The organism is Rheinheimera sp. NSM, assembly GCF_052380015.1.
Taxonomy (GTDB): Bacteria; Pseudomonadota; Gammaproteobacteria; order Enterobacterales; family Alteromonadaceae; genus Alishewanella.
Map to the genome: position 1 here is coordinate 55,771 of NZ_JBQTCI010000008.1, position 115,343 is coordinate 171,113.

General features: G+C 53.0%; 91 protein-coding genes (2 of these 91 only partly in view). 52 read left to right on the forward strand and 39 right to left on the reverse strand.

Annotation, left to right across the window (positions count from 1 at the left end; genetic code table 11):
- Nucleotides 1-1,124: the 5' portion of a sodium:solute symporter gene (locus tag ACTZWV_RS18080; protein WP_444787886.1), read on the reverse strand. 442 nt of this gene lie to the left of the window's left edge; 1,124 of the gene's 1,566 nt are visible here — the first part of the coding sequence; its start codon is at nucleotides 1,122-1,124; its stop codon lies beyond the left edge, outside the window.
- Between the two features lie 172 nt (nucleotides 1,125-1,296).
- Here ACTZWV_RS18080 and nagZ point away from each other — a divergent pair, with 172 nt between their 5' ends.
- The 15 genes from nagZ (at nucleotide 1,297) to ACTZWV_RS18155 (ending at nucleotide 22,117) form a co-directional block, all read left to right on the forward strand.
- On the forward strand, nucleotides 1,297-3,177 hold the full coding sequence (nagZ, locus tag ACTZWV_RS18085; RefSeq protein ID WP_444787887.1) for a beta-N-acetylhexosaminidase: 1,881 nt from the start codon (nucleotides 1,297-1,299) through the stop codon (nucleotides 3,175-3,177).
- Entirely contained in the window at nucleotides 3,177-4,370 is a 1,194-nt protein-coding gene (locus ACTZWV_RS18090) for an acyltransferase family protein (protein WP_444787888.1), read from the forward strand. Before nagZ ends, ACTZWV_RS18090 begins: the two co-directional genes overlap by 1 nt.
- A gap of 147 nt (nucleotides 4,371-4,517) precedes the next feature.
- Entirely contained in the window at nucleotides 4,518-5,720 is a 1,203-nt protein-coding gene (locus ACTZWV_RS18095) for an MFS transporter (RefSeq protein WP_444787889.1), read from the forward strand.
- An 84-nt stretch (nucleotides 5,721-5,804) separates the two neighbouring features.
- Nucleotides 5,805-6,971 (forward strand): Gfo/Idh/MocA family protein, encoded by a 1,167-nt coding sequence (locus ACTZWV_RS18100; RefSeq protein WP_444787890.1) that lies wholly within the window; start codon nucleotides 5,805-5,807, stop codon nucleotides 6,969-6,971.
- A 4-nt stretch (nucleotides 6,972-6,975) separates the two neighbouring features.
- On the forward strand, nucleotides 6,976-8,037 hold the full coding sequence (locus ACTZWV_RS18105) for a sugar phosphate isomerase/epimerase family protein (RefSeq protein ID WP_444787891.1): 1,062 nt from the start codon (nucleotides 6,976-6,978) through the stop codon (nucleotides 8,035-8,037).
- 63 nt (nucleotides 8,038-8,100) lie between these two features.
- Entirely contained in the window at nucleotides 8,101-9,114 is a 1,014-nt protein-coding gene (locus ACTZWV_RS18110) for a LacI family DNA-binding transcriptional regulator (RefSeq protein WP_444787892.1), read from the forward strand.
- 165 nt (nucleotides 9,115-9,279) lie between these two features.
- Nucleotides 9,280-10,020 (forward strand): 3-keto-disaccharide hydrolase, encoded by a 741-nt coding sequence (locus ACTZWV_RS18115; protein WP_444787893.1) that lies wholly within the window; start codon nucleotides 9,280-9,282, stop codon nucleotides 10,018-10,020.
- A gap of 13 nt (nucleotides 10,021-10,033) precedes the next feature.
- The gene (locus ACTZWV_RS18120; RefSeq protein ID WP_444787894.1) at nucleotides 10,034-10,927 is read left to right on the forward strand and encodes a sugar phosphate isomerase/epimerase family protein; all 894 of its coding nucleotides are present in this window, start codon (nucleotides 10,034-10,036) and stop codon (nucleotides 10,925-10,927) included.
- Between the two features lie 157 nt (nucleotides 10,928-11,084).
- Nucleotides 11,085-12,881 (forward strand): GMC oxidoreductase, encoded by a 1,797-nt coding sequence (locus tag ACTZWV_RS18125; RefSeq protein WP_444787895.1) that lies wholly within the window; start codon nucleotides 11,085-11,087, stop codon nucleotides 12,879-12,881.
- 1 nt (nucleotide 12,882) lies between these two features.
- Nucleotides 12,883-13,542 carry a gluconate 2-dehydrogenase subunit 3 family protein gene (locus tag ACTZWV_RS18130; RefSeq protein WP_444787896.1) on the forward strand — a complete coding sequence of 220 codons (660 nt, stop codon included), beginning with the start codon at nucleotides 12,883-12,885 and terminating at the stop codon, nucleotides 13,540-13,542.
- A gap of 136 nt (nucleotides 13,543-13,678) precedes the next feature.
- The gene (locus ACTZWV_RS18135) at nucleotides 13,679-16,660 is read left to right on the forward strand and encodes a TonB-dependent receptor (protein ID WP_444787897.1); all 2,982 of its coding nucleotides are present in this window, start codon (nucleotides 13,679-13,681) and stop codon (nucleotides 16,658-16,660) included.
- A gap of 28 nt (nucleotides 16,661-16,688) precedes the next feature.
- Nucleotides 16,689-19,418 carry a discoidin domain-containing protein gene (locus ACTZWV_RS18140; RefSeq protein WP_444787898.1) on the forward strand — a complete coding sequence of 910 codons (2,730 nt, stop codon included), beginning with the start codon at nucleotides 16,689-16,691 and terminating at the stop codon, nucleotides 19,416-19,418.
- Nucleotides 19,419-19,487: 69 nt separating this feature from the next.
- On the forward strand, nucleotides 19,488-20,378 hold the full coding sequence (locus ACTZWV_RS18145) for a BadF/BadG/BcrA/BcrD ATPase family protein (RefSeq protein ID WP_444787899.1): 891 nt from the start codon (nucleotides 19,488-19,490) through the stop codon (nucleotides 20,376-20,378).
- 1 nt (nucleotide 20,379) lies between these two features.
- Nucleotides 20,380-21,138, forward strand: a complete 759-nt coding sequence (locus ACTZWV_RS18150; RefSeq protein ID WP_444787900.1) for a copper homeostasis protein CutC — start codon at nucleotides 20,380-20,382, stop codon at nucleotides 21,136-21,138.
- The gene (locus tag ACTZWV_RS18155) at nucleotides 21,131-22,117 is read left to right on the forward strand and encodes an isoaspartyl peptidase/L-asparaginase family protein (RefSeq protein WP_444787901.1); all 987 of its coding nucleotides are present in this window, start codon (nucleotides 21,131-21,133) and stop codon (nucleotides 22,115-22,117) included. Before ACTZWV_RS18150 ends, ACTZWV_RS18155 begins: the two co-directional genes overlap by 8 nt.
- On the opposite strand, the gene pdxR is transcribed toward ACTZWV_RS18155, so the two are convergent.
- On the reverse strand, nucleotides 22,106-23,551 hold the full coding sequence (gene pdxR, locus ACTZWV_RS18160) for a MocR-like pyridoxine biosynthesis transcription factor PdxR (protein ID WP_444787902.1): 1,446 nt from the start codon (nucleotides 23,549-23,551) through the stop codon (nucleotides 22,106-22,108). The two genes, ACTZWV_RS18155 and pdxR, sit on opposite strands and share 12 nt — an antisense overlap.
- 87 nt (nucleotides 23,552-23,638) lie before the next feature.
- On the opposite strand from pdxR, the gene ACTZWV_RS18165 reads away from it, so the two are divergent.
- Both ACTZWV_RS18165 and ACTZWV_RS18170 read left to right on the forward strand, forming a co-directional pair.
- The gene (locus ACTZWV_RS18165) at nucleotides 23,639-24,037 is read left to right on the forward strand and encodes a GNAT family N-acetyltransferase (RefSeq protein WP_444787903.1); all 399 of its coding nucleotides are present in this window, start codon (nucleotides 23,639-23,641) and stop codon (nucleotides 24,035-24,037) included.
- 13 nt (nucleotides 24,038-24,050) lie between these two features.
- On the forward strand, nucleotides 24,051-24,638 hold the full coding sequence (locus ACTZWV_RS18170; RefSeq protein ID WP_444787904.1) for an FMN-binding negative transcriptional regulator: 588 nt from the start codon (nucleotides 24,051-24,053) through the stop codon (nucleotides 24,636-24,638).
- Nucleotides 24,639-24,681: 43 nt separating this feature from the next.
- On the opposite strand, the gene ACTZWV_RS18175 is transcribed toward ACTZWV_RS18170, so the two are convergent.
- From ACTZWV_RS18175 to ACTZWV_RS18210, 8 genes are all read right to left on the reverse strand, one after another.
- On the reverse strand, nucleotides 24,682-25,206 hold the full coding sequence (locus ACTZWV_RS18175; protein ID WP_444787905.1) for a DUF6795 domain-containing protein: 525 nt from the start codon (nucleotides 25,204-25,206) through the stop codon (nucleotides 24,682-24,684).
- A 52-nt stretch (nucleotides 25,207-25,258) separates the two neighbouring features.
- On the reverse strand, nucleotides 25,259-26,224 hold the full coding sequence (locus tag ACTZWV_RS18180; RefSeq protein ID WP_444787906.1) for a lipase family protein: 966 nt from the start codon (nucleotides 26,222-26,224) through the stop codon (nucleotides 25,259-25,261).
- Between the two features lie 206 nt (nucleotides 26,225-26,430).
- Nucleotides 26,431-26,991: a DUF6795 domain-containing protein gene (locus ACTZWV_RS18185; RefSeq protein ID WP_444787907.1), complete on the reverse strand. Its 561-nt coding sequence runs from the start codon at nucleotides 26,989-26,991 to the stop codon at nucleotides 26,431-26,433.
- A 137-nt stretch (nucleotides 26,992-27,128) separates the two neighbouring features.
- Complete coding sequence (locus ACTZWV_RS18190) at nucleotides 27,129-27,995, reverse strand: D-amino acid aminotransferase (protein WP_444787908.1); 867 nt, start codon at nucleotides 27,993-27,995, stop codon at nucleotides 27,129-27,131.
- A gap of 137 nt (nucleotides 27,996-28,132) precedes the next feature.
- Entirely contained in the window at nucleotides 28,133-28,978 is an 846-nt protein-coding gene (locus tag ACTZWV_RS18195) for a DUF4392 domain-containing protein (RefSeq protein ID WP_444787909.1), read from the reverse strand.
- The gene (locus ACTZWV_RS18200) at nucleotides 28,979-29,920 is read right to left on the reverse strand and encodes a biotin-dependent carboxyltransferase family protein (protein ID WP_444787910.1); all 942 of its coding nucleotides are present in this window, start codon (nucleotides 29,918-29,920) and stop codon (nucleotides 28,979-28,981) included. It lies immediately after the preceding gene.
- Entirely contained in the window at nucleotides 29,917-30,639 is a 723-nt protein-coding gene (gene pxpB, locus ACTZWV_RS18205) for a 5-oxoprolinase subunit PxpB (protein WP_444787911.1), read from the reverse strand. The genes ACTZWV_RS18200 and pxpB overlap by 4 nt, the downstream gene beginning before the upstream one ends.
- Before the next feature lie 8 nt (nucleotides 30,640-30,647).
- Nucleotides 30,648-31,373, reverse strand: coding sequence for a 5-oxoprolinase subunit PxpA (locus tag ACTZWV_RS18210; protein ID WP_444787912.1), 726 nt, complete (start codon nucleotides 31,371-31,373; stop codon nucleotides 30,648-30,650).
- 294 nt (nucleotides 31,374-31,667) lie between these two features.
- Between ACTZWV_RS18210 and ACTZWV_RS18215 the strand changes: the two genes are divergently transcribed.
- The gene (locus tag ACTZWV_RS18215) at nucleotides 31,668-33,524 is read left to right on the forward strand and encodes a beta-propeller domain-containing protein (protein WP_444787913.1); all 1,857 of its coding nucleotides are present in this window, start codon (nucleotides 31,668-31,670) and stop codon (nucleotides 33,522-33,524) included.
- Between the two features lie 66 nt (nucleotides 33,525-33,590).
- On the opposite strand, the gene zapE is transcribed toward ACTZWV_RS18215, so the two are convergent.
- Complete coding sequence (gene zapE, locus ACTZWV_RS18220; protein ID WP_444787914.1) at nucleotides 33,591-34,682, reverse strand: cell division protein ZapE; 1,092 nt, start codon at nucleotides 34,680-34,682, stop codon at nucleotides 33,591-33,593.
- A 189-nt stretch (nucleotides 34,683-34,871) separates the two neighbouring features.
- On the opposite strand from zapE, the gene ACTZWV_RS18225 reads away from it, so the two are divergent.
- Nucleotides 34,872-35,291 carry a GFA family protein gene (locus ACTZWV_RS18225; protein ID WP_444787915.1) on the forward strand — a complete coding sequence of 140 codons (420 nt, stop codon included), beginning with the start codon at nucleotides 34,872-34,874 and terminating at the stop codon, nucleotides 35,289-35,291.
- A 24-nt stretch (nucleotides 35,292-35,315) separates the two neighbouring features.
- Here ACTZWV_RS18225 and ACTZWV_RS18230 read toward each other — a convergent pair whose 3' ends face one another.
- Nucleotides 35,316-36,221: a LysR family transcriptional regulator gene (locus ACTZWV_RS18230; RefSeq protein WP_444787916.1), complete on the reverse strand. Its 906-nt coding sequence runs from the start codon at nucleotides 36,219-36,221 to the stop codon at nucleotides 35,316-35,318.
- A gap of 140 nt (nucleotides 36,222-36,361) precedes the next feature.
- Here ACTZWV_RS18230 and chrA point away from each other — a divergent pair, with 140 nt between their 5' ends.
- The gene (chrA, locus tag ACTZWV_RS18235; protein ID WP_444787917.1) at nucleotides 36,362-37,720 is read left to right on the forward strand and encodes a chromate efflux transporter; all 1,359 of its coding nucleotides are present in this window, start codon (nucleotides 36,362-36,364) and stop codon (nucleotides 37,718-37,720) included.
- Between the two features lie 101 nt (nucleotides 37,721-37,821).
- Here chrA and ACTZWV_RS18240 read toward each other — a convergent pair whose 3' ends face one another.
- Together ACTZWV_RS18240 and ACTZWV_RS18245 are read right to left on the reverse strand one after the other, a co-directional pair.
- Nucleotides 37,822-39,219 (reverse strand): alpha/beta fold hydrolase, encoded by a 1,398-nt coding sequence (locus tag ACTZWV_RS18240; RefSeq protein WP_444787918.1) that lies wholly within the window; start codon nucleotides 39,217-39,219, stop codon nucleotides 37,822-37,824.
- A gap of 79 nt (nucleotides 39,220-39,298) precedes the next feature.
- Nucleotides 39,299-40,702 (reverse strand): alpha/beta fold hydrolase, encoded by a 1,404-nt coding sequence (locus ACTZWV_RS18245; protein ID WP_444787919.1) that lies wholly within the window; start codon nucleotides 40,700-40,702, stop codon nucleotides 39,299-39,301.
- 357 nt (nucleotides 40,703-41,059) lie between these two features.
- Between ACTZWV_RS18245 and ACTZWV_RS18250 the strand changes: the two genes are divergently transcribed.
- From ACTZWV_RS18250 to ACTZWV_RS18265, 4 genes are all read left to right on the forward strand, one after another.
- On the forward strand, nucleotides 41,060-41,905 hold the full coding sequence (locus ACTZWV_RS18250) for an HDOD domain-containing protein (RefSeq protein ID WP_444787920.1): 846 nt from the start codon (nucleotides 41,060-41,062) through the stop codon (nucleotides 41,903-41,905).
- A 177-nt stretch (nucleotides 41,906-42,082) separates the two neighbouring features.
- Nucleotides 42,083-44,023, forward strand: a complete 1,941-nt coding sequence (locus tag ACTZWV_RS18255) for a hypothetical protein (protein WP_444787921.1) — start codon at nucleotides 42,083-42,085, stop codon at nucleotides 44,021-44,023.
- Nucleotides 44,024-44,059: 36 nt separating this feature from the next.
- The gene (locus ACTZWV_RS18260; protein ID WP_444787922.1) at nucleotides 44,060-45,844 is read left to right on the forward strand and encodes a HEAT repeat domain-containing protein; all 1,785 of its coding nucleotides are present in this window, start codon (nucleotides 44,060-44,062) and stop codon (nucleotides 45,842-45,844) included.
- Nucleotides 45,841-46,869 (forward strand): hypothetical protein, encoded by a 1,029-nt coding sequence (locus ACTZWV_RS18265; protein ID WP_444787923.1) that lies wholly within the window; start codon nucleotides 45,841-45,843, stop codon nucleotides 46,867-46,869. The genes ACTZWV_RS18260 and ACTZWV_RS18265 overlap by 4 nt, the downstream gene beginning before the upstream one ends.
- A gap of 10 nt (nucleotides 46,870-46,879) precedes the next feature.
- On the opposite strand, the gene ACTZWV_RS18270 is transcribed toward ACTZWV_RS18265, so the two are convergent.
- From ACTZWV_RS18270 to ACTZWV_RS18305, 8 genes are all read right to left on the reverse strand, one after another.
- Nucleotides 46,880-47,665 (reverse strand): putative hydro-lyase, encoded by a 786-nt coding sequence (locus tag ACTZWV_RS18270; RefSeq protein WP_444787924.1) that lies wholly within the window; start codon nucleotides 47,663-47,665, stop codon nucleotides 46,880-46,882.
- Nucleotides 47,666-47,779: 114 nt separating this feature from the next.
- Nucleotides 47,780-49,864 carry an ATP-dependent DNA helicase RecG gene (recG, locus tag ACTZWV_RS18275; protein WP_444787925.1) on the reverse strand — a complete coding sequence of 695 codons (2,085 nt, stop codon included), beginning with the start codon at nucleotides 49,862-49,864 and terminating at the stop codon, nucleotides 47,780-47,782.
- Entirely contained in the window at nucleotides 49,864-50,682 is an 819-nt protein-coding gene (locus ACTZWV_RS18280; protein WP_444787926.1) for a substrate-binding periplasmic protein, read from the reverse strand. The genes recG and ACTZWV_RS18280 overlap by 1 nt, the downstream gene beginning before the upstream one ends.
- Nucleotides 50,683-50,689: 7 nt before the next feature.
- On the reverse strand, nucleotides 50,690-51,082 hold the full coding sequence (locus tag ACTZWV_RS18285) for a RidA family protein (RefSeq protein WP_444787927.1): 393 nt from the start codon (nucleotides 51,080-51,082) through the stop codon (nucleotides 50,690-50,692).
- A gap of 5 nt (nucleotides 51,083-51,087) precedes the next feature.
- A complete protein-coding gene (gene spoT, locus ACTZWV_RS18290) occupies nucleotides 51,088-53,211 on the reverse strand; it encodes a bifunctional GTP diphosphokinase/guanosine-3',5'-bis pyrophosphate 3'-pyrophosphohydrolase (protein WP_444787928.1) in 2,124 nt (707 codons plus the stop codon).
- Between the two features lie 126 nt (nucleotides 53,212-53,337).
- Entirely contained in the window at nucleotides 53,338-53,613 is a 276-nt protein-coding gene (rpoZ, locus tag ACTZWV_RS18295) for a DNA-directed RNA polymerase subunit omega (RefSeq protein ID WP_173501076.1), read from the reverse strand.
- A 45-nt stretch (nucleotides 53,614-53,658) separates the two neighbouring features.
- Nucleotides 53,659-54,291: a guanylate kinase gene (gmk, locus tag ACTZWV_RS18300; protein WP_444787929.1), complete on the reverse strand. Its 633-nt coding sequence runs from the start codon at nucleotides 54,289-54,291 to the stop codon at nucleotides 53,659-53,661.
- Between the two features lie 66 nt (nucleotides 54,292-54,357).
- A complete protein-coding gene (locus ACTZWV_RS18305) occupies nucleotides 54,358-54,840 on the reverse strand; it encodes a DUF4442 domain-containing protein (RefSeq protein WP_444787930.1) in 483 nt (160 codons plus the stop codon).
- Between the two features lie 170 nt (nucleotides 54,841-55,010).
- On the opposite strand from ACTZWV_RS18305, the gene ACTZWV_RS18310 reads away from it, so the two are divergent.
- From ACTZWV_RS18310 to ACTZWV_RS18330, 5 genes are all read left to right on the forward strand, one after another.
- On the forward strand, nucleotides 55,011-57,971 hold the full coding sequence (locus ACTZWV_RS18310; RefSeq protein WP_444787931.1) for a ligand-binding sensor domain-containing diguanylate cyclase: 2,961 nt from the start codon (nucleotides 55,011-55,013) through the stop codon (nucleotides 57,969-57,971).
- Between the two features lie 68 nt (nucleotides 57,972-58,039).
- Nucleotides 58,040-60,085, forward strand: coding sequence for a site-specific recombinase (locus tag ACTZWV_RS18315; RefSeq protein ID WP_444787932.1), 2,046 nt, complete (start codon nucleotides 58,040-58,042; stop codon nucleotides 60,083-60,085).
- A gap of 73 nt (nucleotides 60,086-60,158) precedes the next feature.
- Nucleotides 60,159-61,619: an aminoacyl-histidine dipeptidase gene (locus tag ACTZWV_RS18320; protein WP_444787933.1), complete on the forward strand. Its 1,461-nt coding sequence runs from the start codon at nucleotides 60,159-60,161 to the stop codon at nucleotides 61,617-61,619.
- Nucleotides 61,620-61,795: 176 nt separating this feature from the next.
- Nucleotides 61,796-62,245: a GFA family protein gene (locus tag ACTZWV_RS18325; RefSeq protein WP_444787934.1), complete on the forward strand. Its 450-nt coding sequence runs from the start codon at nucleotides 61,796-61,798 to the stop codon at nucleotides 62,243-62,245.
- A 43-nt stretch (nucleotides 62,246-62,288) separates the two neighbouring features.
- A complete protein-coding gene (locus ACTZWV_RS18330) occupies nucleotides 62,289-62,840 on the forward strand; it encodes a YdeI/OmpD-associated family protein (RefSeq protein WP_444787935.1) in 552 nt (183 codons plus the stop codon).
- 28 nt (nucleotides 62,841-62,868) lie between these two features.
- Here ACTZWV_RS18330 and ACTZWV_RS18335 read toward each other — a convergent pair whose 3' ends face one another.
- The 4 genes from ACTZWV_RS18335 to ACTZWV_RS18350 all read right to left on the reverse strand — a co-directional run bounded on the left by ACTZWV_RS18335 (nucleotide 62,869) and on the right by ACTZWV_RS18350 (nucleotide 66,349).
- A complete protein-coding gene (locus tag ACTZWV_RS18335) occupies nucleotides 62,869-63,795 on the reverse strand; it encodes a M14 family metallopeptidase (RefSeq protein WP_444787936.1) in 927 nt (308 codons plus the stop codon).
- 119 nt (nucleotides 63,796-63,914) lie between these two features.
- The gene (locus ACTZWV_RS18340) at nucleotides 63,915-64,550 is read right to left on the reverse strand and encodes an NAD(P)H-dependent oxidoreductase (RefSeq protein WP_444787937.1); all 636 of its coding nucleotides are present in this window, start codon (nucleotides 64,548-64,550) and stop codon (nucleotides 63,915-63,917) included.
- 104 nt (nucleotides 64,551-64,654) lie between these two features.
- On the reverse strand, nucleotides 64,655-65,263 hold the full coding sequence (locus ACTZWV_RS18345) for a DUF502 domain-containing protein (RefSeq protein WP_444787938.1): 609 nt from the start codon (nucleotides 65,261-65,263) through the stop codon (nucleotides 64,655-64,657).
- Between the two features lie 9 nt (nucleotides 65,264-65,272).
- Nucleotides 65,273-66,349, reverse strand: coding sequence for a DUF2891 domain-containing protein (locus ACTZWV_RS18350; RefSeq protein WP_444787939.1), 1,077 nt, complete (start codon nucleotides 66,347-66,349; stop codon nucleotides 65,273-65,275).
- Nucleotides 66,350-66,545: 196 nt separating this feature from the next.
- Here ACTZWV_RS18350 and ACTZWV_RS18355 point away from each other — a divergent pair, with 196 nt between their 5' ends.
- Nucleotides 66,546-68,777, forward strand: coding sequence for a S46 family peptidase (locus tag ACTZWV_RS18355; RefSeq protein ID WP_444787940.1), 2,232 nt, complete (start codon nucleotides 66,546-66,548; stop codon nucleotides 68,775-68,777).
- Between the two features lie 66 nt (nucleotides 68,778-68,843).
- Here ACTZWV_RS18355 and ACTZWV_RS18360 read toward each other — a convergent pair whose 3' ends face one another.
- The gene (locus tag ACTZWV_RS18360; RefSeq protein ID WP_444787941.1) at nucleotides 68,844-69,266 is read right to left on the reverse strand and encodes an Rrf2 family transcriptional regulator; all 423 of its coding nucleotides are present in this window, start codon (nucleotides 69,264-69,266) and stop codon (nucleotides 68,844-68,846) included.
- A gap of 143 nt (nucleotides 69,267-69,409) precedes the next feature.
- Here ACTZWV_RS18360 and ACTZWV_RS18365 point away from each other — a divergent pair, with 143 nt between their 5' ends.
- On the forward strand, nucleotides 69,410-70,309 hold the full coding sequence (locus ACTZWV_RS18365; RefSeq protein ID WP_444787942.1) for an NAD(P)/FAD-dependent oxidoreductase: 900 nt from the start codon (nucleotides 69,410-69,412) through the stop codon (nucleotides 70,307-70,309).
- A 3-nt stretch (nucleotides 70,310-70,312) separates the two neighbouring features.
- Here the strand turns inward: ACTZWV_RS18365 and ACTZWV_RS18370 are convergent, their stop codons facing one another.
- Entirely contained in the window at nucleotides 70,313-70,912 is a 600-nt protein-coding gene (locus ACTZWV_RS18370) for a methylamine utilization protein (RefSeq protein ID WP_444787943.1), read from the reverse strand.
- Nucleotides 70,902-71,765, reverse strand: coding sequence for a DUF4394 domain-containing protein (locus ACTZWV_RS18375; protein WP_444787944.1), 864 nt, complete (start codon nucleotides 71,763-71,765; stop codon nucleotides 70,902-70,904). The genes ACTZWV_RS18370 and ACTZWV_RS18375 overlap by 11 nt, the downstream gene beginning before the upstream one ends.
- A gap of 229 nt (nucleotides 71,766-71,994) precedes the next feature.
- On the opposite strand from ACTZWV_RS18375, the gene ACTZWV_RS18380 reads away from it, so the two are divergent.
- Nucleotides 71,995-73,617: a methyl-accepting chemotaxis protein gene (locus tag ACTZWV_RS18380; protein ID WP_444787945.1), complete on the forward strand. Its 1,623-nt coding sequence runs from the start codon at nucleotides 71,995-71,997 to the stop codon at nucleotides 73,615-73,617.
- 101 nt (nucleotides 73,618-73,718) lie between these two features.
- Here the strand turns inward: ACTZWV_RS18380 and ACTZWV_RS18385 are convergent, their stop codons facing one another.
- Nucleotides 73,719-76,100, reverse strand: coding sequence for a fatty acid cis/trans isomerase (locus ACTZWV_RS18385; protein WP_444787946.1), 2,382 nt, complete (start codon nucleotides 76,098-76,100; stop codon nucleotides 73,719-73,721).
- Nucleotides 76,101-76,263: 163 nt separating this feature from the next.
- On the opposite strand from ACTZWV_RS18385, the gene recC reads away from it, so the two are divergent.
- The 4 genes from recC (at nucleotide 76,264) to fic (ending at nucleotide 86,641) form a co-directional block, all read left to right on the forward strand.
- Complete coding sequence (gene recC, locus ACTZWV_RS18390) at nucleotides 76,264-79,656, forward strand: exodeoxyribonuclease V subunit gamma (RefSeq protein WP_444787947.1); 3,393 nt, start codon at nucleotides 76,264-76,266, stop codon at nucleotides 79,654-79,656.
- Nucleotides 79,653-83,408, forward strand: coding sequence for an exodeoxyribonuclease V subunit beta (gene recB / locus ACTZWV_RS18395; protein WP_444787948.1), 3,756 nt, complete (start codon nucleotides 79,653-79,655; stop codon nucleotides 83,406-83,408). The genes recC and recB overlap by 4 nt, the downstream gene beginning before the upstream one ends.
- Complete coding sequence (recD, locus tag ACTZWV_RS18400) at nucleotides 83,398-85,353, forward strand: exodeoxyribonuclease V subunit alpha (RefSeq protein ID WP_444787949.1); 1,956 nt, start codon at nucleotides 83,398-83,400, stop codon at nucleotides 85,351-85,353. The genes recB and recD overlap by 11 nt, the downstream gene beginning before the upstream one ends.
- Nucleotides 85,354-85,510: 157 nt before the next feature.
- Nucleotides 85,511-86,641, forward strand: coding sequence for a protein adenylyltransferase Fic (gene fic / locus ACTZWV_RS18405; protein WP_444787950.1), 1,131 nt, complete (start codon nucleotides 85,511-85,513; stop codon nucleotides 86,639-86,641).
- Between the two features lie 67 nt (nucleotides 86,642-86,708).
- On the opposite strand, the gene ACTZWV_RS18410 is transcribed toward fic, so the two are convergent.
- Nucleotides 86,709-87,656: a PfkB family carbohydrate kinase gene (locus ACTZWV_RS18410; RefSeq protein ID WP_444787951.1), complete on the reverse strand. Its 948-nt coding sequence runs from the start codon at nucleotides 87,654-87,656 to the stop codon at nucleotides 86,709-86,711.
- Between the two features lie 122 nt (nucleotides 87,657-87,778).
- On the opposite strand from ACTZWV_RS18410, the gene ACTZWV_RS18415 reads away from it, so the two are divergent.
- Nucleotides 87,779-88,801: a LacI family DNA-binding transcriptional regulator gene (locus tag ACTZWV_RS18415; protein WP_444787952.1), complete on the forward strand. Its 1,023-nt coding sequence runs from the start codon at nucleotides 87,779-87,781 to the stop codon at nucleotides 88,799-88,801.
- Here ACTZWV_RS18415 and gtfA read toward each other — a convergent pair.
- Nucleotides 88,798-90,294: a sucrose phosphorylase gene (gene gtfA / locus ACTZWV_RS18420; protein ID WP_444787953.1), complete on the reverse strand. Its 1,497-nt coding sequence runs from the start codon at nucleotides 90,292-90,294 to the stop codon at nucleotides 88,798-88,800. The genes ACTZWV_RS18415 and gtfA overlap by 4 nt on opposite strands.
- 188 nt (nucleotides 90,295-90,482) lie before the next feature.
- Here gtfA and ACTZWV_RS18425 point away from each other — a divergent pair, with 188 nt between their 5' ends.
- From ACTZWV_RS18425 to ACTZWV_RS18445, 5 genes are all read left to right on the forward strand, one after another.
- A complete protein-coding gene (locus ACTZWV_RS18425; protein ID WP_444787954.1) occupies nucleotides 90,483-91,736 on the forward strand; it encodes an MFS transporter in 1,254 nt (417 codons plus the stop codon).
- An 88-nt stretch (nucleotides 91,737-91,824) separates the two neighbouring features.
- Nucleotides 91,825-94,251, forward strand: coding sequence for a TonB-dependent receptor domain-containing protein (locus tag ACTZWV_RS18430; RefSeq protein ID WP_444787955.1), 2,427 nt, complete (start codon nucleotides 91,825-91,827; stop codon nucleotides 94,249-94,251).
- 111 nt (nucleotides 94,252-94,362) lie between these two features.
- On the forward strand, nucleotides 94,363-95,826 hold the full coding sequence (locus ACTZWV_RS18435) for an NAD-dependent succinate-semialdehyde dehydrogenase (protein ID WP_444787956.1): 1,464 nt from the start codon (nucleotides 94,363-94,365) through the stop codon (nucleotides 95,824-95,826).
- 98 nt (nucleotides 95,827-95,924) lie between these two features.
- The gene (locus tag ACTZWV_RS18440; protein WP_444787957.1) at nucleotides 95,925-97,067 is read left to right on the forward strand and encodes a DNA cytosine methyltransferase; all 1,143 of its coding nucleotides are present in this window, start codon (nucleotides 95,925-95,927) and stop codon (nucleotides 97,065-97,067) included.
- Nucleotides 97,068-97,077: 10 nt separating this feature from the next.
- Nucleotides 97,078-97,539, forward strand: coding sequence for a very short patch repair endonuclease (locus ACTZWV_RS18445; RefSeq protein ID WP_444787958.1), 462 nt, complete (start codon nucleotides 97,078-97,080; stop codon nucleotides 97,537-97,539).
- 7 nt (nucleotides 97,540-97,546) lie between these two features.
- On the opposite strand, the gene ACTZWV_RS18450 is transcribed toward ACTZWV_RS18445, so the two are convergent.
- Nucleotides 97,547-98,407: a YicC/YloC family endoribonuclease gene (locus ACTZWV_RS18450; protein ID WP_444787959.1), complete on the reverse strand. Its 861-nt coding sequence runs from the start codon at nucleotides 98,405-98,407 to the stop codon at nucleotides 97,547-97,549.
- A gap of 125 nt (nucleotides 98,408-98,532) precedes the next feature.
- Here ACTZWV_RS18450 and rph point away from each other — a divergent pair, with 125 nt between their 5' ends.
- The 3 genes from rph (at nucleotide 98,533) to ACTZWV_RS18465 (ending at nucleotide 100,557) form a co-directional block, all read left to right on the forward strand.
- The gene (gene rph, locus ACTZWV_RS18455; RefSeq protein ID WP_305556238.1) at nucleotides 98,533-99,246 is read left to right on the forward strand and encodes a ribonuclease PH; all 714 of its coding nucleotides are present in this window, start codon (nucleotides 98,533-98,535) and stop codon (nucleotides 99,244-99,246) included.
- 23 nt (nucleotides 99,247-99,269) lie between these two features.
- A complete protein-coding gene (gene pyrE / locus ACTZWV_RS18460; RefSeq protein ID WP_444787973.1) occupies nucleotides 99,270-99,917 on the forward strand; it encodes an orotate phosphoribosyltransferase in 648 nt (215 codons plus the stop codon).
- Between the two features lie 268 nt (nucleotides 99,918-100,185).
- Nucleotides 100,186-100,557: a diacylglycerol kinase gene (locus tag ACTZWV_RS18465; protein WP_444787960.1), complete on the forward strand. Its 372-nt coding sequence runs from the start codon at nucleotides 100,186-100,188 to the stop codon at nucleotides 100,555-100,557.
- A gap of 190 nt (nucleotides 100,558-100,747) precedes the next feature.
- Here the strand turns inward: ACTZWV_RS18465 and slmA are convergent, their stop codons facing one another.
- From slmA to coaBC, 3 genes are read right to left on the reverse strand one after another with little or no spacing between them, the layout of a single operon-like run.
- Nucleotides 100,748-101,338: a nucleoid occlusion factor SlmA gene (gene slmA, locus ACTZWV_RS18470; protein WP_444787961.1), complete on the reverse strand. Its 591-nt coding sequence runs from the start codon at nucleotides 101,336-101,338 to the stop codon at nucleotides 100,748-100,750.
- Nucleotide 101,339: 1 nt separating this feature from the next.
- Nucleotides 101,340-101,798 (reverse strand): dUTP diphosphatase, encoded by a 459-nt coding sequence (gene dut, locus ACTZWV_RS18475; protein ID WP_444787962.1) that lies wholly within the window; start codon nucleotides 101,796-101,798, stop codon nucleotides 101,340-101,342.
- Nucleotides 101,799-101,846: 48 nt separating this feature from the next.
- Entirely contained in the window at nucleotides 101,847-103,058 is a 1,212-nt protein-coding gene (gene coaBC, locus ACTZWV_RS18480) for a bifunctional phosphopantothenoylcysteine decarboxylase/phosphopantothenate--cysteine ligase CoaBC (protein ID WP_444787963.1), read from the reverse strand.
- A gap of 82 nt (nucleotides 103,059-103,140) precedes the next feature.
- Between coaBC and radC the strand changes: the two genes are divergently transcribed.
- The 5 genes from radC (at nucleotide 103,141) to mutM (ending at nucleotide 105,770) form a co-directional block, all read left to right on the forward strand.
- Nucleotides 103,141-103,815: a RadC family protein gene (gene radC / locus ACTZWV_RS18485; RefSeq protein WP_444787964.1), complete on the forward strand. Its 675-nt coding sequence runs from the start codon at nucleotides 103,141-103,143 to the stop codon at nucleotides 103,813-103,815.
- Between the two features lie 164 nt (nucleotides 103,816-103,979).
- Nucleotides 103,980-104,216, forward strand: coding sequence for a 50S ribosomal protein L28 (rpmB, locus tag ACTZWV_RS18490; RefSeq protein ID WP_040551802.1), 237 nt, complete (start codon nucleotides 103,980-103,982; stop codon nucleotides 104,214-104,216).
- Between the two features lie 11 nt (nucleotides 104,217-104,227).
- Nucleotides 104,228-104,383 (forward strand): 50S ribosomal protein L33, encoded by a 156-nt coding sequence (gene rpmG, locus ACTZWV_RS18495; protein ID WP_008219722.1) that lies wholly within the window; start codon nucleotides 104,228-104,230, stop codon nucleotides 104,381-104,383.
- Between the two features lie 92 nt (nucleotides 104,384-104,475).
- Complete coding sequence (locus ACTZWV_RS18500; RefSeq protein ID WP_444787965.1) at nucleotides 104,476-104,958, forward strand: hypothetical protein; 483 nt, start codon at nucleotides 104,476-104,478, stop codon at nucleotides 104,956-104,958.
- Between the two features lie 2 nt (nucleotides 104,959-104,960).
- Nucleotides 104,961-105,770: a bifunctional DNA-formamidopyrimidine glycosylase/DNA-(apurinic or apyrimidinic site) lyase gene (mutM, locus tag ACTZWV_RS18505; RefSeq protein ID WP_444787966.1), complete on the forward strand. Its 810-nt coding sequence runs from the start codon at nucleotides 104,961-104,963 to the stop codon at nucleotides 105,768-105,770.
- On the opposite strand, the gene ACTZWV_RS18510 is transcribed toward mutM, so the two are convergent.
- From ACTZWV_RS18510 to ACTZWV_RS18520, 3 genes are all read right to left on the reverse strand, one after another.
- Nucleotides 105,767-107,386 carry a BamA/TamA family outer membrane protein gene (locus ACTZWV_RS18510; RefSeq protein ID WP_444787967.1) on the reverse strand — a complete coding sequence of 540 codons (1,620 nt, stop codon included), beginning with the start codon at nucleotides 107,384-107,386 and terminating at the stop codon, nucleotides 105,767-105,769. The two genes, mutM and ACTZWV_RS18510, sit on opposite strands and share 4 nt — an antisense overlap.
- A 90-nt stretch (nucleotides 107,387-107,476) precedes the next feature.
- Nucleotides 107,477-108,307, reverse strand: a complete 831-nt coding sequence (locus tag ACTZWV_RS18515) for a mechanosensitive ion channel family protein (protein WP_444787968.1) — start codon at nucleotides 108,305-108,307, stop codon at nucleotides 107,477-107,479.
- Between the two features lie 12 nt (nucleotides 108,308-108,319).
- Nucleotides 108,320-109,123 (reverse strand): DUF432 domain-containing protein, encoded by an 804-nt coding sequence (locus ACTZWV_RS18520; RefSeq protein ID WP_444787969.1) that lies wholly within the window; start codon nucleotides 109,121-109,123, stop codon nucleotides 108,320-108,322.
- Between the two features lie 314 nt (nucleotides 109,124-109,437).
- Between ACTZWV_RS18520 and mgtE the strand changes: the two genes are divergently transcribed.
- Nucleotides 109,438-110,781: a magnesium transporter gene (mgtE, locus tag ACTZWV_RS18525; RefSeq protein WP_444787970.1), complete on the forward strand. Its 1,344-nt coding sequence runs from the start codon at nucleotides 109,438-109,440 to the stop codon at nucleotides 110,779-110,781.
- Between the two features lie 219 nt (nucleotides 110,782-111,000).
- A protein-coding gene (locus ACTZWV_RS18530; RefSeq protein ID WP_444787971.1) for an FG-GAP-like repeat-containing protein crosses the window boundary here: on the forward strand, nucleotides 111,001-115,343 show its 5' portion. The gene runs 2,875 nt beyond the window's last position; 4,343 of the gene's 7,218 nt are visible here — the first part of the coding sequence; the start codon lies at nucleotides 111,001-111,003; the stop codon falls past the right edge of the window.

Consider the following 115,343-nt stretch of genomic DNA (forward strand, 5'->3'; position numbering starts at 1 on the left):
ATATCGGCCACCAGCACCGAGGCCATAGAGTTTAACCCGGAGGTGATAGTCGATAAGGCTGCGGCTATTACGCCGACGACGACTAAGCCACGCAGGCCGGACGGCATTTCCTGCAGTACGTAGTACATAAATACCGTGACTTTCTCGCCACCGACACTGTCGGCAAAGCCCTGCACCGGCTGATACAACTCGGGGCGCTGATAAAAAATATGCAGTAAAAAACCAATCAGAATAAACACCAGCATTACCGGGATCACCAACAGCGCTGAGCTGAGCAGGGCGCGGGCGCCGGCTTTGCTGTCTTTACAGGTCAGTACCCGTTGCGTCATATCCTGGTCCAGGCCAAAGGCGGCAATATTTAACAGCACAAAACCGGTTAACGCCGACCACATATTAAATACGCCGCCGGAGCTGATATCAGTGCGCCAGTCGAACAACAGCAGCTTAGACTCGCCTTGCGGTGGGTTGCTGAGCGCTTGCTGTATCGTATGCAAATCCAGCCCCAGGCTGTGGTACAAATAGCCCAACACCAGCAGGGCGGCCAATATGTACACCGCGCATTGCAGGGCATCGGTGTAGATCACCGAGCGGATACCGCCCATTACCGTGCAAGCCAGCCCGACTAATGCCAGCAGGATCACGGCAGCAATAACACTGCCGGCGGCAATATTGTTAAACAGCAGCATAGACACCGCCAGCGCGGCCATATATAACCTGGCGCCACTGGCAAACACCCGGCCGAATAAGTACATTTTGCCGGCATGATCTTTCGCGCTGGCGCCAAAGCGCTGCTCCAGCAGTTCGTATACCGTGGTGACTTTTAATTGGTAATAACGCGGCAGCAAAAATTTAATCACGATAAAGGTGGCGATCAAGGCACCGATATTGGTTGCCAGGTAGCTGAGGTTGCCGCGAAAGCCCATGTCCGGCCCGCCGAGAAAGGTGGCGGCAGATTGCGATGTAGCCAACACCGACACTGCAACAACCCATACCGGCATACTGTTGGCGGCGAGGAAATAGTCATTGCTGCTGCCGGCTTTGCGTTGGTTAAAGTACCAGCCGGCCAGGGCCAGCATGATAAAGTAACCGCAGAATACACTCCAATCGGCAAGGGTTAACTGCATTGTGGGCTTCCGGCAAAAAAATAATAACTTAACATAGCACAGAGTTTATCCGCATGAGTAAATTATACATAAAAAAAAGTATTGAACGAATAATTTATTTTTGTTGTACTGGTGCCTGCTTAGCTCAAAATAACAGGATGCCGCTGTGGCCTTGCTAAAAATCAGGATCAATATGTTATGTATTACCCGTGCTTGCTTATTGCTGTTGGCGGTATTCAATCTTACGTTACCGGCGGTGGCTATGGCGTTTAACCCGGCTGCTAAAGATGTCAGCGTGCGCCAGATGCTGGGGCAAAAACTGATGCTGGATTTACGCTATTACTGCGAACAAGCACCGGTCAATGGCCAGTGTCGTACGCCAATGACAACACTGCCGCCAGAGCTGGCTACGCTGGTACGCGATTACGATATCGGCGGCGTGATCCTGTTCGCGGAAAACCTGCACAGCATTGAACAAATAGTGCAGCTTAACCGTGACTTACAAGCTGCCGCCGGTAGCGCCAAGCTTAAATTGCCGCTGTTTATCAGCATTGATCAGGAAGGTGGCCGTGTAGCACGCTTACCCCGCAGCCTGGCAACGTCTTTTGCCGGCAATATGGCAATAGGTGCCACCTACGCTGCACACGGCACTAAGTTTGCTGCTGAAGTGGGCAAGGTACTGGCCGATGAGTTGCTGCCACTGGGCATTAATCTGAATTTTGCACCCACTATAGATGTCAACGTTAACCCGCAAAACCCGGTAATTAACGTGCGGGCCTTTGGTGAAAACCCGCAACAGGTGGCAGAGCTGGGCGGCGCCATGACAGCGGCAATGCAGCAACGCGGTATGATAGCGGCGCTGAAGCACTTTCCCGGCCATGGTGATACCGAGGTAGACAGCCATTTGGGCCTGCCACGGGTAGAGCACAGCATTGAGCGGATCAATAGTGTGGATTTACTGCCGTTTGCCCGGATTATTCAGCAACATAACCCCGGCATGATTATGACGGCGCATATCCAGTATCCGGCGCTGGACAACAGTAGCTTTGTGTCAAAAGACGGCGAAACTATGCTGAAACCGGCAACCTTGTCGCGCAAAATTCTGCATGATGTGCTGCGTGAACAGCTGGGCTATAACGGCGTAATAGTCACCGATGCACTGGATATGGCCGGCATTGCTAAGTTTTTTACGCATACCGAAGCGGTGGTACAAACTTTTGCTGCCGGCGCCGATATCGCGCTGATGCCGGTGAAGCTGCAACACCCCGGCGAGCTAAGCGCCCTGACTGTGTTGCTGGATGCGCTGGAAGCCGCGGTAAATAAAGGTGAGATTAAAAAGGCAGAGCTGGCGGCGTCTTATCAGCGCATAGTGGCGTTAAAGCAGCAATACCCGTTACTGCCGGCGCAGACGTCGGTGCTGAAACAAGTACAGCAAGCGCAACAGACATTAGGCAATGCAGCACACCGTCATAGCGAGCTGGCGCTGGCAAAAGCCGCACTGACGCAGGTAAAACCTGCTACTGCAGTCTGGCCGTTTAAGCTAACTGAAGCCAAAAAACTGCTGTTGATTATGCCGGATCAAAGTAAAGCGCAGGCGCTGGCGGCGGCACTGCAGCACTACAGTAAAGATCATTTCGTGGTCGACAGCATCAGCCTGCAGCAAACCGATGTCAGCCGTGCTGCGGCACAAATTGCTGCTGCCGATCTGGTGATCAGCGGCTTTATTGCGCCGATGCAAAGCCTGGCCGATATTGGCGGTATGGACGATTTGACCGGCATAGCCAATATTGCTGCCGCCTACGAGCGACAAACTTTGCAATACGAAACCTTATTGCCGTTAATTAACACACAGCAAAAGCCGCATGTGTTTTTAAGCCTGCGCGCGCCTTATGATATCAGCCGTTACGGCCAATATGCCGATGTGGTGCTGGCCAGTTATGCCTACAACACCGCCGAAGATCCTGCCGTGATGGCCGCCGGCAACGCTACTTATGAAGCCCTGGCACAGGCGCTGCTGCAGCAATACCCGCTAACCGGTACACTGCCGGTTACGGTGGCGGGCTATAACGACTGATGCTAAGCCTGTACCGGCGCTATGCCGACGCCATTCTGGCAGTATTGCCGGCCAACCGGTTGCTGGCGCTGGACGTGCTGCGGGGCTTAACCATTACTGCGATGATTTTGGTGAATAACCCGGGCAGCTGGAGTTATGTCTATGCGCCGTTTCGGCACGCCGAATGGCATGGTTGGACACTAACCGACCTTATCTTTCCGTTTTTTATTGTTATTGTCGGCATCTCGCTGCAGCTTAGCCTGCAGCGGCAAAGCACTGTGGCTAAAGCGGTTGTGATAAAACAGGCGGCGCTGCGCAGCATTAAACTGGTTGCTCTGGGCTTATTTTTAGCGCTGTTTTACTACAATTTCCGCGACCCGGCTTATAGCTATATAGAGCAAAAACTGCTGACACTACGCTGGCTGGGTGTACTGCAACGTATTGGTTTAGTGTACTTTTTTACCGTGCTTATTGTGCTGTACTGTGGCAGCCGTGGTCGTATCGGTTGGCTGTTGGGGCTCTGTGCGCTGTATCTGGCCGGCATCTGGTATCTGCCGTATGCCGATGCGCAGGGCAATCAGTTCAGCGGCTTGCTGTTATATGGCAATAGCTTCGCCGCCTGGCTCGACCATAGCGTACTGGGGGCTAATCATGTGTATTACCGCAGCGCCACACCCTTTGCGTTTGATCCGGAAGGGCTGTTGTCTACCTTACCGGCGATAGCCAGTTGCTTAAGTGGCGTATTAATTGCGCAGTGGCTGCAGGCTGAGCGCAGCCTGGCGGAGAAAATCCGTGGCTTGTTGCTGTGTGGCGTAGTTGCAGTGTGGCTGGCCGAGCTGTGGCATTTTAGCCTGCCAATTAACAAAAGCCTGTGGACGCCCAGCTTTGTACTGCTAAGCAGCGGTTACTGCGCCATTGCACTGGCTGCCTGCTTGTGGCTGTGCGATGTAAAACGCTGGCGGCGCTGGAGTGCGCCCTTTGTGGTATTTGGTGCCAACGCCATCTTATTCTTTATGTTTGCCGGGCTGGCTGCCCGCGCGCTGATGATGCTGTCGGTCGGCGAAGCCTCACTGCAAAGCTGGCTGTTCAGCGCGCTGTATCAACCACTGTTTGGCGATTACAACGGCTCACTGGCGTTTGCGCTGAGCTTTTTGCTGCTGTCCTACCTGCTAATGCACTGGTGCTACAAGCGCGGTTATATCTTTAAAGTCTGAGTTTACGGCGCAGGCTTTTCTGTTCGGCGTCAGCTTGTAATTTTCGGTGTAACCGGTTACAGTTATTTCTGTTGTGGATAAAAAGTATGCTAACCAGCAGAGTTAGCTGCCACTAATGACAATAAAATCAACAGGAAAAACACCGCTATGCTTATCAGTATCCGGCTTAAGCTGTCGCTAATGATGTTTCTGCAGTTTTTTATCTGGGGTGCCTGGTTTGTCACTATGGGTACCTATCTGTCGCAGCGTTTTTCCGCCTCCGGTGCCCAAATGGGCATGGCGTATGAAACGCAGTCTATCGGTGCCATTATTGCGCCCTTTATTATCGGCCTGATTGCCGACCGCTATTTTGCCGCGCAGAAAATTCTGGCGTTGTTGCATCTGGCCGGCGCCGCGTTGTTATTCAGTGCCGCCTACAGTGGCAGCTTTAGCGGTTTTTATCCCTATATCCTGTTGTATATGGTGATATATATGCCGACGCTGGCGCTGGTTAATGCCATTAGCTTTCGGCAGTTGGCAGAAAAAACCGCGCAGTTTGCCCATATCCGCGTGTTAGGCACCGTAGGCTGGATCACTGCAGGCTTGTTGATTGGCTGGTTTGGCTGGGAAGGCACGCAGCAGTTGCAATATACCTTTTTGCTGGCCGCCGGTGCATCTTTAGCGCTGGGCGTGTTTAGCCTGACGCTGCCGGACACACCGCCGCAGGCCTCGCAGCAGCGGCCCGGCATGCGGCAAATATTAGGCCTGGATGCACTGGCGTTGCTGAAAGACCGTGCTTATCTGGTGTTTTTTCTTGCCTCGGTACTGATCTGTATTCCGCTGGCGTTTTATTATCAGAATGCCAACCTGTATTTAAATGATTTAGGCATCAGCGGCGCGGCGGCAAAAATGTCGCTGGGGCAGATGTCTGAAATTGCCTTTATGCTGCTGCTACCGTTGTTTTTGCGCCGTTACGGCATTAAAGCCACCTTGCTGGTAGGTATGTTGGCCTGGGTATTACGGTATCTGCTGTTTGCCTATGGCAACAGCGGCGAGCAGTTATGGATGCTGTTTTTTGGTATTTTGCTGCACGGTATTTGTTATGACTTTTTCTTTGTCAGCGGCCAGATTTACACCGAACAAAAAGCCGGCCGTGATATTAAAGCCGCAGCCCAGGGCCTGATCACCCTGGCGACTTATGGCGTAGGTATGTTGCTGGGATTCCGGTTGGCCGGTTATATCACCGATTTGCATCACAGCGACAGCGCTTATCAGTGGTGGCAAATCTGGTTAATTCCGGCTGGTATAGCGGCGCTGGTATTAGTGGTATTTGTATTAAGCTTTCCAAAGCAGCGCCGGGTGCCGGTTTAACCGCAGCGCTGCTACAGTAAGACAGAGTTATATTTTTTCGACGTTGTAACCGGTTACAGTCACAAGTAAGGTTAAGAGGTGCTGATGGCACAAACAAAAGTCAGAATGGCAATGGTAGGTGGTGGTGAAGGAGCCTTTATCGGCGCCATACACCGCATAGCCGCCAGGTTGGATAATCAGATTGAGCTGGTCGCCGGTTGCTTTAGCAGTAAGGCTGAGCGCAGCAAAGCGATGGCAGCACAGTTGGGTATCAGTGCGGCGCGTTGCTACGATTCTTATCAACAGTTGTTTGCTGCAGAAGCACAGCTACCACCACAGCAGCGCATAGAGTTTGTCGCTATTGTCACGCCAAATCATCTGCATTTCCCGGTGGCAAAGGCGGCATTGCAGGCGGGGTTTCATGTACTGTCAGACAAGCCTGCTACTTTATCGCTGGCCGAAGCGCAGCAATTACAGGCGCTGGTGCAACAAAGCGGTTTGCGTTATGGCTTAACCCATACTTATGCCGCTTACCCCATGGTACAGCAAGCGAGGTTATTGGTGCAGCAGGGCCGGTTAGGGGCTGTGCGCCGTGTTGCGGTCAGCTATCCGCAGGGCTGGCTGGCAGGCAAAGCCGACAGCGCTGGCAGTGCTCAGGCGCAGTGGCGGCTGGACCCCGCCCGCGCCGGCAGCAGTGGTTGTTTTGCTGATATCGGCAGCCATGCTTTTCAGCTGGCGGAGTTTATCAGTGCGTTACAGGTAACTGAGCTGTGTGCGGATTTGGCGACGGTGGTAGAAGGCCGGTTGCTGGATGATGATGGCAGCGCTTTGTTACGTTTTAACAACGGTGCGCGCGGCACGTTGCTGGCCAGCCAGGTCTGTGCCGGCATGGGCAACGCTTTGCAAATCAGTGTTTATGGCGAGCTGGGCTCGCTCAGCTGGCAACAGGAACAACCGAATCAGCTGTTGCTGCAGCTGCGCGGCCAGCCGCAGCAAATCTGGCAAGCCGGCAACGACAATGTTTATCTGGCCGAACAGGTACGTGCCTGGTGCCGCACCCCGGTCGGACACCCCGAGGGTTATCTGGAAGCTTTTGCTAATATTTATCATGACTTCGCGCTGGTGCTACGCCAACCCACCAGCGGCAGCCTGGCCGCAGGCATTACAGAAGCGGTGCGCGGCATGGCGTTTTTGCAGGCGGCTGTAGAAAGCAGCAGGCAAAATGCAGCCTGGGTAGCGATAGCAGAGCAACACACTTTTACAGGACAATAAATCGATGCTGACAAGCAAAATTAACGGGCCGGCGATATTTCTGGCGCAGTACCTGCCACCCGCCGCTGAGGCGTGTTCGCTGGAGGCCTTATTACGCTGGGCAGCAGAGCTGGGCTATAAAGGCGTGCAACTGCCGACCTGGGATAAACGCATATTCGACCTGCAGCAGGCGGCACAAAGCCAGCAATACTGCGATCAGTTGCTGGCATTGTGTCAGCGCTATCAGTTACAGATCACCGAATTGTCTACCCATTTGCAGGGCCAGTTAATGGCGGTGCATCCGGCTTATAACGAGCTGTATCAGGGCTTTGCCCCGGCTGAGGTGCAAACTGAGGCACAAAAACAGCAGTGGGCGACACAGCAGTTATTGCTGGCGGCACAGGCGTCAAAACGGCTGGGTCTGCAAAGCCATGTCACTTTCTCCGGCGCTTTGCTGTGGCATACGGTGTATCCGTGGCCACAGCGTCCGGCCGGGCTGGTAGAGCAGGGCTTTGCTGAGCTGGCGCGGCGCTGGCTGCCGGTGCTGGATGCCTTTGATGCCGTGGGTATTGATGTTTGCTTTGAGCTACATCCGGGCGAGGATTTACACGATGGTTTGTCGTTTGAGCGTTTTCTTAATGCCACCAACCAGCACCCGCGGGCCTGCATTTTGTACGATCCGAGCCACTTTTTGTTGCAGCAGCTGGATTACCTGCAGTTTATTGATTTTTATCATGCGCGTATCCGGGCTTTTCATGTTAAAGACGCTGAGTTCCGGCCCTCGGGTAAGGCCGGTGTATATGGTGGTTACAGCAGCTGGCTGGAACGGCCGGGCCGGTTTCGCTCGCTCGGTGATGGCCAGATCGATTTTAAGGCTATTTTCAGTAAACTAACGCAGTACGGCTACACCGGCTGGGCCGTGTTGGAGTGGGAGTGTTGTTTAAAACACCCGCAACAAGGGGCGGCTGAAGGGGCGCCTTTTATCAGCGAACATTTAATCTGCGTAGCAGAACGGCCATTTGATGACTTTGCCGGCGGCGCCAGTGATGCCGGCCGCAACCGGCGTATTCTTGGTTTAAGCGACTGAGATCTGGCAATTTATGCCAGTGCAGCTTAAGGTACGGCTAACAGAGGATAAGACGACAGCAACATGACCACCATCAGGATTGTTTCCAAACTCGCCGGCGTGTCTACCGCGACGGTATCGCGCACGCTGAAAAACCCGCAACTGGTATCGCCGGACACGCGGCAGCGGGTGATGCAGGCGGTAACAAGCGCCGGTTACCGGCCAAACCAGCTGGCGCGTAATTTCAGCTCGGGTAAGGCCTATGCAGTGGTGGTGTTGGTGCCTAATGTGGCCAATCCGTTTTTTTCCCGCGTTATTCGCGGTATCGAGCAGGAAGCCCAGGCCTGCGGCTATGCCGTGCTGCTGGGTGATACTCAAGGCAGTGTCAGCCGCGAGCAGGAATACGCCCGCATGGGGTTAACCAGCCAGGCCGATGGCTTAATTCAGCTCGACAGCCGTTACCCGTTTTCGCCGGAAGACCGCGAGCTGGCCAGCACTGTGCCCTTTGTTAATGCCTGTGAGCGCATTACCGAGCCGGCCGGTTATCCGGTGGTGGAGCTGGATAACAGAGGTGCAGCCCGCGCCTTAACGCAGCATTTGCTCGATTTGAACCTGAAGCAGTTGGCGGTGATCACCGGCCCGGCCCATAGCCCGATAGTGCGCGACCGGCTGGCCGGCACTCAGGATGCATTGCTCGGCGCCGGTTTAACGTTAAACCCCGCTGCGGTGGTTGCAGGTGATTTCAGTATGCAATCCGGCCACGATGCAGCGGCGCAGCTATTGCAGCTACCCCAGCGGCCGCAGGCCATTTTTTGTATGAACGACGAAATGGCCATCGGTGCTATGAGCTGTATCCGTAAGCACGGCCTGCGTATTCCGCAGGATATTGCTATCGCCGGTTTTGATAATATTGAATACGCCGGCTTTACCGAACCCGGCCTGACGACTATTGATCAACCGGCAGAGCAGTTGGGGCGCCAGGCTATGCGTGCGCTGTATCAGCTGATGCAAGGCACGCCTTTGGCGCAACAACATATGATGCTGCCATACCGGCTGGTGGTGCGTGACAGCACAGCGGCAATAACAGACAAAAAATAACCAATCCGGCTTGACAAAATTCTGAGCGGGATTTAAGTTTAATGATGTAACCGGTTTCATTTGCGGTGATCACAGAATCGCGCCAATACGCTCAAGATAGCGCAATAAATATAACAAGCGGTACCGGCCGGCAACAGTGCTGGCTGTAATAAGGGGAGAGTCAGGGTGATCAGAGTTAACTCAGGTGCATTTTTTCGTACAGCAGCGCTCAGCTTGCTGTTGTCAGCCGCTATTACCGGCTGCAAACCGGCAGCCACCAACAGCGAAGCTGCTGCGAATGTAGCTACCAGCGCAGAAAGCACAGCCACTGATGGCTGGCAATGGCTGTTTAATGGCGACTCGATGGCAGCCTGGACCGGCAGTGGTGGTAAAGCACCGGGTGAGCAGTGGCAAATTATCGACAATGCGCTGGTACTGACCGCAGGTGGCGGCGGTGATATCGTCAGCAAACAAAGCTTCAGCGATTTTGAACTGGAACTGGAGTGGCAAATTGCCGCGTCCGGCAATAGTGGTATCTTTTACAAGGTTGCCGGTGCCGACGGCGCAGTCTGGTCCAGTGGCCTGGAGTATCAGTTGTTAGACGATGACAACTACCCGGGCCACGACAATCCTATTCACTTCAGCGCCTCATTATTTGATATTTACGCGCCGCAAGTTGATGTCCATCTGCCGGCCGGCAGCTGGAATACCACCCGCATTGTAGTGCGCCATCCGCAGGTAGAACACTGGCTGAATGGTAAGCTGGTACTGCAGTTTGAGCTGGGGTCTGCCGACTGGCAACAGCGTACCGCCAACAGCAAATTTGCCAAAATGGACGCCTTTGCCAAAATCGAGCGCGGCCATATTGCGCTGCAAGACCATGGTGATAAGGTAGCCTTTCGTCAGATCCGTATCCGTGCGTTATAACAGGAGCAGCGCCATGAGCCTTAACCGCCGTCGGTTTCTTACCGCTGCTGCTGTTGCCGGGCTGGCAAGCCAGTTACCGCTAAGCTGGTCGTTGCTTGCGGCCGGCCCGGTACAACCGAAAATTTCGCTGGCGCAGTGGTCCTTGCATCGCCAGCTGCGCTCCGGACAGTTAAAGGTGCTGGATTTTGCCGTAAAAACCCGGCGCGATTTTCAACTTGATGCGGTGGAATATGTGAATCAGTTCTTTGCTGACAAAGCGCAGGACCAGCCGTTTTTACGCCGGTTAAAACAGCGTGCCGATGACAGCGGTGTCCGCAGCTTATTGATCATGGTTGACGCTGAAGGCGATCTGGCTGCCGTGGATGCAAAGCAACGGCAGCAGGCGGTAGAAAATCACTATAAGTGGGTTGAAGCCGCAGCTTTTTTGGGCTGCCATGCTATCCGTGTCAGTATCGCTGATCACGCCAACACCGATGCAGTAAAGATGCAGCAGGCGGCTGTGCAGGGCCTGCAACAACTGGCTGCGTTCGCGGCGCCCTTTGGCATCAGCATTATCGTTGAAAACCATATGGGCCATTCGATGGATGCCAGCTGGCTGGCGACAGTATTGCAGCAGGCCGGTAATGTTGGCAGCCTGCCGGATTTTGGTAACTTCAGCGGCGATAAGTATCAGGGCATGCAATTGCTGTTGCCGTTTGCCAAAGGGGTCAGTGCCAAAAGTTATGCTTTTGATGACAGCGGTGCCGAGAGCAGTATCGATTATCAGCGCATGTGGCAACTGATCCAAAGCGCCGGCTATCAGGGCTACATCGGCATTGAATACGAAGGCCAAAATGCCGACGAAGATGCCGGCATCCGCGCCACCAGAGATTTACTGCTGGCTGTTGCCAGCCACGCCGGACGTTAAGGTTAAGCCTGAGGTCCGGTATTTTTGCGGTTGCAGTGTAACCGGTTACAAAGCCGCTGGTTAATACTGTGCTGTCAGAGCACGGCTAAGGCTATAGCGGCAACAAATATTATAACAAGGCGCACTATTAAAAGTGTGCAGACGAGGAGAGTGCAAGATGTCAGGACCATCCGGACAACAGGAATATGATGTAATAGTGGTCGGCTCCGGTGCCGGCGGTGGTATGTCGGCGCTGATACTCAGCATCGCCGGATTAAAGGTGTTGATGCTCGAAGCGGGGCGGCATTATGACCCGGTAACCGAAACGCCGATGTTTAACCTGCCAAAAGATGCGCCGCTACGCGGTGCCAGCACGCCGGACAAGCCGTTTGGCTTTTATGACGCGACTATTGACGGCGGCTGGCAGGTGCCGGGTGAACCCTATACTCAGGCCAGCCGCGAGCCACAACAACGCTTTGACTGGTGGCGTGCCCGGATGCTGGGTGGGCGCACTAATCACTGGGGCCGCATTTCACTGCGTAACGGCGAGTACGACTTTAAACCCTACAGCCGCGACGGTTTGGGGCTTGACTGGCCGATAAACTATGCCGATTTAGCGCCCTACTACGACAAAACCGAGATGTTAATTGGCGTGTACGGTGAAACCGGCCACGGTTTGGAAAACACGCCGGACTCGCCGGAAGGCATTTTACAACCGGCGCCAAAACCGCGCGCTTATGAGCTGTTGGCGAAAAAATCCTGTGATGAATTAAAAATTCCGGTGATCCCGGCGCATCTGGCCATTTTAAGCCAGCGCCAGGATCATACCCGGTTACCGGCGAAACTGTTTCCACACAGTGCGTTGGGGCAAAAAGTGGTAGCGGCCTCTATGCAGTCGCGCGCGGCCTGTTTTTGGGCAACACCTTGCGGCCGTGGCTGTTCTATTAAAGCCAATTTCCAATCAACTACCGTGCTGATCCCGCCGGCGCTGGCTACCGGCAATCTGACCATTATTACCGATGCCATGGTACGCGAGGTTACGCTGAACCAGGCCGGTAAAGCCGATGGTGTGATCTATATCGATAAAAACAGCCGCCAGGAAGTGAAAGTAAAAGGCCGCGCCGTGGTGGTGGCGGCCAGTGCGGCTGAAACGGCGCGGATTTTCCTTAATTCGCGCAGCCCGCTGTTCCCGGATGGTATTGCCAACAGCTCCGGCCTGGTGGGTAAATATCTGATGGATACCGTCGGTGCCGGTGTCAGTGGCCAAATTCCGGCGTTGGAAAACCTGCCGCCGATGAATGAAGACGGCTCGTCCGGTATGCACCTGTATCAGCCGTGGTGGCTGTACAAGCAGCAGAAGGCCGGCAAGATGAATTTTGCCCGCGGTTACCATATTGAAATGAGCGGTGGTCGTGGTATGCCGGGGGCCGGTGCTTTTGGCGGCCTGCAAAATTTCACTGAAGGCGCTTACGGTGCTGAGTTTAAACAGGCATGCCGGCGTTATTACGGCACCTTTGTCCACTTTGCCGGCCGTGGCGAGATGATCCCGAACGAAAACAGTTATGCCGAACTGGACCCGACGGTAGTGGATCAGTGGGGTATACCGGTGCTGAAGTTTCACTGGCAGTGGTCAGAGCATGAGATAAATCAGGCGGCGCATATGCATAAAACCTTCGCCGATATTATTACCGGTATGGGCGGCAAGGTAACCAGCAGCATTGAAACCGATGGTCGTAACGCTATTGCCAGTGGTGGCTCAATTATTCACGAAGTGGGCGGCACCATTATGGGCGCTGACCGCAAAAAATCGGTGCTGAATCAGCATTGTCAGGCGTGGGATGTACCTAACCTGTTTGTCGCCGACGGCGCGCCTTTTGCGTCGAACGCCGATAAAAACCCGACCCTGACTATTCTGGCGCTGGCCTGGCGCACCAGTGATTACATTGTTGAGCAGTTCAAGCAAAGGAATATTTAATATGGCACACGACCAGCAAGACCATAACACCAATTTAAAACGCCGTGATGCGCTAAAGCTATTGGCAACGGCGGCCGTGGCGATACCGGTAGTTAGCATGGCCGGTCATGCGGCGGCGGTAACGGCGAAAACCAAAGGCGCTGAACTGATTTACCGGCCCACCGATCCGGATATGCTCAAACCAATTGTGCCCTGGTCGATGACGCTGACCGAAGCCGAGCTGTCTGATCTGGAGCTGTTAGCAAACATTATTATACCGGCCGATGCGCAGTCACCTTCGGCCGGTAGTTTAGGCGCACAGCACTTTATTAATGAATGGGTTAGTGCGCCTTATCCGCAGCAGAAAGCCGATCTGGTGTTGGTGCGCGGTGGTTTGGTTTGGCTAAACGGCGAAGCAAAAAAACGCTTTGGCAAAGCCTTTGCGCAGCTGAACACTGACCAGCAGCGGCAAATTTGTGACGATATCCGTTACGAGCCCAAGGCCGCTGCCAACCTGAAACACGGTGCCCGCTTCTTTGCCAAAGTACGCGACCTAACCGCTACGGCGTTTTACACCACTGAACCGGGCATGGCCGACATTGGTTATATCGGCAATAAACCTACTGCCACTTTTGCCGGCCCCTCTGATGAGGTACTGCGCAAGCTGAAACTAAAAAGTTAAACCAGAGCCCCCGCTACGTGGGGGCCGCTCTACCTGACACCAGTGAACAAAGACAGGGTTCTGACTGCGTTTAGGCGGTAAGAGAAACTCATTGCTCAGAACAATAGCTAAAACTAAAAAATGAGAGCAACACACTATGTCCTATAACAATAGCTCCAGTAACAATAGTTACAACAAAACGGGGAACACCAGACAGCCTGTACGGCTGCGCAAACACCGGCTGGCGCAGGCGGTTAGCCTGAGTCTGCTATTAACCGCCGGCGCTAACACGGCACTGGCACAGCAAGCTGAACCGGTGGCAGACAACACTGCAGAAGCAGAGATTGAAGTGGTACAGGTGCGGGGGATCCGCGCCAGTATGGCGGAGAATATGGCGATCAAACGTTTATCCAGCGCGGTGGTGGATGCCATTACCGCCGAGGATATCGGTAAGTTTCCGGATAAGAACATTGCCGACTCCTTGCAGCGCGTACCCGGTGTAGTGATCCAGCGCGACGGCGGCGAAGGCTCGACGGTGAGTATTCGCGGCTTGTCGTCCGATCTGACCTTCACCCAGCTAAACGGTAACTTTATTGCATCGTCGCCGGGCGAGCCGTCGCGTTCCTTTGACTACACCCTGCTGCCGTCGGCGATGATCCAAACCGTCGAAGTATTTAAATCGCCGGAGGCACGGCTGGACGCCGGCGGTGTTGGCGGTACCGTACTACTGCATACGCGTAAGCCGTTTGATATGGACGCCCATTCCGGCGTATTAAATGTCGAGTCGACCTATGCCGATGTCACCGACAAATACGAGCCACAGTTTACCGGGGTGTATTCGTGGAAAAACACGGCTGAGAGTGTCGGCCTGCTGGTCGGCTATACCCGGCAAAACCGCACCAGCCGCGTATTGTCGGGTGGCACTAACTCAAATATCTGGCGCTGGAGTGGCGTTGCTGATACCGCAGTAGATGTCAACGGTAACCCGGTGGATAACAATAATAACTGGGCGGCGCTGACCGATGCGCAGGGCAATGTTTACAGCGGCGTTTGGTTTCCGCAGGTGGCACGGGTGGGCGTAACCAAAGAACAGCGCGAGCGCGAAGGCGTGCAATTTACCGGGCAATGGCAGCCCACCGACCGGCTGGAACTGGGGTTTAACTATTTTGGTTTTACCCTGGGCCAGGACAGAACCACTTCAGTGGTGGATATTCCGGAGTGGTCATTAAATCCTAACTTTCTTACCGGCGTGACACTGGACCCTTCCGGTACGGTGATCACCGGCATGGATTATACCGTCGGCGCGGGTGGGGCAGAGAATGACATGCAGTTTCCGTGGATGCGCGGCACCTATGTGCGGGAAGAATCCACCTCAGATACCTTCGATTTTAACTTCAGCTATGAAGGCGACAGCTACCGGCTGAAGTTGGTGGCCGGTAACACCAAAGCCAAAGGCGGCCCGACCGAAAGCTGGGATGCGGCCTTTAAAAGTTCGAACTGGGGCGAAGGCCAGCCGGATATTGAAAACGCGGCGCAATACGCCGGCTGGTCGCTGGGCGATCGGATGTCGATGTATATTGACCCTAACACCCTGACTAATTTATTAGGTGGTGTTGGCGGCGGCCGTGATCCCGGCTCATCTAACTCCAGCTTTGTGCGCAGTACGCTGGAAGAGCGTTACTATCAGCTGGATGTCGATTTTGATGTCGACTGGGGTATCTTCACGCTGATCCGTAGCGGCATAAAACTGCGTGATGCCAAGCTGCACCGCGAAACCGGCAATAACTTTTTTCTGGCGCCGGATTTTGATATCGAAGGCGCGCTGGCCAGTGGCCGCGGTATCGATCAGTTTGACAGCTACCAATGGAACGGCGGCATGCCGTTGGCACAGGATGTACTGAAAGCCAATGGCGAGGGCAATATTGCCGGCGGTTTTAACATCAACCTGATGCCGGTGATCGACTGGGACAAATACCGCAATCTCATTTTAAGTAACTACAAACCCTATACGCGGATTGAAGATAACTTTGTGTACAATATCCGCGAACAAGGTGAAGCCGTTTACCTGCAGGGCGATTTCAGCTTAGGTAACTTCCGTGGTAACACCGGTGTGCGGGTAGTCAAAACCAAAACTACCGGCGAGTCGACCGATTTATACACCTACTTTCTTGATCATACCGACGATGTAACCGGTTTACCTGTTACCGGCGACGCCCGTTTTGTCGAAAACTGGCAGTTAATATCGCAAACCAGTGAAGAAACCTATGTGCTACCCAGTCTGAACCTGGTGTGGGACGCCGGTGACAATTTGGTGGTGCGCGGCGCTCTGGCCAAAGTGATGTCGCCGCCCGGCTACAGCGATTTGGGCAGCCAGGAGCGCATCAGCTTTGTCTCAGATGAATGGGCTGATGATCGCGCCGCTTTTAATACCCAACCGGGTTTTAGCGGCAGTGGCGGCAATAAAAACCTGAAACCCTTTGAATCGGTGCAGGCGGATCTGTCGATAGAGTATTACTACGGCACCGGCTCGGCGCTGGGCATGGCGCTGTTTTATAAAGATGTGGATAACTTTGTCGTGCCGCTGGTAATTGACTCGGTGCGCGATTTTGCCGGCGAACCCGGCGTAGTCGAGCCAGGCCAGATCACCATCAGCCCGTACAGCACTGTAGGCAACGGCTCTAACGCCAAATCACAGGGCGTAGAGCTGTTTATCCAGCATGCCTTTGAAAACGGTTTTGGTGTTAATGCCAACTATACCTACAACAAAACCAACCAGGCCGATGTCGATGTCGACGGTGAAAAATTTGGCGAGTCACCACTGGTGGGCAGTGCTAAGTATCAATACAACCTGTCTGCGTTTTATGAAACCGACGATTACAGTATCCGCGCCTCGTACAACAAACGCGGTGAAACCGTGCTGGGCATTAACAGTGGCTTAAATGTGTATCAGGACCCGTATGATCAGGTCGATGTCAATGCCTCCTATGCGCTGACAGAGCGCTGGCTGCTAAGCGCCTCGGTGATCAACCTGACCAAATCTGAGTCCACCTCCAGATTAGGCAACGACACCGATGCCCGTTTACTCAGCAGCAGCTACGCCGGCCGGCGTTACTACGCTGGTATCACTTTTAATTTTTAAGCCAGGCAGACAAGAGGCAGAACAGATTATGAAAACATTACCACAACGTCAGCTGCTGTGCGCCCTGGCAGCGGCATTAGCCGTGTTAACCGGCTGCGATAGCGGCAAAGACCCGGATGTAAATAACGCACCAACACCGGTGTCTACCTCAGCGCAGCTAAACGCGAGCGCAGTAAAAGGTCTTTTAACCGGCGCAAGCGTCAGTGTCAGTGCATTAAACGGCACTGCAGTATCATCTACTGCGGCGCAAACCGACAGCAGCGGTATGGCCGCTACCACTTTGACATCAGCGCCGGGCTATGCCTTTAGCGGCGTGCACAAGCTGACGGTAACTACCACGGCTGATAGCAGCATGCTGTGCGATCTGAGCCTGTGTGGCGCAGCGGCTTTAGGCACGGAAGTTGGCGCAGACGCGCTGGGGACCGTAGCGCTGAGTAACCTGTTCTGGTTAAAAGCGCCGCTTGGTGCGACAGCCGACGGCACCGCGGATGCCACAGTGCAGGTTAATGCCCTCACCACTTTTGCCGGTCAATTGCTGGAAGCGGCGATAGCCGGCGGCCGTAATGTGTCGGCGCTGGCTACGTTGGAGCCGGCGCAGCTGGAATACTCGGCGCAGCTGCTGCGTATTCTCGGCGTTGACATACCGGCAATCAACCTGATGCAACAGCCGCTGCACAGTGCCGATAACGCAGAAAACTTTGCTCAAAGCAGTAATCAGTTAATTCGCCTGTCCTTTGTTAATGCCGCTTTTGCTCACATTGGTACAGAGGCAACCTTAGCCGATACCTTTGCCGCCGCGGCGGCGCAAGTTACGCTGGCGGCAGATGGTGATGCAGAAGCTGCCACAGCACTGCGCCAGCAACTGCTTGATGCGCTGCAGGGCCATCCGGTACTGGCAGAATTGGGGTTAGCGCCAGACAGCATTATTGATCTTGAGCTGCCGCTGGTAGTGGCAGATAACAGCAGTGGGCCTATTCGTGAATATACCACTGCGGCTTTTTTAACCGGCGCGCAAATAAGCTATCGCGGTGCTATTAGTGACAGCGAAAGTGGTGACCAGGCCTTTGACGGCAGCTTGGAGACCAAATGGCTGGATAATACTGCGGTGCCAACTGCAGAGGCGCCGGCCTGGCTAACGCTGCAGTTTGCCCAGCCGCAAGCTATCAGTATGCTGTCGATTAGCAGCGCTAACGATGCGCCGGATCGCGACCCGGAAAACTTTAACCTGCAGGCCTCCAACGATGGTGAAAGCTGGTTTACGCTGGGGCAGTGGGCCGGTATCAGCTTTGAGCAGCGCTTCGCCGCGCAGGATTTTGCCTTTAACAACAGCCTGCCGTACCGCTATTACCGGCTGAATGTGACAAAAAATAAAGGCGATACTAACTTAATGCAACTGGCTGAAGTGCAGTTATTTGGCCCGGTGTATGCCGAGCAAATTCAGCAAGGTGGCAGCATTAGTGCCCGCGGCGCCATTGGCGATGCAGAGCGTGCCGAGATGGCGTTCGATGGCCTGTTAACAACCAAATGGCTGGATAACACAGCGGTGCCAAGCGCAGAGCAGCCATCCTGGGTGCAAGTGCAGTTTAGCGAAGCAAAGGCTGTTAGCAGCCTGGCGATTAGCAGCGCCAATGATGCACCGGAGCGCGACCCGGAAAACTTTAATTTGCAGGCATCTAACGATGGCGTTAACTGGCTGACACTGGGCGAATGGGCCGGTGAGAGTTTTGACAGCCGTGGCCAGCGCCGGTTATTCAGCACTAACAATAGCCTGGCGTACCTGTATTACCGGCTGAATATCACAAAGAACAAAGGTGATAACAGCTTAATGCAAATTGCTGAAATTGAGCTTATCGGGCCGGCAGTGCCGGCGCTGAACCATGCTTTAACCGCCACAGCGGTAACCTCCAGCGGTGCTATCAGTGACGCCGAAGCGGCCGACTATGCCTTTGACGGTGACAGCCAAACCAAGTGGCTGGATAACACTGCAGTTCCAACTGCCGATGCACCGGCCTGGGCCAGTGTTGCGCTGGCAGAGCCGCAAGCGGTGAATATGCTGGCGCTGGTCAGTGCTAATGATGCACCGGAGCGCGATCCGGAAAACTTCAGCCTGTTAGCATCTAATGATGGCGAATATTGGGTAAACCTGGGGCAATGGGCCGGTATCAGTTTTAACGAACGCGCCGAGCGGCAAACGTTTGCTGTAGCCAATTCGTTGGGTTACGGCCATTACCGGCTGGATATCAGTAAAAACAAGGGTGATAACAGCTTAATGCAGGTGGCCGAAATTGAGCTGATTGGCCCGCAGGTGCAGGCGCAGGATCACAGCGATAATGCCGCAGCGCAAATCAGCGCACGTGCGGCTATCAGTGATGGCGAAGCGGGCACTATGGCGTTTGATAATAACCCAGCAACCAAATGGCTGGATAACGGCGGTGTACCGTCGCTGGAAGCGCCATCCTGGCTGGAAATCAGCTTACCGGCGCCGGTGATCGTGAATACCTTTGCATTGACCAGTGCAAATGACGCGCCGGAGCGCGATCCGGAAAACTTCCGGCTGCTTGGCTCAAACGATGGTGATAGCTGGCAAGTACTGGCTGACTGGGCAGGTGAAAGCTTTGCCGAACGTGCCGAGCGGCGCAGCTTCAGCCTGTTAAACGGTCGCAGTTTCAGCCATTACCGCATTGAGATCAGCAAAAACAAAGGTGATAACAGTTTAATGCAGGTAGCAGAATTTGAGCTGATTGGGCCGGTGCTTTAAGCTGCAGAATGGTTGGTATTAAAAGGCGCGGCTATTGCTGCGCCTTTTCTGATAAAGGTAGTTTGTACGATGTTAACTGTAAGCTCTGCCCTGTTTGCCGGTATCGATGCCGGTGGCAGCCATTGCCGGGTGCGGCTGGAAGATGAAAGCGGCAATTTGCTGGGCGAAGGCCGCGCCGGCGCGGCCAATCTGGGGCTGGGTTGGCCACAGGTTGCAGCCAATGTCCGGCAGGCTTTAAATGCTGCTTTGCAACAGGCCGGGCTGGACAGCAGTGCTTATCCGCGTTTGCATGTTGGCGCCGGCTTTGCCGGTGCCCATCTGGCCGGGTTAAAGGCCACAGCGCTTAACTGGCAGCACCCTTTTGCCAGCTGGCATGTTACCACTGACTTACACGCCGCCTGTTACGGCGCCCACGGCGGCGAGGCCGGCAGTGTGATTATTCTTGGCACCGGCTTTAGTGCTATCGGGCTGGCAGCACAAAGTGAAACGTTGCTTGGTGGCTATGGCTTTCCCATTAATGCTGTGTGCAGTGGTGCCGGTTTAGGCTTACAGGCGGTGCAGGCCGTATTGCTGGCACTGGATGCTCTGGCCCCTGCCACTATGCTGACTGCCTTGTTACAACAACACTTTAATGGCGGCGCTGCGCAAATGGCAGAGCAACTGCTGCAGGCTACCCCGCAGCAATACGCTGAGCTGGCGCCGCTGGTGTTTCAGGCAGCAGACAGCGCTGATGCTGTGGCTACTGGTCTGTTGCAACAGGCACTGGCGTTTATCGCGCAGCTCAGTAGCCAGCTACCGTCCGGCCGTTGTTGTCTGCTCGGTGGCGTGGGGCAGCGCTTACTAACTTACCTGCCGCCGGCGCAGCGTAGCCGCTTTAGTGCGCCGCTGGCCCCCGCAACGGTAGGGGCTATTTATTATGCCCGCCGCCAACTGGCATCTGCGACGCAGAGGGCTGAATAGTATGGCGCAAATTGAAATTTGTCTTGATAGCGACAGCCGTTACCTGACGCAGAATATCCGCACGGTTTGTGCCGCCGGCATCGACAGCATTGAGCTATGCAGCCAGATGGCGCAGCAGGGCTTGTCGGTCAGTGCGGACGCTTTGCGTCAGGCTCGTGCGGCCTGCAGTGCCCATACGCAGCTGCGGGTTATGCTCAGGCCCAGAGCCGGTAATTTTGTCTATTCGCTGCCAGAGCAGCAGCAAATGCAGGCGCAGTTACTGCAGGCAGCAAAGCTGGGCGCCGATGGCATAGTAGTTGGTGCGCTAACGGCAGATGCGCAGCCGGATCTGGCGTTTTTAACGTTGTTGCTGCAGCAATGCCGGCAACTGGGTTTGTGCTGCACCTTTCACCGTGCTTTTGATGCCTGTGCCAGCCCTGCTGCAGCGGTAGAGCAACTGTTGCAACTAGGCGTACAGCGGCTATTAAGCAACGGTACGCCCTGGCAGCAACAGCAAAGCATAGTGCGGGGTGTGCGGCAATTGGCGACGCTGCAGCAGTATATTGCCGGGCGGCTGGTACTGGTGGCCGGCGGTGGGGTTACGCTGACTAATTTGCCGCAGTTGCAGCAAACACTTCACGACAATGCGCAGCTGTGCTGGCATTTGCACTCGGCGGTGTTAACAGAGGGTAAGGTAGATGCCGCTAAGCTTGAGCAACTACAACATTGGCTGACCGAACAAGCTAAACCAAACCAGCAACAAGGAGAGCCGCATGTTTAAACGGCGTCATTTTTTGAAACTCAGCGCTCTGTTCGGTGCCGGTGCCGCGGCATCTGCCTTGCTGCCCGGTTGTGCTGCAGTGACAGCATCGGCGCGTAAACCTGTGGTGATCAGCACCTGGGATTTTGGCCTGCAGGCAAACCAGGTGGCGTTTAATTTACTGCAGCGGGGCCAGCGTGCGGTTGATGCGGTGCAGCAAGGCGTAATGCTGACAGAAGCCGACCCGACCGAGCGCAGTGTCGGCTATGGCGGCCGGCCGGATCGCGACGGTAAGGTTACGCTGGATGCCTGCATTATGGACGAATTTGCCAATATCGGCGCGGTGGCAGCGCTGCAGCAGATTAAACATCCGGTGGCAGTGGCGCGGGCGGTAATGGAGCAGACTCCGCATGTAATGCTGGTGGGCCAGGGCGCGCTGGATTTTGCGCTGGCACAGGGCTTTGTCACTGAGAATTTACTCACGGCAGAGTCGGAGCAGGAATGGCGGCAGTGGTTAAAAGATGCTAACTACCGGCCAATCGTTAATATCGAAAATCACGATACTATAGGTATGCTGGCGCTGGACAGCCATGGCAATTTAGCCGGTGCCTGCACTACCAGTGGTATGGCGTTTAAAATGCACGGCCGGGTCGGCGACTCGCCGATTATCGGCGCCGGGCTTTATGTCGATAACGAAGTGGGCGCGGCCACCGCCACCGGCCATGGCGAAGAGGTGATCCGCGTAACGGGTTCTTTTTTGGTAGTAGAGCTGATGCGGCAGGGCTACAGCCCGCAACAAGCCTGCGAGCAGGCGGTGCAGCGGATTTATCACAAGCTGCAACTGCGCAACGGCAATATTGCCGATACGCAAATTGGCTTTATTGCGCTGAATAAACAAGGTGAATATGGCAGCTATTGCCTGCAACCGGGCTTTAACTTTGCCGTGCAGCACGTGGGCGACAGCCAATTGTATGCCGCGGCAGCATTGCTAAGCCGGTAGCGCCGCTTGTGCCAGTGCGTGCCGGCATAAGACTATCAGCTGTTGCAGCGCAGCAGCTAATTCCGGTTGGCTGCTGTTGGCAATGCCCAACACCAGGCCATAGCGGATCTCGTTGGCAAACAAATAGCGGCTTAGCAGCTGTACTTTAAACTGCTGCTGCGCCAGTTGCTGTTGCAGCGCCACTTCATCCACGGCATGAGGAAATTCCAGCACTAAATGCAGCCCGGCATCTAAGGCATGCAAACGACATTGCGGCAGTTCCTCTTGCAACAGCTGAATGGCAAACTGCTTATTTTGCTGATAATGGCGGCGCATTTTACGCAAATGCCGGCCAAAATGGCCTTCACTGATAAAGTCGGCCAGTGCGGCTTGCGTCAGCAGCGGTACATCGCCATGCACGGCCTGCACTATGGCTGCTGCCTGACGGATCACCTGTTTCGGAGCGACCAGATAACCCAACCGTAAACCGGGAAATAAGGTTTTACTGAAAGAGCCGACAAACAGCACACCTTCGCCCCCCGCTAAGCCTTGTAAACTGGCAATTGGCCGGTGGCGGTACTGATATTCGCTGTCGTAGTCATCTTCGACCAACCAGACGCCGTGCTGCCGCGCCCAGTCCAGCAATGCCAGCCGGTTGGGCAGTGGCATAATACCGCCCAGCGGGTACTGATGTCCCGGGGTTAAGAATAGGGCTTTGGCTTGCGTATTGTCGGGCAGTGCGTTGATATCCGGGCCATTAGCGGAGCTGGCATCCAGATGCTGCACCTGCAACTCGCACAGCTGCAATGCCTGTTTCAGGCGCGGGTAGCCGGGGGTTTCCATTAATACCTGCTGGCCGGCGCGGGCCACCAGCTTAGCAGCAATAAACAGCGCCTGCTGGGCACCGGCGGTGATCAGAATACTCTGCTCATCACAGCTAACCTGACGCGCCTGGCGCAGGTACTGCACCAACGCCTGACGCAGCGGCAAATAACCCAGCGGATCGGCAAAGCCGCTCAGCGCTGTGCGCTGACAATGACGCTGTAACATACGCTGCCAGATAGCATAAGGAAACTGCTGCAAAGCAGACACGCCGGGCTGCAGTAAGCCGGTTACTGCACCGGTTTTATCCGGCAGCGCATATTGCTGCGTAGCCAGTTCCGGTTGTGCGCTGATACTGGCGGCTTCACTGTGAAAGTAGTGCTCCGGCAACACAGCCACCCGGTAACCGCGGCCCGGTAAGCCTTCGACATAACCTTCAGCCACTAATTGTTGCAGCACCTGATTCACCGTGTTACGGCTAAGGTGTAAATCGGCAGCCAGCACCCGGCCGGACGGCAATAAAGCACCGCCAGGCCAACGGCCCGCCAGCAATTGTTGCTGTAACAACAGATACAGCTGCCGGCGCAAGCTGCCTTTACCACTAAGTTGCAAACCATCGGTAACTAAGCGCAACTGGATCCCTTATTTTGTTAAAACCGGTACTTTTTATGGTACCAGTTTAGCCGCTATGCTAACGGCAAAACAAGAAGGAGACAGCTAATGACGGTAGTGTATCAACAAGAGAGCAGTTTTAAGCTGGACGAAATGCTGGCGCTGTATCGTGCATCCGGCATCAACCGGCCAACAGAAGATAGCGCAAGAATGGCCATTATGTTGGCAAGTAGCAACTTACTGCTTACGGCCAGATTGGATGGCAACTTAGTTGGGCTGGCGCGCTGCTTAACCGACAAAGCCTATGTGGTGTATATCTGTGATTTGCTGGTAGATAAAGCATACCAGCAACAGGGTATCGGCAAGGCGCTGCTGGCTGCGGTGCAACAGGCTACCGGACCACAGGTGCAACAATTACTGCGCAGTGTACCGTCTGCCATGCAATATTACCCGCAAGTGGGTTTTACCGCGATAGACAATGCTTTTCATATCCAGCGGCAGTACTGATAAGGAGCCTGCAGTGTATCCACCGGCGTATTACCACAGCGATGACAGCGCGCTGTTGCAGGCGTTTTTGCAACAGCATTATTTTGGCTTATTGCTAAGCCATAACGGCAGTTTAAGCTATACACCACTGCCGTTTTTATTTGACTGGCAAAGCGCCGGCAATAAAGCGTACTGCCATCTGGCGCGCAATAACCCGCAACTTAGCCAACTCGATGGCGCGCCGGTGACTGTTGTTATTCAGGGGCCGCATGCCTTTGTGCCGGCCAGCTGTTATCAGCAGCAACCCGCTGTTTCTACCTGGAACTACGCGCTGGTTGAGCTAAAGGGCACCGCCCGGTTGTTGGACAACGAACAAACGCTGGCACTGGTAAGAAAGCAGGAAGCATACAGCGCACCGGCCATGGCTCAAGCGGCGGACTACCAGCAAAAGCTGGTTAAAGCGATAGTGGGGGTAGAGATTAACCTGAGCAGCGTAACCGGCCGCTTTAAACTATCGCAAAACAAAGCAGCGGCAGAGCAGCAAGCGGTAATAGCTTATTTGCAGCAAACCGAACAGCCGGCGACGGTGTGGCAGATGATGCAGCATGCTGGAGCAAGCTAGCTAATCTGACCGATCTCGCTCAAAAGTTGCGATAAATTTGCTTTTAATCTGGCCAGCGGCAAATGCTAAATGTGCTATGCGGGAAGTCAGGCTTTTCTATATTAGGGAATGCATGCTCCAGCTCTTCATCGCTAAGCTCGCAGTTGAGTGCAGCTAAGCGCTGCACTATAGCTTGCTGTGGCTCGATACTGGATGTATTCAGATACCAAAGCACGAAAGTTTTACCATGATAAACCAACGATATAACTTGCCGGATTTTAGATTGATCTAATTTATTTGCAGGCTGGCGCGACTTGATATGCTTCTCAGCAAAATAAAACCGTCCCTGCTCATCGGTGGTCGCTTCTTCGTTGTAAGCATTGTCATAGTCTAATTCGCGAAACACTTTTATTCCTGGTAAAGGCTTACCTTCTAAAGTGATATTGCCTTGCACTGCAGGCGATAGATGCACATTGTATTTTTTAAACCAGCTAAACATATTTGCTCTAACTTCTAAGGAGTATAGAAGGACTGATATTACAGACAGCCACACTAAGAACTGCGACGTTTTGTTGAAATGTTTTTTCATTTCTGGCCGGTTGAACAGGCCCGGATGTCGGCGACTACCGGGCCTGGATGGTTTACATAACGCTGTCAATGGCTTCACGGGCGGTGCGGTAGAGAGCACCTAAAGTGACATCAAATACCCAGCGGATAAATTTAAATGATAAATCGGCGACAGTGGAAACTGCCTGACGGGCAAACACTAACATGTGGCCAAGCAAGCCCTTGGTTTGCTCTGCCAGCTTGGTTGATGCTTTAGCCACTGCTTCCAGAGTTCGGGCGAGCATATCGTAGAACGTTAAACTGGTACCGATTGCGGCTTGTGCCATCACTGCAGTGTAATAGCCGGCATCTTTTAATAGTGTAATTAAACCAGCGCTGATTTTTTCAGCCCAATAGTTCGAGAAAGAAGCTTGGTGACGGCTATCGTATTTTAGCCTCACCGTCGCCAGATTCAGCGATGATCTCCGCTGAAGGCTACGCCAGCTGCCACTGTTGGCTGTATTCAAATAGCCCGGAGTTGCGGCTTCAGCCATTTTATGTGCAGCAAAACTGATACCCTGGCCCGGCGCCAGTAAAACTTCTTCGCCCTGATAAGGTGCGTGCACAAAAGGCCACAATGGCACCATTGGTACAGGGTCGGCAGCATGGGTGCAGCGGAAAATACGATCTATATTGTTTGAGGTTTTCAGGGCAAAACCATCAAGTCCGACACGCGGGGCGCCAAAGGTGTATAAAAACACTTTATTTTTATAGCGTCGCTTTACCCAATCTGCTGTGATATGGGCTAAGGCGCCACCTAAGCTGTGGCCAACGCAATGTACGGTGCCGGTTGAGCTACGCGCCAGCAGTGGGGTCAGCGTGCTTTCCAATGCCGGCTTCATGCTTTGGAAGGTTTTATTAAAGCCCGCATGGATCAAAGAGTTGTTATCGCCGCCGGTTAAACCGATATGCGCATCAGTAATACCATCACTTAAGCTGGCGGTGCCGCGAATAGCTACTACATGGTCGCCATCGTATTGGCTTTTACCTTTACCGATCATCGCAAATCCGGTCGAGCGATTCAGCATTCTTGCCAAAATACTACCAGATACGCCTCGTACAGGCCCGTTGGATAAATCGAAACTGAAAGCGTTTCTTATTTCTGGTGCGGCATCGACATCATAGCTGCCGGAAGAACCCGGCGTTTTAATTTCGTAAGCCAAAGCTGCTAGCTTCACTGCCATTGAAGGGGTAAGTGTAGGCACGATTACTTCCTCTCTTGTCCAATAATGTGAGTTTCTGTTTCAAATGTACAAATCCCCGAAACTACATGAGGATGAGCAGGATGTTCCTGGTTTTCCAGGTCATAAATCATGTCTGGGTTTGACAAGTCGCAGCGCAGGCCATTTAGCAAACTGTTTATCGTCTTTGCCGGCTCTGTGGTGCGATTAGTAAAGCGCCACAAGATATGGCGTTTACCGTTATGATCCAAAAATAATACCTGACGGGTAAAGGTTTCGAGCAGGCTTCCGGGCCGGCTTGAGCGGATGTTTTTCTCGTCAAAAGAAAAATTCCCCTGGCTATCGGTTAAGGCATGATCAAGATATTCTTTGTCATATGTCAGCTCGCGGAACACTTTGATGTTAGCGACGGGGTTGCCGTTAAAGCTAATTTTACCCTGTACTGCGGGTGATAAATGCACATCGTATTTTTTAAACCAGCTAAACATATCTGCCATAACCTGTTGTGAGAAAACAATAAATACCAGAAAACTCAGCGCTGCGGCCAACAGCAGCAATGGCTTTCGCCTGAACATAAAAGTAGGCATGCGGGGCTCTGCTGAAATGAGGTTGCTAAAAGATATATAAATAATGCAATTTTGTAAATTAATTATTTGTGGAAATGACGTGAAAAGCAGCAGGAAGATGGCGCTGCCGTTGATGGCAGCGCCGGAAAAACAATAGCTTAATAGTCGAATTTATGTGCGCTGAACAACTGTTGCACGGCCAGCCAGACGTCACCCACTTCGCCGTTGCCAACCGGCTTGTCGTTAACATAGAGCACCGGGGCAATTTCTTTGCTGGAGCTGGTGAGCCAAATTTCATCGGCGGCCAGTACTTCGGCTTCACTGATATCGCGCTCTTGCACTTTAATGCTGCTGTGTTTGGCTAAAATGGCCAGCAGCAGTTGCCGCGTTATACCGGGTAGCAGCTTATGGCTTAGTTGTGGTGTGGCAATAACGCCGTCTTTCACAATAAATACGTTAACCGCCGCGCCTTCGGTGAGGTTACCGTCTTTATCAAACAGCAGGATCTCCTGCGCGCCCTGGCTGTAGCTTTGCTGGTAATGCAGCACATTGCCCAGCAGTGAGGTGGATTTAATATGGCAGCGCTGCCAGCGTAAATCCTGGCCGGTAACCACGGCATAAGTAGTAACTTTGGCTTTATCGGCCAGCGGCTCGGGCGGGATGGCAAAGGCAAAGCCAAATACAGTAGGCGTGATGTTGGCCGGAAAGGCATGGCCGCGCTTGGTATCGGTGCCGCGGCTGACCTGAAAATACACACCGAGGTTATCACCCAGCTCCGCTTTATTATCCTGCAGCAGCTTATCGGCAATCTGCCGCCAGTCGGTCTGGCTTAGCTTAGGGTCAATTGACAGCTGCGCCAGGCCGCTGTGCATACGATCGATATGCGGGCCAAAACCAACAAAGCGGCCACCATAGCTTGGGATCACCTCGTAGATACCGTCGCCAAATAAAAAGCCACGGTCCATCGGCGATATTTTCGCTTCACCGGCTGGTACAAAGGCGCCGTTTAAATATACTGTTGTCATTGCGGTTCTCGCTGTTAACGCTGTTCGTTGGTGTGCAATCGAACCGGTTTACCCACACCGACACGCCGTAAATACGTCCCTGTAGGCTCGATTCCGGCATCCATGCCGTCAACGGTCGGTTTAGGGTAAACCGATTCTCATTTAGTCAGTAATTCAAGATCTCTAATCAGCTGTTCGCCTTCAGTATGCGCCAGGCCATCTTCGGTCAGGGTATTGAGCCGGGTTACGCCATCTACGCTGCCTTTGGCCGACAAATACTGCAAAATGTTAAGCGGCTCAGCACCTGCCAGCAGGTTTTCGCCGCGCAATACCGACACCATCGCAGCCAAACCCCAGGCCGCCCAGTTCGATACATCGGCGACAATCAACTCATCGCATTCGGTAACCGCCGGAGTAATATTCAGTGCACTAACCTGCTGGTACAGATTACCCATACCTATTTCATTGCCACCATCGCCAATGCCGATGGTGGGGCAGGCCGCTTGCGTTAAAAAGTAGTCAAAGCTGGCGCAGCGCGAACTGATATCTTCGCCGCGCATATTGGCGTAGCGCATATCGGCGTTGAAACCCGGCCGCTCAATTGAAATCACCAATTGTGGCTTAAGTTCAGCCAGGGCCGCACTGGCAATAGCCGGCAGGGCGTCATACTGGTTTACGCTGATTTGATAGCACCGGTAGTCGGCTTTAAGCGCACTGTACAGCGGATCGCCACAGACGATAATGGGCTTAGCGCCAAGTTGCTGCAGCAACTGATAGAGGCCAATAGCCCCCACCGGGCCGTCGGTTTCAAAGGTATCCAGCACCGGAAAGCCGGTGCCGATTAACACCGTGCCACGGCACTGGTTTATCAACCTGGCTGCGCGCAGGATATACCCTGCCCGTAAATGCGGTTTTAAAATTGCCATGCCGCGCAGGTTTTGCCGCACTAATAACTGTTCTATCTGCTGGCTGAGGGCCAGATAATTGCGATGCTGTGCAGTCATTTACAGGCTCACCAGTTGGCTGCTTAGCGCAGCAGTACGTACTTTAGCTAAGCACAATGCATTGTGTGCCTGCTCGGGGCTTATTGGCGTAAAATACACGTCGGTGCCGGCACCGGCTTGGGCCAGCAAGGCACAGTCGAGTGACAGCACTGAACCGATTTTCGGGTAGCCGCCCAGCGTTTGCCGGTCGTTCAACAATACTATCGGCTGGCCGTCGGGGGGAATTTGCACTGCACCATAGCAGATGCCTTCGGATAGCAGCTGTGTTTGTTGACAGCTTATCGCGCTACCGGCCAGTTTATAGCCCATGCGATCGGCCTGCGGTGTTACTTTGTAGCTGCTCAGGTAAAAACGCCGGCGCTCTGTACTGAGAAAGCTGGCTGCCTGATAACCCTCTACCAGCCGCAGTGTCAGGGTGCGGTTAAATTGCGGCCGGTAAGGCGCCGGCAATTGCAGCCTTGGCAGCTGGTTTACCGCTGTAGCGGCTAAACTGTCGCCTGGCTGTAATTTATTGCCGTTTAAGCCACCAATGCCCTCGCGCAGTACTGTGGCAGTGCTGCCAAACTGCGGTCTGACAGCAAAACCACCTGCCACCGCGATATAGGCGCGCAAGCCTTTGCTTACCATACCCAGTTCGACCACGTCGCCGGCCTGCACTTTGTGCGCTGTCCAAAGCTCAGCAGCTTTGCCGTTAATGCTTAGCGGCAAGGTGGCACCGGTAACGGCAATATAGCTGTTGCTGTTGGCTTGCAGTTGCAGGCCGCCGACACTGCATTCAATCAAGCTGGCATTGTGGCTGTTACCCAACAAGCGGTTGGCCCAGCCAGCAGAAGCTGCATCCATAGGGCCGCCGCTGGTTAAGCCCAGAGCGCTCTGACCAAAGCGGCCGCTGTCCTGCAATAAACTCAGTACACCCGGGGCGATAATGCTAAAACCGCTCATGACTTTTTCCCCGAACACTCAAGCTCTGGCAGTTCACCACCTAAACGGATAAATTCTGCCTTATCTATGGCAACAAAACGCACTTCATCGCCCACCGCTACCGGCATCGCCGGTTCGGCGGCGGGGTTAAACATCCGCGTTGGGCACAGGCCAATCAGATTCCAGCCGCCGGGCGATGCTGCCGGGTATACCGCCGTTTGCCGGTCAGCTATGGCGACAGCGCCACGCGGCACTTTGGCGCGCGGCGTGGCTAAACGTGGCATTTGCAGCAGTGGGTCTGTTTCGCCCAAATAAGCAAAACCCGGGGCAAAGCCAATGGCATATACGCGGTAGCTTACGGCCTGATGGCGCTTAATTACTTCGTCTATGCTGATATTTTTTGTTTCGGCGATCAGGGCTAAATCCGGGCCGCTTTGTTCACTGTAATACACCGGCAGTTCTACCAACTTGCCGCTGTGGTTGTTGCCGCTTTGTAATTGTTGCAGGCAGTGTTGTAACTGCGCCTGCACGCGGTACAGATCGGTACTCAGTGGGTTAAACAGAATAAGCACCGAGGCATAAGAGGGCAGCAGGTCAATAACATCGTCGGCCAGCTCAGCGCGGATCAGTACACAGGCGTGTTGCACTATTGCTGAAATGGTCGGGTCGATGCGCTGGTCAAAATACAGCATCAGCGCGTTTTCACCGGCGATTGTCAGTTGGTATTGCGGCTGACTCATGCCCATACTCATTTTAACAGGGCCCTGATCTGCTGCACCTGCGTAATAGCGGCCTGGTTATCACCATGTACGCACAGCGTATCGGCGCTAAGTGCCAGTTGTTTGCCGGAGGCGGTAGTAACGCAGCCTTGTTTAACCAGTTGGGTTACTTGTGCCAGCATCTCAGCGCTGTGCAACACGGCGCCACTCTGGCTGCGCGGTGTTAAGGTGCCCTCATCGGTGTAACGCCGGTCGGCAAAGGCTTCAAATAACAACTCAACGCCCTGCGCTTTGGCGTGCACAGCAAAGTCCTGCTGGCGGGCGGTGGCTAAAATCATCAGTTTTAGTGGCTTATAGAACCCCGCCACCGCATCGAGCACGGCACCGAACACAGCCGGTTTATTCATCATATCGTTGTACAGTGCGCCATGCGGTTTGACATAGCTCAGTGACAGGCCGGCACTTAATGCCATACCATCCAGGGCGGCGATTTGATAACGCATACAGTTGACAATTTCGCTATGCGACAGCGCCATACTGCGCCGGCCAAAGCCCTGTAAGTCGGGGTAAGACGGGTGGGCGCCAACGACAACACCATGCTGTTTTGCCAGTGCTAAGGTGCGCGCCATCACATCGGCATCGCCGGCATGAAAGCCGCAAGCAATATTGGCCATATCTATATGCGGCATAACATCAACATCCAGCCCCATCTGCCAGCTGCCAAAGCTTTCGCCTAAATCACAGTTCAGTTTCATCTTGCCCCCAGCCTGACAAATAATTTATTCATGTTGCTTGCTTGTTTAGTAATAGTCTAGTCGGATGCGACCAAATGCTGTACTGAAAAGTTGTCATAACATATCAAGCTGAGCAGGAGGTAAACAGCGTTTCAAGTTTTTAAAACGCTATGTTTTAGCACGCTTAACTTACCGGACACGTCGCTATGTGGCGGCAATAACATCTTTACACAGTTAATCGCAAATTAAGACAGAGCTTGATTCACCTTTTAGTTACATTGATGTGTAAATTTAATACTAAAAGGGAAGACAACAATGAGAGCAGTAAGCTTAATTGCCGTCAGTGTGTTGCTGGCGGCCTGTGGTGGCAGTTCAGATAATAATGAAAGCCAGCTGTGGCAGGTATCTGCAGCGGCTACCAGTACGGCGACGTTAACTCAGGTAAGCGGCCAGCAACTGGAGCGCTATTTAAAATACGGTTTATATGCCAGGGCTGATATGCGCCATCTTGACGGCGCTACACCGGTACCGGCCGACCCCGGCAGCTCGGGCACCAATTTAGTAACACAAGGGGTTGACGAGGCCGACCGCGTGAAATTCGCCAACCAGACGTTGTATGTCAGTGGTATCGATGCAGACACTGATACGCCCTATGTTAAACGTTGGCAACGCAACGCTGATAGCAGCCTGACGGCACTGGAGCCTGTTACGCTGGCGCCACAGGTACGCCAGGTACTGGGATTATATGCCACTGACGAGCAGCTGGCCGTGCTGGGTGACGACCGCTACGGCAATGTCGGTATTGCTTTATCGCCACCGGAGTGGGGGGCTGCCAATGGCAATATCAGCGTGCAGTTGTTTGAACAAGGTAACAGCGTGTATCAGTTGCAGTTTGATGGCGATCTGATTGACAGCCGCCGCACTACCGATGCCTTGTGGCTGGTATCGCGTTATCAGCCGCAGGTAGCCGGCTATCAGAGCTTTGCCGACACTGTTGCCGCTAACGAGAGCAATATGCTGGTGCTGGACAATGCGCAACTGACCGACTTGCTGCCAAAGCGCCGGTTAAATGGCAGCATTCCCGAGCCGTTAATTGCGTCGCAGCAATGTTATCTGCCGTCCGATGCACAAAGTAATGAAGGTAGCGACCGCATGGTAGTGCTGACCCGTATCGCAACTGCTGCACCTTATCAGACTGAAAGCAGTTGTATTTTGGCATCAGTAGCTGATTTATATATGTCAGCTGAGCATCTGTATTTACATGGCAGCGTTAATTACGAAAGCCATTCACGCACCGTGCTGCACAAATTCAGCCTGGATGATTCTGCAGTGGGTTATCAGGCGACAGGCGCCGTTGATGGTTATATCGGTGGCAGCCAACGTGCCTTTATGCTGTATGAGCAACAACAATACCTGATGTTACTTACGTCAGATCGGGCTGACGCAGACCTGCTACATCGCTTTTGGGTACTGGAACAGGATGGCGCTGAGCTGAAAACGGTAGCGCAGTTACCCAATGCACAGCAGCCGGATCAGGTTATCGGCAAACCGGGTGAAGATATTTATGCTGTGCGCTTTACCGACGACCGTGCCTATGTGGTGACCTTTGAGCGCACAGATCCGCTGTATACCCTGGATATCAGCAATCCGCTGCAACCTGCAGTTATCGGTGAGCTGGAGATTCCCGGTTACTCAGCCTATTTACACAGCATCAGTGATAATTTGCTCTGGGGCTTAGGCCAGCAAATAGACACCAATGAACAGGGCGGCCCGCTGTGGAATAGCGTAGGTGCGAAAATTGCTTTGTTTGATGTTGGCGCTAATGACGCCGTGGTGCAGGATGAGCTGGTGTTTGCTGAGCAATATTCGCCGCTGGAGTATCAGCACCACAGTTTGGCCATTGTGCAGCAGGGCGATGTTACCCGGCTGGCCTTGCCGCTTAGCCGCTACTCTGCAGAGCATGGCGAACAGCTGAGCTTATTAACGCTGGAAGTCACCAACAACGGCACGATGCAAAAAACCGGCGAGTTAACGCCGGAATATAATGGTTACTTTGGTAGTTGGGGCGCCCGTTCGGTATTGGTCAATGATGATATTTACTTTGTATTGGGCGATACGGTGTATCACAGTCAATGGCCGCAACCAGAGCAACTGGTGGCAGAGTATCGTTAAACCCGGGCGTTAGAAGTGCCGGCCGCTGTTGCGGCCGGTTTGCTATCGGCCAGCGGATAACGCCTGTCAGGCAGTGCTGCGGCCTAATACTCTGGTTTGCATTTCATGCAGCCGCGAGCTGCAGCGGGCGAAGGCAAATGCCAGTTGTTTGGCCCGGTACAATGCGTTAACCGGCACGTCGGCGCTGAGCAGTAGTAAGGTACCTCTGTCGTAGCATTCATCGACCAGGGCGATAAAACGGCGCGCTTCATTGTCCAATTTGCTGACGTGATAGTCTTTGTGTTCACGCTGATAACTGTCTTCAATACCGTGCACTATCGGCTTGTCGGCCAGGTAACTGAATTGCGGCACGCCGTGTACGGCAATGGCGGCGTATTGGTCACACAGTGCCATATAGTCCAGTTGGCTGCGCGGCCCGGCGCACAGGGCGTCAAAGTGAAAACCAATCAACCGGCGGTTATGCCACAGCGCCGGTATAGTGCGGTTTAGCAAGTTAATGGCCGGTAAGGGTGTTAATTCGCCGCTTAGCTGTTCAGCCTTTTGCTGTAAGGTTGCCAGACTGGCACCCTGCAGATAATACGGCCAGCTTTGCTGCTGTCGCAGGCGGTAATCTTCGCCGCTGTCCAGGGTTACTACCTCGCAATATTGGCGCAGCAGGGCGATAGTGGGTAAAAAGCGCTGCCGTTGCAGGCCGTTCGCATAAAGCTGCTCCGGCAGGGCATTAGAGGTGGTCACCAATACCACCCCGGCGGCAAACAGGTGGCGCCACAGCGTGCCGAGCAACATGGCATCACCGATATCGTTGACAAAAAACTCGTCGAAACACATGACACGGTAACGTGCTGCCCACCGGGCGGCAATATGCTGCAGTGGCTCGGGCCGGCCGCTAAGCTGGTGCAACTCACGGTGAATACGCGCCATAAAATGATGAAAGTGCAGGCGGATTTTCTGCGGTGTTTGCAGCTGTTGGTAAAACAGATCCATCAGCAGGGTTTTACCACGGCCCACCGGGCCCTGAATGTATAAGCCACGCAGCGGCTGCTGCCCGGCACTTAACTGCTGTGCCAGCAGGGCCAGGCGTTGCAGCAGTTGATACTGGTTCTCGTCGTAGCTTAGTGCCGCAGTGGCAACCTGCTGTTGGTAGTGGGTAAGTGGCATTACCGCCTCTGTTTACCGGTTAGCCGGACGGATAGGGTGCGCAATTATTGCGCTAAGGTCCAGTACCGGGGGCGAATAAAGTATAGCGTGGGCGAACAAAGTGGAGCTGTGCTACAGTTTTCAGCATTAACTGTAAAACGTTAACCTTATAGTATTAATCAGTCAGCATCAGCTAAACAGGAGAGTAACATGTCAGTTCAACGTAACGGCCGTTGTCTGTGCGGCAAAGTGGGGATCAGTGTGGCGGCAGCGGCAGATAAAGTAGGCGCCTGTCATTGTGACATGTGCCGGCGTTGGGGCGGCGGCCCGCTGCTGGCGATCGACTGCGGTAGCGACGTTAAGTTTAGCGGCGAGCAGCATGTGCGCGCTTTTCGCTCGTCAGATTGGGCATCGCGTGGCTTTTGTGCCGAATGCGGCACGCATTTATTTTATCGCTTAAGCCAAAACGGCCAGTATATTATGCCGGTAGGTTTATTTGATAACGCTGACGATGTGGTGTTCGACCATCAGGTGTGTATCGACAGCAAGCCGGCGTACTACAGCTTTGCCGAATACACCCATAATATGACCTGCGATGAAATGTTTGCTGCCTTTGCCCCGCCGCAATAGCGGCCGGCAGCCATAAGCGTGCGCTTAATCCGCTGCAGATAAGGCTGCGCCGCTGTTTTTGGCCAGCGCAAGAAAGGTTTGAATATGCTTATTCAGCCTTTCCTGCTTACGGTAACCAACATAAATATGTTTATGGATACCGCTGTTGCCTAAGCGAATAACTGCAATCGGCAGGCTTTTGGCGTACTCCAGCGCCAGCCATTTCGGCATCGCAGCCACACCGCGGTTAGCCGCTACCATTTGCAGGATAATATCGGTGGCTTCCAGCGTTTTATGGTGTTTGGGCATGCATTGCGCCGGCAGTAAGAACTGCTGAAAAATATCCAGCCGCGCTGTTTCTACCGGGTAGGTTAGCAGTACCTGGTCGCTTAGTTGTGCCGGCTTTATCTGGTTTAAGCCACTCAGTTTATTGTGTTGGCTTACCACCAGCACCAGCTCGTACGGAAACACCGGTTCAAACACTATGCGCTCTTTGTTGATTGGGTCCGGGGTGATCAGTAAATCTATATCGTAGTTAAACAGCGCCGCCATGCCACCAAACTGAAAACGCTGTTTTACATCGATATCTACCCCGGGCGATTGCGCCAAAAACGGCTGTACCACTTTGAGTAGCCACTGATAACAAGGGTGGCATTCCATGCCCACGCCCAGGCTGCCTTTTTCGTTATCGGCAAACTGGCGCAACGTATCGTCTATGCGCTCAAACTGTGGCAACAGGCGGTTGGCTTGTTCCAGCAGGTAAGTGCCGGCTTCAGTCAGCCGGATTTGCCGGCCGTCTTTTAACCACAGGCTGGTGCCGGCCTGTTGCTCCAGTTTTTTAATGCTGTGGCTCAGTGCCGACTGCGTCAGGTTCAGGCTGCTTGCGGCCGCCGTTAACGAGCCCTGGCGGTCAATTTCACGCAAAATGCTCAGGTGAATTTTTTCAATCATGCCGTTACCTATGCCGCCATTCTATGAGTAATTTTCATTTATACATGAAAATATACCATTTTTAATCATGTGTACGGTATATCACTGTCACACTTTGCTGCCATACTGTGCTGCAATATTACCTCAAGGATCGTACTTTTATGTCTGAGCCTGTCGCTTCTGCCCGGCAAGCTGCTGCAGCGGTTAGCCTGTACAGTGCTTTTTTATATTGGCTTAAACTGGGTTTTATCAGTTTTGGCGGCCCGGCGGGGCAACTGGGTATGATGCACCAGGAGCTGGTAGAAAAACGGCGCTGGATTTCTGAAGCGCGCTTTTTACATGCGCTGAATTACTGCATGCTGTTACCGGGGCCGGAGGCGCAACAACTGGCTACCTATATTGGCTGGCTATTGCACGGTGCTAAAGGTGCCCTAATCGCCGGTTTATTATTTATTCTGCCGTCGTTTTTTATACTCAGCTTGTTGGCCTGGCTGTATCTGGCGCATGGCGATGTACCGCTGGTACAAGGGGTATTGTATGGCGTAAAGCCGGCGGTTACGGCAATAGTGCTGTTTGCCGCCTGGCGTATCGGTACAAAAACCTTGCACACTACCGCCCTTAAACTGCTGGCGCTGGCGGCGTTGCTTGCCATTGCACTGTTTAAGTTGCCGTTTCCGTATATTGTTATTGCTGCGGCGCTTATTGGCCTGCTGTTGATGCGCTGGTGGCCGGCGCAGCTTAAGGTGGCTCCAACGTCACATGCCAGCGTTAAAGCCGGTGCCATGGCAGACGCTGCGGTAATAAACGACAATACGGTATTACCAAACTGGCAGTTATTCAGCTGGCGCAGGTTTGTGTTGGGTATCGCTCTGGGGCTGGGAATCTGGGCTGTTTCGCTCGGTGTGTTAGTAGTGTTGTATGGCTGGCATAGCCCGCAAGTGCAACTGGGCTGGTTTTTTACCAAGGCAGCACTGCTAACCTTTGGCGGCGCTTATGCGGTATTACCCTATGTGTATCAGGGCGCAGTAGAGCATTACAGCTGGCTTAGTGCACTGCAAATGATCGACGCGCTGGCGCTGGGCGAAAGCACCCCGGGGCCGCTGATTATGGTGGTAGCCTTTGTCGGCTTTATTGCCGGTTGGAGTGAGCAACTGTTCGGGCCAAACATGCTGCCACTGGCTGGCCTGCTGGCAGCTGCCATTGTCACCTTTTTTACGTTCTTGCCGTCATTCCTGTTTATTTTAGTCGGTGCGCCGCTGGTAGAAAGCAGCCGTAAACAAGCAGCCTTTACCGCCCCGCTGACCGCCATTACGGCGGCGGTCGTGGGGGTCATTGTTAATCTGGCGCTGTTTTTTGGCTACCATGTGCTGCTGCCACAAGGGCTGGGCGGCAGTATCGACTGGCTTGCCTTACTGTTGGGTATCGCCGCCGGCATCGCGTTATTTCGCTACAACCAGGGCATAATGCGGGTGCTGGCGGGCTGTGCTGTGGCGGGGGTGCTAATTCAGCTGCTGCTGTAGTTTTTGCGTCACAGCACCGGCACTTTGCTGTTTGGCTACATCGGTTACCAACATATGGCCGGGCAGTGGGTTGTGCAAAAATCCACTTTGGCATTTTATCCTTACGGATGACGGGCCATAAAGTCGCGTATGGCATCAACGAAGGCTTTCGACGCCGGTTCGCGGCCCAGCAGTAAATGGCCGTTGCTTTCCAGGCCGACAAATTCGGCATTGGGAATAGCCGCGGCAATACTGCGACCTACGTTTATTGGTATGCGCTGGTCGCCCATGGCATGAATCACTAAAGTAGGCACCTTTACTTGCGCCAGACGGTGGCGTACGTCGATATCGGCAAACACCGACAAAAATCTTACTGCGTTTTCTGCAGAGGTGGTTAAGCGCTGAAAATCATTAAACCAGTTAAACTCAGCTTCGTTGGCATCCGGCATAAAGGTAGAGGAAAATATCTGCCGGTATGCCGGATTATCTGTACCCCAGCCTACGGCTGTCAGCGTCATTACCGCTTCGCGCTCTTTGGTTAAGTCTTCCGTGGCACCAATACGCCAGCCGGCGGCGTAACCACCAAACAAAATAAGCTGCGACACTTTTTCCGGATAACGGATAGCGTATTCGATAGATACCGCAGCACCTTGTGATATACCCAGCAGCGCAAATTTATCCAGCTTGTTAGCGTCTACCACGGTTTCCAGATCGGTTACAAAGGCGTCAAATGAAATATCCGCCACGTCCCAGTCCGATAACCCATTGCCGCGCTCATCGTAGCGGACAAAGTGATGATCTGCTGCCAAATCCCGAAACAGCGGGCTCCAGATTGGCGCATCCCAATCATGCTCTAAATGACTAAGCCAATTAGCCGCTTTAACAATGGTAGGGCCCTTACCTAACGAAGCATAAGCAATACGGACACCATCATGCGCGGTACAAAACTGCACTTTTTGTCGCGCGAGCAATTCCCGGCTGGCGGGTGGCTCTAGGTTATGCCAGTTATCCGTGCTGACCAGCATGGCATACGAGGCTAAACGGGCTTGCAACTTGGCGGTGAGTTGCTGTAGCTCATTACGCTCTGCCGTTAACCAATCTTGAAACAGGCTCTGATCGGGTAAATCCAGCCCCTGTAAAAAAGGCTGCTGGCTTTGTTGTAGCAGGCCTTCCAGTTCTGCAATGGATAAATCGTTGCGCTGGCTGTCGGCTTTTAGCTGATGCAGGTCAATGCTGATGTCGCTGCTGATCAGAGATACCCGCTCGCGGTCTGCCTGCAGCCGTTCTGCAGCGGTGTCATTTACCAGCGGCCGGATCTTACTTAACGACCAGCGCAATGCGCCCTTAGGGTCATCCGGAATTTCCCAGAATACTTCACATAACCTGTCGCGGCGGTGTGGCCTGGCGGTAAATGCCAGATAGGCTAACAGGGCGCGGCTGCGTTTCGAGGCCGGCATGGGTATTACAGTGCCATCACGGCGTAACTCCAGTTTACCCAGCATGTTAATCGCAATAGTCATTTACACCCTCCCTGATTATCCGCTTGTTATTTTATCTGCCCCGGTCTTAGCAGCAAGCATCTTTACATAGCAGCAGTGTTTAGTGGCGGCAGATAAAATCGTGCACTATATCAACAAATTGCTCTGCTGATGGCTCACGCTCCAGCAATAAATGTGATGTACTGTTCAGGCCGATAAATTCAGCACCGGGAATAGTTGCAGCAATTTCACGACCGGATTGCGCCGGCACTGCTTCATCCCCCAGTGAATGAATAACCAGCGTAGGTACCTTTACCTGCGCCAGTTGGGCGCGTACATCCCAATCAGCAAAGGCCGACATTAACGCCGCCGCATTTTTGGCGTTGGCGGCCAGCAGCAAATATTCGTTAAACCAGTCTAACTCTTGCTGGCTGGCGCTTGGCACAAAGGTCATGGAGAAAAATTGCCGGAACGCCATATTCTCCTGCTCCCAACCTGTTTCGGCCAACGCAATGATGGCTTCAATTTTGTCCCGTAGCTGAGAATCGCCGTCAGAGCGCCAGCCGGCAGCATAGCCGTTAAACAAAATTAAATGTGATACCCGCTCCGGGTGGCGCACCGCATAATCTATGGATAGTGCAGTGCCATTTGATATGCCGAGTAACGCGAACTTACTCAGGTTATTGACCTCGACAACGGTTGCCAAATCTTGCCGCAAATCATCCACGCATACACCGGATATATTGTGTTCTGACATACCACTGCCGCGGTCATCATAGCGGATCAGCTGATAGTTAGCGGCGAGCCGGTGAAAAATGCGCCCCCATAGCGGCGCATGCCAGTCGTATTGCAGATGGTTTAACAATGCAGGAGGTTTTAGCAACGGCAATCCCCGGCCTGTTGATACATAGGCAATTTTTACGCCGTCGTCGCCGGCACAATAACGGATATCTGCTTGATATTGCTGTTGTAACGCCTGCCGTGGCCTGGCAGGCAAGGGATCCGTTTTTGCTGTGTCAGTTACACTACGCTTCGCCGTAGCTGCAATTTGGCTCAGCACCTTGCTACGTAGCTGTATCAGCTGTTGTCGCTGCGCAATTAACCAATGTTGAAAGTCCGGGTGGTTATGCAAATCCAGCCCGTCCAGCAGCGGCATGGCCAACTGCTCTGCCAATGCCGCCAGTTCGCCGGCAGTGTGCTGTTGTTGTGCGGCACGGGTACAGAGGTTAACCACATCAATATCAAGGCCTGTTGTATTGATGCTGACATGGTCTTTGTCGGTCACCAGATGTTCGGTATGGTTGTTCAGCACGGCTCTGAGTTTACTTAACGACCAGCGCAAGGCGCCGCGTGCATCCTTAGTATCAGACCAAAACAGGTTACATAAATAGTCGCGTCGTTGTGCGCGGTTACTCAACAACAGATAAACCAGCAAAGCGCGGGTTAATTTTGACGAGGGTAGCCGGATAAGCTGGTTATTATGCCAAACCTGCAGTTCCCCCAGCATTTTTATTGAAATTTGCACAACACTTCACCTGAAAGTTTTAACTGAATATTGCTTAATCTTATGATGTCTATACTGGTCGAACCCGTGTTTTTCAGGTTGTTGTGAAATGCTGCTCTTATTTGTCGGCAGTTTTTTATATTAGGTTTCTATAAAATACTTATGCATTTATGCGGCATAATTATTTTGTTTCCATTTTGATGTGCAAATTGTGCAACGGGAATGCTTTAAAATCAACAACTCAAATTGAAACTGCATTAACAACTGAAAAATACCAGGCAAAAACACGCTAAATACCACGCTTTTTCACACGCTGTTATCCACGCTATGGCTTTACTTTTGTGCCGATTTTAATGTCACCACGGGAGATTCAATTTAATGCAAGCCTTGCAATGTGCACAAAATGTTGCAAACCTTTTCGTTTTGCCGGAAGGCTATTTACGTGCCAAACAGCTGATGGATTCAGACACGGCCAGCCCGGATGAAGTGGCAGAAGTGATTTTGTTAGATCCGGTGCTGACGTCAAAGCTGTTAAAACTGGCCAACAGTGCGATTTATAATCTGCCGTATCAGGTTGAAAGTGTCAGCAAGGTCCTGTTAGGACTAGGTAAAACCCGGGTATATAACCTGCTGCTCAGCATTGGTATCGCGTCTGCCTGCAGCAAGGTAGATACCTCCGCCATTGATCTGGATCGGTTCTGGGAGCAAAGCGTCAATGCTGCTTTAATAGCACGGTTTTTGGCGCAAAGCTGTGGCTTAAAATCGTCAGACCGGTTTTATGTTGCGGGCTTGCTGCATAACATCGGCGAGATGGTGGTATTACACAACAACGCCCGGCAAGCAAATCAGTGCCAAAATTACACTACCGAAGAGCTGCCGTGGCAATTGCAGCAACGTGTGTTGGGGTTTACCTATGCCCAATGCGGCGCTGAACTGTTGCGTTTATGGCAACTGCCAGACAGCATTATAGAGGCGGTAGCACTGCAACATAGTCACAATTTTAATCAGAAAAACAAAGCACAGTTAGTTCTGCATTTGACCGCGCAACTGGCTCTGGCAAATCAGCATCCGGAAATGTATTCCGGCAGGCAACTGATCGATCCAATCATTTTAAAGTTGCTGGGATTGAGCCAGCCTGACATTATCCGTGCTATCGATTTCTGCAACACCGAAGGCTTACTTATTCTGTCCGTTTTAAATCCACGTATCTGTCCTGACTATTAATGTTCTGTTTCGCCGGCAGTCATGTGCCGGCCCGCTGAGTAAGCCGGTACAACTGGTAATACCTCAGCATTACCACGCCCTAAATGTGCAAATTCCACGCTTATTACCACGCTGGCTACCACGGTAGCCGGCGATGCTGTCGGCTGTTTTAATTTTTTGTTAGAGAAGGACTTTGTAATGTTAACCATAAAAACACCTCTGTTGGCGTTGATAGTGCTGACAACCTTAACCGCTTGCGGTGGCAGTGACTCAGCAGTTGAACCGCCGGTGGCCGTTGATTTTGATATCGAAATGTCTGATTTTTCAATGGATTTTGATACCAACCAAGCCTTTGCGCTTAATCACCGCATCCCGGTGTCATTTACCATTCGCGGCACCGACGCCAGCATAACGGAAATAACCAATATTCCGGTCAGTTTTAGTTTTGTCGAGAAAAACCCGGCCAATCCGGCGGCGCCGATAGTGTGTAGCTCTAATGCTATTGATGTCGAGTTACCGGCAAACGGTGAGGCAGTAGTGGTAGAGAACGAGTTTATCTGGCCTGTAAGCGAATGCCAACTGCTGGCCGAAGCCGGACGTGAAGTAGAGCTGCAAGTTGGTTTTTTCCGTGATGAAGAAGAGCTTAAAGGTAACGTAACGGCTAACTTACCAACCCTGACATTGCGCGAAGGCGGCACAGATGTAGAGTACGAACTAAGCACTGAATCCTCTGTAGCCTTGCTGGCTATCACCGAAGAGGGCGAATCACCAACACCGGTGTTGTCGGTGCAATCCGGTTTTGTGTTCAACGGCGCAGATCCTTATTTTTCCAAAATTGATGCGTCTGAAATTCCGGCAGATTTAGAAGTGGTTGACGCTGAAACCGGCCTGAGCATCCAACAAGAGCTAACCTATGGCATGACCGAAGCGCAATTAAATCAATTAGGTAAATTGCCGGCGTCGGTTACGCTGACTTATGTGTTAATTCCTGAAAGTGCACCGGGTATCATCTTGCCGTTGATGATCGGCGAAGAAGACGGTAACACGGTAGCATCATTCAGTTTTAATGAAATTCAACCGGGCATTGCCGATGAGGTTAACCATGACCTGTATCTGCAAGGCGCGGATCTGGCTGCGGTACAAGACGGCGCCCTGGCAAATGAAACGCACTTTATTTTGCGTGGCTGTGTGGTAACCAGTTTCTCTCAGAATGGTAACGACGGCGACCAAACAAACGACTGTAAAGACGTCGACATTAACCTGGAGCGCGAGAGTGCAAACGCCGTTACCGCGGCAAGTAATACCTCATTTAAAAAGAACCAAAAGCGTAAACCGGGTAACTCCCGCATTGCCATTGAATCTGAAATGGATGTCGACAACACGTTAAGCCGCAATGGTATTTTAAGCCGTGCCAGCGGAGAAGTTGCACTACGCGGTAAGATTGGTAAAAGCTTTGATTTGACAATTGCTGAAGCCATCGCTGAAGCCATAGTGACCAAAGATCAGTCATCTTACTTTCACCAAATTAAAGCCTTCAACAAAGTGGTGGCCGGCGATACCAAAGAAAGCAAAGAACACCTGAAACTGAAAAATGAATTTAAGCAGGATAAAAGCCAGGAAGTGGCCAGCGTAGGCTTTGGCTTTGGCCCGGTGCGGCTGGGTTTTAAAATCAGTGCCGGTGGCCGCGTGGGTATTGACGTTGATGATGACATGGATCTGCTGATTGACCTGGCTGAGTGTCAGCTGTTGCTGGTATCTGCAGAAGTAGTTAACACTTGCGGTTACCTTACCCGTACCGTGGCGCCAAACTTCAGTTTTACCGGCCGTATCTTTGGTGGTCTGGATTTACGCATCGTTAAAGCCGGTGTTGATGCCAACTTACGCTTTCTGGAGAACAAGTTTCCATTAACAGGGGTGTTAAGTTTTGGCCTGACCGACGATGACCGTATTTTAGTGCGCGGTGATGTGACGCTGGACCACACTCTGCAGACCATCAGTGGCAAAGTTAAGCTGGTTGGTACCATTAAAGTGTTCCGTTTCCGCCGCAGCAAATCCGTTACGCTGGTCAGTTTCTCGTCTAAACCTGTTACGCAAAACCTGTTAACACGCAGTACCGGAGGCACGCTGGAATTACTGTAGTACCGGCGCGGGCGTTGAACAGAAGAGGCATTGAATATGACAGGTTTGAAGATTAAAACAATATCGTTATTCGCCGCAGCTGCCGCTGTTGTTGTGGTGGTAGTAGCGTTCAACCCGTGGCGGGGCTCCGGCTCTGCGCAGGCAGATCTTGCCGCAGGTGCTGAGCAGGCGGCAAGTTGCCGCCTGATTCCCGGCCAGACTGCGGCGTTCCGCTTTAGCTCAACGGTTACCGCAGAGGGGCAAAGTGATACCTTTGAGGGTGTGATGAGCTGGCAGGTTGAAGCGCTTAACGCCAGTGTTGCGCGGGTGCGGGCAAGTTTCAGCAAGGTGAGCCTCAGCCAGGATATGACGTTACCCGCAGAGCGGGCGGCATCGCCGCAAGGCTTGCCGTTTTTTCTGCAAGTGGACAGCAACTGCGGCATTAGCGGTACTGCCTTTGCACCGCAATGGCAGCCGAAAAGCCGTTTGTTGGTTGCCACCCAACTGGATAATTTCACCTTTGTGCTGCCGCAAGCCGGGGCAACGCAATGGCAGAGTGCTGCGTTAGACGGGCTGGGCGATTATACCGCGCGCTTTAGTGTGCTTAGCCAGGCACCGCTGCAAATTCAGCGGCACAAAACTGATCATCTGATACGCGGTGCCGCCGATAGTTTTGGTATTAAGATCGCGGTGCATAAATCGCAAGCCACTGCCATGTTTAACCCGTTACAACCGTTGTGGTGGCAAGCTATCCGTGGTGAAGAAATTGTTAGCTTACAGGTTGCCGGCCAGCCGGAAGTGATGATGCAGCAACGTTTTTCATTGCAGCGCGATGACCAACTGTTTGCTGCTGTACCGCAAGCAGACCGGGCGTTAGCTGAAAAATCCACCCCTTATGATTTGGCACCGGAATTTGACGAGCTTATAACACAGCAGCAAAGTTACACTGAAGCTTATACTGCCTTTGTCAGTGCGATCACAGAGAAGCCGCCGCGTTATTTCGATGCGGCGCTTGAAATGGCCGCCTGGTTGAAAAAACACCCTGAAGACGTTGACTTGTTAGTGGCAGAGCTGCGCGGGCAAATGGTTGATGATGCCAGGCCGACAGCGTTTTTAGCGCTGCAGTTATCTGGCCTGAACAACGCCCGCGAAGCGCTGTCAGACATGGTGTTTGACGCTACGATGAGCCAGGGAGACCAATCCAGAGCGGCTTCCGCCCTGGCTGATCTTGGCACGCCCCGGCAGGACGTCGCCGAGCTGCTGCTTGCGCGCGCGGCGATCAAAGATATTGCCGGTAATGCCAGCTTGTTGGGCGCCGGCAGTATGGTTGACCGCTCAGATGACCCGGCCTTACGCCAGTACATTATGCAGTCGCTGCAACAGCAGCTCGCCGACACTGCCGACCAAAGTGAGCGGCTGATCTTAATTGACAGCATGGGCAATACCGGCGACGCCGCCTTTGTCGATGTATTAAGCCAGGAGCTTAGCGCGCAGTCGGTAGCAACCCGTCGCCGGGCTGCGGATGCCATATCGCGTTTACCGGCAGAGCAAGCGCGGCCTGCATTACTGGACGCGCTGGTGCTGGAAAGCGATCCGCAGGTGAGCACGGCCTTGATCGATGCATTAAAACATGCCGGTGCTACCTCACCGGAACTGGTGGAGGTGCTGGAAAAGCGCATCAGCTCGTCAGATGCCAATCAACGTGCCGCTACTATTGATTTATTGGGGGCGCAACAAACTGAAAGGGCCCAACAACTGCTGATTGCGCAATATAAACGCGAAACCGATGCGCGGATTAAAATGCAGATTGGCCGCTATGTGCCGGCAAAGGCATTAAGGTGAAAACGTCGTCAGCCTTTTTCTGTGCAGTTATTGCAGCCGCTCTTGCCGGCTGCAATAGCGAACACAGCGATGAGCAACCGCTTTGGACGCCGCTGGCATCGGTCACTGTAGATAGCGGCTCGGGTACTACTGCTGCGGTGGAAGTACCGCTGCATAACTTGCGCCGTGCTCTTCGGGTTAGCGCACAGCCGCAAGGCTGTTTGCAGGTGTCCTCTGCTATCAGTGTCAGCGGCGGCCAGCTGGTTGCCAACCCCGCAGTCTCTGACGCTAATACCTGGCGCACCACTAAGCTGTATCAGGCCGGTTTGTTGGTGTTAGAGGGCGTAGCCTCAGAGTTGACTCATATTAGTTTTGCCGCTGTGGCGTGCGATGCTTCTGTTAGCGGTATGCAGCCAACCAGCGTCAGGGTGGAATCCCGCTTATCCGAACTACCCACTAACCCGGGGCTTAAACTACGGCTGTTGTTAAGCCAGACAATAAGCGCTGAGTTGGATACAGAATTATTGGCGCAATTGATCGGTTTTGAATTGCAGCTGGATATCGCCATTACGGATGTGGCAGTTATCGCCGATACCGATCTGGTTATGCAGCATCAGGCGGATTTCTCACCGTTAGCCGCTATATTGGCATCGCAGCCGGCCAAAGCGGAAGACATTATTGATGTGGTTATCGGGCCCTGCCTGCTGCAGCAAACACCGTTTGGCCGGCAACAGTTAGCAGGCTTTACGCCGCGAATTCCCGGTGGCGCAGGGCCTGCCGACGGCGTTTTTGTTGCCCGTACCAATTGTGGCTTTGCCGCTGCATCAGCTGGCAGCGTTAACGAATTAGCGCGCCTGGCTGCCCATGAAATCGGCCATTATCTCGGGTTGGCGCATCCGGAAGAAGCGGATGGCAGCGAAGATGACTTAGCCAGCACCAACAGCCATAATTTAATGCACCGCGTTCCGTTAGCCGCCACGGCCAGCGGGCTTACGTTTGAGCAACGCGAACGAATACTGGCGCATCCTTTTGTTACAGAGCTGTAGTTCGCTTAAGTTACAACACCGACAATTTACTGTTAGTTAAGTCAGTTACCAACATATGGCCCGGGCTGTGGGTAATACAAAAATCCACGCCGGCATTGGCTATCGCCACTTGGGGCGTAACACCGCAAGCCCAGAATACCGGCACTTCGCCCGGCTTTATCGTTACCGCATCACCAAAATCCGGCTTGCTAATATCATTAATGCCAATAGCGGCCGGGTCGCCAAAATGTACCGGTGCGCCGTGTACCTGTGGAAAGCGCGAGCAAATTTGGATTGCGCGGATTGCATCAGCCGGCTTCATTGGCCGCATACTGACTACCATACCGCCATGAAATACGCCGGCTGGGGTGCAAGCGATATTGGTGCGGTACATTGGTACGTTTACTTTTTCTGTGATATTGCGAATTTCCAGGCCATCGGCCAGCAAGGATTCTTCAAACGAGAACGAGCAGCCGATTAAAAAGGTGACTAGATCGTCGCGCCAGTATTCACGCACATCGGTTACTTCATCTGTGAGCCGGCCGTTGCGAAAAATGCGGTATTTAGGCAAATCGCTGCGGATATCCAGGTCTTTCGCCAATGCTGGCATATCAATGGCGCCTGGTGTTGCTGCCATACCCAGCAACGGGCAGGGCTTGGGGTTAAAGTGGCAAAACTGCAGAAAATCCGCCGCGTACTGCTTGGGTAATATCGCCATATTGGCCTGGACAAAACCCGGCGCAAACCCCGAGGTATTGCCGCTAAAGGTACCACTGCGACACTGCTGGCGTAACTGGTAAGGCGTAAGCACTGACATAAACCACTCCGGGCAATAAAGAATTAAAACCAGTGTACTGCAGTGATCAGTGTTGCAACAGAGGGCTGCGATAGCTTAAAGCGATAATGCGTTCTGCGGGCAGATAAACCAAGCTCAGGCATTACCATAAATCTCTTTATTCGCCAGCCAGCGTTTGATCAGTTGCAGGCTGGCGTGCTGGTTATGCTGCCATAACTGGCTGGCAATTTGCTGTGCTTGTGGCAATAGGTCGGCGTCGCGGCTTAGATCAGCAATTTTAAACTGCAGCAGGCCGGTTTGCCGGGTGCCGAGCAGTTCGCCCGGGCCGCGAATTTCCAGGTCACGCTGGGCGATAACAAAACCATCGTTACTGTCGCGCAGTACGCTAAGCCGCGATTGGGCGGTGCGGGACAGTGGCGCATGATACAGCAATACACAGTGCGAAGCGGTGCTGCCACGGCCAACGCGGCCGCGCAACTGGTGCAACTGGGCCAGGCCAAGCCGCTCGGGGTTTTCAATAATCATTAAACTGGCGTTGGGTACATCTACGCCCACTTCAATTACCGTAGTGGCGACCAGTAAGTCAAGCTCGCCACTGCTGAACTGCTGCATGACCTGCTGCTTTTCTGCCGCTTTTAACCGGCCATGCACCAGGCCGATTTTCAACTCTGGTAGTGCTTGCTGCAAATTCAGCATGCTGTCTTCTGCTGCCTGACATTGCAGCGTTTCAGACTCTTCAATTAAGGTACATACCCAGTACGCCTGACGCTGTTCGCTTTGCACGGCGCTGCGTACCCGTTCAATGATGTCATCGCGTCGTGTATCCGGTATTGCCACTGTGGTTACCGGCGTACGGCCGGGCGGCAGCTCGTCAATAATCGACGTATCCAGATCAGCATAGGCGGTCATGGCTAAGGTGCGCGGTATCGGCGTGGCGGTCATCACCAACTGATGCGGATAACAGCCTGCAATACCGCCTTTTTCGCGCAGCGCTAAACGCTGGTGTACGCCAAAGCGGTGTTGCTCGTCGATAATAATCAGCGTTAAAGCATTAAATTCTACCTGCTGTTGAAACAACGCATGGGTACCTACCACCATTTGCGCACTGCCATCGGCAATAGCCGTAAGCGTAGTTTGCCGCGCCTTACCCTTGGTTTTACCGCCAAGCCAGGCGACATTAATACCCAACGGAGTGAACCAGCGGGCAAAGTTAGCCGCGTGTTGCTCAGCCAGCAGTTCAGTGGGCGCCATTAACGCCACCTGATAACCATTGCCAATGGCGGTAAGGGCCGACAGCGCCGCTACCAGGGTTTTGCCCGAGCCAACATCGCCCTGTACCAGGCGTAGCATTGGCAGGGTTTGGCTTAAGTCGTGGCGTATTTCGTCGGTTACCCGCTGTTGGGCCTTAGTGGGCGAAAACGGCAGCGCGGCTAAAAAACGCTGTTGCAGCTGCGGATCTATTTGCAGCGCTATGGCTTGTTGCTGCTGGCTTTGGCTGCGCAGTTTGTACATGCTCAGCTGCTGCGCGACCAATTCTTCCATAATCAGCCGCTGCTGCGCCGGGTGTTTACCCAATTCCAGCAGTTGCAGGCTGGCATCCGGCGGCGGCCGGTGAATATAGGTTAAGGCTTCAGTCAACGACCAGGGCTGGCGCAGCAGGTCGGCGCTTAAGTATTCATCCGGCGGGCTGCGTTGCAAGTACTGCAGTGCAGCGTCGGTCAGATTACGCCAGGTGGCCTGGCGCAGGCCCTCAGTGGTGGGGTAAATCGGCGTTAAGGTTTCGCTGACTTCGGTCAGCAGTTCGTCGTTATGCACGCGGTACTCCGGGTGCAGCATTTCCAGCCCGCGCGGGCCGCGCTTGGCTTCACCGAAGCAGCGCAGCAGTACGCCCGGGGTAACGGCATTTTTTTGCGCCGCGCTAAAGTGAAAAAAGCGCAGGGTTAAATAGCCGCTACCGTCTTTAATTTTCACCAGCCAGCTGCGCCTTTTACCCAGTTGAATTTCGCTGCTGGTAACTTCGCCCAGCACAGTACCGTGCATCAGTGGCATCAGATCGGCAATGGCATAAATACGGGTGCGGTCTTCGTAGCGCAGCGGCAGGTGAAATAGAATGTCCTGTAAGCTGAAAATGCCAAGCTTGTGCAGGCGCTCTGTTACTTTGGCGCCAACACCTTTAATTGAGGTAACGGCCAAAGCCGCCAGGGGCGCAAACTCTGCCATCAGTTCTGCGGTCGCAGTGGCGGCAGTAACAGGCTTTGGGCAATGGCCTGATCATACAAGCGTGCTACTGTGCCGTCGGCCACCATGTCGGCCAGGTGTTTGCGCAGCAGTGGCTCCAGCGCCGCGTGTTTACTGGTACGGGACAGTGCAATATGAATGTAGCCGCTGTTATGCCGGCTTAAATCCAGCGCCGCAATACGAAAACGCTGGCGATAACTGCTGGTGTTATTGATGGCATCTGAGGTGCTGACAGTGGGCGAGATCAAGGCATCGACGCGGCCGCGCAGCAGCATTTCCAACCCGGCTTCTATCGAATCTACCGTTACGGTTTGGCGCGGATGTTGTTGGATAAACGCCATCACGCTGGGGGAATACAAATAGCTGCGGATACTGACCAGGGTTAGATGCCGCAGTTGCGCTTCGGTGTCGATATTACGGCTGTCGTTGTAACGTAAAAACAGGCTTTCCGGCACGCTTTTATTGTATGGCAGCATAAACATAATGCTGTTGCGCTCGTCGCTGAATTTCAGGTTCGACATTAAATCGACCTTGCCTTCGGCCATCAGACGCAAACAGCGCGCTGTGGGGGTACGCGGGGCAAAACTCAGGCTGAAACCGGCGCGCTTGGCCAGTTCACGCATTAAGTCGACCGATGGGCCATAAGGCTCGCTGTTGTCTTCGTAATGATGAAAACGGGAAAAATGATCAAGGCACCACACCAGCTCGGGTTGCGCAGCCACCGGCTCTTCCGCTATCAGCGGGTTGCTGATAAGCAACGCGCTGGCCAGAAGAGTCTGTAATAGCCGGGTTAGTGCCATAGTAACCTCAGTGCGTTGACGGTACTTCCATCACACCGTCAATTTCTATCTGACTGGCGCGTGGCAGCGCCGATACCTGCACCGCAGCACGGGCCGGGTAGGGCTCGGCAAAGTATTGGCTCATAATGTCATTGACCACTGCAAACTGGCCAAGATCGGTAAGGAAAATATTCACCTTTACCATGTCATTTAAACTGCCGCCGGCCGCATCACATACTGCTGCCAGGTTTTTAAACACCTGATGGGTTTGGGCGGCAAAATCGTCTGACACCAATTGCATAGTAGCCGGCACTAACGGGATTTGGCCGGATAAATATACCGTAGTACCAATTTTTACCGCCTGGCTGTAAGTACCGATAGCGGCCGGCGCATCAGCGGTACGGATAATCACTTTAGACATCTTGCTTATTTCCTTCTGTAAACTTTCTGCACATCCGGCATTACGCGGATTTTACGCATCACGTTGGCCAGCTGTATTCTGTCGCGTACCGACAGGGTAATTTTAATCACATATTCACCGGTGTCTCTGTCATCGGTGGCCAAATCCTGAATATTGGAATCCTGCGAGGCAATCAGCGTGGTCAGTTTAGCCAACACGCCCTGGCGGTTAACAATAAACACGCGGATATCGCAAAGGAACTGCTTATCGCCGGTTTTATCCCAGCGCACCGGGAAAAACTTACCAGGTTCTTTATCCCAGCCTTTGATATTACGGCAATCGGCGCGGTGGACGTTAAGGCCTTTGCCCGGGGTGGCATTGGCGACAATATCATCGCCCGGAATAGGCCGGCAACACTTGGCAAACGTCAGCAGCATGCCCTCAGAACCGATAATAAAGGCTTTGCTTTTCGGCATCGGGCCGGCGTCGTCTTTATGGCTGCTTTCGTCTGAATCAAATTCACCCAGTAAACGCCTCGCCACAGCGATGGCCAGCTGATTGCCGAGGCCAATTTCACTGCACAGCTCGTCCAGTGATTTTTGTTTGGTATTTTGCAGCACCTGTTCGATGCGCTCCGGCGCGATATCTTCCAGCTTTACTTCGCCCAGCGCCGAGCTCAGCAGACGTTTACCCAAGCCGATAGATTCATTTTGTTGCTGTTTTTTCAGGTAGTTACGAATACCCAAAATGGCACGGCTGGTAACCACATAGTTCAACCAGTTGGCGTTAGGTTTACCGCCAGGGCTGGTAACAATTTCTACCGTCTGGCCGGTTTCCAGTGGCTTATTCAGCGGGTAAGGCCGGCGGTCTACCCTGGCGCCTACGCAGCGGTTGCCGATATCGGTGTGCACGGCGTAAGCAAAATCTACTGCGGTGGCGCCAATCGGCAGCTCAACAATTTTACCTTTCGGCGAGAATACATACAGCTCGTCGGGGTACAGTTCCGATTTTACATTTTCGACAAACTCAGCGCTGTTGCCGGCATTTTGCTGCAGTTCCAGCAGGCTTTGCATCCAGCGCCGGGCGCGAATTTGCGCTGTGGTGTCCTGGTGCTGGCCATTGGCTTTATACATCCAGTGCGCGGCGATACCTTTGTCGGCCATTTCGTCCATTTCACGGGTGCGCATTTGTATTTCTACCGGGATACCGTGCGGGCCAATTAATGAGGTATGCAGCGACTGATAACCGTTTTGCTTCGGAATGGCGATATAGTCTTTAAAGCGGATCTCAATCGGCTTATACAGGTTATGCACCACACCCAGGGTGCGGTAGCAGTGATCGGTGCTGTCTACCACCACGCGAAAGGCGTAAATGTCCATCACATCGTTGAACATCAGCTCTTTGTTTTTCATCTTGCGGTAGATGCTGTACAGGTGCTTTTCGCGGCCGCTGACATCGGCATTAATACCGGCTTGCTCCAACCGGCCTAAAATTTCATGCTGAATTTTTTCCAGCAGCTCACGCCGGTTGCCGCGCGCTTGTTTTACGGCGGTAGATAAAGCGCGATAGCGCATAGGGTACAGTGCCTGAAAACCCCAGTCTTCCAGCTCGTTTTTAATATTATGAATACCGAGGCGGTTAGCAATAGGCGCGTACAGCTCGAGGGTTTCTTTGGCAATGCGGCGGCGTTTTTCCGGCCGCAGCGCGCCCAGGGTGCGCATATTATGGGTGCGATCGGCCAGTTTAATTAAAATAACGCGGATATCCTGCGTCATCGCCATAAACATTTTTTGCAGGTTGGTAACTTCAAATTCCTGATAGTCTTTGAATTTTACCTTGTCGAGTTTACTCACACCCTGCACCAGCTCGGCCACAGTGGCACCGAATAAAGCAGTTAAATCTTCTTTGCTTACCGGGGTATCTTCAATAACGTCATGCAGCAGCGCGGCCATTAAGGTTTCATGGTCCATGTGCATATCGGCCAGAATACTGCTTACAGCAACCGGATGGGTAATGTAGGGTTCGCCACTGGAGCGGGTTTGCGGCGCGTGCGCATCTCTTGCCACCACATAAGCCTGTTGCACTAAGGCAACCTGCTCCGGCGGCAAATAAGCACTGATTTGGTTTTTCAGACCTTCAAATAAATACACCTGTGCTCCCAAACTGCGACAGCAAACAAAACACGCCGTTAAGCGCGGGATTTATTATGAATATACGTCTATTTGTTACAGTTGCCAACGGCTAAAACGCCGCTGGCCTGTATACGGCGAGGGTTTTTAGTGGTCTGAACCGATAATCGCAGCTACAGCCGCCATTTCTGACGCTTCTTGCTGGATTTGGTCACGACGTTCCTGCTCGTCCAGAACTGAATTAGTGATAAAGCCTTTTTCAATTTCGCGCAGGGCAACAACAGTTGGCTTATCGTTTTCGATATCCACCAGCGGCTCTTTGCCTTCAACAGCTAACTGACGGGCACGGCGTGCGGCCACCAGGATTAAGTCAAAACGGTTACCAATTTTATCTACTGCATCTTGAACAGTTACGCGTGCCATTTACCACTCCAGTGTTCGGGCCATCACAAGACCGCATAGTTTACGCTAATTTGCTGTTTTCGCCAACAGTTGCTTAAGCAGGGCGCTGTGCTTGCTGGCCTGGCTGCCGTAGCCATTGCGTTGCGCCAACACAATACGCTCAAACTCGGTTAGAGCGCTGTCGAAATTATCGTTGATAATCAGGTATTCGTATTCATCGGCGTGGCTCATTTCGCTGTGCGCCTGTGCCATACGTTTGGCTATCACTTCACTTGAGTCCTGGCCGCGCTGGTTTAAACGTTGCTCAAGTTCAGCGAGGCTGGGAGGCAGAATAAAAATGCCTTTAGCCGATGGCGCTTGTTGGCGGATTTGCCGCGCTCCCTGCCAGTCGATATCCAAAAACACGTCAATGCCACGGCTTAAGCTGTCGCGAATCGTGCTTTTTGAGGTGCCGTAGTAGTTGCCGAACACTTCGGCCCATTCTAAAAACTCATCTTGGGCAATCAGCGCTTTAAACTGCTCCACACTGATAAAGTGGTAGTGCACGCCATCTTGCTCGCCCGGCCTGGGGGCGCGGGTGGTGTGCGATACGCTGACCTGCATATCGTGGTGGTTTTTTAACAGTGCCTGGATCAGGCTGGATTTACCGGCGCCGCTTGGCGCCGAAATAATAAACAGATTACCGGCAAGTTCCTGCATGGGGTTGACGCCTGAAAATAAAAGAATGCGGATTTTAGACGCTGTTGGTCGTTGCTGCAAATTCCTTTACTTCTGCTGTTTAGCTTTAACCGATAACGTCAGGGTAAAAGTTGCCATAGCTTCGTCGCCGTGCAAGCTTGGGCAGGTAACCACCACCGACACCGGCTTATTAATGCGCTCGCCACTGGCCAGCGATTCGTCAATCATGGCGTCAATAACGGCACCGTCATGGCTGGTAAAATGCACCGTGGCTTGTGGCCGTTTTAAAAATTGGCCCTGCACATCTTTAAAAGCGAAATTGGCATTAACACCACGGGCTTTGGCTTTACTGAACACTAAAAAAGCGCCGGCTAAATCGGCACCTATTGCTAAAGCGCCAAAGTAAATGCTGCCTAAATGGTTTTTGGTACGCCAGCTGTGCGGCATGGTTACTTCCAGCGTATTGCTGTCCATGCGCACAATTTTCGGTGCGCAAAAGCCAATCAGCGGAATATAGCGCCAGGCGAATAATTTTAAGCCCCAGTTGGCTTTAGCTAATGACATAGCCATAGCGTGGCTCCGGTTTTAATGGTTTGCCAGAGCTTACACTGGTACGACCATGTCAGCAAGCTGACCGTTGACGCAGGAAAAGCTACCTTTCGTCCGGTTTACGCTGTCTTAGTGAAAGCACGCTATAGTAACGTAAACATATTGTTTAATTTTCGGAGTTGCTGCTGGTCGTGTGCAGACAAATATTGCTATTGTTGTTAGCGCTGTTATTTGCGGGCTGCGGCTTTCATCTGCAGGCATTGGTGTTATCGCAACACGACTATTTATATCGGGTTTGGTCGGTTGAAGCCGGCTTACCGCAAATTTCTGTTACCGCCATAGTGCAGGATCAGCAAGGCTTTCTCTGGTTGGGCACGCAAAACGGCCTGGCGCGGTTCGACGGCCATCAATTTACTGTGTTTAACACCGCCAATACTGCGGCCTTGTCATCTAACCTTATCACCGCTTTACATTTCGACGCACAGCAACGGCTGTGGATAGGCACTGCCAACGGGCTAATGTTGCGCGATGACGGGCAGTTCAGCCGGCTGGATCTGGCCAGCCCGTTGCAGGGGGCTGTGTCCGGTTTTGCCGAGCGTGCCGACGGCAGCATGCTGGTGGGGGCCGACAGGTTGTATCAGTGGCAACAGCAGCAGTTGCAGCCGGTGGCTGAGCATAAGGGGCAGGTGTTTCAGTTGTATCAGCAGCAGGACCGGGTATGGATTGGCGGCCAGCATGGTTTTGCCGTGTTATCCGACGAGGGCTACCAGTGGGTGGCGGCGCCGCAGGATTTGCCGGCGCTGCAAATGACCGAAATTGCCCGTGTTGGCAGCACCTTGTACCTGGGCACTAACCAGGGGTTATACAGCTGGCAGGATGGCCTGTGGCAGCAATTGCCACTGCCGGGCCAGCCGGCGGACAGCCGCATAGAATTGCTGTATCAAGACCCGCAACAGCAACTGTGGGTAACCGGTTACGGCAGCGTATACCAACTGGAGCATGGGCAATTGCTGGCGGCCGATTTTGTTCGCGGCGAAGGCGATGGTTTTGTCTGGATTGAAAGTATGCTGCAGGACCAGCATCAAAACCTGTGGCTGGGCAGCCGATCGCACGGCTTAAAGCGGCTGCGTAAAGCGGTGACACAGCGTTTCAGTACTGAGGCCGGCTTGCCGGATCCTTATACCTGGGCAGTGCAACCCTGGCGTCAGCATATGTTGGTGGGAACCAGCAAGGGGCTGGCACTGCTGCAGCACGGCCAATACCAGGTATTGACGGCTAATCAGCAGTTACCGGATGCTTTTGTCTACAGTATGTTGTTGGACAGCCGGCGGCACTTGTGGGTAGGCACCCGTGCGGGCCTGAGCCGGCTGGATGCAGACAGCCTGGCCTGGCAGCGTAACTACGACAGTATTTCCTCCTTGCTGGTAACTACGTTAGCTGAAGAAGGCGAGCGTATTTGGGTGGGTACTAACGGCGGTTTGTTCTATTTACAGCAAGATGGCTTGCAGCAAGACGGGGCACAGCAGGATGAGTTGCAGCAGCAGGGGCTGCCGGAGGCCCTGTTGCGGGCCCGCGTGCGTATAGTGCTGCCCGACAGCGCCGGCCGTTTGTGGGTAGGCACAGAGAACGGCTTGTATTTACGCACAGAACACGGTTTTAACCGCTTGGATGATATGCCGCTGTCGGGCAGTTTTATCAGTACCATTACTGAATTTGCTGACGGCAATATTCTGGTCGGCAGTTTTGATCAGGGCTTTGTGTTGGGGCAGCCGGGCAACTGGCGGCGCTTTAATCAACAAAATGGCTTGCCAGGCAATGGTGTGATGCATGCGGCGCAGGTAGAGCAACATTTATTGATCAGTAATTTTCAGGGCTTTTACCGCGTCGATTATGCGGCTTTATCGCGGGGTAAAGTAGATAAGCTATATATGTTGGTGGACGACAGAAGGCCGGAAGCGGCCACTGATTCGCATCGTTGCTGCAACGGCGCCGGCAGCAGTAAAGGCGCTGTGCATCAGGGGCGTGTCTGGTACCCTACGCTGCATGGCGTAGTAACCTTACCTTTGCAACAGTTGCTGCATCATGCGCCGCTGCCGGCACCGGTGATCAAAAGCCTGACCACGCAGGGGCAACAATATAGTGATGCCAACGTTGTGGTGGATGCAGCGCAACGTGACTGGCATTTTCGCTTTACCGCGCCTTACTATGTGCAGTCTTCCTCGCTGCAGTTGCGCTATCAGTTACAGGGTTATGAAACCGATTGGGTAGAAGGCGGCAACCGGCGTGAGGCGTTTTACACTAACCTGCCACCAGGCAAGTACCAGTTTCGCGTGCAGGTGCGCCAATCGGCTGATTACCGCTGGAGCGACGCCGCGCTGATGGATATCCGGCTGCCGTCTTACTGGTATGAAACGCTGTTAGCCAAAGCGCTGCTGGCAGTGCTGGTGCTGCTGTCACTTTGGGCCCTGTATCGCTGGCGCTTGTCCGCGCTGGCCCGCGCCGGCCAGGCACTGGAGCTGCAGGTGGCTCAACGCACAGCAGAACTGCATCTGGCGAATGAAAAACTGCAACAGTTAAGCATGCAAGATGCGTTGACCGGCCTGCATAACCGGCATTACCTCGACAGCAATATTGAACGGATCTTATCGCGTACAGCCCGCCGCGGTGGGCTGCTGACACTGGCGTTGCTGGATTTGGACCATTTTAAAAGCATTAATGACAAGTTGGGGCATCAGGCCGGCGACGCAATATTGCAGCAATTGGCAGATATTGTCAGACAAAGCAGCCGCAGCGCCGATCATTTAATCCGTTGGGGTGGTGAGGAGTTTTTGTTGATCCTCGAACACAACGAGGATGTTCCCGGCACACTGCAGCGCTTGCTGCAGGCAATTAAGCAATATGACTGGCAGCAGTTACAGTTAAGCCAGGCCCTGACCTGTTCTGTTGGCGCAGTTAGTTTCAGTGCAGACGCCAACTGGCAGCAGCAACTGCAATGGGCAGATCAGGCGTTGTATTGGGTTAAGCAGCATGGCCGCGACGGTTATTTGTTGCTGCTGGAGGGGCAAAGTTTGCCGGACAACACTGAGCTGGCAGTATTACTGCGGGAGGGCACTGTGCCGGTACACAGCGATAAACTGCCGGTGGTTGACTGAATGCATTTTGCGGCACGTCACGGATTTGGGTATAGTCCGCTTTCAGATTAACAGGGCCGGAGAGTGAAATGGATACACTGGGTGCAGTCACATTAGTCAGAAGTGTGTCAGAGCAGCGCTGTGCGGTAACCCTGGTAACCACCCTGGTGAATTGGCTAAGTTACAATGGTTTGGGCGTAGACCATGCCCAGCGCCCGGCAAAATTACGCGATGCCTTAGACACTAATCCAAAGCATGCCGCTGCTATCAGCGAGGTGCTGTTTAACTGGCTGGGCGAGGTGAATATTTACCCCGCGCTGGTAAATCTGGGCATTTTTTCCCGCCGTGGTTTCTTTCGTGAAATGGCCTCGCGTTTATATGAGCGGTTAAATCCGGCACCGCGCGATCAGAACGATTTTAAAGATGTATTGGTGCAAATCTTTAACGGCAAACCGGAAGCGCTGTGGTTACAGGACAGCGGTACTGATGCCATGTTGGGTTGTTTTGATGCCCTGGCCGCCAATTGTGACGCTGCCACCCTGCGCAAAATGCAGGGCCATTTTCGCGAAGAAAGCCTGTATGCGCTGGAAATGCTGGCCATTTGGGTCGCGGCTGAGGAGATTGAACCGGATTTAATGCGCCTCGACCGGCGCTTAACCAGCTTAGACTCGCCCTTTATTGCCCTAAGCCGCGAAATGAACCTGTTTGTTGAAAGTGGCAAGCAGCAACTGGTTAATCCGGAGCTGGCGCTGCACGATACCGCGCATTTAGCTGTGATGATGCAGCAATCCCGCGAGCAGGTAGAGCGCTTGCGCCGCCGTGGCGCCGGGGTGGGTAGCTCTGTGGCCGTGGCGCATTTGCTCGAGCGGTTGGAGCAAACCCTGGACCGGATAGACTTGCTGGTTGATATGCTAACCAGCGAACCGGCCGTGCAGCGGCAAAAGATATTTAGTTTATTCAGTATTCTTATTCAGGCCAGCACCGAGCAAAACAGTATCAGTGCGCTGTGGCGCAGCAGCACTCAGATGTTGTCAAAAAGCATTACGGTAAACAAAAGCGGCCACGGCGAACATTATATTACCCGTGACAAAACGCAGTTTTTCGCCCTGATGCGCTCAGCCGCCGGGGCCGGGGTGATTATTGCGTTAATGGCGCTGCTGAAAATTTACATTGAGAGTTTAGGTTTAGCGGCGTTTCAGCGCGCGGTGTTATCCAGTTTAAACTACGGCCTGGGCTTTGTGCTGGTGCATATGCTGCACTTTACCATTGCCACCAAACAACCGGCGATGACCGCCGCCAGCTTTGCACAGGAAGTAGAACGCGGCGAAAACGGCAAGGCGGTAAACCGTAAACTGGCCGGGCTGTTAATCGACGTAAACCGCTCACAATGGGCAGCGGTGTGGGGCAACGTTAGCAGCGCCATTGTGCTGGCGGCCTGTATTGCGCTGGCAGTGTGGTTTATCCGCGGCACGCCACTGTTAAGCGCAGAGGTGGTGGCGTATCAGCTGCATGCAATATCGCCGCTGGCCGGCTTGGCGTTAATGTACGCCGCTATTGCCGGTATCTGGCTGTTTTGTGCCGGTATTATCGCCGGCTTCTTTGATAACCGCGCCAACTGTCTGGAACTGCGGCTGCGTTTATTTCACCACCCGTTGCTGAAAAAGCTGCTGCGCGATGCGCCGCGGCAAAAGTTGGCCGACTATGTCCACGACAACTACGGCGCCCTGGCGGGCAACTTTTTCTTTGGTGTGCTGCTGGGCATGACCGGCTATATCGGCTATTTAACCGGCCTGCCATTGGATATCCGCCATGTGGCGTTCTCGTCGGCCAACCTGGGTTACAGTGCGGTAAGCGGCGAAATAGGTGTGTTCAGCTTCTTATTGCATCTGGTGTTTGTGCTGTTAATCGGCTTTGTTAATCTTTGGGTTAGTTTTACCCTGGCGCTAACGGTGGCCCTGCGCGCCCGCGGTACCCGTATCAGCCGCTTACCGCTGCTGTTAAAAAGCCTGTGGGAGCAGGCCAAACAGCAGCCGCTAAACCTGTTCTTCCCGGTTAATGCCATTAAGCAGGCTATGGCGGAAGAGGGCGTAAAAGCGGAAACAAAAGCTGACAAGGCCATGGCACAAGACAAGTAGCAGCCGGTCGTATTACGCCATTGGCGGCCTGTGGTAAAATGGCCGCCTTTATTGGCGTATTCCGGAGTCTGTAGTGTCAGCATTAGCAAGTTTATATCCACAACCGTTATGGCAATGGTTCGCACAAATTTGCGCCATCCCGCACCCGTCCAAGCACGAGCAAGCCCTGAGCCAACATATTCAGGCCTGGGCGCGCGACAAAGGTTTAAGCGTACTGGAAGATAAAGTCGGTAATCTGATTATTAAAAAGCCGGCGACAGTGGGCTTTGAAAACCGTAAAACCGTGGTTATTCAGGCGCACCTGGATATGGTGCCGCAGAAAAATGCCGACAAAGTACATGATTTTACCAAAGACCCGATTGAAGCTTATGTTGACGGCGATTGGGTAACAGCCAACGGTACTACTTTAGGCGCCGATAACGGCATTGGTATGGCTTCGGCCCTGGCGATTCTGGGTAGTGATGAGATTAAACACGGCCCGTTGGAAGTGCTGCTAACAGTAGATGAAGAAGCCGGCATGACCGGTGCCTTTGGCGTAGAGCCCGGCATGCTGGAAGCCGAAATTCTGATCAATACCGACTCGGAGCAGGAAGGCGAAATTTACATGGGCTGCGCCGGTGGCGTCGATGCGGAGTTTACCGTACCGGCACACTGGCAGGCGCCTGCGAGCGGCGTAACAGCGTTTACGTTAAGTTTAACCGGGTTAAAGGGCGGCCACTCCGGCGTAAATATTCACCTGGGTCGTGGTAATGCCAATAAATTGCTGGCGCGCTTTTTAGCCGACAAAGCCACAGCGCTGCAGTTGGCGGTAGCGGCGTTTAACGGCGGCTCATTGCGCAATGCTATTCCGCGCGAAGCCAGTGTTACCTTAACGGTACCGGCGGCAAAGCTGGCGTTGTTGCAACAGGCGGTAGCAGAGTTTGCAGCGCTGTTGCAGTTTGAACTGGCTGCGGTGGAGCCGGCATTAAAGCTAAGCCTGGCTGAAGTAGCGACACCGGCGCAGGTACTTAGCGCCAACGCGCAAAGCACCCTTATCAATCTGCTAAATGTCTGCCCTAACGGCGTAATGCGTATGAGTGATGAAGTCGCCGGCGTTACCGAAACTTCGCTGAATATGGGCGTGATCACCACTAAAGATAACAGCGTGCAGGTTTTGTGTTTAATCCGCTCGTTAATCGACAGCGGCCGCGAGCAAATTGAAGGCATGCTAAGTTCACTGGCGCAATTAGCCGGCGCAGAGGTGAAATTCAGCGGGGCATACCCTGGCTGGAAACCCAACCCGGACTCGCCGGTAATGGCGATAGTACGCGATACCTATCAGGATATTTACAACAAAGAGCCGGTAATCATGGTGATCCACGCCGGCCTGGAGTGCGGCCTGTTTAAAAAGCCGTACCCGGAGATGGATATGGTGTCGATAGGCCCCACCATCCGCTTCCCGCACGGCCCGGATGAAATGGTCAATATCACCACCGTAGGCCAATACTGGCAACTGCTGTTAGCCGTATTGGAGCGCATTCCACAGCGCGGTTAAGTAAGCCGATACAGACTAAAGCCCCGGATTCGGGGCTTTTTTTATATCTGTTTATCCCTGCGACAGTGTAAGCAAGGATTACTAAGTTATTGTCAGTCGCCATCTTCCCAAGTACTGTGTTAAACATTAAATTTACAAAAGCAGAAAGCGTAGCAATAACCCGGAGAAATATACCAATGAGCGAAGATTTGATTAAAACACAAGGCCAGTGTCGCTGTGGGCAGGTAACATTTGCAGTATCGGCAAAACCTATGATCACTATGGCTTGCCATTGCACCGGCTGTCAGAAAATGACAGCCAGTGCTTTTAGCCTGAGTTCGTTATTTCCGGCTGAGGCTTTTACTGTTACAGCCGGTGAGCCTGTTATCGGCGGTTTGCATGGTGCTACACGGCACTATTTTTGTGGCCATTGTCTGAGTTGGCTGTTTACACGGCCTGAAGGCATGGATGCCTTTGTTAATGTACGCTCTGTCATGTTAGACGACGCTCAGCATTATCAGCCCTTTATTGAAACCTACACCGACGAAAAACTGCAGTGGGCCGCTACCGGAGCAAAGCACAGCTTTAGCAAGTTTCCCCCGCAAGAGTCGTTTCCGCAATTGCTTGCGGACTATGCAGCTCGTTAATGCGCGCGGATAAGCGTTACGCGCCTGTATGGATTGATTAGAAATGACGCAAATTAATACCAAATCGCAGTTCAAAGCAAAATTGCGCCGTCCGGCAGTGCCTGGCAGCGATACTCAGTGGGCTTTTGTTGTTTTGCCTAAGGAAGTCAGCGCCACGCTACCGCGACGCGGCAGGACGACGGTAGCAGGCACACTCAATGGCCACAGCTTTCAGGCTATGCTTGAGCCGGATGGTCAGTTAAGCCATTGGCTGCGCCTAGATCAGGAGTTGCTTGAGAACGCCGGCGCCGGCATCGGCGACATTGCCACGCTTGAAATTATGCCGCTGGAGCAAGAGCCGGAGCCTGAGCTGCCGGCTGACTTGCAAGCCGCGCTGGCGGCAGCTGCCGATGCCCTGGCCGTTTGGCATGACACCACAACGATAGCCCGCATAGACTGGATCCACTGGATTACGTCTGCCAAACAAGCCAAAACCCGGGCCCAGCGCATTAGCAACGCCTGTGACATGTTGGCCGGCGGCAAGCGGCGGGTTTGCTGTTTCGATCAATCCGGTTTCTACAGTAAAGCCTTCAGCGCCCCGAAAGAGACGGATTAAACCAGGCCAGCTGTTGCTTCGTGTTTAATCAGCTTTTTTGCTGCAGCAAATAATCCAACGCGCCGGTTACGGCGGCTACCTGGGCCTGGATACATTGCTCCGGCGTAGCGCTTGGGCTGTCGGGGTATACTTCTGTAGTGCTAACCAGCGGTGCATCGGTTACGCTGCCGCATAAACCTAAGCTGGCTTTGGCGTAGTTAATCACGCCAAACTGCGTGATTTTCTCGCCAATCAGCTCGCCATTTTCGTCGGCCTCTGCAATATGAGTAACTTTAGCCACGCTGTCGATAATGGCTTTTTGCAGCGCGGGGCAGGGGTGTTCGCTGTCATCTACCGTGTAGTAGCCATCGGGGATATTCCAGTTTTTGTTCACCGTGCCATCGCGTGCCGCTTTGGCCGGACGAAACTCGCTGTTATCCGAGTCTGTGGTTTCGTGCAGGTCAATATGCAGTGCGAACGAGGTATTCAGACCGGCCAAATACTGCTTTACCTGTTGTGCTTCTGTGGCTTTGCCGTCGGCGCCAAAGCTGCGGTTAGGATCAATCGCCTGCGGGTTCCAGCGATTGATGGTTTCATAACCCCAAGGGCTGATACAGGGCAGTACCAGGATATTCAGCTTATCGCTGTACGCTTTGGCCTTAGTTTGCAAAAAACGCAGCGCGCCATGCACGCCACTGGTTTCATAACCATGCACACCGCCGCTGACTAAAATGGTGGGCTTGCTGCTTTGCCAGTTACGGCTTTTTACCGCATACAGCGGGTAGGTTTTACCACACACTTGCTGATAGTCCAGCTTGCCATATTGCTCAACATAAAACTCGTTTTGCAGTGCTTCAATAGCCGGTAATACCTCGTCGCAGAAGCTGCGCTTTATCTGCTGTTCACTTAGCCACTGCGCCGTTTCTGCTGCACTCCAAGCCTGACCAACAGTGCCGATATGGTAAATAGTGTTCATTTGTATTCCTGTAATTAATGCTGCCGGGGGCAGTGTAAAACATGGCAGGAATATAACATTGCGGGCATGGTGGCGGCCAGAGCAGTTACCACCACTTTAGCCGCCACCGGCGTACAGTTTTAGCGGTTGATCACAAAATCAGCTTTGCTGCGGCGCACTTTTTTCAGGTTAACCAGCCAGTCGCCTTCAACCTCACGGTAGCCTAAAGGTAACAACAATACTGACTTCAGACCCAGCTCAGCCAGCCCCAGAATGGCGTCGACTTTTTCCGGTTCAAAGCCTTCCATCGGGGTGGCATCTACCTGCTGCTCTGCTGCTGCCAGCAAAGCAGAGCCTAAGCCGATATAAGCCTGGCGGGCGGCGTGTTCAAAGTTCTGCTCTGCCGGACGCTGCGGATAGTGGCTCAGCAGCTGTTGCCGGTAGGCTTCCCAGCCTTCATTTTTAAAGCCACGCTGTTCGTTAACTAAATCGAACATGCTGTTAATCCGCTCTGCGGTGTAATTATCCCAGGCCGCGAATACCAGTAAGTGCGAGCAATCGGTAACTTGCGACTGATTCCATGCCACGGGGCGGATTTGTTTTTTCAGTTCAGGGTCGGTAATTACCAATACCTGATAAGGCTGTAAACCACTGGAGCTGGCGCTTAAGCGGATGGCTTCTAAAATGTGCTCCAGCTTGTCTTCCGGTACGCTATTGTTGGCTTGCAGCTTTTTTGCAGCGTAACGCCAGTTCAGTAAATTGGTAATTTGTGCCATCTTAATTTCCACCTTGGTTTAATGTTTAGCTCATTTTGTACTCAGTGGTATATAAGTGCTTTCAGTCCGGGTTTCAAGAGCAAGCCGGGTATTTCTTACCTCTGCTACCAGCTTTTGCCCGGCGCCTTAGCACTGCCCAAACCGCCGCTCAGCACCAGTTGCAATGCCTCGGCCGGTTTCATATCAATGTTTCGGGTGCAGCTGCGCGGGATGATGATGGTATAGCCGCCGACGTTGTAAGCCATCGGAATAAATACCGCCAGTTGCTCTTCCTGCATCAGTGACGACATCCGATCATTCGGCTGGCCGCCGTGCTTGGTAACAATACCAATGAGCTCAATTTCTGAGCCGGGCAGTTTAACCATCACCACCGAGCCATCGGTGAAGTTTTTACCGGACATTACGTCGATAATATCCTGCAGCATGCCATACACTTGTTTGGTGCCGGGCAGCTTCATTAAAATTTTGCCCAGCACTTGCCACAGCCAGTTAAAGCCGGGCCAGCGCGAACTGTAACCAATGGCAATGCATACCAGTAAAAACCCCAGTATTGCCATACCCGGCAGGTACCATTCGCCCGGTAGTACCACTTGCAACACCGGCGTTAATACGGTTTCAACCGTCAACAGCAGCCAGCGCAGCAGCTCGATAGTGATAACCAACGGCAGCACAATCACCAGGCCTTTCAGTAAGCTTTTAACAATGATTTTCATAAGGTTCTTTTACGGCTTAGCGCTGTTTAGTGCATGAATAGCAAAACTGCCTAACCAGTGGCCGCCTTCGTAGCTGTCGCCAATCAGGTTAGGGTAGGAATAGGCCAGATGCTGATCCGCAACCTTACGCAAATGCGCATATTGCGGGTACTGCTTTGCCAGTGCGTACAGGTTCCAGCCGCGGCTGAAGTTTAGCCCATCTAAGTGCACCAGTTTGCCGTCGGTTCTGTCAGCCACTTTGCCCACTGCCAGGCTAAAATCCGGCCCGGCTAACTGTGGCATAAAGGCGTTCAGCCAGGGTAAAAACTGTTCTGCCGGTAAAATACGCTGCATCAGGCCGATTTCTTCCAGGCAGGGCGAGATAAAGTCATAACCGCTGGGTTCCCAGTTAATCGGGCAGTTTTTATCCTGCAAAAAGTAGTCTTTTGCGCGCTGCGCAATAAGTTGCTGCAACGCCGTGTGCCGGCGGTTTACGGCATAGTCGTATGCGAAGCTTAAACCAAAGGCGGTATTGGTATGCTCGCCCACCCGTACCGGATACAGCAGGCGCGGTAAGAAGCTGATATAGCGCTGTACCAACAAATCCGCCAGCGGCTGCAAGTTCGCTGCCAGCTGCTGCGCCAGCGGATCTGGCCAGCTATGCAGCTCGTCCGACAGTTTCAGCAACCAGGCCCAGCCGTAAGTGCGCTCGAACGAGGCATTAATGTCTTTGCTGAAAAACGCCACTTCCTGCGCCACCTTCTCAGCGGTTAAATTACGCTCTAGTAACGCTTTTACTTCTGCTGCCTGGGTTAAATCCGGGAACTGCCGTAATAAGGTAACCAGCGACCAGTAGCCATGGGCTGCGCTGTGCCAGTCGAAGCAGCCATAAAAAATCGGGTGCAGCTTTGATGGCTCCTGCAAGTCGGCAGCGCTACCCAGTACCACACCGGTTTTATACGGGTAGGGTGTTTCAACACAATGCAGTGGCAGGGTAACCAGTTTATTGGCTTCAGCCAGGTTCAATACCCGGCTGGTATCGGCGGCGTGCGTGGCCAGGCTGCAGGAAAACAACAGGGCGCTGCTTAACAGGGTGCGTAATTTCATCAGGTTACCTTATGCGTGACAGAGGATTATCTGCGGCTGGTGTTCAGATTAACGTAATTTATCCCGGCTGTCTGCGCCTTGCAGCCGCAGCTTAACGTGAATACAACGCACTGAACCGATCACGGTTGCGCCAACGCCGCTAACATGGATAATTTAGCCGACTTAAAACGACAATAACATCTTCCACGGAATCACTATGAACGCAAAATTTCTGTTAACGGCCGCTGCGCTGGGGCTAAGCTTTGCCGCCGCTGCCGATGAAGGCCAGTGGCAGCCGCATCAGCTGGCGCAATTACAAGCTGAACTCTCGGCCAAAGGCATCGATATTCCCGGTAAACAACTGGCTGATTTAAGCCAGTATCCGATGAGTGCTATTGTCAGCCTTGGCTATTGCTCGGCGTCTTTTGTCTCGCCTAATGGTCTGGTGGTGACTAACCATCACTGTGCTTACAACGCTATTCAGAATAACTCGACCAAAGATAACAATCTGATCGAGAAAGGCTTTTTAGCCAAAACGATGAGCGACGAGTTACCGGCCGGCGCCCAGGAACGCTTATATATTACTGAGTCGGTTACCGATGTGACGGCACAGGTATCCGGTGCCCTGGCGGCTGATCTGGCTGGCGCTGAGCGACATGAAGCCATTGAAGCCAACCGCAAAGCGCTGATTAAAAGCTGCGAGTCAGATGCTAACTACCGCTGCTCGGTAGTCAGTTTTCACCATGGCCTGGAGTATTTTCAAATCAAGCAATTGATGCTGCAGGATGTGCGGCTGGTGTATGCACCAAGCGAAGCAATAGGTAATTTCGGCGGCGATATCGATAACTTTGAATACCCGCGCCATACCGGCGATTACACCTTTTTGCGCGGCTATGTTGGCAAAGACGGTAAACCGGCGCCGTATGCGGCAGATAACGTGCCGTATCAAAGCACGCATTACTTAAAAGTAAACGCCAATGGCGTCCGGGCCGGTGACGGTATTTTGTTGGCCGGTTATCCGGGCCGTACCAGCCGCTATCGTTTGGCGGACGAAATAGCCTTTGCTGCCAGCTGGCAGTATCCGGCGCAGGTAAAAACCTATCAGCAGATCATCAATACTATTGATAGCTTAAGCGCCAAAGATGCTGATCTAAAAGTAAAATATGCCGCTACAGTAAAAAGCCTGAATAACCGGATGAAGAAACTGCAGGGCTTGCTTGACGGCTTTAAAGTGACTGATATTCACGCCATTAAACAACAGCAAGAAAAAGCATTGCTCGACTGGATTGGCCGTGATGCCAGCCGCAGCCAATATCAGCAAAGTATTGCTGAGCTGGCGCAGGTAATTAGCGCAGAGCAGGCGTATAGCCAGCAAACTTATTATTTTGACAATGCTAAACGCAGCGCTATGTTGCAAGCGGCCATGCAGCTGCATCGTTTGGCGATAGAGAGCCAGAAGCCGGACGCAGAGCGGGAAATGGGCTATCAGCAACGCGATTTAAGCATGATTGAAAGTCGTTTAACACGGTTGGAAAAAAGCTTTCATCCAAGCATGGATCTGGCTATCTGGTCGGAACAATTAGCTGAATATCTGGCCCGGCCTGATGCTGTACGGGTAAGCGAACTGGATGTTGCGCTGGGTTTAACGCCGGGGATGAGCCAAGCGCAAATCAGCGCTAAACTGGCCGGTTTATACCAGCAATCCGGTTTAACCAGCACTGCCGGCCGTAAAGCCTGGCTGGGTAAAACCCCGGCTGAATTTGCTCAAAGTGATGACCCCTTTATTAAAGTCGCGGTAGCGATTTATGCAAAAAACAAAGCGCTGGAGCTGCAAGAGAAAACCTTAAGCGGTAAATTATCGCAAGTGCGGCCGGGTTATATGCAGGCGATCATCGCTTACAACAAAACGCTGGGTAAACCGGTGTACCCCGATGCTAACAGCACGCTGCGGATTACTTACGGCAGCGTAGAGGGTTACCCGGCTAAAGATGGAGTGTATAAAACGCCGTTTACTTCAGTGAAAGGCTTAATTGCCAAGCGCCGGGATGCTTACCCGTTCAGCCTGCCGCAGGGCCTGGTGGATGCTTACAACAACGGCAATACCGACGGTTATTACTATGCCGATTTAGCCGCTAAACCACAGCAAAGCTGGCTGTGTCGTATTGCCGGTTGCCCGCAAGCTGAAGTGAAAGCCTTTAACTCGGTGCCGGTAAACTTTTTATCCAGTGCTGATACTACCGGCGGTAACTCGGGTTCGGCAGTAATGAACGGCAAAGGCGAGTTGGTGGGGCTGAATTTTGATTCCACTTACGAGTCCATCACTAAAGACTGGTACTTTAACCCGGAAATTACCCGAGCCATTCATGTCGATATCCGCTATGTGCTATGGCTGATGCAGTATGTTGACGGGGCGCAGAACTTACTCGATGAAATGGAGATTGTGCGTTAAAGCACTGGCACCGCAATAACAGCTCAAAGCAAAATGTAACACGGCAGCTGCATGGCTGCCGTTGTTTTACCCGGCCACCGGCGTATAACCGGCGGCCAGTTTATCCAGCGTGACCTCACCAAAGCGCTGCAATACCAGGGCTTCAGCCTCTTGTAATACATCGTCAATCGCCAGGTTTACCGCTTTTTCTATCGGGCAGTTATTGTGCTCGTCGGTTAAGCCAATAGTAAATAACGAGCTTTCGCTGAGTGAGCGGTGAATATCCAGCAAGGTGATCTTATGCAGTGGCTTGGCTAAGGTCCAGCCGCCGCCATGGCCTTTTACCGCGCTAACGTAGCCCTGTTCCCGCAGCAACGCCATGGTACGGCGCACTACTACCGGGTTAGTGTGCAGCATTAGCGCCAGTTGCTCTGAAGTAACGGCGTGTTGCAACTGGTGCAGATGCACCAGCACATGCAGCATGCGTGATAGACGGCTGTCTTTTCTCATTATTGACTCTGTTAGCGCCGGATTGGTGGCTATTCTAACGCAGTTTTAAGATACTTTTCATGTTACAAGAGTTGTTTTCGCTTTTTATGTAACTTATGATGTTTCGTAAGTTGGCTGTTTAACAGAAAAAGTGAGGTACTCAGATGATATGGGATGCAATAGTAGTGGGCGGCAGTTTTGCCGGTTTGTCTGCGGCAATGCAATTAGCGCGCGGCCAGCGCCAGGTGCTGCTGATTGATGCCGGTGAACCGCGTAACCGTTTTGCGGCGCAGTCGCATGGCTTTTTTGCTGCCGATGGCGCTGAACCTGGCGAGCTGCGCGGCCGCGCCTGGCAGCAGCTGATGGCGTATCCGACAGTACAGTTCAGGCAGAGCCGCGTTAACAGCGCAGAAAAGCTGGCCGGGGGGCATTTTAGCCTCGGCGATGAAACCGGCATGCACTATCAGGGCAAAGCCTTGATCCTGGCAACCGGGCTGACAGATACCTTGCCAACTATACCTGGTCTGGCACAGCGCTGGGGCAAATCGGTGATCCATTGCCCGTATTGCCATGGTTATGAATTTCGTCAGCAGCCTATAGCGGTAATTGCCACCGGTGAGGCGTCGGCACATCAGGCGGCGATATTGCCGGACTGGGGCCCGGTAACTTATTTCAGCCAGGGGCAGTTTATGCCGGATGCGGAGCAACTGGCACTGTTACAACGGCGTGGCGTAACACTGGAGCACACTGCCGTAACGGCGGTGGAAGGTGAAGGCTTGGATGTCAGCCATATGCTGTTGGCAGATGGCCGCCGTGTGCCGGCAAAAGTGGTATATGTGGCACCGAAAACAGCCTTCGGCCATACGCTGGCGCAACAGCTGGGCTGCGAGCTGGAGCAAGGCCCACTGGGCGCTTACATTAAAACTGATGCCATGCAGCACAGCTCGATAGCTGGTTTATTCGCCGCCGGTGATATGGCCAGCGCCATGCACAACGGCATGCTGGCGGCAGCGGCCGGGGTTAAAGCCGGTGCGGCGGCGCATCGTTTGCTGATGTTGGGTTGAAAGCTACTTAAGCCGTATCTGTTGCACGGCATTAGTGGCGTTTACACTCAGCGGCAGCCCGGGCACATCGGCTGCTGACAACAGGGTTTTATGCCATACCCGTAAGCTGTAGTCGCCCGGCGGTACGTCGTTTAACACCGCCAGGCCTTCGCTGTTACTGCGGCTGTAGTAGGGCGTGTCCAGCGCGACCACCCAGGCAATCATATGGTCGTGAATATTGCAGCCCAGCGCCGCTACGCCGCTTTGCTCAAATACTACCGGCTCGGTTGGCGTACCGACATACAGCTTTATTTCAAACGGCTTAACTGCTGAAAACGAATACACATGGTGGCGCACGGTATCTTCATTAGGGAAAGTTACCGCTGTGCCGCGGGGTATAACCAGCACTTCCGGAATAAAGGTAGTATTGCGCTGAATAATCTTAGCGGTGGCGGCAGGCGTTACTGCGGCTGAGGCGGCAGCAGATTCCAGAAATACCACCGCATCTGCTACCGGCTTACCACTGCTATTCTGTACCTGCACTTGTAATTGTGCTGCCGGTGTCTGCGGCGATAGCAGAAAAACGGCCGCTGTTAACAGCGCTCGCTGCAGTTTACGGCTCAATGGCGATACCTGCCAGCGGGCTACCATCGGCCAATATGCCGAGCTTTCTGGTGTTACCGCTGGCTAAATCTACCTGGTACAGTGTGCTGGCAGGCTCCGTGGTGGTGCTAACGGCGATAAGGCCGATATTGCTCAGATCAGAAATATCAAAGGAAACTTGTTGCAGCGCTGTCAGCCCCAGGCTGCCAACGGTAAACAGTTGCCCGGTATTGGGCGATACCGCCGGGCTGCTGCCCTCTACGCTACCCTGGGTCAGTAAGTTGCCACTGGCGTTGTCGATGGCGTAGTTAGTGGTGAGCTTGCTGTTCTGCTGGTTGTAAGTGTAAGCCGCCGCCGTGATGGCCGGGGTTTTGCCATAGTGTGAGTCGCCTTCAGCATACTGTAATGTCGGATCTGTTGAGGCCAGCTCACCTGTTACCGGGTGCAGGCGTAAGTTCTGGCCTTTGTCATTAACAACGCGGATGCGATCAGCTGCCGGATTAAAGTCAAAACCAAACTGGCCTTGCTGCAAGGTACCGGCCGGTAAAGGCACGCCTATGGCAGTTAACTCGCCACTGCCGGTGTTAATGCTGTACAGCCGGCCTTGATCAGACAACGCAAATAACACACCGTAAGCTACGCGGTAATCAATACCTTGCAGCGTTTCACCCTCCGCCAGGCCGGTAAGGACTTTTTGCTCCAGCACTTTATCCGCTGCAGACGGGTTTACTTTTATTAACTGGTTAGCCTGGTTGAGCAGCCACAGCACTTCATTGCCTTTCAGTTGTGGCATGCCCGCCGCACTAATGCCACTTGACAGCAGGCCGCTAAGTGCGACCAGGCCGGAGCCGAAAGTAAGTTTATTTATCTTCATTGATTGCTTCCTTTATCTGCTTGTAACCGCCGGCAGCGTTGTAAGCTTGCTGCCAAAGGGCATAGTTGCACTTAACAGGGTTTACGTTATAACAGCGATGTAAGTTCAGTAAATATAAATATGCAGTAGCGGGGCGGGGAGCTTATATGCTGCCTGGTCTACTTTATCTGTGGCATATAGCCGCCTATGCTTATTAAGCTTATATAAAAAACAACAGGATGACGTAGTTATGTTAAGAAAGCTTAAGATTGGTAGGAGGCTGGCGGCAGTTTTTACGTTAATGGTGTTACTCAGCATTATAGTGGGTAGTGTGGCAATGTATCGTTTCTCTGAAACGGAAGCTAATTTACACAATATTGCCGATCGCCGCTTGCCGGCCTCCTTGCTGGTAGGTGATATGAACCGTGAGTTTTTGCTAATGCGCTTGTATACGCTGAATGTGCTGTATGCCAGCACGGCGGCCGACCGGCAACAGGCGCAGGCAACTTTGCAAAGTGCGATGCGAAAATACAGTGAGGCTGAAAATGGCGCGGCGGCGTTTCATCAAACTGCAGCTGGCAGCGCTGTGTTTAACCAGGCTGTGACGGCTAAACAGCAATATGACCAGTTGCACCGGCAGCTGTTGGCTTTAATGGACCAGGGCCAATCAGAGCAGGCAGAGCAATTTCGCCATCAGGGCATCAATGAGGTGGCGCGCAAAGTAACTGAAGCACTGAGGGCGGTAGCTGCCTACCAGCAAACCACGGCACATCAGCAAGCTGAAAGTGCCAAGCACAGCATAGAACTTGCGACCAGTAATATGATTGCCATAGTGGTGCTGGCGGTAGTACTTGCGGTTGCGTTGGGCTTGATGGTAAGCCGCAGTTTAGTGCGGCCAATGTCGGCGGCAGTGTCAATCAGTCAGAGAATTGCCGCCGGACAGCTTAACCAAAGCTTTGCTGATGATGAGCCGGACGAAGCCGGTGAAATGATCCGCGCTATGGCACAAATGCAGCAGCAATTACGTACAACAGTGCATGAAATTAACCACTCGTCATCGCAATTGGCCGCCACCTCTGAGGAGCTGAGCGCGGTAACGGAGCAATCCAGCCGCACGTTACACCAGCAAAGCGAGGAGTTGGAGCAGGGCGCAACGGCGGTTACCGAGCTAACCACTGCTATAGAAGAAGTGGCGCGCAGCGCAGCGTCTACATCGCGTGATTCCGAGATAGCCAATGATAAAGCCCGGCAGGGACAAGAGCGGGTCAACGATACTATCGATACCATTCAGGCATTGGATAGCGAGCTGCAATCGTCGCGCCTGGGCATTGAAAAGCTGGCCGCCAGGGTCAAGGACATTGGCTCAGTACTGGATGTTATCCGCGCCATTGCCGAGCAAACTAACTTGTTGGCGTTAAATGCGGCAATAGAAGCGGCGCGGGCGGGCGACAGTGGCCGTGGCTTTGCGGTAGTGGCAGATGAAGTGCGTGCCCTGGCCCACCGTACGCAGGAGTCGACCAAAGAAATTGAGCGCATGATGCACGCTGTTCAGGCCGAAACCCACAACACGGTAGAGAGTATGAGCAGCTGCAGCGGTAAAGCAACTGAAACCCTGCAGATTGCGCAGCAGGCCGGCGAGGCACTGCAGCTGATTGCCGAGGCCATCGGCCAAATCAGTGACCAAAACCTGACCATTGCCAGTGCAGCAGAGCAACAGGCTACCGTGGCGCGTGAAGTGGATCGCAATTTGGTGAATATTCGCGATTTGTCGCTGCAAACCTCAGCCGGTGCCAACGAAACCCAGGCATCCAGCGCCGAGTTGGCGCGTTTGGCACAAAGCCTGAGCGAATTAATTAACCATTTCCGCGTCTAGCAACGGCGCGACGCAGTCAGAATAAACCGCAGTTGGCGTTGGCCGGCTGCGGTTTTTGTTATGTCAGCTGTTGGCAAAGCTTTATGACAATATCAACCAGCTTAGCGGTTCTCCAGCCGGTTGTAGTCCAGCCAGCCGCTGTCTATCGGGTGTTGGCGCATAAACTGCTGGTTAAGCTGATCACTAAAGGCCCAGAAATCGGCGGCGGTGCGCCGCACGCCGAAGTTGTCCAGCAGTTTGGCATAATCTTGCTCGTTGCTTATTTGCTGCGCCTGCGCCACCAATTTGGCTAAATCGGCTTCTTTTAGCCGCCAGAATGCATTCGGGTAACTGCCCAGCAGGCCGTACACCAGGGTCATATTGTCCTGTGTCGGGTTGCGGTTGTGTTCTTCCGCAAACAGGCTGTTAACATTGTAATGCGCACTGTTGCGGATCAAGGTAAACAGCTCTGGCGTGGCACCATTTTCCGGTTCGAGCATTATCATGGTTAATTCCGGCAAAATGGCTGCGCCGTGGCCGCTGATTTTACCCAGCTGTGCCAGCAGTGCTTTGCTGTTAGCGGCCAGCTTGCTGTTATGCAGCTGATAGCGCTGCGGTTGTACGGCAGCCAGATGCTGCTGCAATAACTGATACAGTTCAGCCTTAGGGTTGCCGGTGTTATAACTGATACCGCTTGGCTGGTGAAAGGGGTTGATATCACCTTCGATAAATTTAGTCAGCTCGGGGCCGGATTTTTGATACCAGTCGTTAAATTCACGTCGCCGCACATCCGGCGGCAGCAAGGCGAGAAAGTTAGACTCGCCTTCCATGCGTAAAAAGTCCATATACAGCCGTGTCATTAACTGGTGGCCATAGTTACCGTATACATCAAAACCGGCTACCAGCAGGTAGTGAATGCGCTCCAGCAGGGCGTAATCTATCACCCAGGCGGTTTTCGGTGGTTGGCCCTGCAGGCCTTTTACCACGGTAGCGTTATCAAAGTGGCGAAATACTGTCAGGCTGGCATTGTGGTTATTATCGTCGCCATTCCAGATACCGTCGGTGGTAAGGTGCTGGCCATCTTTTAAAGCGTTGTTCATAAAATCGCTGCGGGCACGTAAATACTTACCCTGGCGCTTGGCAAAGGCCACCCAGCTCAGCGCCCCGGCAGTGCTTTCTTTTTCGGCCGGCATACGCAAATTCTTCCGTTGTGACAAATAAAACGCTTCAACTTCAGCAGCGCCGGCCAGCTCCGGCGCAACAAAATATACCCAAAAGTGGTCGTTAATTACATTTAACGCTACCTGGCCCCGACACACCGGGCCTTTGATATAACCCATAATGGTGTTTTCGGCACGCTCCAGCATAAAGCGGTAGCGTGTATTAACCGGCAGCTGCACAAAAGCAGTAAGCGGGTTAGCAGCAACTTCAGGCTCATAGCCCGGCAATGCGTTAACCTGATAGTCGGCCTCAACAAACCATTGCTGCCATTTGGCCAGCAGGTCGGCGTTAATGTCGTAAGGCTGATGGGTTTTATTCACGATGGTGGCGTGTATCGGCTGCAGGCGATAATACACCCGGCTTACGCCCGGCTCGTCAAACGGCCGGCGGCTGGCGATAACCTCAACCGGCTTGCCGGGCGGGGTTTTTGACCGTACCAGATTATAAAACTGCGGTGTTTGGTGTTTTGCATGCAGGGCGCTGAAATACAGCTGCGAGGTAAATAAATGCTCGTAAATATAGCGTGCGCTAAGCTGCATCTTCAGGTTATCGGCGTTCAGCCATTGCTCCAGTTTAGCCACTTCAGCCAGGGCGTTGTCCGGTAGGGTTGGCGCTTTCGGCATAGCCGCGCCCTGCTTTAGCCAATCAAGTAATAAATTATGCTCTGTCGTAGTTAACCCGGGTAGGCCGTAGGGCATACCGGCATAAGGTTGGCTTTGGGCGTAGTGGTCAAACTGTTCAATGGTGGGGCAGCTTTGGCTGCGATCGAGGCTGAAATCAAACGGCTTCGGCAAAATATCGCCAGGCGGCAGCGGGTATTGCTGCTTTAGCGCCAACGAGCGCGCCAGTACCGAAGCCTGCGTATTAGCTTGCGGGCTTTGCTGGCGCTCATTTAACACCGGAAAAAAACCGCGCTCACGCCAGGCTGCGGTGCCAAAGGCATCGGTAAACAAGCGGTTGGGAGTGGCCGCCAGCAGCCGTGCGCCATCGTACACCTTTTCTTTGTGCGCGCCGCGCTCTATGCCATCGGCGGAGGCCATATTCAGCTGGCAGGGCGAGTCATAGCAGGCATGACACACCACGCAGCGGGCGTCGATAACCGGTTTAATATGCTTATTGTAATGATCGCTCAGCAGATCGTCGCCGGCAGGTACTGCACGATTGCTTACTGCGGCCTTGCCGTATTGTTTATCCAGATCCAGGCTGGCCAGGGCGGCGCAACCGGCACAAAGCAATATTAAAATAAACATCAGTGTTTTGCGTGGCTTGGCTGTTAAATCCATGTTTTCTCCGCAGTAGCTGTGCTGTCTTGCCAGCCTGATTGGCCAATACTAGTGCTAACGGCTGCCGGATGCAAAATGGCTGTGCCAGAGCGGCCGGCTGCGCATTCTCAAAGCCGGGCCGCTGTGCTAACCTGCCAGCATCTTGTTTTGCCTGAGAAAGTCCATGCCAGAGCCCGGTTTTGTTGTGATCCACGCCAATCAGCTGGAAACGCTGCGCGAGCTGTTAGTGCAGTGGCTTAGTAAACAGCCTGTGCCGGTGTTGGGCACAGAGCAAATTCTGGTGCAAAGTAACGGTATAGCGCAGTGGCTGAAGATGGCGCTGGCCGAAACCGCTAACGGCCACCCCGGCATTGCCGCCGGCTTAAAAGTGGAGCTGCCAAACCAGTTTGTCTGGCAGTTGTACCGCGCTGTATTGGGCGACAGCATTCCAACCAGCCTGCCGTACGATAAAATCAATTTAAGCTGGCGTTTGCTCGGCTTACTGCCGCAGCTCACCGGGGCGGTGTATCAGCCATTACAACGCTATTTACAGGACGATAGCGATGGCCGTAAAAGCTATCAGCTGGCGCTGCGGCTGGCCGATTTGTTCGATCAATATCAGGTGTACCGCGCCGACTGGCTGCAAAGCTGGCGCAGTGGCAGCAACATGTTACCCAACAGCAAAAAACAGCAGGTGCCGGACGATCAGTTGTGGCAACCGGCACTGTGGCGTTTACTGCAAAGCCGTTTAGAGACCGTGGTGGGGGAGCTGGCGTTTTCCAGCCGTGCCGATGTGCATACCATGGCGTTAACCGCGCTGCAGCAGGGTAAACTGCAACGGCCGGATCTGCTGCCCGATCGCATAGTAGTGTTTGGCGTGTCGTCACTGCCGCAGCAAACGGTAGAGCTGCTGGCCGCACTGGGTGCGCAGCGCCAGGTACTGCTGACCGTACTTAACCCGTGCCGGCATTTTTGGGGCGATATTACCGCAGCTAAAGATGAGATCCGCGCCGCACAACAACGGCATGGCCGCAAACCGGGCTTACCGCCGGTGCTGGATACCGATGCTTTGTATTTACATGCGCCGGTGCTGCTGGCCAGTTTAGGTAAGCAGGGGCGCGACTATATCAGCCTGCTGGATGGCTTTGATCAAAGTAGCCGGTATCAGCACTGGTTTAACGGCCGTATCGATTTATTTTCCGACCCGGTTGACGATATCAGCCAGCTGCCGTTATTAGCCCAGTTGCAGCAGGATATTCTTGAGCTTAACCCAACGCCCCAGCCGCCGCGGCAACTGGCCGATGGCGACAGCAGCATCAGCTTTCATATCGCCCACAGCCGCCAGCGTGAAGTGGAAATTCTGCAGGATAACCTGATCGCCGCCTTTGCGGCTGACCCGGCGCTGAAGCCGCGCGATGTGATTATTATGACGCCGGATATCAGCCTGTATCAAAGCCATGTGCATGCGGTGTTTGGCCGGCTGGCGCAGGACGATGCGCGCTTTTTGCCTTACACCTTAGCAGACCAGAGCCTGCGCGGCAGCCAGCCACTGATGCTGGCGCTGGAATACCTGCTGGATTTACCCGGCCAGCGCTTTAGCCTAAGCGAAGTGTGCGATTTACTCGATGTGCCGGCAATACAGCGCCGCTTTGGCATTAACAGCGAGGCGTTGCCGCAGTTGCGGCTGTGGCTGACCGAAGCCGGAGTGCGCTGGGGGCTGGATGCACAGCAGCGCGCCAGTCTGGATTTAGCCGCGCCCGGCGACAGTTACAGCTGGATGTTTGCCATTGAACGCATGTTGCTCGGTTTTGCCATCGGCGAGGTGCCGCTGTGGCAGGGCCGCGCGCCCTATGCTGAAGTCGCCGGTCTGGCCGCGGCGGAGCTTGGCCCGCTGCTGCAGTTTATCCAGCAACTGAAACGCTGGCATTTGCTGTTAACCGGGCACAGCGCACGTGATCTGGCCGACTGGCAGCAACTGCTGTTAAGTGATAACGGCCTGCTACACAGCTTATTTGATTTTAGCGACGAGCAGGACCAGCTGATTTACGCCCGCTTAAGCCAGGGCCTGGCGCAGTTAGTCAGCGCAGCGCACAGCGGCGATTTTAACGGCAAGGTGCAGCTGGCAGTGCTGCGTGATGCCTGGCTGGAGCAAGCCGGCAGCAGTGGTTTAAGCCAGCGCTTTTTTGCCGGCAGCTTAACCTTTTCTACCTTAATGCCAATGCGCGCCATACCCTTTAAACGCATTTACCTGCTGGGGCTGAACGACGGTGACTACCCGCGCTCACGCATGCGCGATGACTTTGACCTGATGGCCGGTGACTACCGGCCGGGCGATCGTTCGCGGCGTGACGATGACCGCTACCTGTTTTTAGAAGCGCTGCTAAGTGCGCGCGATGCATTGTATTTAAGCTGGGTTGGCCGCGATATCCGCAATAACAGCGAGCTACCACCCAGCGTATTGCTAAGCCAGTTGCTGGATCTGCTTGATAGCGGCTGGCAGCATAGGTCCGGCGATAAACCTTCAAAGGCTTTGTGTCACAGCTACCCGTTGCAGCCGTTTTCGCGGCAGTATTTTAACGGCAACTACGCCACCTATGCCCATGAATGGCAGGCAGCGCATGAAGCCATGCCGGCAATCGTTGCCAACAGCAGCGTGCAATCGGAGCTGCCATTACTGACCTTACGCCTGCTGGATGATTTTCTCGCCAACCCGTGCCGGCATTATTTACAACAGCGCTTTAAAACCCGCTTTTACCAAAGCGAACTGGCCAGCGAGGATGCCGAACCCTTTGTGTTAAATGCACTGGAGTTGTATCAGTTAAAACAGCAGTTGCTGGAACAACTGTTAGCAGAGCCGCAGCTGGATGTCGATGCGGCTATGGCGCAGTTGGCGCGCGAGGCCAAATTGCCACTGGCATTGTTCGGCAGCTTAACCGGCGCCCAGATTGGCCGCGAAGCTAATGTAGTGTTTGCCCGTTACCGTGCAGCCGGTATCGACTGGCAGCGCCGCGCTACGCCACTGCTACTGGAGCTGAACCCTGCCGGTATAGCGCTGCATGACAGCCTGACCAATGTCTATCAAAGTCCGGCCGGTCAGTTGGCACTGTTGCAACTCAGGCCCACCGCCATCCGCAATAAAGGCGAGCTGCGCTGGCATACGCTGCGTACCGCCTGGCTGCAGCAACTGGCGGCCAATGCCGGCGGCGAAGCGCTAAGTACTTATCAATATGGTCTGGATGATGCCGTGCAGTTATTACCGCAGCAGCAACGCATTGCAACTGCACAGCTGGACGCCTTAGTACAGTACTGGCAGCAGGGCCTTACGCAGCCGTTGCCGCTGCTGCCGAAAACGGCGCTGTGTTTTGTGCAAACGCAGGATGAAGCCAAATGCCGCGAGCTGTTTGAAGGTGGCTATAACTTTGCCGGTGAGATAGACACTGCGCCGGAGCTGCAGCGTTATTACCCCGATTTTGCCAGTTTATTGCAGGCCGGTTTTGCCGACTGGGCGCAAAAGCTATATGGCCCGCTGCTGCAAACCCCGCTGGCAGAACAGGCTAACCAGGAGGCTGATGCATGAGTGATGTACAAGCCTTAGACGCGCTAAGCTTCCCGCTGCATGGCAGCCGCTTAATTGAAGCCAGCGCCGGTACCGGCAAAACCTATACTCTGGCGGCGCTGTATTTACGTTTGGTGCTGGGCCACGGTGCTGCACCAGATAGCGATAGCACTGCGTCAGGCACAGGCTTTAGCCGGCCGTTATTACCACCGGAAATCTTAGTGGTAACCTTTACCCGTGCTGCCACGGCCGAGCTGCGCGATCGTATCCGCGCCCGGCTGGTTGAAGCGGCAACGGCTTTTCGTCTGGGCCAGAGCGACGATGAATTTTTATGCCGCTTACTGGCTGACACGCCACCAGAGCAATTTACCGCCTGCGCCGCCCAGTTAAGCAATGCGGCCGAGTGGATGGACGAAGCGGCAATCTTTACCATTCATGGCTGGTGTCAGCGCATGTTGGCCGAGCATGCCTTTGACTCCGGCATGCGCTTTGGTGAGGCGCTGAGCGATGATAATCAGCAGCTGTTGCATATGCTGGCCTGTGATTACTGGCGTCGTTTTCTATACCCGCTGGCTGACGCTAATGTGCTGCAGGCACTGGGCGCCATTGCCAAAACCCCGGAAACCCTGCTTAGCGACGTACGGCCCTGGTTGCAGGCCGATGCGGTAAACCTGCGTTTTAATGCCGCCGGCCTGCCGTTGCCAGAGGCATTAAGCCCGGCCGAGGCCGCCGCGCCCTTGCTGCAATGGCAAACTGAGCTCGATAGTCACTGCCGGCAGCTGCAACAGGCGTTAACAGCCGATGCCTTGATGTTGCTGGATGATGCCTACGCCAACGGCTGGTTAAATGGCACTAAATACCGTGCGGCCAGCTGGCCGGCCGAGCGGCAATGGTGGCAGGCGATATTAGCCCAGCCGCAGCTGCTGAACAGCCGCGAGGCCGATTTTGCTGCCATGGTGCAAAAATTCAGTAGCGATAAACTGGCGGCAGCACAAAAGAAAGGCCAGCCGCTGGTCAGCCATGCGTTATTTGATTTATTTAACCACAGCACGGCGCTGTTAGCGGCCAAACCGGAGCTGGCACTGGCAGTGCGCCACCACGCGGCGCTGTGGTTAGCCGAAGAGTTTGCCAAACAGAAGCGCCAGCGCGCAGAGCTGGATTTTAATGATCTATTGCTGCAGCTGCATCAGGCGCTGCAGGGCGAGGGTGGTGCAGTATTGGCTGCCCGCATTCGGGCTCAGTATCCGCTGGCGATGGTCGATGAGTTTCAGGATACCGATCCGCTGCAATTTGCCATTTTTCGCGCCATTTACCCCGATGTGCAAAGCCGCGATACCGGGCTGATTATGGTTGGCGATCCCAAGCAAGCGATCTACAGCTTTCGCGGCGCCGACTTACACACTTACCTTAGCGCCCGCAGTTTAACCGCTGGCCGCCATTACAGCCTGGGCACTAACTTTCGCTCTACCACGGCGCTGGTCGACGGCGTCAACCAGTTGTTTGCCCGGGCGGAGCAGCAGCAGGGCGCCTTTGGTTTTGGCAATAGCGAGACTACGCCGTTGCCGTTTTTGCCGGTTAAGGCTAAGGGTAAAGCGCAGCAATTAGTGCTGGCTGACACTGTGCTGCCGGCAGTGAATTACTACCTGCCGGACACCGATGCCGCGCAGCTGAAAAAAGGCGCTTATCAGGCGCTGATGGCACAGGCCTGTGCTGATGAGATTGCCAATTTACTGCAGCAGGCCAAAGCCGGTAAGGCAGGTTTTAGCCGCGCCGATGGCTTTAGCAGCGCTGATGGCTTTGGTAGCGCTGATGGCTCTGGCAGCGACGAGAGCTTTAGCGCGCTGCAGCCGGCCGATATTGCCATACTGGTACGCGACAGAAATGAAGCGGCGCTGGTAAGGCGCGAGCTAAGTGCGCGCAATGTGCGCTCGGTATATTTATCGGATAACGAATCGATTTTCCAAACTATCGAGGCCAGCGCAGTGCTCTGCTGGCTGCGTGCCTGCCAGCAGCCGGAAGACGAAAACCTGCTGCGCGCGGCGCTGGCGCTGCCGTTATCCGGCAACAGCGATGCCCAGTTACAGCTGTGGCTGAATGACGAACAGGCCTGGGAGCAACTGACCGAACAAGTACGCGAGTTTCGCCAGATCTGGCGCTTTAAAGGCGTATTGGCGATGCTAAGCAGCTGGCTGCATTACTTTGCGTTGCCGGCGAAATGGTTGTCGCAAGCGCAGGGCGAGCGGCGCTTAACCAATGTGCTGCATTTAGCCGAGCTGCTGCAAAGCGAAAGCCAGCAACGCGACGGCGAAAGCGGCCTGGTGCGCTGGCTGGCCGAGCAACTGGAGAGCCCGACCAGCAGCGATGAACAGCAACTGCGGCTGGAGAGCGATCAGCAGCTGGTGCAGGTGGTCACTATTCATAAAAGTAAGGGCCTGCAATATAACCTGGTGTTTCTGCCCTTTATCTGCGGCTTTAAAAATGTCAAAAAAGGCCAGCCGCAGCGCTATTTTAACGGCACTCAAATGGTGCTGGATTTAACCCCGGACGATACCGCACTGGCACAGGCTGAGCGCGAGCGGCTGCTGGAAGATATCCGCTTATTGTATGTGGCGCTAACGCGGCCGGTATATGCCTGCTGGCTGGGCTTAGCGCTGTTTAGCGAAGGTGCGGCGAAAAAAAGCAAGCTGTCACAAAGTGCTGTCGGTTATCTGCTTGGCATCGCTGATGAGCCGACGCCGGCGGACTTACAGCAGGCGCTGGCAGCATTGCCGTGGCAGCACACACCGCTACCGCAGTTTTGTAAGTTCACGCCAGATGCTCAGTTAACACAGCTTACGGCGGCACTTAAGCTTAATGCGCCGTTAAAGCGCGAGCATTGGTGGATAGCCAGCTATTCGGCACTGCGCAGCGGTAATAAGCCGGACACTGTGGCAGCGACGGCGGCGATTACAACGGCATTGGCAGCAGACACCGCGCTGGATGCACTGCTGCAGGAAGAAGCCATTGAACTGGCCGCCTACAGCGAGCAGCAGCTATCGATACACGATTTTCCGCGCGGTGCTGTGCCCGGCACCTTTTTGCACCAATTGCTGGAAGATGCGCAGCAGCAGGGCTTTGCCCAGTGCGATGACGCTTTTATTGCACAGCTGCTGCAGCGCAGTTTAAGCCAGCATAACTGGCTAAGCTGGCAACCGGTGCTGCACAGCTGGCTGACACAGATGTTGCAGCTGCCGTTGTCTGGTGTGCAACTGGCGCTGAACCAGTTAACACAGGTAAAAGCCGAGTTGGAGTTCTGGTTGCAAAGCTGCGCCGTCAATGTACTGCAGCTTGATGCGCTGATAACCCGCGCCGTACTGCCCGGCTTGCCACGGCCGGCCTTGCTGCCCGATACCCTAAACGGCATGTTAAAAGGTTTTATCGACTTAACCCTGCAAGGTAGTGATGGCCGCTATTGGGTGCTGGATTATAAATCGAACTGGCTGGGCGAGCAGAGCAGCAGCTATAGCGAAGACAGTATGCAACAGGTGCTGCTGGACAAGCGCTACGATGTGCAGGCGGCGCTGTATATGCTGGCACTGCACCGGTTGTTAAAGCTGCGCCAGCCCGGCTATATGCAGGCGCCAGAGCAATATATTGGCGGCGCACTGTACTGGTTTATCCGCGCGCCACAGCAGGGCCAGTTGCTGCTTAATGCCGATATTGCGCTGCTGCTGCAATTAGATGCCTTATTTGCCGGTGAGCCGGTAGCGCCGGAGACTGATTATGCAATTTGATTTATTCAGCACAACACCAGGCAGCACGAACAGCGCCCTGACAGAATTAAGCCAGATGCAAGCGTTGTTGCAGCGCTGGACCGAGCGGCGCTGGCTGCGCGCTTTAGATGCGCAGTTACCGCAAACCCTGCATCAGCTCGCTGCCGAGCCCAACCCACTGGTATGGCTGCTTAGTGCCTTGTTGTGTCATCAGTATGGCCGCGGCCACAGCTGTATTTTATTGCAGGATTTACTCAGCGACCCGGACGGCCTGCTGAGCCTGCCACCACAAAACCAGTTTTTGCAACGCTTTAGTGACAGGCCCTCTGCCATGTTGCAGGGCTTAACGCTGCAGGATTACCGCAGCGCGCTGGCGCAAAGCGCCTGGCTGCAAGGTGAGGCCGGCGCGCCGCTGGTGCTGGCCGACGAGCGCTTGTATTTAAACCGGCTGTATCAGGCCGAGCAGCAGGTAAAGCAGCAGATAAACCGCCGCGTCAGCACAGTGTTGCCGCTGCCGGCGACTGTTACAGCGCAACTGGAGGCGTTATTCCCGCCAGCCGCGCCAACCTCAGCAACAGTGCCAACTGGGCCAACTGGGCCAACTGAGCCGGACTGGCAAAAGCTGGCTTGCGCTATGGCGCTGCAGCGGCGCTTTGCCATTATTACCGGCGGCCCGGGTACCGGCAAAACCACCACAGTAGTAAAACTGCTGGTGTTGTTGCAACAAGCTGCAGCGCATAAATTGACTATTAAATTAGCTGCGCCAACCGGTAAGGCGGCAGTGCGGCTAACTGAATCGATTAGCGGCGCGCGGGCTAAGCTTTCTGAACAACTATCGCCGCAGCAGATGGAGCGTATTCCTACCGAAGTTACCACCTTGCACCGCTTGCTCGGCGCCGTGCCAAACCGGCGCAGTTTTAAGCATAACCAGCAAAACCTACTGCAACTGGATGTGCTGGTGGTCGATGAAGCCTCGATGGTCGATTTGGAAATGATGGCGGCGCTGCTGGCGGCCTTGCCGGAGCGGGCACAACTGGTGCTGCTGGGCGATAAAGATCAGTTATCCTCAGTAGAAGCCGGCTCGGTACTGGGTGATTTATGCCGTGGCGCGGATCTGGGCGGCTACCGCAGCGATACCCTGGCGCTGCTTACGCCCTTTACTGCATTGCCTCTGGCACAATGGCAGGGTAACGGCACTGTGCTAAACCAGGCAACGGTCATGCTGCGCCACAGCCACCGCTTTGATAGCAAATCCGGCATTGGCCAGCTGGCAGCTGCAGTAAACCGCGGTGATATTCAGGCGCCTGCGCTATTTAGCCAGTTTGACGATATTACGCTATTAGCCGGCAATTCGCCGGAAGTCTTAAAAGCCACCGTGGTGGCCGGCTACCGCCAGTATCTGCAGCTGATGCAACAGCCGCTAACAGAGCGTGAGCAATGGGCCGGCGCTGTGCTGGGCTGTTATAGCCGCTTTCAGCTGCTATGCGCACTGCGTAGCGGGGACTGGGGCGTGGAAGGGTTAAACCAGCAAATCAGCCAGTGGCTAAGCAGCGCTGGTTTAATTGATGCGCGCCAGCTCTGGTACGCCGGCCGGCCGGTAATGATGCAGCGCAATAATTACAGCTTAGGTTTAATGAACGGCGATATTGGCATTACGCTTATTGATCCGCAAAACGGCCAGTTACGGGTGGTGTTTCAGCTGGCTGACGGCAGCTTAAAGTGGGTATTGCCCAGCCGCTTAAGCGAGGTAGAAACCGCCTTTGCCATCACAGTGCATAAATCGCAGGGCTCGGAATTTAACCACTGCTGCTTAGTGCTGCCTGCGGATAACAGCCCGCTACTTAGCCGTGAGCTGCTGTACACCGGTATAACCCGGGCCAAGCAGCAATTTAGCCTGCTGTGCGCCAACCCGGCGTTGCTGCAGCAAGCCATAGCCAGGCGCGTCGCGCGCAGCAGCGGTTTGTAGTATGCAAATCAGCGACGGTAATCGAGTTTTGAACGTTTAGATTTGCGCTGGCACAGTTAAATAGTCAAGCTGCTGATGTGTCGAAAAATGCAGAAAGTATCGACATAAAATCTTGTTATGTCGATAGTCTCGACATAAACTGCAAGATATACAATATATGTCGAAATTTACCGGGTATTTAAACATGACTTGGAAAGCCGATCAGCCACATAACCACTTGCCTCTTTTACCTCCTGCAGTTGGGCTTATGGAAACCAAGGTGGTGTTAAAGGCATGTATTCCTGCCCGTGCTGCGCTTGCTGAATTAAAACAGGCAGGAGCACTGTTACCAAACCAAGGTATGTTAATCAACTTACTCCCTCTGCTGGAAGCAAAAGACAGTTCTGAAATTGAAAATATCGTTACCACCACTGACCGGCTGTTTCAGTATGCACAAGAGGACGCAGGGGCTGATCTGGCAACTAAGGAAGCTCTGCGCTACAGAACTGCGCTGTATCAGGGCTATATTCAGCTTAAAAACAAACCTTTATGCAGCGCCACCGCTATTGAAGTATGCAGTACTCTAAAGCACAGTCAGATGGATATTCGCAAAATGCCGGGCACTGTTATTGCTAACCAAGCCACGGGCGAGATTATCTATACGCCACCAGCCGGGGAGAATACCATTCGTGATCTACTCAAGAATTGGGAGCAGTTTTTACATGCAGAGGACGATATTGATCCTCTGATCAAGATGGCTGTTAGTCATTATCAGTTTGAAGCCATTCACCCATTTTATGACGGCAATGGCCGAACCGGACGCATTTTAAACGTCTTATATTTGCTACAACAAAACTTGCTGACATTACCGATTTTATATTTAAGCCGTTACATTGTGCAGAATAAGCAGGATTACTACCGGCTGCTGAACCAGGTAACAAGTGAACAAAACTGGGAAGAATGGCTGCTCTTTATGTTGCGGGGGGTAGAGCAAACGGCGATTTGGACTTGCGGTAAAATCGCTGCTGTTAAAATTCTGATTGAACTGACTACAAGCTATATTCGGCAGCAGTTGCCTAAAATTTACAGTTATGAGCTCGTGCAACTGATTTTTGAGCAACCGTACTGTCGTATCAGTACGTTGGTCGACAGCGGAATTGCACGGCGACAAACAGCGTCAGTTTATTTAAAGCAGTTAGTCGAAGTGGGTGTGCTGAAAGAGCTTTCCGCAGGTAAGGAAAAATTGTTCGTACATCCAAAGCTAATGCAGCTTATGACTCAGGACACTAATGACATTAGTCCATATTAACTGAGGGTATAACTGTCGGCATGGCAGCAGAATATATCGGTATTGCCATACACGGGCTCTGACCTTGCTATTGCTGCGCGGTTTGTAACTGCACTAACGCTGCTGCAAGTTCAGCGCTATTGGGTGGGTTACAACCCTGGCGGGCGATATTTAAACTGGCGGCCAGCATGGCTTGCTGCAGGCACTGCGTTAGTTGTGCGGCGCTAATTTGTTCTGCCGTCGGCAGGCCCAGCTGTAACAGTGCGGCCAGTAAATTGGCCCAAAAGGTGTCGCCGGCGCCGACGGTATCGACAAAGGGCGCGGCCGGAATTACTGCCAGGCTGATTTGGTGCTGCTGCCAGTACAGGGTAGCGCCTTTATCGCCTTCGGTTAACGCTATCAGTGCAGTTGGCGCAGTGGCCCGCAGGGCGGCAAGGGCAGCGCTGGTGCTAAGCTGTGGATATAACAGCTGTAAATCTTCATCACTGGCTTTAATAAACTGGCTTAGCGCGGTGACTTCAGTTAAAAAGCTGCGGTAGGTGCTAACGTCTGATACGGCATTTAGCCGCACATTAATATCAACGCTGATTAAAATCTGCTTTGCTGCAGCTGCCTGCAATACTGCGCGGATACGCGGCGCGTCTTGTGGCTCCAGCGCCAACGACCCCAGGTGTAACAGCTTGCAGTCGCTGGCCAGTGCGGCAATTTGCTGCTCTGCACTGACAGCGCGGTCGGCAATGCCGCTGCGGTATAAGCTGTACTGTGGTTGCTGCTGTGCATCAACACTAACCATAGCCAGCGACGATGGCGCAGGGCTGAAAAACGGCAAGCCGTAGCGGGCGCCGTTGTCGGCCAGATAGCGGGCAAACTGTTGGCCAAAATGGTCTTGCGATAACGGCGATAAATAACAGACATCGATACCCCGGCGTGCTGCGCCTATCACCACGTTAAACGGGGAGCCGCCCAAACAGGGCCGGTACAGGTCGTGCTCAGCCGGCATTATATCGACTACATTTTCTCCAATTACTGCAAGCATAGGGTAATCCTGTTATGTTAGGTCGGCGCGTGCTGTGTTACACAGCCGCTATTAAAAAGCCTCGCCAATAGCAGCAAAATCATATAACTTAATGCATTAAGATGATAGTGAAAAGTACGATAATGACAACGAAATTAACCCTGAAAAGTGTCGCCAAAACCTTAGGTGTGTCTACGGCGACCATCTCTAATGCTTTTAACCGGCCGGATCAGCTGTCGGTAGCGCTGCGGGAAAAAATTCTCGGCGCCTGCCATGAGCTGGGCTATTTAGGCCCGAATAAGGCGGCGCAGTCGTTACGTACCGGTAGCTCGGGCATAGTGGCGGTAATTTTGTCTGACTCGCTGGAATATATGGTCAGCGACCCGGTCGCCAGCCAGTTTTTGCAGGGCGTCAGCCGCGAGTTGGAACGGCACCATTTGCACTTGCTGTTGTTTTCCGGCCAGGCGACTAACCTGGATGCGATCAGCGATTTTGTCGACGGCTTTATCTGCTATGGTGCACCGCGTAATACCGGCTTAATTGAGCAGCTGCGTTTGTCAAAAAAACGCGTGTTAACGGTCGATTTTGACCTGCCGGGCCGGCCTTCGGTGAATATTGATAACGAGCAGGCCGCTTTTGACAGCGCCATAGCCGTGCTGCAGCAACACGATACCGTTGCCGTGTTGGGCTTGCGTTTAATTGATGCAGCCAGCAGCCAGCCGGTGGGCGATAAACCGATGTGGGACAACCAAAGCTCGATAGCGCACCGCCGCTTAGACGGTTACCAAAGGGCAATGCAGCAACGCGGCTTAACCCTGGCCGCCGATTATTTATGGCATATCCCCGAGAGCAAGCAAAACTATGCCCGTGACGCAGCCAAAGCGGTGCTGGCGTTAAGCCCAAGGCCAACAGTATTACTGTGTATGAGCGACCTTATCGGCTTAAGTGCAATGCGCGAAGCCTTGCAACTGGGTTTACGTATTCCGCAAGATATCCGCGTTGTCGGTTTTGACGGTATTGCAGAAACGCTGCGCTACCACCCGACGCTAACGTCGGTGTGGCAATTCAGTGATGCTAAAGGTGAAGCGGCCGTGCGGGCGTTTTTAAGCGCGGACGACAGCTCACAATTATTACCTTACCAGCTGCGCTTAGGCGAAAGCAGTTAAAGCACACTCTGGTACAAGGCATTCAGGCTCAGGCTTTGCGCTGATTCATCAGGCGCTTGCCAGTGCATAGTGGCCTCTAAGCTGGCCAGTTGAATATGCAAACCGGCGCTGTGGCCCTGATAGTGCCATTGCAGCTGATATGCCTGCTCTGTCAGTTGCTGGCTGAAGTCGCCGTTAAATGCCGGCATGTTACGGCGCAGTTTAATCAACTGACACAGTGCCCGTACCACCGGTTTTTGCAGCGCTTGCTCTACTTTGGCGGCAGTTAAATAGGGCCGGCTAATATCGCGGCCTACGCGGCTTTGCTGCAGCAGTTCAATGTCGTTTTCCATCGCCAGTAAACCGGCATAATAAATTTGGCTGATGCCAGGGCAAAACAGCTGAATGGCGCGGGCCAGCAGATACTGCTGGTCGTTTTGGCCCAGTGCATCATAAAAGCTGCAATTCACCTGATACAAATCCACGTTGTTAGCGGCATTGCCGGTGGCCAGCTTTGAGCTGCCTTTGCTATTGGCATGAATGGTTTCTACCAGGCTGTCCAGTTGCGGATCCGTCAGCAAGCCCGGTTGGCCCTGATAGTCGGCTGCATCAACAATGCCAATACCATCGTGGGTATCCAGTACCGTTATGCAGTTGCGCGGTGCTATATCCAGCCAGTGCTTCAGCGCATCGGCGTTGCGGCTGAACAAGGTGTGCAGCACCAGTGGCGGCAGGGCGAAGTCGTACACCAGATCGCAGCGCCTGGCTATCTCAATCTGGGTTTGGTGGTAGCCGTGTATTTCTACCAGACATACCATGCCGCGCGCTTTGGCTTGTTCAGATAAGGCCGCAATAAATTCAAAGGTTTCCGGCAGCATAAAGCAGCGGGTGCCGGCTTTTTTAATGGCATAACCGGCGGCATCGAGGCGGATATATTTCACGCCGTTTTCGGTAAAGCGGTCCAAAATAGCCTGTAAGTAGGCTTTGCCGGCAGTTGAGTTAACATCAATATCAATCTGGTTGGCGGTAAAGGTGGTCCAAAACGGAATTTTGCGGCCATCTTTTAGCGCGATATCGGTAAAAAACGGTGTCGGTCGTGGCCGGTATACGGCGGCAAGCTGCTCTGCCGCGGCATCTGCAGCAAACACTTTATCGCGGGTTAAAAACAGCGGCCAGTAGGGTGAGGCTTCGCCTTTTTCCAACACATCAACAAATTGCGGTGACTGCGCCGACATATGGTTCACAATCATATCGGCCATCAACGGGTAGTCCTGCGCTAAAGCGCGGATATCGCTCCAGTCGCCCAGCCTGCTGTCTACTGCGGTGTGGTCGGTTGGGTCAAAGCCGGCATCTTCGCCGTCTATCGGTGGGTAAAACGGCAGCAAATGTACACCATCAAATAAGCCGGCCAGCGGGCCTTGCAGCATAGTATGTAAGTCTTTGATTTTGCCGCCGCTTAGCCGGTCAATATAGGTGATCAGCTGAATGTGGTTGGCGTTGTTCTGACGATTCATGGCATATATCCTGAAAAAAAATTTGCTTCTTAAACGATTAAGATATAGCTTTAAGCCAACGGACTCCTTTGTCAACCCCCGGCGCATAATAAACCCAAGCCGGCCTGAGAAAGCGGCTCGTACAAATAAGCCTGCTCAGCCCGGTGCGCTTACACCAGCTGGCAACAGGCCACAAACGGGGAAACACTATGCTTACTACTGATGCGAAGCGTCAGGCTGTCGGGGCAGCCGAAACGTTAGATCGCGCCGTGGGTTTGCAGCGCCAGGTGCGCTGGATGACCTACCTGATGTTTTTTGTCTTTGCCATGACCACCGATGCAGTGGGCGTGATCATCCCTGAAGCCATGGCGGAATATCAGTTAACCATGTTTCAGGCCAGTGCCTTTCATTATGTACCCATGCTGGCGATTGGCCTGGCCGGGTTATTCCTCGGCCGGCTGGCCGATAAACTTGGCCGTAAAAAGCTGATTATCGTCGGTTTAAGCCTGTACGCGGCATCCTGCTATGCCTTTATGGCCGGCAACAGTGCGCTGTTTTTTATCTTATTAATGGGCCTGTGTGGCCTGGCCATTGGTATTTTTAAAACCGCAGCGCTGGCATTAATTGGTGATATCAGCCCTGACAGCCAAAGCCATACCCGCACCATGAACACGGTAGAGGGCTTCTTTGCCATTGGCGCCATTGTTGGCCCGGCGTTGGTGGCGCTGATGATTGCCGCTTCTATCCACTGGACATCGCTGTATTTGCTGGCCGGCTTACTTTGCACCTTGTTAGTGGTGATGTCGGCGCGTCTACCTTATCCGCCGTATCAGGCCGCTGCAGAGCAGGTATCGCTGCGCCGCTCGCTGGCGCTGTTAAAAGATCGCTACGCGCTGGGGTTTTCGCTGGCCATAGCGCTGTATGTCAGCTGTGAAGTGGCGATTTTTGTCTGGTTGCCCACCTTATTAGCCGATTACGACGGCCGCTGGAGCTTACTGGCTGCCCAGGCCATTACAGTATTTTTTATTCTGCGTGCCTTGGGGCGTTTTCTTGCTACCGCTATTTTAAACCGCTTTTGCTGGAGCAGCGTGATGGCGGTATTTACGCTATGCATCTTTGTCTGCTTTGCCGCCAGTATGCTCGGTGGTAAAGAGGTTGCAGTATGGCTGATGCCATTGTCCGGCCTGTTTATGTCGATGATTTACCCGACACTGAATTCCAAAGGTATCAGTTGCTTTGCCCGGCAACAGCATGGCGCTGTGGCCGGCTTGTTACTGGCGTTTACCGCGCTGGCAGCGGCGGTAGCTCCGGCGTTAATGGCATTGCTGGGCGATATTGCCGGCGATGTTACGGCAGGCTTTTATCTGGCGACGCTGTTCTCTGCCTTGCTGGCACTGGCAATGGTGTACAACTGGCTGAAACAGCCAGCCAAAGCTAAGCTGGAGCAGATGTCTTCCGGTTAGCTTTTTTATAGCAATAAAAACTTAAACGATTAAGTCATAAGCAGACTATCCAAAGAATAGATCGCGATTTCAACACGGGAGATAGACAATGAAACAGTATAATTTGACACCAGCTTTACTTACTCTGGCTGTCACGCTGGCACTAAGCAACGGCGCGGTTATGGCGCAGCAGGCAGAAACTGATGCGAAGGAGCCGGCTGCAGCACAATCAGACAGCGACGGTTTAGGCTTTGAGCGCATAGTGGTTACCGGTGCGGTATCGCGCAATCAAACGGTGATGCAGTCCAGCGTGTCGGTCAGCAGCCTGACACTGGATGATATTGCCGTTGCCACGCCGCGCAGTACCGCGGAGATTTTCCGTATGCTGCCGGGCGTGCGCAGCGAAGCCAGCGGCGGTGAAGGTAATGCCAATATCGCCGTACGCGGCTTGCCGGTAGCGTCCGGTGGCGCTAAGTTTTTGACCCTGCAGGAAGACGGTTTGCCGGTGCTGCAGTTTGGCGATATCGCCTTTGGGAATGCCGATATTTTTCTGCGTGCCGATGCCAGCTTAGCGCGGCTGGATGTGATCCGCGGCGGCTCGGCCAGCACTACTGCCAGTAATTCGCCGGGTGGTATTATCAATTTTGTCAGTAAAACCGGTGAAGAAAACGGCGGCAGTATCGCCTTTACTACCGGGCTGGATTACGACAGTTTCCGCACCGATTTTGATTACGGCGGCGATATTAACAGCGATATGCGCTTTCATCTGGGCGGTTTTGTGCGCCAGGGCGAAGGGGGACGTGACCCGGGCTACCAGGGCGAACAAGGTTTTCAGTTAAAGGGCAACCTGACCAAAGAATTTAATACCGGCTATGTGCGGCTGTACTTTAAGCATTTAAATGACAAAGCCACCAGCTATATGCCGATGCCGATGTTTGCCGATGGCAGCTCGGTGCCGGGCTATGACGCCGGCTCAGACACGCTGCAGTCAGTGTATTTAACCCAAACCGTGCGCTTAAACGGCGATAACCAGATTTCCCGCGGTGATGTGCGCGACGGCATGAACCCGAAAGTAAACAGTGTCGGTGTGGAGGCGGTGTTTGACCTGGCCGAAGGCTGGACGCTGGAAAACCGCTTTCGTGTCAGCGATGTCAGCGGCAACTTTAATACCCTGTTTCCGGCAGAAGTGGGTAATGCACAAGGTATTGCCGACAGTATCGCCGGCGCCGGTGCCAACTTAACCTATGCGGTAGGGCCTGATGCCGGGGCAGCTTACACTGCAGAAAACGCCATGCGTATTCACACCTTTGACGTTGAAATCGACGATTTTGGCTCTATCGTTAACGACTTAAAGCTGTCACGCCGTTTTGGTGCTGTGGATGTCAATGTCGGTTACTACATGGCGGATCAAAGTATCAGCATGTCATGGTTATGGAATTCGTATTTAATGGCGTTAAAGGGCAACAATGCTGAGCTGTTAAATGTAACTGCCGCTGATGGTACGGCGTTTTCCGAACAGGGCCTGACTGCCTATGGCGTGCCGTTCTTCGGCAACTGTTGCCAGCGTAACTACGATACCGACTACAGCATTAAAGCACCTTATGCCGGAGTAAGCTGGGCCTGGGGCGACTTATCGCTGGATGCCAGTATCCGCCGCGATATCGGCAGTGCTTCAGGCACTTATGCCGGTGCGGTACAAAGCAGCCGTGATATGAACGGCGATGGTGTCATCAGCCAGGTAGAGCAAAGCGTATCGGGTATCAATTTAGCCAACGCCAGCATCGTCAATTACAGCTGGGGTTACAATTCCTACTCGGCCGGCGCCAACTATCAGTTTAATAAAGACTGGGCCATGTTTGGCCGCATCAGCCAGGGCGGGCGCGCCAATGCCGACCGGTTATTATTTGGCAAAGTGAATGCTGATGGCAGCGTGGCTAAAGAAGACGCGGTAGATGAAGTTACTCAATATGAGCTTGGCAGCAAAAGCCGGCACGGTAATCTAAACCTGTTTGCTACGCTGTTTTTTGCTGAAACCGAAGAGCAAAACTTTGAAGCCACCAGCCAGCGTTTTTTTGACCGTACTTATAAAGCGCACGGTATCGAGCTGGAAAGCAGCTACCGCATCGGCGATTTTGATATGCGCGGCTCTGTTACCTGGACCGATGCCGAGATCAGCCAAGATGCACTTACTCCGGAAGTGGTGGGTAATACACCCAGGCGCCAGGCGGACTTTGTTTATAACCTGTTGGCGCGTTACTTCTTTGAGCAAGCTCAGTTTGGTGTCAGCATCATTGGCACCACAGCTGCCTATGCTCAGGACAACAACGATCTGAAATTCAGCGGTTATACTCAGGTCAATGCGTTTGCCAGCTACAATCTGGCGGAAAACCTGACTGTATCGCTGAACATCAATAACCTGTTTGATGAAATTGGCCTGACAGAAGCCGAAGAAGGCTCAGTGCCGGACAACGGCATTATCCGCGCCCGCACCATCAATGGCCGTAATGCGTCCTTGGGCTTAGCGTATCGCTTCTGATAAGCCAGCCTGAAACTGAAAACGGCGGGCCTTTGCCCGCCGTTGGTTTAATTTAGTGTTCACTTCAGTATGCTAACATTCACTGACATTCTCAGCTTAGCGGAGTGAACCATGCTACAAAATAAGCACCAGCTCAATAAAACCCTCGTTAAACAGGGCTCCTACATCAACGGCGATTGGTTACAACACACTGATACCTTTGACGTGGTTAACCCGGCTAACCAGCAGTTACTTGCTAAGGTTGCCATCGCCGGCGCCAACGAAGCGCAGCAAGCGGTACTGGCGGCAGACAACGCCTTTACCGGCTGGGCTGCTAAACCGGCCGCAGAGCGCGCACAGTTGCTGCAAAGCTGGTATCAGTTGGTGATGCAGCACCAGCACGACTTAGCCCGCTTACTGACGTTGGAACAAGGTAAACCGCTTAGCGAGGCCAAAGGCGAAATAGCTTATGGCGCCTCATATTTGCAATGGTTTGCCGAAGAAGCCAAACGCTTATACGGCGATACCATACCGGCACCCTCCAACGATAAACGCATTATTGTACAGCGTCAGCCGGTCGGCGTAGTGGCAGCCATAACACCATGGAACTTCCCTAATGCCATGCTGGCACGCAAAGCCGCCGCAGCACTGGCAGCTGGCTGTACCTTTGTGGTGAAACCGGCGCAGCAAACGCCGTTATCGGCGCTGGCACTGGCCGAGTTAGCCCACCAGGCCGGTATTCCGGCCGGGGTATTTAATGTGGTAGTGGGTACTGACGCCAAAGCCATTGGCGAGGTGTTTACCGGGCACGCTAAGGTAGCCAAATTCAGCTTTACCGGCTCCACTGCCGTGGGTAAACAGTTGGCAAAGCAATGCGCCGACAGCGTAAAACGCGTAACAATGGAGCTGGGCGGTAATGCGCCCTTTATCGTGTTTGATGATGCCGACCAGGATGCCGCCGTGCAGGGCCTGATGGCAGCCAAGTTTCGTAATGCCGGCCAAACCTGCGTTTGTGCCAACCGCATTCTGGTGCAGCGCGGCGTGTATCAGGCCTTTGCCGATAAGTTAGCCATTGCCGTTACCCAGCTTAACGTTGCTGATGGCCTGGCTGCAGATAGTCAGATTGGGCCGTTAATAGATGGTAAAGCGGTAGAGAAAGTAGCAAAACTGCTGCAAAGTGCACTCGATGACGGCGCCAAAGTGCTGCTGGGCGGTAAAACTCACAGTGCCGGTAAACAGTTTTTTCAGCCGACGTTACTTGCCGATATCAGCGCCGATATGGCCATAAGTAATGAAGAAATTTTCGGCCCGGTAGCGCCGCTAATGGCGTTTGACACCGAAGATGAAGCAATAGCGCTGGCCAACAGCACCGAATATGGCCTGGCAGCCTATTTTTACAGCCGCGATATCGGCCGTGTATTTCGCGTGGCGCAAGCTTTGCAATTTGGCATGGTAGGTATTAATGAAGGCATAGTGTCTAACGCTGCTGCGCCTTTTGGCGGTATCAAACAATCCGGCTATGGCCGCGAAGGCTCTAAATACGGTTTGGATGATTACACCAATTTAAAATACCTGTGTTTGGGCGGGCTTAGCTAAGCCGGGCAGTTTTTGCGGCAATAACCTCAGCCGACGGCTTGTCTGCGGTGTCATAGGCTGCTAGTCTCCCGGGTAATAGCACACAGGTATACAGCAGAATGAAACAGGCAACAAAACCGGCAACACCGGCGGATAAACAACACAAGGTGGCCGATGCGCCACTGCGCACAGATGACAAAAACTGCAGCTTCAGGTTTATTGACTTATTTGCCGGTATTGGCGGTATTCGCCTGCCGTTTCAGCAGGCCGGCGGTAAGTGTGTGTTTACTTCGGAGTGGGATAAGTTTGCGCAAAAAACCTATGCTACTAATTATGGTGAAATCCCTAACGGTGACATTACCCAAATTAGCGCCCGTGATATTCCGGACCATGATATTTTACTCGGCGGTTTTCCGTGTCAGGCCTTTAGCCAGGCGGGGTTAAAAAAAGGCTTTAGCGATACCCGCGGCACGATGTTTTTTGAGATCCAGCGTATTTTAGTCGAAAAACGGCCGAAAGCGTTTTTGTTGGAAAACGTCAAGCAGTTAAAAGGCCATGACAAAGGCCGCACTTTAAAAACCATCTTACAAATTTTACGCGGTGAGCACAGCGACGCCGTACCGGATGATATTCCGCTCAGCGAAGAAGCGCGCCATGCGCTGTCGGATAAGCTGAATTATTGGGTGGATTTTAAAGTGCTGCGGGCCGCCGATTTTGGCGCGCCGCAAAACCGTGAGCGGGTGTTTATCGTCGGCTTTGATAAAAACCATTTTGGCGAGCTGGATTTTGCTTCGCTGTTTCAATGGCCGCAAGCGCCGAAAACTCCTACCCGCGTCGGTGATATTCTGCAAGACTTGTCCGGCCTGACACCGGCACAAGACAGATACACCATTTCTGATAAGTTATGGGCCGGACACCAAAAACGCAAAGCAGAGCATCAGCAAAAGGGTAATGGCTTTGGCTATTCACTGTTTAGCGCAGAAGATGCTTACACCAATACCATTAGCGCCAGGTACTATAAAGACGGCTCGGAAATTTTGATTGAGCAAACCGCCCTGGGGAAAAACCCGCGCAAGCTTACGCCCAGAGAATGCGCCAGGCTGCAGGGCTTTCCGGAGCAATTTATTGTCGATGCGGTATCGCACGGCCAGATTTACAAGCAGTTTGGTAACTCGGTGTGTGTCAAAGTAGTCGATGCCGTGGCACAAGCGATGATGCGTTTTATTAACAGTGCGCAAGCGCGCAAAAACAACGCCGCCTGACGGATGCGCCTTGACCGACGTACATGATGTCGCCACCCGCAGCCGCAATATGGCGGCGATTAAAAACAAGCATACTCAGCCGGAGCTATGGCTGAGAAAACAGCTGCATGCTGCCGGTTTTCGCTACCGGCTGAATGTGGCTGCACTGCCGGGCAAACCCGACCTGGTATTAGCCAAATACCGCGCGGTAATTTTTGTTCAGGGCTGCTTTTGGCATCAGCATAACTGCGCGCAATTTCACTGGCCGAAAAGCCGCGTTGACTGGTGGCGCGCTAAAATAACCGCCAACCGGCGGCATGATGAAATGGTACAAGATAAACTGCGCGAGATGGGTTGGCGCGTACTGTTGCTGTGGCAATGCGCCATCAAAGGCCGCACCAGGTTACCGCAAGAGCAGCTGTTAGCACAAATTAATGACTGGATCCGCCACGGCGGCTCATTTGCTGAGCTGCCGCCGGCGGATACTGTTTAAGCTGGTTTTATTCTATATTCTGGATCTGCTCGCGCATCTGCTCAATTAACACCTTAAGCTCCACTGCGGCATTGGTGATCTCAGTGCTGATGGCTTTGGACGACAGCGTATTCGCTTCGCGGTTAAATTCCTGCATCATAAAATCGAGACGCCTTCCGCAGGCGCCGCCTTTTTTCAGCGTGTGGCGGGTTTCTTTGATATGGGCATCGAGGCGGTCGAGCTCTTCGGCGACGTCTGATTTTGACGCTAAAAACGCCATTTCCTGCTCTAAACGGCCTTGCTCGATATCGGCTTTAATTTCATTCAAGCGGTTTACAATGCGGTCGCGCTGCCATTGCATGGCTTGCGGCAGGTGCGTGCGGACAAAAGCCACTTGCTCTGAAATTGCCGTTAAGCGCTGCTGGATCATTTGCTCGATGGCATCACCCTCACGGCCGCGGCCGGCTAAGAAGTCTTGTAAAGCCGCGTCGAAACCGGCCAGCAGTTCGCCTTGCAGCGCGTCTAAGTCTTCCGTTGGCGTTTCCATGACACCGGGCCAGCGCAGGATGTCGGCGATGTTGAGTTGCGCTTGCGGGGCTTTTTGCAGTAACTGCTGCGCTTTTTGCAGCAATTGTTCGGCGAATACTTCGTTTAATGTCAGTTCGCCGGCCGCCTGGTTGGCATGGTAGCGCAGGTTCACTTCGATTTTGCCGCGCTGCAGGGCGTTGCGGAGTTTGTCGCGCAGCAGGCTTTCTAAGCCGCGAAACTGCTCCGGCAGGCGAAAGTAGGATTCCAGGTAACGCTGGTTTACCGAGCGGATCTCCCACTGGGCGGTGCCCCAGCTGGCTTTGGTTTCGTGGCGGGCGAAGGCGGTCATGCTGTGGATCATAATGAATTCTCTGGCGACAAATAAACACCGAGTATACCGCAGGATAACGGATTTTGGCGAATTGCTCGCCCTCAACTTAGATACACCCTATAATAACCGCCATTGTTAATTTCAGGAGTGCAGCTATGCGTCCAAGTGGCAGAACCGCCAGCCAGATCCGTCCCCTTACGTTTACCCGTCAATTTACCGCTCATGCTGAAGGCTCAGTATTGGTTGAATTTGGTAATACCAAGGTAATTTGTACCGCCAGCGTAATTGAAGGGGTGCCGCGCTTTATGAAAGGCCAGGGCAAGGGCTGGGTCACCGCCGAATACGGCATGCTGCCACGCGCGACCCATACCCGTAATGACCGCGAAGCGGCACGCGGTAAGCAAGGTGGCCGCACGATGGAAATTCAGCGCCTGATTGGCCGCGCGCTGCGCACTGCTGTCGATTTAAAGCTGTTGGGTGAAAATACCATTACTATCGACTGTGATGTAATTCAGGCTGATGGCGGCACCCGTACTGCCTCTATTACCGGTGCTTGTGTGGCCCTGGTAGATGCACTTAACCATATGCGCGCCAAAGGCATTATTAAAACTAACCCGCTGAATTTTATGGTGGCGGCGGTATCGGTAGGTATTTATAAGGGCACCGCCGTGGCCGATTTAGACTACGCCGAAGATTCAAATGCTGAAACCGATATGAATATCGTGATGACCGAAACCGGCAAAGTGATTGAAATTCAGGGCACGGCCGAAGAAGCGCCGTTTAGCTTTGAAGAAATGCAGCAGATGATGGATTTAGGCAAACATGCCATCCGTGAAATTATCGACGAGCAAAAGCGCGTTCTGGCATAACAAGCAAAGGATACAACAGCATGATCAAGCCGTTTCAACGTGAATTTATTGAGTTTGCGCTGTCGCGTCAGGTATTAAAGTTTGGCAGTTTTACGCTGAAATCCGGCCGTACCAGCCCGTATTTTTTTAATGCCGGGCTGTTTAACACCGGCGGTGATCTGGCCAAACTGGGCCGCTTTTATGCGGCCGCGCTGCAGGATAGCGGCCTTGAGTTCGACGTACTGTTTGGCCCGGCGTATAAGGGTATTCCTATTGCCACCACGACAGCGGTAGCATTGGCCGATCATTATAACCGCGATATGCCGTACTGCTTTAACCGCAAAGAAGCGAAAACCCATGGCGAGGGTGGCAATTTAGTTGGCTCGCCGCTAAAGGGCCGCATTATGCTGGTGGATGATGTGATTACTGCCGGCACCGCGATTCGTGAGTCAATGCAGTTAATTCAGGCGCAGGGTGCTGAGCTTACCGGTGTACTGATTGCACTGGACAGGCAAGAGCGCGGCCAGGGCGAACTGTCGGCGATCCAGGAAGTTGAGCGTGATTTTAATACTAAAGTCATCTCGATTATCAGCCTGCCGGATCTGATCAGCTATTTGGCCGATAAGCCGGAACTGGCAGAGCATCTGGATGCGGTAAAAGCTTACCGCGCACAATATGGTGTTAACGCTTAAAGAAAATCGGGCTTTAGAGTAGGGTGCACTGATAGCCAGAGAGCAAAGTGTCAGGTGTGCTTTCGGAACAGCGGCATGGATGCCGCGCAGGCTGAGAGGGCACAGGGATGTGATCCTTGAAGCCGGTGCAGAAAGCATTTCCTGACACTTGGCTGTACTTCGGAGTTGATGCGAAGGCTGCAACACTCGCTGTTGGAAAGCACACCTGACCTTATACCTGATATTTTAGTGGCAGAGCGAATATATACAGCGTAGTAAGGACAAAGAGATGTTAAAACCAAACGGTGTTGGTTTAGGCCGCATTATTAAAGCGGCAAAGTGTTCGATGCAGGGCTTTGCTGCCAGTTGGAAGTTTGAATCCGCTTTTCGTCAGGAAACCATCTTAGCTGTTATCTCTACTCCGCTGGCCGCCTGGCTGGCCACGTCAGTTAGCCAGTTTGCGCTGTTGGTGAGTGTTTGGTGTTTGGTACTGGTGGTAGAACTATTAAACTCAGCGATTGAATCACTGACTGACCGGGTAAGTCTGGAGCGGCATGAGCTGTCGGGTCGTGCTAAAGATATGGGTTCGGCGGCGGTATTTGTCAGCTTAGTAATAGTGGCGCTGGTATGGGGCGCTGCGATTTACGAACGTTTCTTTTAAGCTGTTTCTGCTGCCGGAAAAAATACGGCTGCTTAAGGAAGGGATTAGGTGTGCTTTCGTAGCAGCGGCATGGATACCGCGCAGGCTGAGAGGGCACAGGGATGTGCTCCTTGAAGCCGGCGAAGAAAGCATTTCCTAATCCCTGACGTTACACTAAACCCTACCAGCCACGCTGCCCTCACGTTATGATTTAGCTAAACAGAGCAGTTTGTAGTTGTGCCCACTGATTAGTCCAGTGCTGGGTTGGCAAGCGGTTAAAGCCGGAGCGGACAAACTGGCTGAGTTTACCCTCTACCGTCGCCAGCAGCAGGTTTGCCAGTTCGCCTTCGTCGATACTAAAGCCTTTACCTTCACGCAGCTTACGCTCACGCAGGCATTGCTTTAACTGGGTTTCCAGCTTTTCAAATAACTGAGCAACGCGTTCTTGCAGGCGTTCCTGCTCACCTTGCAGTGCATCACCGGTAAGAATACGGCAAATGCCCGGGTTACGCTCGGCAAAGACTAAAATCAGCTGCAGAATTAATTCGCTGCGGCTGGCGGTGTCTTTGTGCTCGTCCAGAATCACGTTGATGCGTGATAGCAGCGTGTCTTCAATAAACTCGATTAAGCCTTCAAACATCCGCGCTTTGCTGGGGAAATGCCGGTACAGCGCTGCCTCGGATACGCCGACTTTTTCAGCCAGCGCTGCCGTGGTAATACGCTGGCCGTTATTACTTTGCAGCATAGCAGCTAAGGCTTGCAGGATATCTTCTTTGCGGTTGGTGCGACGTGGTGCCGGCATCTTAAGCTTTACCTGAATGGCCAAAGCCGCCTTCGCCGCGGGCTGTCTGCTCAAAACTATCGACAATATTAAATTCTGCCTGCACTACCGGCATAAACACCAGTTGGGCTATGCGATCACCCGGCTCAATAGTAAAGCTGTCGTTGCCGCGGTTCCACATCGATACCATTAACGGGCCCTGGTAATCCGAGTCAATTAAGCCAACCAGGTTACCCAGCACTATACCGTGCTTATGGCCAAGGCCGGAGCGCGGCAGGATAGTGGCGCACAAATTAGCGTCGCCGATAAAAATCGATAAACCGGTTGGAATTAACGTGGTTTCACCCGGCGCCAGCGTCAGGCTGCTATCCAGACAAGCGCGCAGGTCTAAGCCGGCAGAGCCTGGTGTGGCATAAGCCGGCAGCGGGAATTCAGTACCAATACGCGGATCAAGGATTTTTAAATCGATAGCTTTTTTCATTTACGGCTTAACTCTTTATTTTAATTACAAATAGTATTTTAACGGTAATTAGTTGGCGGAAAATTGGCTGTAGATATGCTGCAGTATGGCTTTGGCCAGGCTGGCTTTAGGTTGCGCCGGCAATGCCAGTTCACCAGACTGCCACACCAGGGTGACAGCATTATGATCGCTGTTAAAACCAAGCTCTGTGCCGGATACGTCATTAGCGCATATTAAGTCCAGCTTTTTGCGCGCCAGTTTATCTTTGGCGTACTGCAGTAGGTTTTGTGTTTCGGCGGCAAAACCGACGGTAAAGGGCCGCTGAGCGGGCAGGGCAGCAACGGCGGCAATAATGTCCGGGTTTTGCACCAGCTTCAGCTCAAGGGTACTGCCGGCTTTTTTCTTCATTTTCTCGCCGGCCACTTCTGCCACGCGGTAATCGGCTACGGCCGCGCAACCGATAAAGACATCGCTCTGTGTGGCTTGTGCCAGCGCAGCGTCGTGCATCTGCTGTGCAGTGGTCACATCAATACGCTTTACGCCAATGGGCGTGGCTAACTGCACCGGGCCGCTGATCAGCGTAACGTTGGCCCCCATAGCCGCAGCTGCAGCGGCTAAGGCAAAGCCCATTTTGCCCGAGCTGTGGTTAGAGATATAGCGCACAGGGTCAATAGCTTCCCGCGTAGGGCCGGCGGTGATTGTAATTTTTATGTTATTAAGTTGCTGTTCAGCTAAAAAATGTTCTTCTAGCGCGCTAACCAGCTGCAACGGCTCTAACATTCGGCCTGCACCGGTATCACCACAGGCCTGATCACCAAAGCCCGGGCCGTAAATGTAAAAATTATGTGTTATAAGTGTGGCTAAATTCTGCTGAGTGGCTATGTTTTTATACATCTGCTGGTTCATCGCTGGTGCTACCGCTACCGGGGCAGCCGTGGCCAACACGCAGGTAGTGAGTAAGTCGTTGGCTAAGCCATGCGCCATGCGGGCGATAATGTCGGCACTGGCCGGGGCAATTAAGATGATGTCTGCCCATTTGGCCAATTCGATATGGCCCATAGCTGCTTCGGCGGCCGGGTCAAGCAAACTGGTGCTGACCGGGTTGCCGGACACAGCTTGCAGTGTCAGTGGCGTAATAAAGTGTTGGGCGGCGTCGGTTAAAATAACCCGCACATCAGCGCCGCGCTCTTTTAAGCGGCGTACTAAATCAGCACTTTTATAGGCGGCAATACCACCGCTGATACCAAGTAAAATACGTTTTTGCGCAAGGGTTTGCTGCATAACAGAGCCACCGGAAGTGGAAAAAACTGGCGCTAAGATAGCATGGAAACACAAATTCAGCATCAATTCAGGGAGTGATTGCATGAGTATTCGTCACTGGCCCGCCACCGAGCGGCCGCGGGAAAAATTGCTCGACAGAGGCGCGATGGCGCTATCAGACGCTGAGCTATTGGCCATCTTTTTACGCACCGGCATCGCCGGTACCGATGCGGTAACCCTGGCGCGGCAATTACTAAATCAGTTTGGCTCGCTGCGGCGTTTGCTCGGTGCCAGCCAGGCCGACTTTTGTTCCGCTAAAGGCTTGGGTGAAGCCAAATTTGTGCAGTTGCAAGCGGTGCTGGAGCTGAGTAAGCGCTATTTACAACAGCAAATACAGCGCGATACCGTGTTTAACGATCCCGGTACCGTGAAGCGCTATTTGCAACATGCGATTAGCGGCGAGCAGCGCGAGGTGTTTTTATTGCTGTATTTAGACAGCCAGCACCGGCTGATTAACGCCGAGCCGTTATTTGCCGGTACTATAGATGCATCCCCGGTATATCCGCGTATTGTAGTTCAGCAGGCTTTAGCGCATAATGCCGCCGCTGTTATTCTGGCGCACAATCATCCATCCGGCGTGGCCGAACCCAGCCGGGCGGACAGAGCGATTACTGAACGCTTAGTTCAGGCGCTAATGTTGGTAGATATCAAGGTATTGGATCACTTTATAGTGGGCGATGCCGATGTAATCTCCTTTGCAGAGCGTGGCTGGCTGTGAAGATCTGCAGAGATCCTTGCCGGATCTCTGCGCGCGGGCGAAAGATTTCGCTTGAATAAGACGGCTTATTCGTGTATAAATTGCGCCCTCTTGTTTTGGGGCAACCTTCTTGGCCGGAAGGGTGATGACAGCTCGAGCTGATGTAATTTTGGAGAACTATTGACATGTCTAGAGTGTGCCAAGTAACCGGCAAAGGTCCGATGGTAGGTAACCGTCGTTCACACGCCAACAATGCTACTAAGCGCCGTTTCCTGCCTAACCTGCAAACTCACCGTTTCTGGGTTGAAAGTGAAAACCGTTTTGTTACATTACGTACTTCTACCCGTGGTATGCGCATCATCGATAAGAAAGGTATCGATGCGGTATTAGCCGAAGTGCGTGCTAACGGTCACAAGGTGTAAGGAAATAAATAATGCGCGATAAAATCCGTTTAGTCTCTTCTGCAGGCACTGGTTTCTTCTATACAACTACGAAGAACAAGCGCACCATGCCAGAAAAGATGGAAATCAAAAAGTTCGATCCTAAAGTGCGCAAGCATGTGATTTTCAAAGAAGCGAAAATCAAGTAATCGAACACAGAAACCCGGCCAACGCCGGGTTTTTGCTTTTTAAAGCCCGCCTGAGTTACTATGCCGCGCCACCTTAGCTGACAGGTATTAGCATGTTAAAATTGTCCCGTCGTAACTGGAATAACGTACTGATTTTTGCAGTGCTGATTTTAATGTTTGCGCTATATGGCATACCGCAACGTTTAGCGCAGTTAAATACACCCGGGCATCGCCTGCTGCCCGCCGACAGCGAATTATTAATGGTAGCCTTTGCTAACCAACGTTTAATTAAAGCCGGCCCCCAGTGGCAACTGCAGCCGCAAGGCGCTAAAGCGGTAGATGCAGCGCAGCTGGCAGTAGCCTGGCAGCACAGCTTACTTACCCCGGTTGAAGTGGCTGCAAATAAAAGCCGCGTGCCGGTAGCCCAAGCCAGCGTGCAACTGGTGGGGCAAACGGCGCCGTTAATTTGGTTACTGTATCCGGCCTCTGAGCCCGGTGAAAGGCAGTTCTTATTACAGCAAGCCGGGCAGCAGCAGTTTTATCAATTAAGCGCGGCGCAGGCGGCGCAGTTGTTTTTAATCGATATGGCGGAGTAACAGTGCCGGAATTACCTGAAGTAGAAGTGTCGCGCCAGGGCATCAGCCCTTATCTGGAAAACCAACAGTTAGTCAAAGTGGTAGCACGCCAACGCCAACTGCGTTGGTGGGTGCCGGATGAGGTACTGGCGCAGCTGAACCAGCCCATTTTGTCGGTGACCCGCCGCGCTAAATATTTGCTTGTTCAGCTGCCACAGGGCGACATCATTTTACACCTTGGCATGTCGGGCCATTTAAAAGTGCTGGCGGCTGATACGCCGGCGACTAAGCATGATCACATTGATTTGCTGCTGGACAGCGGCATGCTGCTTAGGTTAAACGATACCCGCCGTTTTGGTGCGGTATTGTGGCAGCAAAAAGGCGAAGTACACCCGTTGTTGGCCAGCTTGGGGCCGGAGCCACTGAGTGATAATTTTAACCTGGCGCATTTAACGGCTGCCTTTGCCAAACGCGGCAGTGCGGCAAAGCTGGTGCTGATGGATAACCATGTGGTGGTGGGCGTAGGTAATATTTACGCCAACGAGGCGTTGTTTAAAGCCGGCATCTTGCCGTCAAAGCCCGCCAAAGCGGTAACCCCGCAGCAGTTAGCAAAACTGTTGCCGGTGATCAAAGACACCCTGGCCGCTGCGATTAAACAGGGCGGCACCACCTTAAAAGACTTTAGCCAGGCCGATGGTAAGCCCGGCTATTTTGCTCAGCAGTTACTGGTGTATGGCCGGGGCGGCCAGCCCTGCTTAACCTGTGGCACGCTGTTAAGTGAAATCCGCCTTGGTCAGCGCAGTACCGTGTTTTGTACGCAGTGCCAGAGTTAAAACCGCTTTTTCGCAGTAATCCGCCATTGCCATTTGTCCAGTTCGGGATTACTGCTAAAAGGATGCGTTAAATCGATATGGATCATGGTACCGCGGCTGGAATGCGACGACAGCAAGCGTACGCCGCCACCGACACCAAACAGCACACCATCATCGATATTGCTGTTAAAACCCTGTTCGGCACCCCAGCTACGGCCGGCATCGGCAAAACCGGCAAAACCGACATCCAATAACTGCAATATCGACCAGTCGGTAAAGTAGCGGTACTCTGCGGTGGCAACAATACGGCTGTCACCACGCTGATAATACAGTGGGAAGGCGCGCAAACCGGTATCACCGCCTAAATACAGCGCCTTATCCTGAAACAGCTGGCGACCAAACTCCGCATTCACTATGCCTACAGCACTGCTGTTATTATTCAGCTGATACACCAGTTGCAACTGGTTGCTGAATAAGTGCTGATTAATACCGCTGAGCCACAGTGCTTGATAGCGGCTGTTGCCCAACAGAAAAGTGCTGTTGTTGAGTTGCCACACTTTCGCCAGTTCCGTATCCAGTTGCCAGCCGGCGTCGTCAGCACCCAGCCAGGACTGCAGACGTCCCAACCGCAGCCGTGCCTGCCAGCCAAGATTAATGTCTTCCACACGGTTAAACTGATTAATATTAAACAACTTACGATAATCGCTGACCAGTAGTTGATACTCCAGCCAGACGGCAGACAAATTGCGATCCGGTGGTAAGTCATAGGCTGTCAGTTCGCTTTGTTGAAAGTTGGTATCGTTCAGGGTAAAGCCGATATTCAGCCGGTGAATATGGTTAGCCTGCTGCGCAATTTTAAAACCGACATAAGTTTCAAACCAGTGTAATTTGCGATCGTACTGGTTAACCTCGTCACCCAGCAAATAATCACTGATTTCCTCTTTGTTTTTCTCCATGTCCAAACTGAAGGCCCAGGGCGATGACAAACGGTAAAACGGCCGCGTCAGGGTAAAGTGGTAGCTTTCACCGTCGGAGTTATCAGCATAGCGGGTAAGGGCATTCCAATGGGTACCAAAGATATTCGGTGAGGCAAAACTCAGCAGGTAACCGCTACGTTCACTGTCTTTGGCATAATCCAGTTGCAGCTGGTTGCCGCTACCGAGCAGGTTGTCATCAGCAATACCAATGGAGTAATCGGTTTCACCACCTTCACTGCTGAAATCTATCTTAGGCAGCAGCGACCAGTTATCCCAGGTTTCTACCAGCACATTAACGCTGTTGCTTTGCGGGCAGTATTGGCTAACCGACACTGCAGCATCGCGGATATAAGCGCGGTTACGCAGTAAACGTTCCGTTTCTTCCAGCTCTTGCAGGTTCAGCGCTGCACCTTGCAGAAACAGTAAGTCATCCTGCACTGTCGGTTCTTTGGTAATAATATGGCTGTAATTGGCGAAACGGTGCAGCCAAAACGTGCCTTTTTCTGTCAGGTCGAACACATTGTTACGCCGGTAACTGATGCTGCCGATAGTGACATCGCCCGGCAGGTCCGCCTGCTGCTGCGGGCTGATGTCAGTACAAACTGCCTGTGCGGCGCAGGAAAAAAGCAAGGTAAATAAGCAGCTTAGACTGCGTAACATAAATCTGCCCTCCTGGCCGACAACAGCTTGTTATTTGTAACACTGATGTGATCAGTTAACGTTATTTCGCCCAACATAGCAAGTGCGCTACTATTTTTGCGCCGGGGCTGTAGCGCTGCTGTCCGGCTGCTGTGCCAAGTGCACAGTACGCTGCGGAAACGGAATTTCAATGCCGGCCAGATCAAATGCCTGCTTTATTTCCTCCTGCAAACTGTTGCGCAGATCACGGAAATTTTCTCGCTTACTCCAAACGGAGAATTGAATATTCAGCGATGAATCACCAAAGCCGAGAAACAAAAACATTGGTACCGGTTCATCCAAACACAACGGGTTGTTGTCAGCAACCTGCAACATCAGCTGGCGTACCTGTGCAATGTTTTCTTTATAAGCCACGCCCAGCAACAAATCAAAGCGGCGGATAGGAAAACGGGTCAGGTTAGTCATTTCGCTTTTAATCAGGCTTTCGTTTGGAATGCGCACATAGAGGTTGTCGAAAGTACGCAGCTTTACCGACAATAAATCTATCGATAACACTTCACCTGTGGTGTTACCCACTTTAATGGTGTCGCCCAGTTGAAACGGCTGCTCGCCAATTAAAAACAAGCCGCTAATCAGGTTAGATGCCGAGGTTTGTGAAGCAAACCCCAGCGCCACTGACAATACTCCGGCTGCGCCAAGCAATACGCTAAGCGAAAAACCCAGTTGTTTCAGTGCTGAGGCAATAAATAACGCCAACAGCAACCAGTACACCAGGCGTTTAAACAGCACGATATGATGTTGTGAAAAGTTATTGCTGCAAAAGCGGCTAACCGCACGTGATGTAGCGCCGGCGACGACAAAACCGGCCAGCAGCAAGATAACAGCTTTGAGAATATGGCCGGCTTGTTCCGATTGCAGCCAGTGCAGCAGTGATGCAGTCATATTGCCTCCAGGTTAATCAGTAAAAATATGGGTAAAGGCACGGATCAGGCTGTGTTTTTCCGGCACGGCACGGGCGCTGCTGATCAAGTTAACGCCGCTGGCATCATGCGCCGACAAGGTGCCGGTTTTAAAGCGGGCCAGATTGTGCGGGCCTTCATGTAGCAAGGTAATAGGGTCGGTCCATAAATTGCCGTCATCTGCGCTGTACACGGCCAAATAGGGCACCGGAATACTGATTTTACTCAGAGACAGTATTTGCCTGGCGTTATTTTGGATCATCACCGGGGTAATGGCACGGTGTGGCCGCAGCGGCAGCTCGTGTTTATTGTAGCGGGCATGGGTTTTGTCGGCATAGCATAACTCGCCGGCTTGGGTGGTGGGGCCAAACCAGGTGTCGGATAAACGCATAATGGCAATTTCCTGCAGCAAATGCTCCGGTTGCTGTAGTGACACCCTAACGCTTACCGGTGAGCTGATATATAAGGTGGTTTGCTCACCTGGTGGTATATGCACCGGCTGCAGTGTTTTCACCACGACCGGGCGGTCCATTAGTACCGGCGTCAGGCAAAATGCGGCCGGGCTTTGACGAAAAATATAACGCTCGGCTGTTAATTGTGGCGGCATACACAGTGCTGCCGTGCTGCTGAATAACTCGCGCTCCGGCGAGACGTTAACGCGCTCGTGTGCCAGCAACCATTGCTGTTGTTGCCGTTTAAAATACAGGCTTAGTGTGCCGATGTTGATGTTGCGGCAGCTGTCAATGTCCAGTTCAACCGGCAGCCACCAGGCGTTAGCGGCGGTGTGTTTCGGGGCCATAGTGTTCGCTCAATCACAATACTGCCGCAATCTTAGCAAGAAGGTGGCGTAAGTCCTATGCACGTTTTGTTGATATTCAGTGGATATTCACTACTATGCCTTATAAAATAACGCTAAATTTTGCTTATTCAGCAATATGTTAATTCAGTACCATCTTTATTCAGTAAAACAGAGCGAGTACCCGTATGGACGTGCCCGGTATGGATATACCCGGTAGCAGGCGTAGCCTGACAACTGATACCCCCGATAAGAATTCTGCTTGGTAAGCTGCGCGAATAGCTGCCCTTACTAAGCCTGTTTAGTAAGAGGTTGCTATGGAATTACCTGTGTTGATCAGCACGCTACGCACCGCGCTGGAATCAAATACGGTGCCTTTGTTGCGTGAGCAACTGGACGATGTACACCCGGCCGATTTAGCCTCTGCGCTGGTCGAATTTGCGCCGCAAGATTTATGGACCCTGCTCACCGTATTTCCACGGGCGGAACAAGCTGAAGTATTCGGTTATTTACCGGCAGAACAGCAGGTAAAGCTATCCATCAGCATCAGCCGGCGCAAGCTGGCGCCTATTATCCGCCAGATGTCATCAGATGAACGTGCCGACTTATTTAACCGCCTTGATGATGAGCAGCGCGAAACCCTGCTGCCGGCGCTGGCGCAAGCCGAGCGTGAAGATTTACTGCGGCTGACGTCACACAAAGAAGGCACCGCCGGTGCCATTATGACCTCAGACTATGCCATCCTCGCAGCCGAGCTGACAGTAACGCAGGCGCTGGATTCTTTGCGCCGTGAAGCGCCGGATAAAGAAACCATATACTCGGCTTATGTCGTAGATGCTGCGCGCAAGCTTATCGGTGTAGTGTCATTGCGGGATCTGATTCTGGCACCGCTGCAAATGGCGCTGGAAGAGCTGATTAACCACGATCCTATTTATGCCGCAGTAGATATGCCACAGGAGGAAGTAGCGGCTCTTATAGCCAAGTACGACTTACTGGCCCTGCCGATTATAAACAGTGAGCATCAAATGGTGGGCATTGTTACCTACGATGATGCGATGGACGTGGCAGCCGCCGAGGCCACTGAAGATTTCCACAAAACCGCCACCATCGGTAAGCTTGAAACCAGCGTTAAAGACGCCGGTATCGGACTCTTGTATCGCAAACGGGTGTTTTGGTTGGTTATCTTGGTATTTGGCAATATCTTCTCCGGCGCCGGCATCGCTTATTTTGAAGGTACCATTTCCAGCCACATTGCTTTGTTATTCTTTCTGCCGCTGTTAATCGGCAGCAGCGGTAATGCCGGCGCCCAGGCAGGTACCCTGATGGTGCGGGCATTGGCTACCGGCGACATTAAACTGCGCGACTGGGGCTATTTACTGGGTAAAGAATGCCTGGTAGCCGGCTTGCTGGGTTTAACTATGGCAGCAGCTGTGGTGGGTTTAGGCTGGTGGCGCGGTGGTTATGATATTGCCGTGGTAGTGGCATTAACCATGATGCTGGTCGTTATGGCCGGCAGTTTAATTGGTTTATCACTGCCGTTCTTACTCAGCCGCTTTAAACTCGACCCAGCCACCGCCAGTGGCCCATTGATTACTTCAATAGCCGACGTCGCCGGCGTGGTGTTGTATTTCTCCATCGCCAGTTGGTATTTGGCGCTTTAATGTTATTTCTTCTCTGTTGAACCACAGGTTATTGTTAGTGGCTTGTGGTTTACTCCGCTTTTTTATAACGCATAGTTAATATTTTTTGTTGCAAAAATAACCAACAACAGTAAAATCTGCAATCTTTTGTTATTTGTAACGATATTGTATTCAGGTTTTTCTTCTGAAAAGCAATAACACTGCCAGATAAAAATAAAACCGGCTTTAAAAGGATTGCCCATGCTTGCTGTAATTCGTTGTTTATTGTTAACCGTATTGATACTGACGGGCTTTGCTGTAAAAGCTGATAGCGGTGGCTACAAGGTTTACACCGATTATGCCGGTAATATTTATCTCGAAGCACCTAAAAAGTTTATTCTGATCCACGGTGAAGTATCAGTGCCGCTGGCTCTTACCCCTGTTAACGGTTATCTGGCACTCACGCAAGGTTCCAATGGTTGGGTTATCAATCAACTGACAGAAGCACAGTGGCGGGCATTACAGTTAAGTGAAGGACACTCTGCGGTTAAGCAGATAGAGTTTGCTGACTTCGACGGAGATGGTGCTAACGAACTGAGGCTCCGCTTTCACGAGGCAAATCAGCCATTACTTACGCTGTCAAATCTTGACGGTGAAGTATCTGTTTCTGCCGTAGGTGGTGGTGCTTATGATCCAATAGAGCCGCCTGCAGGTTCAATCGTTGCAGGTAGCATGGTTGGGCTAACCGCCGGCGAATTCAGAGTTGATGAATCCGGAGCTGCAACCTACCAAATTCCACTATCTTTACCGGCAGGTATTGCCGGCGTTCAACCTCAATTGGCATTTAGCTATAACAGCTCAGGTGGAGATGGTTACATGGGCGCCGGTTGGAATATTTCCGGTGCATCTGCCATTAGCCGTTGCCCGAAAAATATCGCCACAGACAATGTACAGGGTAATGTGTCTTTTACCGCCTCGGATCGGCTGTGTCTGGATGGCCAGCGGCTGATAACTAATAGCAGGGAAAATGATATAGGTGTTGCCGATACCACTTACTGGAACAACAGCACTGTATTACACACTGAAATTGACAGCTTTAACACAGTGCGCAGGCACGGCTCATCTGCACAAGGTCCTTTAGCCTTGACAGTCGAGACAAAGTCAGGGGAGATCCATTACTACGGCGATGTATCTGCGGTTAGTGGTAACGATACAATGGGCAATGCACTGGCAATAAGCTTGCGCAATGCGTCCGGTGGAGCAGAAACAGGCGCTGACGCCTTTTTTGACACAGCCAGTGGCTCCGGCAAAGCCAGATTATGGGCTTTAAAGGCGATCAAAGATACTAAAGGCAATTATATTGTCTACAAGTACCAAAAAGACCTTAACAAAGGCGAGCACTACTTAAGCGAAGTGCATTATACCGGCCGGGTCGCCGGCACAGCGCCTTTTGCCCGCGTGCAGCTAAACTATGCCGCTAACCCGAAACGAGCGTCGGGCTGGCAGGCCGGAGCGCGCGTGATGATGTCAAAGCTGTTGTCCAGCGTGTCGGTATATCTCGATGGAGCGGCAGATGCCAATGTTGTGCGGCATTACCAGCTAAATTATGTGTCATCCAATGTGCTGGAAGAAAAGAACCACCTTGTTTCCATACAAGAATGTGCAGATAAAGCGCTGCAGCAATGTTTACCGGCAACGCAATTTGGCTGGCAAAAACCTGCTGCAAAAACCACCAGCTATCAAACCCGTTGTGAAACCGAACCTGGCGCGCCACAATTCTGTTGGCAGGAGCCTGTTACTGAAAACTATGTACCCTTTTCGACAACGTCTGAGCAGAAAGGCAGTTCTTATGATCGCTACAACCAGCAGTTCATTGACATCAATGGGGACGGTTATGTTGATATGCTGTACGTACGTTCCAATCAATGGAAACTGCGGTTAGGTGGTGGGCATGTTACTTACGAACAGCGCTGTCAAAATATTCCGGGTGAGCCGACGTTCTGTTGGCAGGAGCCGGTAACCAATAATTATGTCAGCGAAATAGGCTTAACCAATGTCGGTATAAGTAAAAGGCAATATGCTCAATCTATTGATTATAACGGTAACGGTCAACGCGATTTATTAGTCGCTGATTCAGCAACCAGCAACTGGCACATTATTGCCTATACCCCGTCAACAACTACCGGTACTTACTGTGAGCCGGAGCCTGATGGGCGGCGCTTATGTGAAACCTACGACATTCAGCTCAATCACACCGTAATTAATACCAACCGGCAGGCTTATGGCCTGGAAGGTGGTGCTTTTATTGCCGATATTGATGGCGATGGCTTGGAAGATATTGTTTATATCCGCGACGGCCGCTTTCGTTGGTATCAGAATTTAGGCCGGGTTGTAAGCGGCAGTCCTTTTGCAGGTGAAGAAGACTTAGGCGCTGTTGGTGAGAGTTTAGGAGGTATGTATCCTGACCGTTATACCGCTGATATGAAATCCGCATCAATGTTGGATATCAATGGCGATGGTAAGACGGATCTGATTGTAAAAGTCAGCCAAACCGTGTGGGAGCCAGATCCGGGGTCAGGTTGCCAGATCGAGATACAATCAGAACCGGTTTACAGCACGCAAAGTACCCTGGCCAGCCCAATGTCAGCTTGTGGTAGCTGGGTAACCACAACCTCCGTTAAGCTGTTTACCTCTACCGGTAGCAGTTTGGTTGAAAAGCAAAATTTGGGCAATATTGTTGATATCCGGGCTGTTGATCTGAATGGCGATGGTTACACCGACATTATGTACCGTAGCAATACGCGTTGGTATTATCGTCTGTCTGATGGTGCCAAGCTGCTGGCTGCCCGCTTGTCGGGGTTACCAGCTGTGGTAAATAATTTGGTCGGACTGAACTATTTTATTGATATCAACGGTGATGGCAGAACCGACGTATTGTTGCCAACCAGCAGCAATAATTGGGCTATATATTTATCGCGACCAACGGATACCACTGAACAAGTCATATTTGAACAGCGCGGTAGCCGTGCCTTTGACAGTAATGCGGCTATTCAGTTTGCCGATGTTAATGCTGACGGCAAACTCGATCTGCTTACCGCAACCAATGACAGCGGCTGGAAAATCTACCACAGCCTGAGGCCGCACATTAATGAGTATGCCATTAATAAAATTACTAATGGTTGGGGTGTAGTTACTGACATTGAATACAAAAACATCACCAACAAATCGGTGTACTTTCGTGATGCATCCGGTAACAACACAAGCAGTGATTTTTTCTCGCCACGGGCGGGTATGTACGTGGTGTCAAAGGTTAGCTCAGAAGTTAACTCCGCTAAAAAAGTCAGCGTCAGTTACCAGTACGGCGGCCTGTTGTTGCATAAAAAAGGCCGTGGCATGCTGGGTTTTGAAGTACTGCGCACTAAAGATCAACAAACAGGGGTAACTACAGAAACGGTATATAACCAGTTGTGGCCCTATACCGGTATCCCTAAAACCACTACCCAGGTAATCAATGTCGCAGGCACAGAGCATGTACTGTCGTTTGCGAAAAACAACGTCGCCAGAAAGGCCACCAATCAGGGCGGAGTCTTTGCTTATATCAGCAGCAGCGAAGAGCACAGCTACCAACTGGGCAGCAATAATCAGCACTATGCGCTAAGTAAAACCAGCAGCAGCTTTAACTATGACAGCTATGGCAACTTACTCAGTAATACGGTAGTGCAAAGCGATGCCAATAATGCCAGCCAAAAGTTAACCACCACTACCGTTAATACTTATGGCAGCACGGTTACAGAGCAACGTTACGGCCGGCTGGCAACCACTAAAGTAACAAAAACGCAGGGCAGTAGCAGTACTGTGCGGGACAGCAAGTTTGAATATTATGACCGTAGCGGCGGCTTACTGCTGAAAAAGGAGATCTTAGCGCCAACCCTGGCGGCTTATCGCGTTACAACTGAATATCACTATGATGCTGCCGGCAATATCAGCCGTAAAGCGGTTACTGCCGGTACCAATGCTGCTGGCAGCGTAACTGCAACGCGCAACAGCGACAGCGTTTACGATGCGCGTTTGCGTTATCTGAAAGAAAGCATTAATCACCTGGGGTATAAAACCACCTATACTTATAACGGCCTTAGCGCAGATGCGGTAACAGGCCGTATTAATTACGTTAATACGGTAGATAGCAATAATCAAACCAGCCGGCAATATGTAAATGCGTTAGGGCAAAGCTACCGCAGTTATATTAAAGGCCACAGCAGCAGCGATCCGGTAATTAACAGTTATACCGAGCGGCATTATTGCACGCAGTTATCTGGCGGTTGCGGTGTCAGTGGCGCGTACGCCCGTATCCGGCAGTACGCCGATGGCGGCGGTGAACAGCTGCAGTTTTTGGATAAATACGGCCGTGATATTGAAAGCAGAAGCAAGCTGCTGACAGGAAGCTGGTCGGTTAGCCGCACCACTTATGATGCGCAAGGCCGGGCGGAATATAGTTACGAACCGGGTATTGGTGCTGCTGCAACAATTGCCAGCCGGGTAGAATACGATGCATTGGGACGTGCCTACAAAACCCATTTAGCCAGTGGTGGTGTTAGTGAGGTAAG

Coding starts and splice junctions, on each gene's coding strand:
- nagZ (WP_444787887.1), top strand. CDS start 1,297: ATGTTATGTATTACCCGTGCTTGCTTATTGCTGTTGGCGGTATTCAAT.
- ACTZWV_RS18090 (WP_444787888.1), top strand. CDS start 3,177: ATGCTAAGCCTGTACCGGCGCTATGCCGACGCCATTCTGGCAGTATTG.
- ACTZWV_RS18095 (WP_444787889.1), top strand. CDS start 4,518: ATGCTTATCAGTATCCGGCTTAAGCTGTCGCTAATGATGTTTCTGCAG.
- ACTZWV_RS18100 (WP_444787890.1), top strand. CDS start 5,805: ATGGCACAAACAAAAGTCAGAATGGCAATGGTAGGTGGTGGTGAAGGA.
- ACTZWV_RS18105 (WP_444787891.1), top strand. CDS start 6,976: ATGCTGACAAGCAAAATTAACGGGCCGGCGATATTTCTGGCGCAGTAC.
- ACTZWV_RS18110 (WP_444787892.1), top strand. CDS start 8,101: ATGACCACCATCAGGATTGTTTCCAAACTCGCCGGCGTGTCTACCGCG.
- ACTZWV_RS18120 (WP_444787894.1), top strand. CDS start 10,034: ATGAGCCTTAACCGCCGTCGGTTTCTTACCGCTGCTGCTGTTGCCGGG.
- ACTZWV_RS18125 (WP_444787895.1), top strand. CDS start 11,085: ATGTCAGGACCATCCGGACAACAGGAATATGATGTAATAGTGGTCGGC.
- ACTZWV_RS18130 (WP_444787896.1), top strand. CDS start 12,883: ATGGCACACGACCAGCAAGACCATAACACCAATTTAAAACGCCGTGAT.
- ACTZWV_RS18135 (WP_444787897.1), top strand. CDS start 13,679: ATGTCCTATAACAATAGCTCCAGTAACAATAGTTACAACAAAACGGGG.
- ACTZWV_RS18140 (WP_444787898.1), top strand. CDS start 16,689: ATGAAAACATTACCACAACGTCAGCTGCTGTGCGCCCTGGCAGCGGCA.
- ACTZWV_RS18145 (WP_444787899.1), top strand. CDS start 19,488: ATGTTAACTGTAAGCTCTGCCCTGTTTGCCGGTATCGATGCCGGTGGC.
- ACTZWV_RS18150 (WP_444787900.1), top strand. CDS start 20,380: ATGGCGCAAATTGAAATTTGTCTTGATAGCGACAGCCGTTACCTGACG.
- ACTZWV_RS18155 (WP_444787901.1), top strand. CDS start 21,131: ATGTTTAAACGGCGTCATTTTTTGAAACTCAGCGCTCTGTTCGGTGCC.
- ACTZWV_RS18165 (WP_444787903.1), top strand. CDS start 23,639: ATGACGGTAGTGTATCAACAAGAGAGCAGTTTTAAGCTGGACGAAATG.
- ACTZWV_RS18175 (WP_444787905.1), bottom strand. CDS start 25,206: ATGAAAAAACATTTCAACAAAACGTCGCAGTTCTTAGTGTGGCTGTCT.
- ACTZWV_RS18180 (WP_444787906.1), bottom strand. CDS start 26,224: ATGATCGGTAAAGGTAAAAGCCAATACGATGGCGACCATGTAGTAGCT.
- ACTZWV_RS18185 (WP_444787907.1), bottom strand. CDS start 26,991: ATGCCTACTTTTATGTTCAGGCGAAAGCCATTGCTGCTGTTGGCCGCA.
- ACTZWV_RS18190 (WP_444787908.1), bottom strand. CDS start 27,995: ATGACAACAGTATATTTAAACGGCGCCTTTGTACCAGCCGGTGAAGCG.
- ACTZWV_RS18195 (WP_444787909.1), bottom strand. CDS start 28,978: ATGACTGCACAGCATCGCAATTATCTGGCCCTCAGCCAGCAGATAGAA.
- ACTZWV_RS18200 (WP_444787910.1), bottom strand. CDS start 29,920: ATGAGCGGTTTTAGCATTATCGCCCCGGGTGTACTGAGTTTATTGCAG.
- pxpB (WP_444787911.1), bottom strand. CDS start 30,639: ATGAGTCAGCCGCAATACCAACTGACAATCGCCGGTGAAAACGCGCTG.
- ACTZWV_RS18210 (WP_444787912.1), bottom strand. CDS start 31,373: ATGAAACTGAACTGTGATTTAGGCGAAAGCTTTGGCAGCTGGCAGATG.
- ACTZWV_RS18215 (WP_444787913.1), top strand. CDS start 31,668: ATGAGAGCAGTAAGCTTAATTGCCGTCAGTGTGTTGCTGGCGGCCTGT.
- zapE (WP_444787914.1), bottom strand. CDS start 34,682: ATGCCACTTACCCACTACCAACAGCAGGTTGCCACTGCGGCACTAAGC.
- ACTZWV_RS18225 (WP_444787915.1), top strand. CDS start 34,872: ATGTCAGTTCAACGTAACGGCCGTTGTCTGTGCGGCAAAGTGGGGATC.
- ACTZWV_RS18230 (WP_444787916.1), bottom strand. CDS start 36,221: ATGATTGAAAAAATTCACCTGAGCATTTTGCGTGAAATTGACCGCCAG.
- chrA (WP_444787917.1), top strand. CDS start 36,362: ATGTCTGAGCCTGTCGCTTCTGCCCGGCAAGCTGCTGCAGCGGTTAGC.
- ACTZWV_RS18240 (WP_444787918.1), bottom strand. CDS start 39,219: ATGACTATTGCGATTAACATGCTGGGTAAACTGGAGTTACGCCGTGAT.
- ACTZWV_RS18250 (WP_444787920.1), top strand. CDS start 41,060: ATGCAAGCCTTGCAATGTGCACAAAATGTTGCAAACCTTTTCGTTTTG.
- ACTZWV_RS18255 (WP_444787921.1), top strand. CDS start 42,083: ATGTTAACCATAAAAACACCTCTGTTGGCGTTGATAGTGCTGACAACC.
- ACTZWV_RS18260 (WP_444787922.1), top strand. CDS start 44,060: ATGACAGGTTTGAAGATTAAAACAATATCGTTATTCGCCGCAGCTGCC.
- ACTZWV_RS18270 (WP_444787924.1), bottom strand. CDS start 47,665: ATGTCAGTGCTTACGCCTTACCAGTTACGCCAGCAGTGTCGCAGTGGT.
- recG (WP_444787925.1), bottom strand. CDS start 49,864: ATGGCAGAGTTTGCGCCCCTGGCGGCTTTGGCCGTTACCTCAATTAAA.
- ACTZWV_RS18280 (WP_444787926.1), bottom strand. CDS start 50,682: ATGGCACTAACCCGGCTATTACAGACTCTTCTGGCCAGCGCGTTGCTT.
- ACTZWV_RS18285 (WP_444787927.1), bottom strand. CDS start 51,082: ATGTCTAAAGTGATTATCCGTACCGCTGATGCGCCGGCCGCTATCGGT.
- rpoZ (WP_173501076.1), bottom strand. CDS start 53,613: ATGGCACGCGTAACTGTTCAAGATGCAGTAGATAAAATTGGTAACCGT.
- gmk (WP_444787929.1), bottom strand. CDS start 54,291: ATGCAGGAACTTGCCGGTAATCTGTTTATTATTTCGGCGCCAAGCGGC.
- ACTZWV_RS18305 (WP_444787930.1), bottom strand. CDS start 54,840: ATGGCTATGTCATTAGCTAAAGCCAACTGGGGCTTAAAATTATTCGCC.
- ACTZWV_RS18315 (WP_444787932.1), top strand. CDS start 58,040: ATGGATACACTGGGTGCAGTCACATTAGTCAGAAGTGTGTCAGAGCAG.
- ACTZWV_RS18325 (WP_444787934.1), top strand. CDS start 61,796: ATGAGCGAAGATTTGATTAAAACACAAGGCCAGTGTCGCTGTGGGCAG.
- ACTZWV_RS18330 (WP_444787935.1), top strand. CDS start 62,289: ATGACGCAAATTAATACCAAATCGCAGTTCAAAGCAAAATTGCGCCGT.
- ACTZWV_RS18335 (WP_444787936.1), bottom strand. CDS start 63,795: ATGAACACTATTTACCATATCGGCACTGTTGGTCAGGCTTGGAGTGCA.
- ACTZWV_RS18340 (WP_444787937.1), bottom strand. CDS start 64,550: ATGGCACAAATTACCAATTTACTGAACTGGCGTTACGCTGCAAAAAAG.
- ACTZWV_RS18345 (WP_444787938.1), bottom strand. CDS start 65,263: ATGAAAATCATTGTTAAAAGCTTACTGAAAGGCCTGGTGATTGTGCTG.
- ACTZWV_RS18350 (WP_444787939.1), bottom strand. CDS start 66,349: ATGAAATTACGCACCCTGTTAAGCAGCGCCCTGTTGTTTTCCTGCAGC.
- ACTZWV_RS18355 (WP_444787940.1), top strand. CDS start 66,546: ATGAACGCAAAATTTCTGTTAACGGCCGCTGCGCTGGGGCTAAGCTTT.
- ACTZWV_RS18360 (WP_444787941.1), bottom strand. CDS start 69,266: ATGAGAAAAGACAGCCGTCTATCACGCATGCTGCATGTGCTGGTGCAT.
- ACTZWV_RS18365 (WP_444787942.1), top strand. CDS start 69,410: ATGATATGGGATGCAATAGTAGTGGGCGGCAGTTTTGCCGGTTTGTCT.
- ACTZWV_RS18375 (WP_444787944.1), bottom strand. CDS start 71,765: ATGAAGATAAATAAACTTACTTTCGGCTCCGGCCTGGTCGCACTTAGC.
- ACTZWV_RS18380 (WP_444787945.1), top strand. CDS start 71,995: ATGTTAAGAAAGCTTAAGATTGGTAGGAGGCTGGCGGCAGTTTTTACG.
- ACTZWV_RS18385 (WP_444787946.1), bottom strand. CDS start 76,100: ATGGATTTAACAGCCAAGCCACGCAAAACACTGATGTTTATTTTAATA.
- recC (WP_444787947.1), top strand. CDS start 76,264: ATGCCAGAGCCCGGTTTTGTTGTGATCCACGCCAATCAGCTGGAAACG.
- recB (WP_444787948.1), top strand. CDS start 79,653: ATGAGTGATGTACAAGCCTTAGACGCGCTAAGCTTCCCGCTGCATGGC.
- recD (WP_444787949.1), top strand. CDS start 83,398: ATGCAATTTGATTTATTCAGCACAACACCAGGCAGCACGAACAGCGCC.
- fic (WP_444787950.1), top strand. CDS start 85,511: ATGTCGAAATTTACCGGGTATTTAAACATGACTTGGAAAGCCGATCAG.
- ACTZWV_RS18410 (WP_444787951.1), bottom strand. CDS start 87,656: ATGCTTGCAGTAATTGGAGAAAATGTAGTCGATATAATGCCGGCTGAG.
- ACTZWV_RS18415 (WP_444787952.1), top strand. CDS start 87,779: ATGACAACGAAATTAACCCTGAAAAGTGTCGCCAAAACCTTAGGTGTG.
- gtfA (WP_444787953.1), bottom strand. CDS start 90,294: ATGAATCGTCAGAACAACGCCAACCACATTCAGCTGATCACCTATATT.
- ACTZWV_RS18425 (WP_444787954.1), top strand. CDS start 90,483: ATGCTTACTACTGATGCGAAGCGTCAGGCTGTCGGGGCAGCCGAAACG.
- ACTZWV_RS18430 (WP_444787955.1), top strand. CDS start 91,825: ATGAAACAGTATAATTTGACACCAGCTTTACTTACTCTGGCTGTCACG.
- ACTZWV_RS18435 (WP_444787956.1), top strand. CDS start 94,363: ATGCTACAAAATAAGCACCAGCTCAATAAAACCCTCGTTAAACAGGGC.
- ACTZWV_RS18440 (WP_444787957.1), top strand. CDS start 95,925: ATGAAACAGGCAACAAAACCGGCAACACCGGCGGATAAACAACACAAG.
- ACTZWV_RS18450 (WP_444787959.1), bottom strand. CDS start 98,407: ATGATCCACAGCATGACCGCCTTCGCCCGCCACGAAACCAAAGCCAGC.
- rph (WP_305556238.1), top strand. CDS start 98,533: ATGCGTCCAAGTGGCAGAACCGCCAGCCAGATCCGTCCCCTTACGTTT.
- ACTZWV_RS18465 (WP_444787960.1), top strand. CDS start 100,186: ATGTTAAAACCAAACGGTGTTGGTTTAGGCCGCATTATTAAAGCGGCA.
- slmA (WP_444787961.1), bottom strand. CDS start 101,338: ATGCCGGCACCACGTCGCACCAACCGCAAAGAAGATATCCTGCAAGCC.
- dut (WP_444787962.1), bottom strand. CDS start 101,798: ATGAAAAAAGCTATCGATTTAAAAATCCTTGATCCGCGTATTGGTACT.
- coaBC (WP_444787963.1), bottom strand. CDS start 103,058: ATGCAGCAAACCCTTGCGCAAAAACGTATTTTACTTGGTATCAGCGGT.
- radC (WP_444787964.1), top strand. CDS start 103,141: ATGAGTATTCGTCACTGGCCCGCCACCGAGCGGCCGCGGGAAAAATTG.
- rpmB (WP_040551802.1), top strand. CDS start 103,980: ATGTCTAGAGTGTGCCAAGTAACCGGCAAAGGTCCGATGGTAGGTAAC.
- rpmG (WP_008219722.1), top strand. CDS start 104,228: ATGCGCGATAAAATCCGTTTAGTCTCTTCTGCAGGCACTGGTTTCTTC.
- ACTZWV_RS18500 (WP_444787965.1), top strand. CDS start 104,476: ATGTTAAAATTGTCCCGTCGTAACTGGAATAACGTACTGATTTTTGCA.
- ACTZWV_RS18510 (WP_444787967.1), bottom strand. CDS start 107,386: ATGTTACGCAGTCTAAGCTGCTTATTTACCTTGCTTTTTTCCTGCGCC.
- ACTZWV_RS18515 (WP_444787968.1), bottom strand. CDS start 108,307: ATGACTGCATCACTGCTGCACTGGCTGCAATCGGAACAAGCCGGCCAT.
- ACTZWV_RS18520 (WP_444787969.1), bottom strand. CDS start 109,123: ATGGCCCCGAAACACACCGCCGCTAACGCCTGGTGGCTGCCGGTTGAA.
- mgtE (WP_444787970.1), top strand. CDS start 109,438: ATGGAATTACCTGTGTTGATCAGCACGCTACGCACCGCGCTGGAATCA.